This is a genomic window from Kineosporia succinea, from assembly GCF_030811555.1.
GTDB classification, from domain to species: domain Bacteria; phylum Actinomycetota; class Actinomycetes; order Actinomycetales; family Kineosporiaceae; genus Kineosporia; species Kineosporia succinea.
The window spans coordinates 7,687,976-7,803,318 of record NZ_JAUSQZ010000001.1 but is presented as its reverse complement, the minus strand read 5'-3'; the positions used below and the strand labels follow the sequence as shown (position 1 = coordinate 7,803,318).

General features: G+C 71.4%; 87 protein-coding genes and 2 pseudogenes (2 of these 89 running past the window's edge). 47 read left to right on the top strand and 42 right to left on the bottom strand.

Annotation, left to right across the window (positions count from 1 at the left end):
• The 5 genes from J2S57_RS34050 to J2S57_RS34030 all read left to right on the top strand — a co-directional run.
• Nucleotides 1–686: the 3' portion of an ABC transporter substrate-binding protein gene (locus tag J2S57_RS34050; RefSeq protein WP_307250506.1), read on the top strand. Its footprint begins 298 nt before the window's first position; the window shows 686 of its 984 coding nt (coding positions 299–984); its start codon lies beyond the left edge, outside the window; the stop codon is at nt 684–686.
• Between the two features lie 92 nt (nt 687–778).
• Complete coding sequence (locus tag J2S57_RS34045; protein ID WP_307250504.1) at nt 779–2,302, top strand: sugar ABC transporter ATP-binding protein; 1,524 nt, start codon at nt 779–781, stop codon at nt 2,300–2,302.
• The gene (locus J2S57_RS34040) at nt 2,299–3,324 is read left to right on the top strand and encodes an ABC transporter permease (protein WP_307250502.1); all 1,026 of its coding nucleotides are present in this window, start codon (nt 2,299–2,301) and stop codon (nt 3,322–3,324) included. The genes J2S57_RS34045 and J2S57_RS34040 overlap by 4 nt, the downstream gene beginning before the upstream one ends.
• Nucleotides 3,321–4,370 (top strand): galactofuranose ABC transporter, permease protein YjfF, encoded by a 1,050-nt coding sequence (yjfF, locus tag J2S57_RS34035; protein WP_307250500.1) that lies wholly within the window; start codon nt 3,321–3,323, stop codon nt 4,368–4,370. The genes J2S57_RS34040 and yjfF overlap by 4 nt, the downstream gene beginning before the upstream one ends.
• Before the next feature lie 112 nt (nt 4,371–4,482).
• Nucleotides 4,483–6,231 (top strand): sensor histidine kinase, encoded by a 1,749-nt coding sequence (locus J2S57_RS34030; protein ID WP_307250497.1) that lies wholly within the window; start codon nt 4,483–4,485, stop codon nt 6,229–6,231.
• A 7-nt stretch (nt 6,232–6,238) separates the two neighbouring features.
• Here the strand turns inward: J2S57_RS34030 and J2S57_RS34025 are convergent, their stop codons facing one another.
• From J2S57_RS34025 to J2S57_RS33990, 8 genes are all read right to left on the bottom strand, one after another.
• Nucleotides 6,239–6,853, bottom strand: coding sequence for a PilZ domain-containing protein (locus tag J2S57_RS34025; RefSeq protein ID WP_307250495.1), 615 nt, complete (start codon nt 6,851–6,853; stop codon nt 6,239–6,241).
• Entirely contained in the window at nt 6,850–7,470 is a 621-nt protein-coding gene (locus J2S57_RS34020) for a hypothetical protein (RefSeq protein WP_307250493.1), read from the bottom strand. Before J2S57_RS34020 ends, J2S57_RS34025 begins: the two co-directional genes overlap by 4 nt.
• A gap of 1,067 nt (nt 7,471–8,537) precedes the next feature.
• Nucleotides 8,538–8,855 (bottom strand): hypothetical protein, encoded by a 318-nt coding sequence (locus tag J2S57_RS34015; RefSeq protein WP_307250492.1) that lies wholly within the window; start codon nt 8,853–8,855, stop codon nt 8,538–8,540.
• 188 nt (nt 8,856–9,043) lie between these two features.
• A complete protein-coding gene (locus J2S57_RS34010) occupies nt 9,044–10,165 on the bottom strand; it encodes an acyl-CoA dehydrogenase family protein (protein WP_307250490.1) in 1,122 nt (373 codons plus the stop codon).
• Nucleotides 10,162–12,036, bottom strand: a complete 1,875-nt coding sequence (locus J2S57_RS34005; protein WP_307250488.1) for an FkbM family methyltransferase — start codon at nt 12,034–12,036, stop codon at nt 10,162–10,164. Before J2S57_RS34005 ends, J2S57_RS34010 begins: the two co-directional genes overlap by 4 nt.
• A complete protein-coding gene (locus tag J2S57_RS34000) occupies nt 12,033–13,214 on the bottom strand; it encodes an alpha/beta fold hydrolase (RefSeq protein WP_307250486.1) in 1,182 nt (393 codons plus the stop codon). The genes J2S57_RS34005 and J2S57_RS34000 overlap by 4 nt, the downstream gene beginning before the upstream one ends.
• Complete coding sequence (locus J2S57_RS33995; RefSeq protein ID WP_307250483.1) at nt 13,211–14,155, bottom strand: chlorinating enzyme; 945 nt, start codon at nt 14,153–14,155, stop codon at nt 13,211–13,213. Before J2S57_RS33995 ends, J2S57_RS34000 begins: the two co-directional genes overlap by 4 nt.
• Nucleotides 14,152–16,017 carry an amino acid adenylation domain-containing protein gene (locus J2S57_RS33990; RefSeq protein WP_307250481.1) on the bottom strand — a complete coding sequence of 622 codons (1,866 nt, stop codon included), beginning with the start codon at nt 16,015–16,017 and terminating at the stop codon, nt 14,152–14,154. Before J2S57_RS33990 ends, J2S57_RS33995 begins: the two co-directional genes overlap by 4 nt.
• 318 nt (nt 16,018–16,335) lie before the next feature.
• On the opposite strand from J2S57_RS33990, the gene J2S57_RS33985 reads away from it, so the two are divergent.
• On the top strand, nt 16,336–17,778 hold the full coding sequence (locus J2S57_RS33985) for an ATP-grasp domain-containing protein (protein ID WP_307250479.1): 1,443 nt from the start codon (nt 16,336–16,338) through the stop codon (nt 17,776–17,778).
• On the opposite strand, the gene J2S57_RS33980 is transcribed toward J2S57_RS33985, so the two are convergent.
• Nucleotides 17,767–18,474: a thioesterase II family protein gene (locus J2S57_RS33980; RefSeq protein WP_307250477.1), complete on the bottom strand. Its 708-nt coding sequence runs from the start codon at nt 18,472–18,474 to the stop codon at nt 17,767–17,769. The two genes, J2S57_RS33985 and J2S57_RS33980, sit on opposite strands and share 12 nt — an antisense overlap.
• A 250-nt stretch (nt 18,475–18,724) precedes the next feature.
• Here J2S57_RS33980 and J2S57_RS33975 point away from each other — a divergent pair, with 250 nt between their 5' ends.
• The gene (locus tag J2S57_RS33975) at nt 18,725–20,023 is read left to right on the top strand and encodes a cation:proton antiporter (RefSeq protein WP_307250475.1); all 1,299 of its coding nucleotides are present in this window, start codon (nt 18,725–18,727) and stop codon (nt 20,021–20,023) included.
• A gap of 84 nt (nt 20,024–20,107) precedes the next feature.
• On the opposite strand, the gene J2S57_RS33970 is transcribed toward J2S57_RS33975, so the two are convergent.
• Nucleotides 20,108–20,917: a pectate lyase-like domain-containing protein gene (locus J2S57_RS33970; RefSeq protein ID WP_307250473.1), complete on the bottom strand. Its 810-nt coding sequence runs from the start codon at nt 20,915–20,917 to the stop codon at nt 20,108–20,110.
• Nucleotides 20,918–21,328: 411 nt separating this feature from the next.
• On the opposite strand from J2S57_RS33970, the gene J2S57_RS33965 reads away from it, so the two are divergent.
• From J2S57_RS33965 to J2S57_RS33955, 3 genes are all read left to right on the top strand, one after another.
• The gene (locus J2S57_RS33965) at nt 21,329–23,983 is read left to right on the top strand and encodes a glycosyltransferase (protein ID WP_307250471.1); all 2,655 of its coding nucleotides are present in this window, start codon (nt 21,329–21,331) and stop codon (nt 23,981–23,983) included.
• Nucleotides 23,983–25,410 (top strand): radical SAM protein, encoded by a 1,428-nt coding sequence (locus tag J2S57_RS33960; protein WP_307250469.1) that lies wholly within the window; start codon nt 23,983–23,985, stop codon nt 25,408–25,410. Before J2S57_RS33965 ends, J2S57_RS33960 begins: the two co-directional genes overlap by 1 nt.
• 78 nt (nt 25,411–25,488) lie before the next feature.
• Nucleotides 25,489–26,016 carry an META domain-containing protein gene (locus J2S57_RS33955; RefSeq protein WP_307250466.1) on the top strand — a complete coding sequence of 176 codons (528 nt, stop codon included), beginning with the start codon at nt 25,489–25,491 and terminating at the stop codon, nt 26,014–26,016.
• Here the strand turns inward: J2S57_RS33955 and J2S57_RS33950 are convergent.
• Both J2S57_RS33950 and J2S57_RS33945 read right to left on the bottom strand, forming a co-directional pair.
• Nucleotides 26,013–26,798: an aldo/keto reductase gene (locus tag J2S57_RS33950; protein ID WP_370882738.1), complete on the bottom strand. Its 786-nt coding sequence runs from the start codon at nt 26,796–26,798 to the stop codon at nt 26,013–26,015. The genes J2S57_RS33955 and J2S57_RS33950 overlap by 4 nt on opposite strands.
• 108 nt (nt 26,799–26,906) lie before the next feature.
• On the bottom strand, nt 26,907–28,307 hold the full coding sequence (locus tag J2S57_RS33945; RefSeq protein ID WP_307250463.1) for an MFS transporter: 1,401 nt from the start codon (nt 28,305–28,307) through the stop codon (nt 26,907–26,909).
• 118 nt (nt 28,308–28,425) lie between these two features.
• Between J2S57_RS33945 and J2S57_RS33940 the strand changes: the two are divergent.
• From J2S57_RS33940 to J2S57_RS33920, 5 genes and pseudogenes are all read left to right on the top strand, one after another.
• A pseudogene (locus J2S57_RS33940) lies at nt 28,426–28,861 on the top strand (MarR family winged helix-turn-helix transcriptional regulator).
• A gap of 313 nt (nt 28,862–29,174) precedes the next feature.
• Nucleotides 29,175–30,800: a GGDEF domain-containing protein gene (locus J2S57_RS33935; protein WP_307250460.1), complete on the top strand. Its 1,626-nt coding sequence runs from the start codon at nt 29,175–29,177 to the stop codon at nt 30,798–30,800.
• A 165-nt stretch (nt 30,801–30,965) separates the two neighbouring features.
• On the top strand, nt 30,966–32,210 hold the full coding sequence (locus J2S57_RS33930; protein WP_307250458.1) for a DUF1996 domain-containing protein: 1,245 nt from the start codon (nt 30,966–30,968) through the stop codon (nt 32,208–32,210).
• Between the two features lie 169 nt (nt 32,211–32,379).
• On the top strand, nt 32,380–33,630 hold the full coding sequence (locus J2S57_RS33925) for a hydroxymethylglutaryl-CoA lyase-like TIM-barrel protein (RefSeq protein WP_307250457.1): 1,251 nt from the start codon (nt 32,380–32,382) through the stop codon (nt 33,628–33,630).
• Nucleotides 33,627–34,241, top strand: coding sequence for a hypothetical protein (locus J2S57_RS33920; protein WP_307250455.1), 615 nt, complete (start codon nt 33,627–33,629; stop codon nt 34,239–34,241). Before J2S57_RS33925 ends, J2S57_RS33920 begins: the two co-directional genes overlap by 4 nt.
• 6 nt (nt 34,242–34,247) lie before the next feature.
• Here J2S57_RS33920 and J2S57_RS33915 read toward each other — a convergent pair whose 3' ends face one another.
• Nucleotides 34,248–35,063 (bottom strand): SDR family NAD(P)-dependent oxidoreductase, encoded by an 816-nt coding sequence (locus J2S57_RS33915; protein WP_307250453.1) that lies wholly within the window; start codon nt 35,061–35,063, stop codon nt 34,248–34,250.
• Nucleotides 35,064–35,163: 100 nt separating this feature from the next.
• On the opposite strand from J2S57_RS33915, the gene J2S57_RS33910 reads away from it, so the two are divergent.
• Nucleotides 35,164–36,084, top strand: a complete 921-nt coding sequence (locus tag J2S57_RS33910; RefSeq protein WP_307250450.1) for a LysR family transcriptional regulator — start codon at nt 35,164–35,166, stop codon at nt 36,082–36,084.
• On the opposite strand, the gene J2S57_RS33905 is transcribed toward J2S57_RS33910, so the two are convergent.
• On the bottom strand, nt 36,066–37,070 hold the full coding sequence (locus J2S57_RS33905; protein WP_307250448.1) for a 1-aminocyclopropane-1-carboxylate deaminase: 1,005 nt from the start codon (nt 37,068–37,070) through the stop codon (nt 36,066–36,068). The genes J2S57_RS33910 and J2S57_RS33905 overlap by 19 nt on opposite strands.
• A gap of 8 nt (nt 37,071–37,078) precedes the next feature.
• Entirely contained in the window at nt 37,079–37,720 is a 642-nt protein-coding gene (locus J2S57_RS33900) for a GntR family transcriptional regulator (RefSeq protein ID WP_307250447.1), read from the bottom strand.
• A 313-nt stretch (nt 37,721–38,033) separates the two neighbouring features.
• Between J2S57_RS33900 and J2S57_RS33895 the strand changes: the two genes are divergently transcribed.
• The 3 genes from J2S57_RS33895 to J2S57_RS33885 all read left to right on the top strand — a co-directional run bounded on the left by J2S57_RS33895 (nt 38,034) and on the right by J2S57_RS33885 (nt 41,493).
• Nucleotides 38,034–38,900 (top strand): NAD-dependent epimerase/dehydratase family protein, encoded by an 867-nt coding sequence (locus J2S57_RS33895; protein WP_307250445.1) that lies wholly within the window; start codon nt 38,034–38,036, stop codon nt 38,898–38,900.
• A gap of 125 nt (nt 38,901–39,025) precedes the next feature.
• Nucleotides 39,026–40,282, top strand: coding sequence for a serine hydrolase domain-containing protein (locus J2S57_RS33890; RefSeq protein WP_307250443.1), 1,257 nt, complete (start codon nt 39,026–39,028; stop codon nt 40,280–40,282).
• Between the two features lie 254 nt (nt 40,283–40,536).
• Complete coding sequence (locus J2S57_RS33885) at nt 40,537–41,493, top strand: AraC family transcriptional regulator (RefSeq protein ID WP_307250441.1); 957 nt, start codon at nt 40,537–40,539, stop codon at nt 41,491–41,493.
• Nucleotides 41,494–41,657: 164 nt separating this feature from the next.
• Here J2S57_RS33885 and J2S57_RS33880 read toward each other — a convergent pair whose 3' ends face one another.
• The 6 genes from J2S57_RS33880 to J2S57_RS33855 all read right to left on the bottom strand — a co-directional run bounded on the left by J2S57_RS33880 (nt 41,658) and on the right by J2S57_RS33855 (nt 49,040).
• Nucleotides 41,658–42,386, bottom strand: a complete 729-nt coding sequence (locus J2S57_RS33880) for a GNAT family N-acetyltransferase (RefSeq protein WP_307250439.1) — start codon at nt 42,384–42,386, stop codon at nt 41,658–41,660.
• 173 nt (nt 42,387–42,559) lie between these two features.
• Entirely contained in the window at nt 42,560–42,673 is a 114-nt protein-coding gene (locus tag J2S57_RS33875; RefSeq protein ID WP_307250437.1) for a SapB/AmfS family lanthipeptide, read from the bottom strand.
• A gap of 10 nt (nt 42,674–42,683) precedes the next feature.
• Nucleotides 42,684–45,365: a class III lanthionine synthetase LanKC gene (lanKC, locus tag J2S57_RS33870; protein WP_307251157.1), complete on the bottom strand. Its 2,682-nt coding sequence runs from the start codon at nt 45,363–45,365 to the stop codon at nt 42,684–42,686.
• A gap of 86 nt (nt 45,366–45,451) precedes the next feature.
• On the bottom strand, nt 45,452–45,844 hold the full coding sequence (locus J2S57_RS33865; RefSeq protein ID WP_307250434.1) for a DUF6281 family protein: 393 nt from the start codon (nt 45,842–45,844) through the stop codon (nt 45,452–45,454).
• Nucleotides 45,845–46,422: 578 nt separating this feature from the next.
• Nucleotides 46,423–47,736, bottom strand: a complete 1,314-nt coding sequence (locus tag J2S57_RS33860; protein ID WP_307250433.1) for a HupE/UreJ family protein — start codon at nt 47,734–47,736, stop codon at nt 46,423–46,425.
• Nucleotides 47,736–49,040, bottom strand: a complete 1,305-nt coding sequence (locus J2S57_RS33855) for a DUF3500 domain-containing protein (protein ID WP_307250431.1) — start codon at nt 49,038–49,040, stop codon at nt 47,736–47,738. The genes J2S57_RS33860 and J2S57_RS33855 overlap by 1 nt, the downstream gene beginning before the upstream one ends.
• 204 nt (nt 49,041–49,244) lie before the next feature.
• Here J2S57_RS33855 and J2S57_RS33850 point away from each other — a divergent pair, with 204 nt between their 5' ends.
• From J2S57_RS33850 to J2S57_RS33840, 3 genes are read left to right on the top strand one after another with little or no spacing between them, the layout of a single operon-like run.
• Complete coding sequence (locus J2S57_RS33850) at nt 49,245–50,027, top strand: ABC transporter ATP-binding protein (RefSeq protein ID WP_307250430.1); 783 nt, start codon at nt 49,245–49,247, stop codon at nt 50,025–50,027.
• Nucleotides 50,027–50,779, top strand: coding sequence for an ABC transporter permease (locus J2S57_RS33845; protein ID WP_307250429.1), 753 nt, complete (start codon nt 50,027–50,029; stop codon nt 50,777–50,779). The genes J2S57_RS33850 and J2S57_RS33845 overlap by 1 nt, the downstream gene beginning before the upstream one ends.
• 14 nt (nt 50,780–50,793) lie before the next feature.
• Nucleotides 50,794–51,561: a MerR family transcriptional regulator gene (locus J2S57_RS33840; protein WP_307250428.1), complete on the top strand. Its 768-nt coding sequence runs from the start codon at nt 50,794–50,796 to the stop codon at nt 51,559–51,561.
• A 29-nt stretch (nt 51,562–51,590) separates the two neighbouring features.
• On the opposite strand, the gene J2S57_RS33835 is transcribed toward J2S57_RS33840, so the two are convergent.
• Together J2S57_RS33835 and J2S57_RS33830 are read right to left on the bottom strand one after the other, a co-directional pair.
• Entirely contained in the window at nt 51,591–52,463 is an 873-nt protein-coding gene (locus J2S57_RS33835; RefSeq protein WP_307250426.1) for a hypothetical protein, read from the bottom strand.
• A gap of 402 nt (nt 52,464–52,865) precedes the next feature.
• A complete protein-coding gene (locus J2S57_RS33830) occupies nt 52,866–53,972 on the bottom strand; it encodes a sporulation protein (protein ID WP_307250424.1) in 1,107 nt (368 codons plus the stop codon).
• Nucleotides 53,973–54,180: 208 nt separating this feature from the next.
• Here J2S57_RS33830 and J2S57_RS33825 point away from each other — a divergent pair, with 208 nt between their 5' ends.
• Both J2S57_RS33825 and J2S57_RS33820 read left to right on the top strand, forming a co-directional pair.
• Nucleotides 54,181–55,443: a M18 family aminopeptidase gene (locus J2S57_RS33825; RefSeq protein ID WP_307250421.1), complete on the top strand. Its 1,263-nt coding sequence runs from the start codon at nt 54,181–54,183 to the stop codon at nt 55,441–55,443.
• A 207-nt stretch (nt 55,444–55,650) separates the two neighbouring features.
• On the top strand, nt 55,651–56,535 hold the full coding sequence (locus tag J2S57_RS33820) for a sulfurtransferase (RefSeq protein WP_307250419.1): 885 nt from the start codon (nt 55,651–55,653) through the stop codon (nt 56,533–56,535).
• Nucleotide 56,536: 1 nt separating this feature from the next.
• Here J2S57_RS33820 and J2S57_RS33815 read toward each other — a convergent pair whose 3' ends face one another.
• Nucleotides 56,537–57,718: an MFS transporter gene (locus J2S57_RS33815; RefSeq protein WP_307250417.1), complete on the bottom strand. Its 1,182-nt coding sequence runs from the start codon at nt 57,716–57,718 to the stop codon at nt 56,537–56,539.
• Nucleotides 57,719–57,736: 18 nt separating this feature from the next.
• Complete coding sequence (locus J2S57_RS33810) at nt 57,737–63,484, bottom strand: TIR domain-containing protein (RefSeq protein ID WP_307250415.1); 5,748 nt, start codon at nt 63,482–63,484, stop codon at nt 57,737–57,739.
• Nucleotides 63,485–63,545: 61 nt separating this feature from the next.
• On the opposite strand from J2S57_RS33810, the gene J2S57_RS33805 reads away from it, so the two are divergent.
• Nucleotides 63,546–64,730 (top strand): ArsB/NhaD family transporter, encoded by a 1,185-nt coding sequence (locus J2S57_RS33805; protein ID WP_307250413.1) that lies wholly within the window; start codon nt 63,546–63,548, stop codon nt 64,728–64,730.
• A 106-nt stretch (nt 64,731–64,836) separates the two neighbouring features.
• Here the strand turns inward: J2S57_RS33805 and J2S57_RS33800 are convergent, their stop codons facing one another.
• Genes J2S57_RS33800 through J2S57_RS33785 form a run of 4 tightly spaced genes read right to left on the bottom strand, consistent with a single transcriptional unit; the run spans nt 64,837 to nt 68,203 of the window.
• Nucleotides 64,837–65,802, bottom strand: coding sequence for an inositol monophosphatase family protein (locus tag J2S57_RS33800; protein WP_307250411.1), 966 nt, complete (start codon nt 65,800–65,802; stop codon nt 64,837–64,839).
• Nucleotides 65,802–66,482, bottom strand: coding sequence for a hypothetical protein (locus J2S57_RS33795; RefSeq protein ID WP_307250409.1), 681 nt, complete (start codon nt 66,480–66,482; stop codon nt 65,802–65,804). Before J2S57_RS33795 ends, J2S57_RS33800 begins: the two co-directional genes overlap by 1 nt.
• A complete protein-coding gene (locus tag J2S57_RS33790) occupies nt 66,479–67,435 on the bottom strand; it encodes a hypothetical protein (protein ID WP_307250407.1) in 957 nt (318 codons plus the stop codon). The genes J2S57_RS33795 and J2S57_RS33790 overlap by 4 nt, the downstream gene beginning before the upstream one ends.
• A 57-nt stretch (nt 67,436–67,492) precedes the next feature.
• Nucleotides 67,493–68,203 (bottom strand): hypothetical protein, encoded by a 711-nt coding sequence (locus tag J2S57_RS33785; RefSeq protein WP_307250405.1) that lies wholly within the window; start codon nt 68,201–68,203, stop codon nt 67,493–67,495.
• A 235-nt stretch (nt 68,204–68,438) separates the two neighbouring features.
• Between J2S57_RS33785 and J2S57_RS33780 the strand changes: the two genes are divergently transcribed.
• The gene (locus J2S57_RS33780) at nt 68,439–69,440 is read left to right on the top strand and encodes a zinc-binding dehydrogenase (RefSeq protein WP_307250403.1); all 1,002 of its coding nucleotides are present in this window, start codon (nt 68,439–68,441) and stop codon (nt 69,438–69,440) included.
• 77 nt (nt 69,441–69,517) lie between these two features.
• On the opposite strand, the gene J2S57_RS33775 is transcribed toward J2S57_RS33780, so the two are convergent.
• A complete protein-coding gene (locus J2S57_RS33775; RefSeq protein WP_307250401.1) occupies nt 69,518–74,989 on the bottom strand; it encodes an ATP-binding protein in 5,472 nt (1,823 codons plus the stop codon).
• 343 nt (nt 74,990–75,332) lie between these two features.
• The gene (gene lplB, locus J2S57_RS33770; RefSeq protein WP_370882737.1) at nt 75,333–76,379 is read right to left on the bottom strand and encodes a lipoate-protein ligase small subunit; all 1,047 of its coding nucleotides are present in this window, start codon (nt 76,377–76,379) and stop codon (nt 75,333–75,335) included.
• 131 nt (nt 76,380–76,510) lie between these two features.
• On the opposite strand from lplB, the gene J2S57_RS33765 reads away from it, so the two are divergent.
• The 5 genes and pseudogenes from J2S57_RS33765 to J2S57_RS33750 all read left to right on the top strand — a co-directional run bounded on the left by J2S57_RS33765 (nt 76,511) and on the right by J2S57_RS33750 (nt 81,107).
• The gene (locus J2S57_RS33765) at nt 76,511–77,710 is read left to right on the top strand and encodes an MFS transporter (protein ID WP_307250397.1); all 1,200 of its coding nucleotides are present in this window, start codon (nt 76,511–76,513) and stop codon (nt 77,708–77,710) included.
• A 123-nt stretch (nt 77,711–77,833) separates the two neighbouring features.
• On the top strand, nt 77,834–78,313 hold the full coding sequence (locus J2S57_RS33760) for a flavodoxin family protein (RefSeq protein ID WP_307250395.1): 480 nt from the start codon (nt 77,834–77,836) through the stop codon (nt 78,311–78,313).
• A gap of 55 nt (nt 78,314–78,368) precedes the next feature.
• Entirely contained in the window at nt 78,369–79,166 is a 798-nt protein-coding gene (locus J2S57_RS33755; protein WP_307250393.1) for an isocitrate lyase/PEP mutase family protein, read from the top strand.
• A gap of 536 nt (nt 79,167–79,702) precedes the next feature.
• A pseudogene (locus tag J2S57_RS35475) lies at nt 79,703–80,587 on the top strand (MFS transporter); the annotation flags it as partial.
• Between the two features lie 169 nt (nt 80,588–80,756).
• Nucleotides 80,757–81,107 (top strand): MFS transporter, encoded by a 351-nt coding sequence (locus J2S57_RS33750; protein WP_307250392.1) that lies wholly within the window; start codon nt 80,757–80,759, stop codon nt 81,105–81,107.
• Here J2S57_RS33750 and J2S57_RS33745 read toward each other — a convergent pair.
• Nucleotides 81,067–81,762, bottom strand: coding sequence for an alpha/beta fold hydrolase (locus tag J2S57_RS33745; RefSeq protein ID WP_307250390.1), 696 nt, complete (start codon nt 81,760–81,762; stop codon nt 81,067–81,069). The two genes, J2S57_RS33750 and J2S57_RS33745, sit on opposite strands and share 41 nt — an antisense overlap.
• A 237-nt stretch (nt 81,763–81,999) precedes the next feature.
• On the opposite strand from J2S57_RS33745, the gene J2S57_RS33740 reads away from it, so the two are divergent.
• The 3 genes from J2S57_RS33740 to J2S57_RS33730 all read left to right on the top strand — a co-directional run bounded on the left by J2S57_RS33740 (nt 82,000) and on the right by J2S57_RS33730 (nt 85,326).
• The gene (locus J2S57_RS33740) at nt 82,000–83,034 is read left to right on the top strand and encodes a methyl-accepting chemotaxis protein (RefSeq protein WP_307250388.1); all 1,035 of its coding nucleotides are present in this window, start codon (nt 82,000–82,002) and stop codon (nt 83,032–83,034) included.
• Nucleotides 83,035–83,186: 152 nt separating this feature from the next.
• Entirely contained in the window at nt 83,187–84,929 is a 1,743-nt protein-coding gene (locus J2S57_RS33735) for a DUF6055 domain-containing protein (RefSeq protein WP_307250387.1), read from the top strand.
• A 166-nt stretch (nt 84,930–85,095) separates the two neighbouring features.
• On the top strand, nt 85,096–85,326 hold the full coding sequence (locus J2S57_RS33730) for a DUF6458 family protein (RefSeq protein ID WP_307250385.1): 231 nt from the start codon (nt 85,096–85,098) through the stop codon (nt 85,324–85,326).
• A gap of 500 nt (nt 85,327–85,826) precedes the next feature.
• Here J2S57_RS33730 and J2S57_RS33725 read toward each other — a convergent pair whose 3' ends face one another.
• Nucleotides 85,827–87,137, bottom strand: coding sequence for an ammonium transporter (locus tag J2S57_RS33725; RefSeq protein ID WP_307250383.1), 1,311 nt, complete (start codon nt 87,135–87,137; stop codon nt 85,827–85,829).
• 253 nt (nt 87,138–87,390) lie between these two features.
• Here J2S57_RS33725 and glnT point away from each other — a divergent pair, with 253 nt between their 5' ends.
• The 7 genes from glnT to J2S57_RS33690 are packed head-to-tail and all read left to right on the top strand — an operon-like array spanning nt 87,391 to nt 94,625.
• Entirely contained in the window at nt 87,391–88,725 is a 1,335-nt protein-coding gene (gene glnT, locus J2S57_RS33720) for a type III glutamate--ammonia ligase (RefSeq protein WP_307250382.1), read from the top strand.
• Nucleotides 88,726–88,753: 28 nt separating this feature from the next.
• Nucleotides 88,754–89,638: a class II glutamine amidotransferase gene (locus J2S57_RS33715; protein ID WP_307250380.1), complete on the top strand. Its 885-nt coding sequence runs from the start codon at nt 88,754–88,756 to the stop codon at nt 89,636–89,638.
• Nucleotides 89,626–90,309 carry a hypothetical protein gene (locus tag J2S57_RS33710; protein WP_307250378.1) on the top strand — a complete coding sequence of 228 codons (684 nt, stop codon included), beginning with the start codon at nt 89,626–89,628 and terminating at the stop codon, nt 90,307–90,309. Before J2S57_RS33715 ends, J2S57_RS33710 begins: the two co-directional genes overlap by 13 nt.
• A gap of 50 nt (nt 90,310–90,359) precedes the next feature.
• Nucleotides 90,360–91,673: an FMN-binding glutamate synthase family protein gene (locus J2S57_RS33705; protein WP_307250376.1), complete on the top strand. Its 1,314-nt coding sequence runs from the start codon at nt 90,360–90,362 to the stop codon at nt 91,671–91,673.
• On the top strand, nt 91,670–92,782 hold the full coding sequence (locus J2S57_RS33700; RefSeq protein WP_307250374.1) for an FAD-dependent oxidoreductase: 1,113 nt from the start codon (nt 91,670–91,672) through the stop codon (nt 92,780–92,782). The genes J2S57_RS33705 and J2S57_RS33700 overlap by 4 nt, the downstream gene beginning before the upstream one ends.
• Nucleotides 92,779–93,990 (top strand): allantoate amidohydrolase, encoded by a 1,212-nt coding sequence (locus J2S57_RS33695; RefSeq protein ID WP_307250372.1) that lies wholly within the window; start codon nt 92,779–92,781, stop codon nt 93,988–93,990. Before J2S57_RS33700 ends, J2S57_RS33695 begins: the two co-directional genes overlap by 4 nt.
• Entirely contained in the window at nt 93,987–94,625 is a 639-nt protein-coding gene (locus tag J2S57_RS33690; RefSeq protein WP_307250370.1) for a helix-turn-helix domain-containing protein, read from the top strand. The genes J2S57_RS33695 and J2S57_RS33690 overlap by 4 nt, the downstream gene beginning before the upstream one ends.
• Before the next feature lie 11 nt (nt 94,626–94,636).
• Here the strand turns inward: J2S57_RS33690 and J2S57_RS33685 are convergent, their stop codons facing one another.
• Nucleotides 94,637–95,329: an ASCH domain-containing protein gene (locus J2S57_RS33685; RefSeq protein ID WP_307250368.1), complete on the bottom strand. Its 693-nt coding sequence runs from the start codon at nt 95,327–95,329 to the stop codon at nt 94,637–94,639.
• A gap of 115 nt (nt 95,330–95,444) precedes the next feature.
• Between J2S57_RS33685 and J2S57_RS33680 the strand changes: the two genes are divergently transcribed.
• On the top strand, nt 95,445–96,089 hold the full coding sequence (locus tag J2S57_RS33680) for a dihydrofolate reductase family protein (RefSeq protein WP_307250365.1): 645 nt from the start codon (nt 95,445–95,447) through the stop codon (nt 96,087–96,089).
• Nucleotides 96,090–96,321: 232 nt separating this feature from the next.
• Here the strand turns inward: J2S57_RS33680 and J2S57_RS33675 are convergent, their stop codons facing one another.
• Together J2S57_RS33675 and J2S57_RS33670 are read right to left on the bottom strand one after the other, a co-directional pair.
• Nucleotides 96,322–97,152, bottom strand: coding sequence for a PhzF family phenazine biosynthesis protein (locus J2S57_RS33675; protein ID WP_307250362.1), 831 nt, complete (start codon nt 97,150–97,152; stop codon nt 96,322–96,324).
• 48 nt (nt 97,153–97,200) lie between these two features.
• Nucleotides 97,201–98,751 (bottom strand): glycosyltransferase family 39 protein, encoded by a 1,551-nt coding sequence (locus tag J2S57_RS33670; RefSeq protein ID WP_307250360.1) that lies wholly within the window; start codon nt 98,749–98,751, stop codon nt 97,201–97,203.
• 359 nt (nt 98,752–99,110) lie between these two features.
• On the opposite strand from J2S57_RS33670, the gene J2S57_RS33665 reads away from it, so the two are divergent.
• Entirely contained in the window at nt 99,111–100,004 is an 894-nt protein-coding gene (locus J2S57_RS33665) for an alpha/beta hydrolase family protein (protein ID WP_307250357.1), read from the top strand.
• Here the strand turns inward: J2S57_RS33665 and J2S57_RS33660 are convergent.
• Nucleotides 99,994–100,548: a QsdR family transcriptional regulator gene (locus J2S57_RS33660; RefSeq protein ID WP_307250355.1), complete on the bottom strand. Its 555-nt coding sequence runs from the start codon at nt 100,546–100,548 to the stop codon at nt 99,994–99,996. The genes J2S57_RS33665 and J2S57_RS33660 overlap by 11 nt on opposite strands.
• A gap of 255 nt (nt 100,549–100,803) precedes the next feature.
• Here J2S57_RS33660 and J2S57_RS33655 point away from each other — a divergent pair, with 255 nt between their 5' ends.
• The 3 genes from J2S57_RS33655 (at nt 100,804) to J2S57_RS33645 (ending at nt 103,434) form a co-directional block, all read left to right on the top strand.
• Nucleotides 100,804–101,211 carry a universal stress protein gene (locus J2S57_RS33655; protein ID WP_307250353.1) on the top strand — a complete coding sequence of 136 codons (408 nt, stop codon included), beginning with the start codon at nt 100,804–100,806 and terminating at the stop codon, nt 101,209–101,211.
• A 99-nt stretch (nt 101,212–101,310) separates the two neighbouring features.
• Entirely contained in the window at nt 101,311–102,261 is a 951-nt protein-coding gene (locus tag J2S57_RS33650; RefSeq protein ID WP_307250351.1) for a universal stress protein, read from the top strand.
• A 135-nt stretch (nt 102,262–102,396) separates the two neighbouring features.
• Nucleotides 102,397–103,434: a hypothetical protein gene (locus J2S57_RS33645; RefSeq protein WP_307250349.1), complete on the top strand. Its 1,038-nt coding sequence runs from the start codon at nt 102,397–102,399 to the stop codon at nt 103,432–103,434.
• 9 nt (nt 103,435–103,443) lie between these two features.
• Here the strand turns inward: J2S57_RS33645 and J2S57_RS33640 are convergent, their stop codons facing one another.
• A complete protein-coding gene (locus J2S57_RS33640) occupies nt 103,444–106,878 on the bottom strand; it encodes a serine/threonine-protein kinase (RefSeq protein ID WP_307250347.1) in 3,435 nt (1,144 codons plus the stop codon).
• Between the two features lie 197 nt (nt 106,879–107,075).
• On the opposite strand from J2S57_RS33640, the gene J2S57_RS33635 reads away from it, so the two are divergent.
• On the top strand, nt 107,076–108,281 hold the full coding sequence (locus tag J2S57_RS33635; protein ID WP_307250344.1) for a cytochrome P450 family protein: 1,206 nt from the start codon (nt 107,076–107,078) through the stop codon (nt 108,279–108,281).
• 34 nt (nt 108,282–108,315) lie between these two features.
• Here J2S57_RS33635 and J2S57_RS33630 read toward each other — a convergent pair whose 3' ends face one another.
• From J2S57_RS33630 to J2S57_RS33615, 4 genes are all read right to left on the bottom strand, one after another.
• Nucleotides 108,316–108,711 (bottom strand): hypothetical protein, encoded by a 396-nt coding sequence (locus tag J2S57_RS33630; protein ID WP_307250342.1) that lies wholly within the window; start codon nt 108,709–108,711, stop codon nt 108,316–108,318.
• Nucleotides 108,712–109,022: 311 nt separating this feature from the next.
• The gene (locus tag J2S57_RS33625) at nt 109,023–113,702 is read right to left on the bottom strand and encodes an FtsK/SpoIIIE domain-containing protein (RefSeq protein ID WP_307250340.1); all 4,680 of its coding nucleotides are present in this window, start codon (nt 113,700–113,702) and stop codon (nt 109,023–109,025) included.
• 72 nt (nt 113,703–113,774) lie between these two features.
• On the bottom strand, nt 113,775–115,025 hold the full coding sequence (locus tag J2S57_RS33620; protein ID WP_307250338.1) for a hypothetical protein: 1,251 nt from the start codon (nt 115,023–115,025) through the stop codon (nt 113,775–113,777).
• A 24-nt stretch (nt 115,026–115,049) separates the two neighbouring features.
• Nucleotides 115,050–115,343, bottom strand: the 3' portion of a protein-coding gene (locus J2S57_RS33615; RefSeq protein ID WP_307250337.1) for a hypothetical protein. The gene runs 3 nt beyond the window's last position; the window shows 294 of its 297 coding nt (coding positions 4–297); its start codon lies off the right edge, out of view; its stop codon occupies nt 115,050–115,052.

Below are 115,343 nucleotides of genomic sequence, written 5' to 3'. Positions count from 1 at the left end.
CGCCGGTGGTCGAGTCCGGCTGGGACACGGTGCTCAAGGAGGCCAAGGACGCCGAGATCCCGGTGATTCTCACCGACCGGGCCATCGATTCACCCGACGAAACTCTCTACGAAAGTTTTATCGGGTCGGATTTCGTGCTCGAGGGGCAGAAGGCCGGTGAGTGGCTGGTCGAGGAGTACAAGGACGAGACCGACCCGGTGAACATCGTCGAACTGCAGGGAACGCCCGGTGCGGCCCCGGCGAACGACCGCAAGGCCGGTTTCGCCGAGGTCATCAAGGCCGACCCGAAGTTCAAGGTGATCGCATCGCAGACGGGGCAGTTCACCCGCACCGACGGCAAGCAGGTGATGGAGACCTTCCTGAAGTCGCACGACGACATCGACGTGCTCTACGCCCACAACGACGACATGGGCCTGGGCGCGATCGAGGCCATCGAGGCGGCCGGCAAGGTGCCGGGCAAGGACATCAAGATCATCACGGTGGACGCGGTCAAGGACGGCATGACGGCGCTGTCCGAAGGCAAGATCAACTTCATCGTGGAGTGCAGCCCGCTGCTCGGGCCGCAGCTGATGGACCTGGCCAAGACGGTTGCGGACGGGGGCACCGTGGAGAAGCGCGTGCTCACCGAGGAGACGACCTTCACGCCGGAGCAGGCGAAGGACGTCCTGCCGGACCGTAAGTACTGATCGGCTTCCTTCCGTGATCATGCGCGTCCCGCCTCGGGCAGTGGTGGGCGCGCATGGTCACGGCGGGTTCTGAGCGGAACGGAGCACAGGTCATGGCCGATACGGCCGACACGGCCACGATTCTCGAGATGACCGGGATCCGTAAGGTCTTCCCGGGGGTGGTGGCGCTCGACGGGGTGGACCTGCGGCTGCGCGCCGGTGAGGTGCACGCCCTGATGGGCGAGAACGGCGCCGGGAAGTCGACGCTGATCAAGGTTCTCACCGGTGTGTACGACATCGACGGCGGGGGCATCACGCTGGCCGGGGAGCCGGTGCGCTTCTCCGGGCCGCTGCCCGCGCAGCAGGCCGGGATCAGCACGGTCTACCAGGAAGTGAATCTCTGCGCGAACCTGTCGGTGGCCGAGAACATCCTGCTCGGCCGGGAACCGCGCACCCTCGGGCGGATCCGCTGGGGAGCCATGCGCCGACGGGCCCGGGAACTGTTGCGGGGCCTCGATCTCGACCTGGACGTCACCGCGCCGCTGGGCACGTACTCGCTGGCCGTGCAGCAGATGGTCGCGATCGCGCGAGCGGTCGACATCGACGCCAAGGTCCTGATCCTCGACGAGCCGACCTCGAGCCTCGATGCCTCCGAGGTCGCTCAGCTGTTCTCGGTGATGCGGCGCCTGAAGAGCCAGGGCGTGGCGATCGTGTTCGTCTCGCACTTCCTCGACCAGGTCTACGAGATCGCCGACCGGATGACGGTCCTGCGCAACGGGAAACTGGTGGGCGAGTACCGCACCGCCGAACTGCCCCAGATGCAGCTCGTGGAGCGGATGATCGGCAAGGAACTCTCCACCCTCGAAGACCTCGAGAAGCAGCCCACCGGCCAGGGCCGGCGCGCCGAGCCGCTGCTCGAGGCCGACGGCCTGGGCCGCAAGGGGGGCATCGCGCCGTTCACGCTGAACATTCACGCCGGTGAGATCGTGGGCCTGGCCGGACTTCTCGGGTCGGGACGCACCGAGCTGGCCCGGTTGCTGTTCGGGGCCGACCGCTCGGACTCCGGTTCCCTGACGGTGGACGGACGGCCGGTCACCTTGCGGGGGCCACGGGCCGCGATGTCGAAGGGCATTGCCTTCTCGTCGGAGAACCGCCGCACCGAGGGGGTGGTGGGCGACCTGACCGTGCGCGAGAACATCATCCTCGCGCTGCAGGCCTCGCGGGGCTGGCTGCGGCCGATCTCGCGCCGGCGGGCCGACGAGCTGGTGGCGAAATACGTGGAGGCGCTGCAGATCCGCCCGGCCGACCCGGATCGGCGGGTGAAGGACCTGAGCGGCGGCAACCAGCAGAAGGTGCTGCTGGCGCGCTGGCTGATCACCGAGCCCCGGCTGTTCATCGTCGACGAGCCGACCCGCGGCATCGACGTCGGCGCCAAGACCGAGATCCAGCGCCTGATCGCGGAACTCGCCGACGGCGGGATGGCCGTGCTGTTCGTCAGCGCCGAGCTGGAGGAGGTGCTGCGCCTCAGCCACACGATCGAGATCCTGCGCGACCGGCAGCTGGTCGAGGAACTGGAGAACACCGACGCCGTGGACGCGGACCGGATCATGCAGACCATCGCCGGGGGCGTCTCGTGAGCCGGTACGCGAGGCACCACCTGTTCTGGCCCCTGGCCGTGCTCGTGCTGCTGCTGGTGCTGAACCTGTTCTTCGCGAACAACTTCTTCCGGATCACCGTGATCGACGGCCACCTCTACGGCTCGATCATCGACATCGCCCGCCGCGCGGCCCCGCTGATCCTGGTCGGGGTCGGCATGACGCTGGTGATCGCGACCGGCGGCATCGACCTGTCGGTGGGCTCGGTGATGGCCGTCAGCGGGGCTCTGGCCTGCCTGATGATCGGTGACCTGAGCGACCAGAACAGCCTGGTGGGGGTGCTCGGCGCGATCGCCGTGGCGCTGCTGCTGTGTCTGGGACTCGGTGTCTGGAACGGGTTCCTGGTCTCGGTGATCGGGATCCAGCCCATCGTGGCCACCCTCATCCTGATGGTGGCCGGACGCGGCCTGGCCCAGCTGATCACCGGCGGGCAGATCCTCAACGTGCAGTCGAGCCCGTACCGGCAGATCGGCGCCGGGTACTTCCTGGCGATCCCGGTCTCGGTGATCATCGCGGTGCTCGTCGCGCTCGCGCTCACCCAGCTGGTGCGGCGCACGGCGCTGGGCCTGCTGCTGGAGGCGGTCGGCGGCAGCCCGGCCGCGAGCCGTCTGGCCGGCATCCAGGCGCGCGGGCTGACCTGGCTGGTCTACGTGATCGCGGCCGTCTGCGCCGGGGTCGCCGGGCTGATCTACAGCTCGAACGTCAACAGTGCCGACTCCAACGCGGCGGGCAACCTGATCGAGCTCGACGCCATCCTGGCCGTCGTCATCGGCGGCACGGCCCTGACCGGGGGCCGGTTCTCGCTGGGCGGCACCGTGCTCGGGGCGGTGCTGATCGAGACGCTCAACGTCACGATCGTCAGCGTCGGCATCCCGCCCGAGGCGAACCTGCTGTTCAAGGCCGTGGTCGTGGTGGTGCTCTGCCTGGCCCAGTCGCAGGCGTTCCGGGAACGTGTCCTGACCCGGCGAACCACCCGGCGAAAAGCCAAGGAGGCCGTCGCATGACCAGCGGCACGAACAGCACGGTCGACCTCGAGGCACCCGAGCCGGGCACCGGCGCGTCCACCATCGGCCGTAACCCGTGGCAGCCGAACCGGCAGCACATCCCGGTGCTGGCCACGCTCACCCTGCTCGCGTTCATGTACGGCCTCGGGGTGGTGAACTACGAGGGGTTCGGCGACATCCAGGTCGTCCTGAACGTGTTCGTGGACAACGCCTTCCTGCTCGTGGTCGCGGTCGGCATGACGTTCGTGATCCTGACCGGCGGCATCGACCTGTCGGTGGGAGCGGTGGTGGCCCTGACCACCACGCTCGGCGCGACCCTGCTGAACGCCGGCTGGCCCGCCTACGTGGTGCTGCCGCTGCTGCTCCTGCTCGGCACCACGCTCGGTGTGTCGATGGGCGCGGTGATCCACTACTTCAAGGTCGAGCCGTTCATCGCGACGCTCGCCGGGATGTTTCTCGCCCGCGGCATCGCGCTGCTGATCAACCGCAACTCGATCCCGATCGACAACGATTTCTGGGTGTCGGTGGCGCAGCAGCGGGTGCGGTTCGACAAGGGCGTGTTCATCTCCTCCAGCGTGATCGTGGCGCTGGCGGTGGTCCTGGTCGCGGCGCTGGTGCTGGCCTGGACCCGGTTCGGGCGGGTGGTCTACGCGATCGGCGGCAATGCCGATTCCGCGCTGCTGATGGGCCTTCCCGTGGCCCGTACGCGGATCGCGGTGTACGGGATCAGCGGGTTCTGCGCGTCGCTGGGCGGGGTGCTCTACAGCTTCTACACGCTGAGCGGCTACAGCCTGCACGCCAACGGTCTCGAGCTGGACGCGATCGCGGCGGTCGTCATCGGCGGCGTGCTGCTGGCGGGTGGCTCGGGTTACCTGTTCGGCACGGTGCTGGGGGTGCTCGTGCTCGGGCTGATCCAGACGATCATCACGTTCGAGGGCACCCTGAGCTCGTGGTGGACGCGGATCGTGGTCGGGGTGCTGCTGTTCGCCTTCATCGTGCTGCAGCGGGTGGTGACCGGGAAACGGGCGGTGCGACGCACGGATTGACCCGGCGGCCCTGGTTCCCGGCGATCCGGGCGAGCCGAGTCGGCCGGGGTCCGATCGCCCCGGCTAGAGTGCGCGGCCAGGGGATGTTCGGAGGCGGGGCGGGGGCGTCAGCATGACAGAGCAGCGGGACACGACCGGGGACTTCCTGACCTTCCCGGATCTGCCCCGGCTCGAACTCGACCAGCTGCTGGGGCAGTTGATCGAGCGGGCCAACGAAGTCATGGGTACGCAGGGACGCCTGCGGGGGTTGTTGCGGGCGAACCAGCTCGTGAACGGTGGCCTGACGCTGAACACAGTGCTGCGGCGGGTCGTCGAGGCCGCCTGTGAACTGGTGGGGGCCCGGTACGGGGCCCTGGGCGTGATCGCCCCGTCCGGGGGACTGGCCGAATTCGTGCATGTGGGGATGGACCCCGACACCGTGGCGGCCATCGGTGGTCTTCCTGAGGGCAACGGCCTGCTGGGAGCCCTGATCGATGCGCCGGAGCCGATCCGGCTCCGGCGCATCGAGGACGACCCGCGGTCCCGGGGTTTCCCGCCGCGTCACCCTCCGATGCAGAGTTTTCTGGGGGTACCCGTGATCGTCCGGGGGGAGGTCTTCGGCAATCTGTACCTGGCGGACGGGGCCAAGGGGGCGTTCAGCTCCGAGGACGAGGAACTGGCGCGGGCTCTGGCGGCGACCGCGGGCGTCGCGATCGACAACGCCAGGCTGTACGAGTCGGCGCGCACCCAGGGCGAGTGGCTGAGGGCCAACGCGGAGATCGCGTCCTGTCTGCTCTCGGAGGAGCCGGCGGAACTCACACTGCACCTGATCGCTGAGCGCAGTCTGCGGATCGCCCAGGCGGATCTGGTCGCCCTGGTCCTGCCCGACGAGGACGACGCCGGCCTCGTCCAGATCAAGCTGGCGGCCGGGGATGCCGCCGAGGCCGTGACCGGGCAGAAGGCGCCCCGGTCGTCCACGCTCGCGGGGCGGGTCCTGGTGTCCGGTGTCTCCATGAGGGTGGCCAACATCGGTGATGTCGACGGAGTGGTGCCGTCCCGGGCCCTGGACCGGGACGTGGGGCCGGCCCTGGTCGTACCCATGCTCGGGTCGCGGGGCGTGCGGGGCGTGCTCAGCCTGATTCGTTCCGCCGGGGCGAGGCCCTTCACCGCGGAGGACGAGTCCCTGGCGGGCGGGTTCGCGAATCAGGCGGCGATCGCGATGGAGCTCGCGGAGAACCGCGCCGAACGCGAGCGCCTGGCCGTGCTGGACGAACGGCAGCGTATCGCCGATGACCTGCATGATCACGTCATCCAGCAGCTGTTCGCCGACGGCCTCACCCTGCAGTCGATCACCGGGCTGGTGCCTGCGGGGCGTGTGCACGAGACGGTCGAAAGGGTGATCGACGATCTGGACGACACGATCGCCCGCATTCGCTCGAGCATCTTCCGGCTCGGGCAGGGGGGTGTCGAGTACCCGGGGCACGGGGCCAGATCACGGCTGCTGAATGTGGTGGACGCCGCCACCCCGGTGCTCGGATTCACCCCGGCGGTTCACTTCTCGGGGATGCTCGACCAGCTGCGAGGGTCTCTGGTCGACGATCTGGTGGCCGTGCTGCGCGAAGGCCTGAGCAATGTGTCGCGCCACGCCCGGGCATCGGCGGTGCAGGTGAGTGTCCGGGTGAGCGACGTCGTGACCGTGGTGATCGAGGACGACGGGACCGGGATCAGGGCGGATGTGCCCCGCAGCGGCCTGAACAATCTTGGCCGCCGGGCGGAGAGAGCGGGGGGAAGCATGCTGCTGGAGCGAGGAGAACGAGGTGGCACCCGGTTCAGCTGGACAGCGGTGGTGAACCGGACACCACCGGCGGAGCCGATGCGGTGACGGCCGATCAGAGCATCGCGTAGCTTGTCAGGAAGGTGACCAGGGCTGATCGGTCGCTCAGGGGAACGGTGAACCGCAGGCGCACGGTCTGGGCGGGTCCCTCACCGATCACGAGACTGTGAAGACGGCATGCGCCCGACGGGAGTCCCAGGATCACGAGGGCCTGGGCCCCGGCCGGGGGCCAGGCGCCACTGGGCGCTCGCAGCCGCACGCCCGTCAGAGACAGGTCATGGCTCTCGCACCAGACCGTCTCCTCCGTTCCGGTGGATTCGGGCGTCCAGCTGAGGATGCACGGAAGGTGCACGGTGATCCGTGGGGGCCTGCGAAAGGGGAGCAGAACGGCGGGTCCGGCCAGACGCCCGCGTAGGTGCGTCCCCGCGTTCCAGCAGTAGGTCGGCACACAGAGCAGACCTCCGTTCACCGCCACGCGGACGGAGGCTGCATGGATGCTGCCGTCGAGCAGCCAGTCCGGGCCTGGAGCCTGTCTGAGGATCTCGAAGTGGGTGTCCCGGAGGACAGTGACGACACCGGGGACCTCGCAGGACCGGACCACCACGCGAACCTGGGTCCCGGCTCTCACGAGGCCCATGAGATCGTCCGTGGTCTGGGGATTCTGGGTCATGTCGGCTCCTTCGTCGTGGGTACAGCTGGTCGGCGGAACGGTGTGATCGGGCTTCTGGGCGTGCTCACGGTGAGAAGGGTCAGGCAGGTCGTGCTCAGACCGATGGCCGCCAGTCCCGCGAGGACGAACAGCGCCACTGTGCTGCGGGAGAGGGCGGCTACGGCGTCGCTGCGGTCCTTCAGCTCGCTCGCCAGGTCGCTCAGGATCCGGCGAAGTGCCTCGCTCCGGGAGCGGAGCTGAAATGACGTCGGGGTCCCGGCCGTCACACGCAGCTCTCGTCGCAGAGGCATCAGTGCGGTCGCGTCCACCCCCGGGTGGTCCCGGGCCAGGGCATCGAACGCCGTCAGCGCGTCGCGAGCGAGCTGGACGGCGGAGGCCGGCGCGGGTCCCACGGCGACGGAACGGTCGGAGGCAACGGTGGAGCCGGTCGCCCAGACGTGGGCGATGCGCAGGTCGGCCTCGTATCCCGCCGTGAGCAACTCCTCCAGCTGGGTCACGCGTACCTGAGCCCGGTACTGGGACGCCAGGGAGAACTGGCCCAGGACGGTCAGGTCCACCACGGTCACGACCAGGAGGGTGGTCAGGAGCTGGAGACGAACGGTCCGGGGAAATCGCATCGGAGGAGCCCTTCTCGAGGCTGACCGGTCTACTGGTGCACCTTCGCTTCCCAGGTCGTCGACCGGTCCGGGGTCGCCCGTAGATCTTTGTGGCCCGGTCACTCGGCAGATGCCGAAGTACCCACGAAGGTCCTGCCGAGGAGAGGGCTTTGGTCCCGAGCGGGTCGCGGCGGGCGGTATTGGGGCCATCCGGTTCGGTGCCCGGTGGGGATACGGGTGGCAGGCGTTCCGGGAGGCGCGCCGGACTGGGTCCTGAAGACCGATTTGCCCGGTCCCGCATGTACTTTTGTGGCCGGTCCGAGGCGTCTGGACGAAGTCTCCGGTCAGGGCCGGATGCCCTCTTGGTCTCAGATACCGGCCGGTCTGGCGGCGGCGTCACGCACGATGACTTTGGTCCCTGGCAAGAGCTTTTCATGAGGGGCTTGACTGAACACGGGTGAGGACAGCGCAGATTCACTCAAGGATGCGTGAGTCGGGACAGCCCCTCCGGTCATGCTGTCCTCACCCGCCACTCGCACGGGGGTGCCGGTCCGGGGAGCCGTGAACCGAGGTGACGGTACGCCCGTTGTTACGGGCATGGATCGTGGCACTGCTTCTCGGAGGGAAGACGACGTGGCATCCGGGACCGGTACGCCGGCCCAGACCCGCGACCAACCCCCGAAGGCCGCCGCCGCGTCCACCGCGACCAGGTGACCGGCTTCGGTGTCGACCTGCCGGGCGCGGGCGCCGACAAGGTTCTCGTACGTCGGAACCCCTGCCGCCGGGGCTCGGTGACAACCAGGAATTCCAGGCGGTCAGCGGCTCGTTCCCACGGAGAAATGTGAGGACGCCGTGGTGCTTTGACGTCAATGGCTCGGGAAGCGTGGAGTCGGGGACGGTGATCAACGCCCACGAGTGCCTGCCCGGCTCCCAGGACAACCGGATGTGGCGCCGCCGGGCCCGGGGCGACGGGTTCTTCCTGGCGCACGTGAAATCCGGCCGGTGCCTGAGCATCTCCGTGGGCGACGAGGTGGCCGACCTTCTACTCCTGCTCGGTCAAGGACGACCGCATCGGGGCTCCGGGCTGATCAGAACGACAGCTCGCTCTGCTCGCCCTCCGGCACCGCGCGGGTCTCGGAGGGCGCGTCGAGGTCGTGGTCGGGCACGACCAGCTGCCAGCGCATGGCGAAACGGTCGTGCCGGACCACCCCCTCGCGGGTCAGCTGGTGCAGCGACCGGCTGACCTGGTCGCCCACCACCAGCACCTGCCACGACGAGCGGATCTCGGCCGGGATCTGGTCCCACAGCCGCACCCGGACCTCCCGCAGGGTCAGACCCGCCCGGGAGGTGCGCAGGCAGGCCAGGACCCACGAGTCGGTCTGCGCGCTGAGCTGTTTGCTGTCCATCGCGGCATGCAACCACACCCGCCCGGTCTCGGCGCGGAGCCGGCGCGATGATGCCTGTCTCGCCGGCCTGTCTCGCCGGCCTGTCTCGCCGGCCTGTCTCGCCGGCCTGTCTCGCCGGCCTTTCTCGCCGGCCTCTCTCGCCGGCCCGGCCCGGCCCGGCGTGGCGTGGTGCCGGACGCGGGCCTCCTTCAGCCGTCGAGCAGAACATTCGCGATCAGATCGAGCATCACCTCGCTCGGCCCCGCGGCCATGGTGGCGGCGCGGGCTTCCCGATGGGCGCGGGCCACGGTGGAACCGGCTGTGTAGCCAGCGGATCCGTGCAGCTGCAGACAGCGGTCGGCCACCCGGCAGGCGAGCTCGGTGGCGTAGAGCTTGGCCGCGGAACACTCGCTCACGGCCAGGTCGCCCCGGTCGAGCCGCGCGGCGGCGTCGCGCACGAGCAGCCGCGCCGCCGCGAGTTCGGTGCTCAGCCCGGCCAGGGTGTGCCGCACCGACTGCAGATCGGCCAGCCGGGCCCCGAAGGCCTGGCGGGTGCGAACGTGGGTGATCGTGTCGTGCAGGCAACGGTCGGTGCCGCCGACGGCCAGAGCGGCCGCGACCACCCGCTCGGACTGGAAACCCCGCATCAGATAGTGGAAGCCGCGCCCGGCCCGGCCGATCAGAGCCCGGCCCGGCAGCCGGACGCCGTCGAACGAGACGTGTGCGGTGCCGGCGCAGTGCCAGCCCTCCAGCTCCTGCGGGGTGACGGTGACGCCCGGGCCGGGGAGGTCGACCACCAGCAGCGACAGCCCGGTGGGGCCGGTGGCACCCGGGCGGGTGCGGGCCGCGACCACCGCGAATCCGGCCGAGGTGGCGTTCGTGACCATGCTCTTGGCGCCGTGCAGCCGGTAGCCGTCGCCGTCCGGGACGGCCGTGGTGGTGAGGGCGTTCAGGTCGGCACCGGCTCCCGGCTCGGTGACGGCCAGGGCCGCGACCCGTTCCCCCCGGATCGCCGGGCCGAGGTAGGTCTCACGCAGTTCCGGCCCGGCCGCGGTGGCCAGGTAGTGCGTGGCCATCCAGGCGTGGACCCCGACCGCGGCCCGGAAACCGGCGTACCCGGTGCGGCCCAGCTCTTCGAGCGCGGGCAGCGACTGGGACAGCGACTGCCCCGAACCGCCGTCGGCCACCGGGTGCGGCAGGCCGAGCAGGCCGGCGGCCCCGAGAGCCTTCCACGCGGAGGGCGGGACCTGCCGCTGCGCCTCCCACTGCGGCAGATGAGGGACGACGTGCTCGCCCAGGAGGTCACGGAGCCGGCCGGGGGCGTAGGTCACGGAGTGCTCCGGGACGCGGCCGCGGCCAGGTCGGTGAACGAGCGGGCGGTGAAGACGGTGTCGGGCTCGAGTACTCCTTCGCCGAGCCGGGCGTCGACCCGGTCGATCAGGCGCACGGCGGTCAGGGAGGTGCCACCGAGTTCGAAGAAGTCGGCGTCGGAGGCGGAGGCGCCCGCGCCGAAGATCTCGTCCCAGATCTCGGCGAGAGTGGCGGTGACGTGGTCGTCGGGGCGGGACGGGGCGGTCTTGCCGGTCTTGCCGGTGATTTCGGTGACCTCGGTGAACCGGTTTCGATCGGTCGCGCCGGTGGGGCCGGTCGGGTGGGTCGGGCCGGTGGGGTCGGTCGCGTCGGTCCGGGCGGTTCGGGCGGTCCCGCCGGTCCCGCCGGTCCCGCCGGTCATGCCAGCCAGGGGGGCCAGGTCGGTCGGACCGGTCGGGTCGGTGGGGTCGGTCAGCTCAGTCGGGGCGGCCAGGTCGGGCACGTCGGCGAGGGAGCTGACCAGGACGACTCGCTCCGGCCATCCGCTGCCGTTGCGCTCGCGCAGGTCGGCGGCGAGCGCGCGGGCGGTGGGCCAGGGAGCCGGGGCGGGAATCGGGGCGGGAATCTGGCTGGAGGGCGCTGTCGGACTGGAGGGCGGTGTCGGACCTGAGGGCGTGCTGAGGGGCGGTGTCGGGCTGGGGGCCTGGCTGGGAGGCGTGCTGGGCGGCGGTGTCGGATTGGGGGGCGGTGTCGGGCTGAGGGCCTGACCGGGAGGCGTGCTGGGCGGCGGTGTCGGACTGGGCGGCGGTGTCGGACTGGGGGCCTGGGTGGGAGGCGTGCTGGGCGGCGGTGTCGGACTGGGCGGCGGTGTCGGCCTGAAGGCTTGGGCGGGGGGCGTGCTGGGTGTCGAGGGGGGAGCCGGGCTGGGACTTGTGGTGGGAGTCGCGGTGCGGGGCAGGCGTGTGGGCCGGGCGGGGGTGGGGCGGTGCGCGTACACGGTGTGCAGAGGGGTGCCGGTCAGTCTCGGGTCACGGTCGTGGGCGGCCCGGAAACCTTTGCCGCGCAACAGTTCGAGCGTTCGGACGAGCCGCCCGTCGAGATCGTGGACCTCGACGGCGATCTGCCGGATGCGGGGCCAGACGGTGTCGTCGATGCCGGCCAGCACCTCCCACTCGGCCTTCTCCACGTCGATCTTGAGCAGGTCGACGGTGTCCAGCCCGAACCGGGAGACCAGCTCGCTGACCGTGGTGACGGCGACGGAGCGGACCTCGCCGGTCATCCGCTCGCGCACCAGCCGGTCGAGGTCGAGGCCGGCGGCCTCGGGGGACGTGCTCAGGTAGGCGCGCAGCACCTCCTGGTCTTCGGTGTCGGAGGCGTCGCGGCCGGACATCACCGTGTTGCCGGCGTAGAAGGTCATCTCGATCGTGCCGGGCCGGTCTCCGACGGCCTGGTTCACCAGCGTCAGGTCGAGGTCGTGCACGTGCCCGTTGACGGTGACCGCCGCGGCCGGCTCGGGCATCGGCTCGACGGCGATGATGCGGGCGCCCGGGCTGAGGGAGCCGGCCAGCAGGGAGAACATGCCGATGTTGGCCCCGACGTCGACCACGACGGCGCCCGGCGCGAGAGTCAGACCGTGGCGCAGATAGGCGTTCTCGCGCCACACCTCGCGGTGCAGGAACTCGGTCTCGGGCCGGTTCACGCCCGCCACCAGCAGACCGGGGCCGGGCTCGTGCCACGTCAGGCCGGGCGGCAGGTCGAGAGTCGCGGCCCGGTGCAGAACCGGGGCGGTGGCGGGGTCGGGGACGACGTGCAGCACGCCACCGGCGCTGACGGTGGCCGCCGCGACCGCCGGGTGGGCGAGCACGGCCGCCAGCCGGTCGTGGCTGTTCAACGGCTGCTCCTCTCGGCGGCCGGGGTGTCTGAGGCGAGAAAATCGTCGGCCAGGGAGAGGATCTGGGGCCCCGCGTCGAAAGCGGCGAGGTGGTCGTGGTGCGCCAGCTCGACCAGCCGGGCCCGCCTCAGGTGCGCCGACACGTACCGGGAGCCGTCGGGATGCGCGGTGTGGTCGTCGGGACCGGTCACGACCAGGGTGGGCTGGGTGACCCGGGCCAGCAGCGGGCGGCAGTCGGTGGTCATGATCGCTCCGTTCAGCCGGCCGTACCGGTACAGCAGCTCGGCGGTGGCGTAGGGGTAGTAGAGGTGGTGGGCGATGTCGTCGCGCAGCGCGGCCAGCGTGGAGGGGCGCCGGAACAGCCGCTGCAGGGCGCCGGCCTTCTCGCGGCTGCGCCCGGCCTGCACCAGGAGCGCCTGCATGTCGTGCTGGTGCGGGGTCTTCGCGGCGTCGCCGCCCAGCTCGTAGTCGCCGTGCCACAGGCTCACCGAGCGCACCCGCGCGGAGTGCCCGGCCGCCTCCAGCGCGATCGCCGCCCCGCCGCACAGGCCGGCCAGGTGCACGTCGTCGAGGTCGAACGCGGACAGGACGCTGAGCACGTCACCGGCCTGGGCGGTGAGGTCCTGGCCGCGGCCGTCGAACCCGGGGTCGGAGAGCTGCCCGAACAGCCCCCGGCTCTCCCACGTGATCACCCGGTGCTCGCGGGACAGGTGCCGCACCCAGCCCCCGACCAGCCCGACCGGCATACCGCAGGCGCCCACGAGCAGCACCGGGCGGCCGGTGCGGGGGCCGGAGACGTAGCACCGCAGCACCGAGCCGTCGGAGGTTTCCACTTCCCGGGGGACGCGCTGGGCCCGGACGCCCGCCGGACCGGCCGGACCGGCCGGATCGACCGGACCGACCGGACCGACCGGGAAGGGGATCGCCCGGTTCAGCCGCCGGCCGATGATGAGCTCGGCCGCGGAATGCCCCTGGGCGTCGGGCGTGACCACGAGTGAGTCGTCGCCGGTGACCGAGGACAGGAGTTCCTGGGCCTGCTGACGGGCCCGCCCGGTCGGGGGCAGACCCGTCAGGTGCACCCGCTGGGGGGTGCCCAGGGCGTGCAGCAGCGGAGCCACGTCGAGGACGGCGGCGGCCGTGCGGGATGCGCTGTCGTCGACGCTCTCCGCCGCGCTCATCGTGCGTGGACGCCGAAGGCGTGGCCCCGGGTGGTCTCGGTGGCCAGGCGGTTGTGCCCGTAGGTGTCTTCACCGTGCACCAGCACCGCGCCGTAGCGCTCGAGGCTGACCTGACCGCCGTACTCCTGGATCTCCTCGGTGTCGGGATAGACGCGCACCGAGGTCGGCACGTACCGCCCGGCGAACCCCAGGCGCATCTGCTGGGAGAGCCCGGCGTGCGGGTGTGAGGCGTGCATCAGCGTGGACCAGAACACGATGAACTGCCCGGCGTGCATCTCCATCGAGCGGGCCTGGGACTCGTCGGGCTTCCAGTCCGGGTCGACCTGGAGCTCGCGGTAGTCGTAGCCGAAGAATCCCCTCCGGACACCGTCTTTCTCGACGTTCGACTGGGCCGGGTCGTAGTGCATCTTCTTGGTCTCGTCGTAGTTCATGCTCTGGTGCGTGCCCGGGATGAACTGCAGGCACCCGGTCTCGATCAGGGCGTCGGTGAAGGCGCACCACACGGTGATGGTTCCCCCGAAGTCCGAGCCGTTCGGCCACAGGATCTGCGGGGTGCCGGAGGCGTTGGCGAAGGTGTCGGCCTGGTGCCAGTCGGTGCCCTCGTCGCCGGGGTACTTGGGAAAGAACTCCGAGCGCCAGCACAGCACGTCGGGCCCGAGGATGCTGGCGACCCGGCCGACGATCTCGGGCCGGCTGATGTGGTCGGCCAGGAAGTCGTCGTCGAGGTGCCGGTCGTAGTTGGCGATGTTCGTGGCGCCGGACTTCGCCGCCTCGTCCTGGTAGACGGCGGCTGAGCGATCCATCAGCTCGATGCGCTTGCGGCGCCAGATCTGCTTCATCTCCTCCCGGTCGTACAGGGTGAAGGGGCCGACGAAACCGTTGGCCTGGAAGTGCTGCAGCTCGCTGTCGGACAGGGAGTAAGGGGATGTCTGGGTGGTCATCGGGTCTCGGCCTCCGCCAGCTCGTTTCGGGTGGTGCGGGCTGTCTCGACCCGGTCGGCCAGCGCGGCGACGGTGACCCCGTCGATCAGGACCGTCAGGTCGAGGTCGGTGGCGAACGTGCTGTTCACCTGTTCGAACATGCGCAGGACACTGAGCGAGGTGCCGCCCAGGTCGAAGAAGTCGTCGTGCGGGCCGAAATGGCTGATGCCCAGGATCTTCTGCCAGACCGTGGCGATGCCGGCCTCGATCTCGGGGCCGGGCTCGTGGTGCGCCCGCGGGCCGTCGAGGTCTTCTGCCGCCACGGCGTTGCGGTCGGCCTTGCCGTTGGGGGTGAGCGGGATCCGGGCCGCGGGCAGGTAGGTGGAGGGGCGCATGTGCCGGGGGAGGGAGGCCGCGGCCCGGGCCAGCAGCCGCGGGCGCAGGGGTTCCCACCACGTCTCGTCGGGAGCGGTGCCCGCCGGGGGCACGATGCGGGCGACGAGCCGGACGTCGCCGGGGCCGTGCTCGGAGGTGCCGACCACCGCCGCGCCCACCTCGGGCAGGACGGTGAGGGCGGCCTCGACCTCCTGGGGCTCGATCCGGAACCCGCGGACCGACAGCTGGTCGTCGGTGCGGCCCAGGTATTCGTAACCGGTTGGGGTGCGGCGCATCCGGTCTCCGGTGCGGTAGACCCGCAGGCCGGAGTCGAGGGTCAGGAAGCGCTGGCCGGTGAGGTCGGGCCGGTGCAGGTATCCCCGGGCCAGACCGGCACCCGAGACGTACAGTTCGCCGGGTTGCCCGGTGGGGACCGGCCGGCCCTGCTCGTCGAGCAGGTGGAAACCGAGGTGGGGCAGCGGTTCGCCGATCGGGCTGATCGCCGGCTCGTTCAGGTCGCCCGGACGCACGAACCGGTGGGTGGCGTGCACGGTGGTCTCGGTGATGCCGAACATGTTGACCACACGGGGGCGGTCGGAGCTGTGCCGCTCGAACCAGGGGCGCAGCATCTCCACGTCGAGCCGCTCCCCACCGAGGACGACCAGGCGCAGCTCCAGGAGTGAATCGTCGTGCCGGGGTGACAGGTTCGCATCGCTGGCGATGAACTGCCGGAACGCGGAGGGGGTCTGGCTGAGAACGGTGACCCCCTGGTCGGAGACCAGGCGCCAGAACCGTTCCGGGGAGCGGGAGATCTCGTACGGCACCACCACGAGCCGGGCGCCGGTGGTCCAGGCGCCCCAGATCTCCCAGACCGAGAAGTCGAAGGCGGCCGAGTGGAACATCGTCCAGACGTCGTTCTCGTCGAGGTCGAACAGGGAGCGGGTGACGGTGAGCAGCCGGGCCACGCTCGCGTGCTCGACCGCCACGGCCTTGGGCTCACCGGTCGAGCCGGAGGTGTGGATCACGTAGGCCAGGTCGTGGGGGGAGAGCGGAGCCGGTGGGCCGGTGGGGTCGGCCCCGGCCGGCTCACCGGCCCCGGCGGGGTCGACGACCTGCAGGTGCTCGTCGGCGGGGAGCCCGGCGCGGGTGGTGGCGGTGGCCACCACGACCGCCGCCCGGGAGGTCGTGACCAGCCGCCGGATCCGCTCCGGAGGGTTCGCCGGATCGATCGGGAGGTATGCGCCACCCGCCTTGACCACCGCCAGAAGTGCTGTGAGCAGCGTGGTTCCGGCTTCGGCGATCACTGGCACGACGCTGTCGCGGCCGACCCCGGCCCGGCGCAGGCGGGTGGCCAGGGCGGAGGCGGCCCGGTCGAGCTCGGCGTAGGTGAGATCGCCGTCGGGAGCGGAGACCGCCCGGCGCCCGGGGTGCCGGGACACCACGGCGCCGAACTGGGTGAGCAGATGGTCTTCGGCGCCCGCGGGTGCGCTCTCGGCTAAGGTGCTCATCGATCCACCGGGCCTTTCCGGTCGAGGTGATCCTGTGTCTGCGGCGGTTCCCGGACAGTCGCAGGTGTCACCGGGAACGAGGGGAGTTGCGAGGAATCCCTGAAAAGGGGCCTCTGACAGGCGCAACCAAACCCTAGGTCCGAGATGTCCGAAAGGTCAATGTAATCTGAATGAGACAAAGCGTTGTCCAGGCCGGTCGCGCGGGCCGCTCGCGCAGGCGTGCGATCGGGTGGCCGGCCTCCGGCCGATACCGTCACGGAAGCAGGTGCTCCGGTGGAAAATGCTGAACAGCAACAGTTTCGGATGCTTCAGCGGGCCATGCGCCATCCGTTCGCCGAACCCGGCCCGGGAACCCTGGTGGTGCTGCCGAGCATGACGCTCGGTGCAGCGGGGCTGGCGAAGATACCCGGCGTCATGCACTACGAGGAGCGCATGCTCTACGCCCTGCGGAAACTGCGCCGCCCGGGCGGGCGTGTGGTGTTCCTCAGCAGCGTCGGCATCGATCCGGCGTTCCTGCGCTACTCCCTGCAACTGATGGCACCGGATGCCGAATCCTGGCGCCGCCTGACCCTTTTACCGTGTGACGACCCCGACCCGGTTCCGCTCACCGTGAAGATCCGGCGCAGCCCGGCACTCGTGCACCGGTTGCGGCAGGCGATCGGCGACCCGGCCGACGCCCTGATCATCGCGTTCAACGGCTCCCCGCAAGAGCGTTCCCTGGCCCTGGAGCTGGGGGTCCCGCTGTTCGCCCCCGATCCGGACCTGGCGGTGCTGGGCACCAAGAGCGGCGGCCGCACGTTCTTCCGGGCGGCCGGGCTACCGGTCGCGGAGGGCGTCGAGGGCCTGCGCGACGAGGGTGACGTGGTGGGGGCGCTCGCCGAGTTGCGCTCGCGACAGCCCGATCTGGCGGCGGCGATGGTCAAGCTGAACGAGGGGTTCGGCGCCAGCGGCAACGCCACCTTCAGCTTCGCCGGCGCTCCGGGACCCGGCCCCGGGCTGGTGCGCTGGATCGCCCGGGAGCTGCCGTCCCGGGCCGTCTACGGTTCCCCGCCCGACGACTGGGCGCACTACCGGCAGGAACTCGAACGGTGCGGCGCCGCCGTGGAGTGTTTCGTGCAGGGCGAGGAGGTGACGTCGCCGTCGGCCCAGGTGATGCTGGTGCCCGGGCAGGAGGCGCGGGTCGTGTCCACCCAGGACCAGGTGCTCGGTGGCCCGGAGCGGCAGATCTTCACCGGGGCCACCTTCCCGGCCCGGCCGGAGTACCGGCGTCAGATCCGCCGCCTGGCCGGTCAGGCCGGTCAGGCCCTGGCCGCGGCCGGGGTCACCGGCCTGGTCAGTGTCGACTTCGTCTCGGCCCGCACCGGGACGCACTGGCAGCACCACGCCGTCGAGGTGAACCTGCGCATGGGGGGCGGCACGGCCCCTTACTTCTTCGTCGATGCCTTGGTGCAGGGGACTTTCGACGAGACGGCCGAGGAGTACGTGGCGCCCGACGGTCGTCCCCGGGTGTACTTCGCCACCGACCGCCTGATCGACCCGGCCTACCGCTCCCTCGATCCGGAGGCGGCGATCCGGGCCCTCGAGCGCAGCGGCACCGCGTTCAGCGACGCGAGCCGCACGGGGACGTTCGGGTACATGCTGGGCGCGCTGGAGATCGGGCGTCTGGGGGTGATCTCCGTGGCCACGGCCCTCCCGGCCGCCCGGGCCGGGTACCGGCGGGTGGCCGAAGAGCTCCGGGAGAGCAGCCGGTCACGTCTCTAGCGCGGCCCGGAAGGTGTCGGGGTCGTGCACGAAGAAGTGCGACCCCGGTACCTCGAACCGGGTCAGGCCGGCCCCGGCCAGGGCCTTCCAGCCGTCCTGCGACCAGACCGGGGCCACCGGGTCGTCTCTCGCACCGATCGTCACCAGGGGCACCCGTACCGTCAGACCCTCTGCCGGGGGCCAGGTCTCGGCCAGCCGGAGATCGGCCCGCAGCATCGGGAAGAACAGCCGGCGCAGGGCCGGTGCGGCGAGCACCTCGGGCGGCGTCTGCGTCAGGTCGCCCAGGCCGGCGGCGAGCTCGGGGTCGGGGAGGTCGTGCAGGCGGGGGAGCAGGCTGGGCACGTCCGGTGAACGGCAACCGGCCAGAACGAGTTTCAGCGGCGCCGGGGTGAGACGGGCGACGGTCGCCTGGTAGGCGAGCATCGCGCCGAGGCTGTGCCCGAACAGGACGTAGGGCGGCTCGATCTGGCCGTTCACGGCGTCCGCGAAGGCGGTGACCGCCTCGTCCCAGTCCTCGAGCGGGGTTTCCCGCAGCCGTCTCTCGCGGCCGGGCAGCCGGGTGCCGATCACCTCGAGACGGCCGGGCACCCGGCCGGGCCAGTGCTGGAAGACACTCGCCCCGCCTCCGGCGTGGGGCAGGCAGACCAGCCGGACGGGGGCGGGCGGTCCGTATCTCTCGAACCAGTGCGACGTCACGGGGTCCACGAGACAGGCGCGAGGCCCGTGAAAGTACCTCCGGGACAGCGGGAGTACAGCGGCAGTGGCCGGTGGCGCCGCAAAGCGCGGATCTGGGAAGGACCTCGGGGCGGGGGTCCGCGCGACGGCGGGTCGTCGCGCAGAATGGGGGGCCGCGGCGTCCCGACGTCGCCCCGATCCCGGAATCCCCGCCGGAGCGCTGCGTCCCGGTCCGGAGCGCCGGACATCCGTTCCCGGAGGGGAGCCCGCCGTGCACAGTCACGCCACGCCCGCCGACCTGACCCTGGCCCACGTGCTCACCGCCGTCGCCGTCATCCTCCTCGTCGGCGCCGCGCTGGCCGGGCTGGCGCGCCGGTTCGGTCAGCCCCCGGTGCTGGGGGAGATCGCCGCCGGCATCGCCCTCGGCCCCAGCCTGCTCGGGCTGTTCCCCGGCGACCTGCCCGGGCACCTGTTCCCGCCGGAGGTCCGCTCGAGCCTGTCGGTGGTGGCCAACGTCGGTCTGCTGCTGTTCATGTTCGGGATCGGCTGGGAGTTCAACCGTGGTCTCCTGGCCGGGCGGCGTCTCACGGCCGGGGCCGTGTCGGGTTTCTCGGTCCTGGTCGCCTTCGGGCTGGGGGCGGCGCTGGCGCTGGTGCTCTACCCCGAGCACGACGTGGTGAACGGCGCGGTCATCGATCACACGGGCTTCGTGTTCTTCCTCGGGGCGGCGATGGCGATCACCGCGTTCCCCGTGCTGGCCCGGATCCTGGGCGACTCCGGGCTGCTCCGCACCCGGGTGGGCGCTCTGGCGCTGGCCGGTGCCGCCGTGGACGACGTGATCGCCTGGTGCCTGCTGGCATTCGTCTCGGCCACGGTCACCGCCCGCGGGCAGGGGCAGCTGCTCGGGATCCTGGCGCTGTCCGTGGGCTATCTGATCGTCATGTTCGCCGTCGTGCGCCCGCTCCTGGCCGTGCTGGTGCCGGCCATCGCCCGCCGGGGTGGGCTGCTGCACCTCCTTCCGGTGCTGGCCGCCGCCGTGTTCCTGTCGGCGTGCGCCACGACCTGGATCGGCATCCACGCCATCTTCGGGGCCTTCGTCCTGGGCTTCGTGATGCCGCGCGACGAGAGCAGTGTTCCGGTGCGCCCGCTGCTCAAGGGCACCACGGCCGTCCTGCTGCCGGTCTTCTTCATCGTCACCGGGCTGAACGTCGACATCGCCTCGCTCAGTGCCCGCAACTACCTGGAGCTCGCCGCGATCCTGGTGGTCGCCTGCGCGGGCAAGTTCATCGGGGCGTGCGTCCCGGCCCGGGCCGCGGGAATGCCCTGGCGCGAGGCCGGTGTGCTCGGCGTCCTGATGAACACCCGCGGCCTGACCGAGCTGATCATCCTGAACGCCGGTGTCCAGCTGGGTGTCCTGGACACCCAGCTGTTCACCATGATGGTCGTGATGGCGCTGGTGACCACCGCCATGGCGGGCCCCTTGCTGGTGCTCCTGCGCAGGGTGGAGGCCCCCGGGACGCCGGAGCTCCACCCGGAAGCGCCGGTTCCCGCCGTCCCGGACACCCGGTGATCGTGATCCTCACCTGAGGCAGCGAACCGCGGAACTGAACGGGGGACGCACCGGGGCCCCGACGCGTCCCCCGTTCGGCAGCGCTCAGGGATACTCGGTGAGGCGCGCCGACATCGCCCCCGCGCCCCCGGCGCTGTCGCCCTGGTCGTTCACGATCTGCGCGATGGTGCCCTGGTTGCCGCCCAGCGACACGGTGACCAGGTGGTGCAGCCTCACGCCCGCGGTCTCCGGCACCTGGAACGCGCGGTCGGCCACGATCGAGCTGTCGACGTTGACGAAGCAGTAGCTGCCCAGACCCCAGGCCTCGTGCTCCTTCACGTCGTCGGCCACCTGGTAGGCCGGGAGGCCCCGCGCCGAGCCGTTCACGAACGCGGCCTGGTCCGGCGGGTCGTACGGCATCTCGTTCTGGTAGAAGAAGACCCGGCCGCGCTCACCGTCCCAGCGCGTGTTGAGGCCCTGGTAGTGCGCGACGAAGAGGCCGTACAGGGTCACGTCGTCACCGCTGACGATGAGGCCGGTCCTCGCGGTGTTCACGGTCCAGCCGATCGTGGAACCACCCGCGTCGTCGTGGTCGGCCCGCCAGATCCACAGATGGTCGCCGATCACGTTGTCGCTGTTGACGATCAGGCTGCGCTCGGCCCTGGCCCTGCTGTGGCCGCCCGCGCGCAGGAACACGTCGTGCAGCGACGTCGGGTTGCTCGCGTGACTCGCCGAGGCACCCTTCGGCCCGATCCGCGCCAGTGCGTACGACGAGGTGGTGGCCAGGGCCGCGTTGATCTGGGCGACGGTGTTCGAGGGCTTCGCCACGAAGAACTCACCGATCGGGATCGACGTGCCCGCGGTCGTGCCGTTCTCCCCGGAGGTGCCCGCGACGTCCGTGCGCAGGGCCGGCACGAACACCTGGTGGGCGCCGCCGTCGTCGACGTACGGCGCCCCCCGAGGACGGTGCGGCGGGCCGGCTTGTTCACGGGTTCTCCTGACGATCTCGGCTGCACGGCCCCGGCATCCAACTCCCGCACCGCATCAAGGCCCAACGTCGCTCCGGTCGGGTGACGCGGGCCGGCCGCCTGGGCCCACGGTCGGCTGACCAGCGGTGATGACCGGACCGGGTTAGCCGGGCGTTGTGCCGCGAACAGGCCGTTCCCAAGAATCCTTTTCGCGCCCGGCTATGCCACTTCTCACTGAACTCCCCGGCGAGGATCCGCGTAACGCCGCACCGGGGCCCGGTCGACGTGCGCTCGTGGGGCAAATCGGGTTAAAAAGGATCTTGCCGAGTGCCCGATGACGTGACCTTGGGGAGTTCGCATGCCTGAATCCGTGCTCTGGTGTGTGTCGTTCGACGGAACGCCGCTGTCCGGTGTGGTCGTCGAGTCGCTGAAGCTGGCGGACGCCTTCCGGCAGCGCGGGCACCGTGTGCTTCTCGACGTGGGCTACGACATCAAGGAGGACAAGGGCCGGTTCTTCGCGCCGTACACCGACGAGGCCGACGGTCTGCCGCCCTGGGTCGAGCTGGTCCGCGTCGACGGCCTCGACTCGATCCCCTGGTACAACCCCGCCTTCGTCGCCTCCACGTTGCGGGCCGTGCGGTTCGGCACCCCGCTGCAGGGCTGTTTCGACGTGGTGGTCGAGGCCCTGGCCCGGCGCATCGAGGCGACCTGGCGGCGGCACGGGGTCACCGCGGTGCTGGTCGGCAACGGCACCCTGCCGGAGAACATCGCCTACACGCGGGCCCTCTACCGGGCGATCGATCGCTACGGGCCCGCGATCGGGCGTCCTTTCGTGCTCTGGCACGACCACGACCTGATGTGGACGAGCGAACCGTCGAGCGGCAAGTACGGCTCCCCGCCCTACCCGCTGGCCCCGAAACCGCTGAACAGCCCGTACATCCGTTACCTGGCGCTGCACGAAGACGCGCGTCGCCGCACCCTGGAATGGGTTCCGGACCTGCGAGACCTGCGGGTGCTGCACAACACCTTCGACTTCGAGCGCTCCGCCGTGGGCATCGGCTTCCGTGAGGCCCACGGCATCCCCGCCGAGGCCGCGCTGATCGCCCGCTGCACCCGCCTGATCCCGCAGAAACGCGCCGATCGCGAGATCGACCTGATCGCGGCGCTGCGCCACCGCATCCACGACCGGCCGGTGTACCTGTTCCTGGCCGGCGACCCGACCGAGCACCCGCCCACCGTCGCGGCCCTGGAGGAGCAGGCGCGGCGGCTCGGGGTGAGCGACCGGGTGATCTTCGGCGGCCGGCTCGCACCCCGCGATCTCGACGTGCCGCACGCCTTCTCGGTCGCCGACCTGCTCGCCGAGGCCGACCTGATGTCGTTCCTGACCTCGTACGACTACGAGAGCTACGGCAACCCGATCGGCGAGGCGATCGCGTCCGGCGTGCCCTACCTGACCACGCGTTACGCGCTCTACGACACGGTCTACGGCCGCAAGGGCCTGCACGCGCCGGTTCTCGAGGTCTCCTCCCAGGACGAGGCGCCCCTGACCCCGGAGTTCCTCGCCGACGTGGTCGAGCTTCTGACCAATCCCCGCCTGCACAGCCGGGTCTCGGCGCACAACCGGGCCCGGGGTGAGCGCTACTTCGGCCGGAGCCGAGCGGCGGAGACGGTGGACGATCTGCTCACCGGTGTGGTCACGGCGCCGGTGTGGGCGGGAGACACCGTGCCGCCGCTGGAGGCCGGCACCCGGATGACGGTGGTGCTGCCGGTCAAGGACGAGGCCGCGAACCTGCCGGCGGTGATCGAAGGTCTGGCCGGCCAGACCGGTCCCGGCGGCCCGCTGGATCGCGGCCTGTTCGACATCCTGCTGGTGGACAACAACTCCCGCGACGAGACGGTCTCGCTGGCCCGTGAGCTCGCGTCCCGTCACGAGGGGCTGCGGCTGTGGGTGATCCACGAGAGCGAGCAGGGCGTTTCGTGTGCCCGGCGCACCGGCATGGACCTGGCCGCGGCCCGGGCCGCGGAGCGGGACGGCGACGACGCCACGCGCCGCTTCTACCTGGTCTCGGCCGACGCCGACTGCCGGGTGGCCCCCGACTGGCTGTGGGAACTGCTGTCGGCGATGGACGGGGAGAAGGCTGCGATCGGGGTGTGCGACTACTACTACGACGCGGCGCATTTCGCGGGCCGCCCGCTGCTGTGGGAGGCGATCGACCGCACGATCCGCAGCCGCCGGGTGGCCTGGTCACGATTCGGCGGGTTTCCCGACGGCAAGGGGTTCGCGGTCGACCGGCGCTCCTACCAGCGTGTGGGGGGCATCGAGCTGTCGTACCAGATGGAGAACGGCCGCCTGGTCAGTCACCTGTCCGACGACTGGGACTTCGGCATCCTGGTGCGGGCCACCGGCGAGGACATTGTCTACGTGCCGGGTTCGCGGGTCGAGATCAACCCGCGGCGGGTGGATCACGCGATCGACGAGGTGGTGGCCGGGCGGGCGTACGGCTCGGGTGGCATCATCACCATGCGCGACATCCGGCCCACCGAGTCGATGAGGCCGGGCGGCCGTGACCTCACCGAGGCGGAAGCGGTTCAGGCCTGGGAGTTCTCGATCAAGGACTTCATGCCGAAGAACATGATCCTGGCCGCCGTGCTCACCCCTTCGCTGCTCGACGACGAGGGCGTGATCGACCTGCTCTCGCCCGGGCTGGCGCGGCGGATGGCCGCGCGCATCCCGGAGATCACGGCCGACACGCACCTGCACAGTTACCTGCCGATCCACTCGTACAAGACGCCCTGTTTCCGGCTGTACTTCGAGTTCGCCGAGGAGCTGTTCGCCCGTCTGCGCGCGAAGGTCGGCCCGGACATCGGGTATCCGCCGCCCCTGCCCGACTGCCTCCAGGAGGTGCGCGACACCGGTGACGAAGACCGGTTCCGCGAGATGGTGCGGCAGTACTGCGAAGACCGGGAATCCGGCGAGGCCCACGACTATTTCGGCAACGGAGGCGTGTTCTGATGGATTCGCTCACCACGATCGACCCGGCGTTCCCCCGGCCGGCCGTCATCGACGTGCTCGAACGGCCCGAGAACGCGGCGCTGCTGGAGTACGTCACCAACGACCCCTTCGGTTCCCACGTGTTCCCGGGAGACATCCCCGACGTCTCCCCGTCGTCCTTCATCGACGACCTCGACGCGCAACTGGCCGGCACCCGCCCCATTCACCTGTGGTCGTACATCCCGACCTGTAGTTACCGGTGCCGTTTCTGCCAGTACCCGGTCGTGATCGTGAAGGGACCCGACGACGTCAGGCGCGAGAAGATCGACCGCTGGGTGGATCTCAACATCGCCGAGGCGAAGCTCTGGCTGGATCGGGTGCCCCGGCTGGCCGAGGCGCCGGTGGGGGAGTTCAACGTCTTCGGCGGCACCCCGTCGCTGATTGGGCTGGACTCGGTGTCGCGCCTGCTCGAGTTCTACCGCTCGCACTTCGGTTTCACCGACGACACCACGATCCGCTTCGAGGGTGACCCGACCACGCTGACCGAGCCGCTGCTGCGTCGTCTTCAGGATCTGGGCTGTTCCAAGGTGTCCTGCGGCGTGCAGTCGTTCGACGACCAGGTGCTGAAACTCAGCGGCCGTGAGCACACCGAGGCCGAGTGCCACGACTTCCTCGACACCACGGCCCGTCTCGGTTACGACTGGGTGACGATCGACCTGATGTACGGCCTGCTCGACCAGACCGTGGAGGGTGTGGCCCGCGACCTCGCCCTCGTGCTGGAACACGACGTGCCCGGCGTGGTCTGCACCAAGCTGCACCTGCGCTCGTACGCCGACACCCGCACCGGCGTGGCCGGTGACCGGCCGGCGGCCTGGCAGTTCCCCTCCTACCGCTCACGTCTGGAGGAGTCCGGGCATCACTGGCCGACCCTCGGTGAGCAGTACCAGATGCGCGAGGTGGTGGCGGCCGGGCTGACCGCGGCCGGGTACGGCGAGCACCCCACCATGTACTTCCACCGGGGCGACAAGCCGCCGGAGCGCTGGAAGGGCATCATGGTCGACCAGACCCGGCAGGACGCGGAGGTCGCGATCGGGCTCGGGGGCAGCTCGAGCTGCCGCCGCTCGGAGGCGATGACCGAGGTGAACGCGCTGAAGTACATCGAGATGGTCGAGGGCGGGGTGCTGCCGCTGGCCTCGGCGACCCGGTTCGGCGACCTGGCCACCGAGTCCCGGGCGATCAAGATGGCGCTCTCGACGCTGCAGCCGCTGCGCGACGAGGTGCACCGTGAGCGTTTCGGCGGACGATCCCTGTTCGACGAGCCCTGGGGTGCGCGGTTCGAGGGGCTGCAGCGGCGCGGATTGCTGGTGGCCGACCGCCCGGCCGGCACGGTCCGGCTGACCGGGGTGGGGGAGGTCCTGGTCGAGGCGGTCATGAATACCGCCTTCTGAGGCGGGAGGGAACCCGGCCGGGACGACCCGCGTCCAAGCCCTGTTCGTTCCGGAATCGGTGGACCAGGGGAGAAGCGCATGCGGGAGACGTGGACGAGCACCGAGGTGCGGGCCGGGCGGCAGACGCTCGCATGGCGTCGCGCCGTCACGCGCACCTGGCCGGCGGCCGGTCTGCTGCTGGTGCTGGCGGCGTGCGGTGCCGAGGACTCCGGCGGTACGGTCACGCCGCGCGACGCGGAACCCGCGCTGCAGCAGGAGATTCTCGGCACCTGGTACCCGCAGAAGATCACCGGGTACGAGGTGCCAAAGGGTCCGCTCGGGGAGAGTTACGGGAACGCCGTCGTCACGTTCAAGGACGACGGCACCTGGGTCGGCAGCGACGGGTGCAACGGCCTGGGCGGGCACTACCAGGTCGGGGAGGCGGGCACCTTCCACGCGCCCGCCGAAGGTGGAACGACCAGGATCGGGTGTGCGAACGTCCCCAACGGTGAGGTGCTCGGCACCGCGACCACGGCGTCCGTCAAGGACGGGGTGCTCACCTTGAGCACGGAGGGCAAGGCGACGGGGCGGTACGTGCGTACGCCGCCCGCCCCGTCGGCGTCCTAGACGTTCACCTGCTCGGGGTGCGGGCCGGTGCGGCCGTCGCGCTCCAGGCCGTCGATCGCGGTGATCTCGTGCGCGGTCAGCTCGAAGCCGAACACGTCGAGGTTCTCCGAGATGCGCTTCGGGGTGACCGATTTCGGGATCACCACGTTGCCCTTCTGCAGGTGCCAGCGGATCACGACCTGGGCGGGGGTGACGCCGTGGGCCGCCGCGGCGGCGGTGACGGGCTCGTCGTCCAGCACGGCGCCCTGGGCCAGCGGGCTCCAGGCCTCGGTGGCGATGTCGTGCTTCCGGTTGGCGGCGACGCTCTCACGGTTCTGCAGGGCCGGGTGCAGTTCGATCTGGTTCACCGCGGGCACGGTGCCGCCCAGTGCGGCGAGCCGTTCCAGGTGCTCGGGCAGGAAGTTGGAGACGCCGATCGCGCGGGTCTTCTGGTCGGCGGCCAGTTCTTCGAGGGCCTGCCAGGTCTCGAGGTAGGCGTCGGTGCGCGGGGCCGGCCAGTGGATCAGGTAGAGGTCCACGGCATCGAGGCCGAGCTTGGCCAGGCTGGTGTCGAGGGCTCTCCTCGCGTTCTCGCGGCCCAGGTCGGAGATCCACAGCTTGGTCGTGACGAACAGCTCGTCGCGGGGGACACCGGATGCGGCCAGGGCCTTTCCGACACCGCGCTCGTTGCCGTAGACCGCGGCCGTGTCGATGCTGCGGTACCCGGCGGCGAGGGCGGTCTCAACGGCGCGCTGGGTCTCGTCGTCGGGGACCTGGAAGACGCCGAAGCCGAGCTGGGGCATGCGGACGCCGTTGTTGAGGGTGATCTCGGGGATCAAGGTGACTCCTACGGTGTTCGGGTCGGTCAGGGACGGGTGAGCGCGGCGCCGGGCTCGGGGTCGGGGTCGGTGTCAGGGCCGGTGGTCGGCGAAGGGGGCCGGTTCGGTGGCCGGTTCGGTGGCAGGCCTGGCGGTCTCCGCGGCGGTCGAGGGAGTGGCGGGCGTGGGAGTGGCGGGCGAGGGAGCGGCCGTCGAAGGGGCGGCGGTTGAGGGAGCGGCGGTCGAGGGAGCGGCGGTCGAGGGAGCGGCGGTTGAGGGAGTGGCGGTTGAGGGAGTGGCGGTCGAGCGAGTGGCAGTCGAGCGAGCGCTGGCCGAGGGGGTGGCGAACTCGCCGCCACGCACCCGGGAGGCGATCGCGAACACGGCGAGCCCGGCCAGCGTGATCCCCGCGCCGGCCCATAGCGGTGAGGTGTAACCCAGTCCGGCGGCCAGGGTGAGGCCCCCGACCCAGGCCCCGAAGGCGTTGCCCAGGTTGAACGCGGCGATGTTGGCGCCCGAGGCGAGCGTAGGGGCGTGCGCGGCGTGGTTCATGATCCGCATCTGCAGGCCGGGCACGGTGGCGAAGCCGAAGCCACCCATCAGCACCATCGCCACGATCGTCGCGGTCCTCGAGCCGGCGGTGAGCGCGAAGAACGTCAGGATCACGGTGAGCGTGGCCAGGACGGTGAGCAGGGTGCGGCCCAGGTCGCGGTCGGATGCACGGCCGCCGAGCAGGTTGCCCGCGAAGGTGCCCGCGCCGAACAGCACGAGCAGCCACGGCACGGTGCCGGCGCTGAATCCGCTGACGTCGGTGAGCGTGTAGGCGATGTAGGTGAAACCGCCGAACATGCCGCCGAAGCCGAGCACGGTGACCAGCATCGAGAGCCAGACCTGAGGGCTGCGGAACAGGGCGAATTCCTTGAGGACGCCGTGGTCGGGCCGGGTGGGCGGCTGCGAGGGGACGAGGGCGAGGATCCCGGTCAGGGCCACGACCCCGATCACGGTGATCGCCCAGAACGTGGCCCGCCAGCCCGCGGCCTGCCCGAGGAACGTGCCCAGCGGGACGCCCAGCACGTTGGCGATGGTCAGGCCGGCGAACATCACCGAGATGGCCCCGGCGCGGCGCTTCTCCTCGACCAGCCCGGCGGCCACGACCGCGCCGATGCCGAAGAACGCGCCGTGGCACAGGGCCGCGACGATGCGCCCGGCCAGCATGACCTCGTAGCTGCCGGCCAGGGCGGACAGGCCGTTGCCGAGGATGAACAGCACGAGCAGGCCGAGCAGGGCCTTCTTGCGGTCGAGCCGGCCGAGCCCGGCGGTGAGCAGGATGCCGCCGACGGCGACCGAGAGGGCGTAGCCGGAGATCAGGTAGCCGGCGGTGGTCTCGGAGACGGCGAAGTCCGCGGCGACCTCGGGCAGCAGCCCGGCGATCACGAACTCCGTCAGCCCGATGCCGAATCCGCCGAGCGCCAGGGCGTAGAGCGCCACGGGCATGGGATTCCCCTTCCGGGAAGTGATGGGTGATAGGCGGCGTCTGCAAATACCGGCGCACGCAACGAGGAGAGATAGTTGCACGCGCGGGATATCCGCGCAAGCTGTTAGAGTTGGGCTCGTGGGTATTGCAGACGATGCGGTCGAGATCCGCGCGCGCGGCTGGCGCACGCTGGCGGCACTCCACGGGCTGATCGAGAGTGAGCTCGAGCGTGTCCTGCAGCGTGAGCACGGCCTCTCGGTCGTGGAGTTCACCGTGCTCGACGCCCTCGGCCGGCAAGACGGCTGGCACATGCGCATGCAGCAGCCTGGCCCGCGCCGCGGCGTTGTCGAGCAGCGCGACCACCCGGCTCGTCAACCGGCTCGAAGACCGGCAGCTGCTCACCCGCGTCCTGTGTGCCGACGACCGCCGCGGCATCTACACCGAGCTGACCCCGGCCGGGCGGGAGCTGCTGGGCGAGGCGCACCCCACGCACGACCGGGTGCTCGAGCAGACCCTGGCCGAGGCGGCCGGGATCCCCGAGCTCGAGGCGCTGGCCGCCACCGTCACGGGCTGAGGCCGGATTCGCGATCGGGCGGCCGAAGTGCGCCTGACCGCACGGATGTCACCCGGTCCCGGACGAGCGCCGGCGGGTTCGCGCGGGCCGGAATCCGGCTCAAACCGCCGGAAGTGGGGCGCTCCCGAGAGCCCGTTCACGTGAATCAGGACCGCGAAGATCACTGCCGACCGCTCTGGGCCGATAGTGTGATCTGGTCTGTCTGCGGGCGTTTGCTGTCTGCTGAGCGACTGATCGTGTGACCCGAGGGGCTTTCGTAGCTGGAGCGGCCAAAGTTACTGGCCGACAGGGAGACGTGAGGAGGGCGACGGGCGTGATCCCGGCACAGGCGGCAGGCGACGTGTCCGCCCGTCAGCACGATGACGCCCTCCGCCGCGCCTACGCGCTGATCGAGGCCTCGCAGGACCGCGACGTCTCCGCCGAGGTCGAGACCCTCGCCGCGCAGGCCCACCTGATCGGCTGGGCCGACGTCACGCTCCTGCTGCACTTCGCCCGCTCGCTCGCCGTGCGCGGCGCCGGGCTCGACGACTCCGAGCACGTGCGGGCCATGCTCCAGGCCGCCGAGGAGCTCGGCGACCCGGCCCTGCTCGCCCTCGCCCTGGCCACCACCGCCCACCGCGCCGCCGTGGTGCGCGTCGCGCAGGCCCCCGACGCCTCCGGCGCCGAGCCCCTGGTGCGCGCGGCCGTGCTGCTCGACGACACCGACAGCCTCGTCGTGCACCGCATTGCCGCCCACCTCGAGGTCGCCAACGCCTTCCACACCCTGGGCCTGTGGGGGCTCGCCCGCGAGCAGTTCGCCCTGGCCGACCCGTTGTTCCGGAGCCAGCGCAACGGCCCCTGGGCCGAGGTCGTGCGCCGGCAGCGGCGTGTCACCCAGATCAACGGCATGGACCTGGCGCTCGACGAGGCCTGCGCCCTGGCCGAGTTCGGCGACTGGGACGCCGCCCGCGAGCTCGCCTGCCGCGAACTGCCCGGCACCCTGCGCGTGCTCGACGCCGACTGGCCGATCAGCTGGGCCGCCACCGTGCACGCCTTCACCGACCTCTTCGCCGCTCTCGCGGGCGAGCCCTCACCGGCCGACCGCGCGTTCGTCGCGAGCCGGGCCGATGACCCCCAGACCGACTCCGGCCTGGCCATGCTCGCGGTGGCCGACGCCTTCCGCGCCCACCACGCCGGTGACCACACCCGGGCCGCCGCGCTCGCGGAGACGGTCGGAAGTGCCATCGGGCCGGACGTTCCCGTGCACGTGCGGCTCCTGGCCCTGAACCTGGCCGCCCACGCGTCCCCGCCGGTGGCCCTCACCTACATCCGGCAGCTGGTCGACCTGCGCTGGAACTCGCGGCTGAGCCGCACCAGCTCGATGCGGGCCGCGATCGAGGCCGAGCGCCGCCGCCTCGAGCACGAGCTGCTGCGCGACCAGGTGTATGTCGACGACCTGACGGGCCTGGGCAACCGCCGCGCCTACTCCGCCTATCTCGAGCGCCTGCGCACCACCTCGATCGTGCGCAACCGGCGGCGCAAGCGGCAGGACGTGGTGATCATGATGATCGACGTCGACCACTTCAAGGCCGTCAACGACACCTTCGGCCACGACGCCGGTGACGAGGTGCTGCGTCGCATCGGCGGGATCCTGGCCGGGCACGTGCGCCCCTCCGACCTGGCGGCCCGGCTCGGTGGCGACGAGTTCGTGGTGGTCATGACCCAGGACGCCGACGGCGTCGGGGCCGAACGCGCCGCCTCGATCCTGACCGCGGTGGAGGCCCACCACTGGGCCGAGATCGGCGACGGCCTGCGCATCTCGATCAGCCTGGGCCTGCACAGCGGCAACCCGGCCGACGTCGACCGGCTGCTCACCGAGGCCGACCGCCAGCTCTACGAGGCCAAGCGCGGCGGACGCGGCCGGCTGGCCGGGGGAGCGACCGCCCGCCCTGGTCGCTGACGTCGGCCCACGGGAGCGGCCGCCCGTGCCCCGGTCGTCACCGGCAGGGCGGTGGGCTTCTCGTACCCGGCTGGGACTTTGGGCCTACAGCGGATGCACAGGGTCGCGATTGGGTCAGGGGTGCGCGTTTCCTGATCCACCCTGACCGTGAGAAGGAGAACCATCGTGTCGCGACGACGTCCCCGGTTGCTGCGCCCGGCGATCGCCCTGGGCACCGCCACCGTCCTGGGGGTGACGGCGGCGGTGATGCTCGGCGTCGGGCCGGGCAACTCCGCCAACCTCTCCCGGGTCCCTCAGCACCACGGGGCCACGTTCCAGCCGGTCGCCGGCTCGGCGGGCGAGAGCGAGCAGGAGATCGGCACGGACGAGGCGGCGGCCTACGCGCAGAAGCTGGGGACCCGGCGCAAACGGCACCCCACGCCCTCGCAGACGAGCGCCCCCACCGCCGTCCCCTCGCCGAGTGCGGCCCCCGGGCAGACCACGTCCCCCGGGCAGACCACAACCCCCGGGCACACCATGACCCCCGGCGCCACGATGACCATGCCCACCGGTGACTGGATCCCGGTGGACCAGGCCGCCTGGAAGGCACAGCTCGACGAGTTCGAGGCCCTGACCCCGCGCACCCCTCCGGCCACCGCGAAGAAGAATCCCGAGTTCAACGCCACCTGCACCTACAGCCACTCCGGCACGAACGACCCGATCGTGTTCCCCGGCCAGGCCGGCAAGTCGCACCTGCACTCGTTCTTCGGCAACGAGAGCACCGACGCGGACACCACCACCGAAGACCTCCTGACGTTCACCTCGACGACCTGCCTGCCGACCGAGGACCACTCGGCGTACTGGATGCCCTCCCTGACCGACCGGAGCACCGGTGCCAAGGTCGAGCCCAAAGAGCTGATCGTCTACTACGGTTCGCTGCTGGACGACAAGACCCGGACCGTCCCGATGCCGAACGGCATGCGCATGGTCGTCGGTGACGCCAAGAAGCAGGAAGCCACCCCGGTCGGCGCCGCGAACCAGTTCTGGTGCGCCGGGGGCCCGGCCGACGGCGTCGCCCGCAGCACCGACGGCAACTGGCCGGTCTGCGAGGACAACGGGTCGCTGCACTTCCTGCAGCGCTTCCCCGACTGCTGGGACGGGAAGAACCTGGACAGCCCCGACCACAAGTCGCACGTCAGTTACGGCGCCGCGGGTACCTGCCCGGCCGCGTTCCCGGTCCGGATCCCCGCGGTCACGTTCGTGGTCAACTACGACACCCCCGGCACCGCGGCCGGGTTCGAGCTGGCCAGCGGGATGGCATCGTCCATGCACTTCGACGGGTTCTTCGCCTGGGACACCAAGACCCTGGCCGACCTGGTCAAGAGCTGCGTCAACCAGCTGGTGACCTGCAGCAAGGAGAAGACCTTCTGATCGGCCGGCTGGTCCTGGGCGGGGTGACCCGCTCAGGACCAGCCCGTTGCGTCCCGCGCCGGGGAACGGTCGCGACACGCCCGGCCGCGTGATCCATTACCCGCCGGTGGCCTGGCTACGCTCGCGTTCCAGTACAGGAAAACGCCGAACACCGACGTGGGGAGAGATCATGGTCGATCTCGTGGTGGAGTCGTCCCGGGCGGGCAAGCTCGTGCTGCTCGAGGAGTGCGCCCGTGACGGCGCCCAGGCCAAGACCCTGATGACGGCCGCCCAGCGCATCGCCGTCGCCCGGGAACAGGGCCGGATCTTCGGCGAGTCCGGCCCCCGGCAGGTGATCTTCGCCGCCGGTTTCCCCTCGATCGCCCCGCAGGAACGCGAGATCACCCGCCGGGTCGCGGCCGAGACCACCGACCGGGTGAGCCCCTCGGCCGTCTGCCGCGGCACCGCCCTCGACGTCGACATGTCGCTCGGCGCCATGCGCGGCATCCCCGGTGCCCGCATCATGGTGATCCTCCCCGCATCGGCGCCCACCGCGTCCGCCATGACCCACACCACCCCCGAACTTGCGCTCGCCGCCGGTCTGGAGACGGTTCGCTCGGCCGTGCAGTACGCCGACGGCACCGCGGTGGACGTGTGCCTGGTGGACGTGCCGCGCGCCGACCGCTCGCTGGTCGCCGACACGGCGGCCCGGCTGAGCGAGGTGGGCGCGGGCGTCGTGGTGCTGGCCGACACGATCGGGCAGTGGCACCCGCACCAGGCCGGCGAGACCTTCGCCGCCGTCCAGGCCCAGGCCGGCCCGGACGTGGTGCTGGGCACGCACTTCCACAACGACCTCGGCCTCGGGCTGGCCAACTCGCTGGCCGCCGCGCGGGCCGGGGCCCGGGTGGTGTCCAGCTCCTGGCTCGGTATCGCCGAACGCTCCGGTCTGCCGGCCACCGAGCAGGTGCTGTTCGCGACGGCCTACGAGAAGGAGTCCACCGCGGCGGTGTTCGGGCCGGACGCCGACCCCTGGTGGGAACAGCCGGACCTCACGCTGCTGCCCGGGATCGCGGCCACGGTCTCGGAGATCACCGGTGTGCCGATCGACGTGACCACCCCGATCGTCGGCAGCGGCGTCGGCTCGATCTCCACCGGCACCCCGTTCGCCCACCCGCGCACCTATCAGCCGTTCGACCCGCAGACCGTGCTCGGGGTGCGGCCCACCGTGCTGCTGACCCACCTGGCCAGCCGCCGGGTGGTGCGGGTCGTCGCCACCGAACTGGGGCACGAGCTCGACGAGGAACAGGCCACCGCGGCGCTGGCCTGGGTGAAGAACCGTGCCTACACCAGTGGGCAGGCGGTCGTGCCGCGCGAGAACTTCGCCGGGTTCCTCGACGGACTGTGCATCGCGGGCTCGGCCGGGACGGGGCAGTGGCCGTGATCGTCGAACCGGCCCGGGCCCGTGAGCTCCTCGAGCAGGGGCAGGCCGTGGTCCTGCCCAACCCCAGCCCGCTCACCTGCGTGGTCGCGGCCACCTCACCGGCCGTGGTCAACGCCGCCAAGGGCCGGCCCGAGCGGCAGAACGTGGCCGTGTGGGGCCTGGACGACGACTTCTGGTCGCTGCTGCGCCCTTTCATCGACCTGCCGGACACCCCGTTCGCCTTCGACCTGCTGCGCAGGCACCCGGTCACGGCCCTGCTGCCGGTGCGCGGGCCGCTGCCCCGCTGGGCCGAACCGGCCGTGCGGGACCGTCAGATCCTGCTCTTCGGCACCCGCTGGGAACCGGTCGCCGAGGCCGTGGCCGGTTTCGGTCACCTGTACGTGAGCAGCGCGAACCGCACCGGGCGGCCCCCGGCCGCCACGGCCGCCCAGGCCCGTGAGATGTTCGGTGACCGGTGCGCGATCGTCGACCGCGACGTCCACCATTCACCGCACCTCACGCACCGGGCGACCACCATGGTGCGCATCGCGCCCGACGGCTCGGTGCACCTCGCCCGCTCGGGAGCCACGGACGAGGTGGTCACCGACGTGGTGAGCTCACCGCGGTCGTAGGGCCCCTCACCCCACGCGGGTGCCGAAAGCCTTCTCGGACACCGTCTGCCAGTCCCGCCAGGTCCGCAGCCGGTCGGCGTAGATGGCTTCGATCTGCGGGATGACGTTGCCCAGAATCAGCCGCCGAGGCGGGTTCTCGGCGTCGATGAGGTCGAGAACCGCCTGTTTCGTGGCCTCCGGGTCGCCGATCTCGAAGGTGGTGGCCGTGCGGGCGCGGGTCTCGGCGTAGTCGGGCAGCTCGGCGCTGTGCCGCGAGCCCTTCGAGAGCCAGTTGGTGGCGTACGGGCCGGGTTCCACGCAGGTGACGTGAACGCCGAACCCCTCGACCTCCTGGGCCAGGGACTCCGAGAGACCTTCCACGGCCCACTTCGAGGCGTGGTAGGCGCCGATGCCCGGATACGCGCGCACCCCGCCCTCGCTCGTGACCTGCAGCAGGCGCCCGCCCTTCTGGGCCCGCAGCACGGGCAGCACGGCCTGCGTGACCCAGACGGCACCGAAGAAGTTGGTCTCCATCTGCCGGCGCAGCTCCCGCTCGGTCACCTCCTCGACCATGCCGAAATGCCCGTACCCGGCGTTGTTCACGACCACGTCGATGCGCCCGAAGCGCTGCACCGCGGCGTCCACCGCCGCGAAAACCGCCTCCCGGTCGGTGACATCGAGTTCCAGAGGCAGGACCGCGTCCGCGAATCGCGTGGTGAGGCCGTCGAGGTCCCCGATCGATCGCGCGGTCGCGACCACCCGGTCGCCGCGCTCCAGGGCGGCCTGCGCCCAGAGCCGGCCGAACCCGCTGGAGGTACCGGTGACGAACCAGATCGTGCTCATGTGTGGTGCTCCTTCCGACACCCCGAGTCTCACGCTTCCGGCCTCATGCCACCAGCGACTGTTCGGAACCTCAGGTATTCCGGAGCGGCATAATGGAGCCATGGACCTGCCCCCGCACCTGCTGCGCGCGCTGCTGGCGGTGCTCGACACCGGCTCGTTCACCGCCGCCTCCGAACGTCTCGGGTTCACCCAGTCCGCGTTGTCCAAGCAGATCGCCGCGCTCGAGAGCGTCACCGGCGCAACGATGTTCGTTCGCGGTCCGCGGGGCACCGAGCCGTCCGAGGCGGCCCACCGGCTGGCCGCCCGCGCCGCCGTGATCCTCGACCAGCTCGACGCCGCCCGCCGCGAGCTCGACCAGCTGGCGGCCCCGGTGAGCGGACGGGTCGCGCTGGGCGGGTTCCCGACCACGGCGATGTGGCTGGTGCCGCAGGCCGTCGCCCGGGTGCGGGCGGAGCACCCGTCGGTGACCGTCGACTTCCTGGAATCGTCCACGCCCGTGCAGATCCGGCGCCTGCGCGCGGGCCGGCTCGACCTGGCGATCCTCGCCCTCGGGGCCGACCTGCCCGACTACGACCTGACCGGGGTCGAGACCGAGCCCCTGCCCTCGGGCGGCGCGCTGGTGGCCGTCGGCCGTCGCCATCCGCTGGCCCGGTCCCGTTCGGTGACGGTGGACGCGCTGGCCTGCGAGGACTGGATCGCCGGTCGCGGGGGCCGTGGCGAACCCCAGTTCGGGGCCTGGCCCACGCTCCGGAACCCGCACGTGGTGGCCGAACTCGCGGACTGGTCGACCCGTCTGGGCTTCGTGGCGGCCGGCATCGGGATCACCACCGTGCCGGCGCTGGCGGCCCGCTCACTACCCGGCGACGTGGTCGCCCTCGAGGTCGACGACCCGGCCCGCGAACCCCGCGCGATGTTCCTGGCCCACGTCGGCGCCCTGTCCGGCCCCTTGGCAGTGGTGCGCGCAGCGCTGCGGCAGGAGGCGGCGGACCTGGCCGGGCGGGGTCAGAAGATGCCCGAGTAGGCGTTCAGCGCCGGCTGCCCGCCGAGGTGGGCGTAGAGCACCGTGGAGTCGGCGGGGATGTCGCCGTCGCGCACCAGGTCGATCAGGCCGGCCATGGACTTTCCCTCGTAGACCGGGTCGATGATCATGCCCTCGAGCGAGCCGGTGAGGCGGATGGCGTCGATCGTGGAGGCGACCGGGATGCCGTAGAGGTCGCCGGCCCAGCCCTCGAGCACGGTGATCTCGTCGTCGCGCAGCTCGCGCTTCAGCCCGATCAGGCCGGCCGTGTGCCGGGCGATGCGCTCGACCTGGGCGCGGGTCTTCTCCAGGGTGGCGGAGGCGTCGATGCCGATCACGCGGCGCGGGCGCTCCTGCTGGGCGAAGCCGGCGATCATGCCCGCGTGCGTGGAACCGGTGACGGTGCAGACCACGATCGTGTCGAAGAAGACGCCGAGTTCCCGCTCCTGCTGCTCGACCTCGCGGGCCCAGTTCGCGAAACCCAACCCGCCGAGGTGGTGTTCGGACGCCCCGGCCGGGATGCCGTAGGGCGTGCCACCGGCGGCGCGGACCTCTTCGAGCGCCTGCTCCCAGGAGTCGCGGATGCCGATGTCGAAACCGGCCGGGTCGAGCTGCACGTGCGCGCCCATGATCCGCGACAGCAGGATGTTGCCGACCTTGTCGTTGACCGCGTCCGGCCAGTCGACCCACTTCTCCTGCACCAGGCGGGCCTTGAGGCCGAGCTTGGCGGCGACCGCGGCCACCTGACGGGTGTGGTTGGACTGGTAGCCGCCGATCGAGACCAGGGTGTCGGCGCCGGCGGCGAGGGCATCGGGGACGATGTACTCGAGTTTGCGGGTCTTGTTGCCGCCGTAGGCCAGACCGGAGTTGCAGTCCTCGCGCTTGGCCCAGATCGAGGCGCCGCCCAGGTGCTGGGTCAGGCGCTCCAGCGGGTGCACCGGGCTGGGGCCGAAGAGCAGCGGGTAGCGGTCGAAGTCGTCGAGGGACATCAGGTCTCCTAGGGCTTCAGGGTGAGCCAGTTGGCGCGCACGAGCGCCGCGGCGCCGTCCGCGTCGCCGGCCTGGGTGAGCTCGATGATCGACGAGTGCTGGGCGACCGACGACCGCCCGCTCAGCGAGGCGAAACGCACCCGCTCCATGCGCCGCAGCAGCGGCGTCACGTCGTCGAGGATGCCGGCCAGGCGCCGGTTGGCCGCCAGATCGACGAACACGTGGTGGAAGGCGTCGTCGGCGGCGATCGCCGCGTCCACGTCGCCGCTGCCCAGGGCGTGCGCGAACTGCGCGTTCGCCGCCGCCATCAGCTCCCGGTGGCTCTCACCGCTCAGGGGCACGGCCTCACGCGCGGCGAGCTCGTGCATGCTCGCCGCCACCGCCTGCGCCTCCACGGCCGCGCGCACGTCGAGCGGCGCGACCAGGGTGCGGCTGCCGGGCCGGATCTGCACCAGGCCGGTGCGTTCCAGCTGGGTCAGGGCCTCACGCACCGGGGTGCGGCTGACGCCGAGCCAGGCGCACAGCTCGGCGTCGACCAGGCGCTCGCCCGGCTCGAGGGTGCCGTCGACGATGGCTGCCCGCAGGGCGTGCAGCGCCCGGTCGCGCAGCAGCTCCCGCGGGGGAGCGGCGTTCGTGGTGGGGACCGGCATGCGGTAGACAGTATGCGAAATATTGCATGACGCATAGAGCCGGATCTCATCACTCACCCCGGAGGCGGCGCTCCCGGCCGGGCAGGCGCTCGACCTGGCCCGGGCAACCGGGAGCCGGACCGGGACGGGGTCGCGGAGCTGGTCGAGACGTCGCACCGGGCGATGGCCGACCAGCGTCAGCTGCGGGCGCTCGAGAGGGCTGACGGGTTCGGTCCATGGCGTTCTCCTGATGGTGGACGTGGTGGTCGCGTTCGACAGGGGGCGCCCGGTGGCGTTGGGTGAGGGGTGAACTCATCGATGAGGAGGCGTGTTCATGGCACGAGTCGTGGTGACCGGTGGTGCGGGCAAGCTGGGCCGGGTGGTGGTGGCGGATCTGGCCGCGCACGGGTGGGACGTGGTGGTGTTCGACCGGGTCCGGCCGCCGAGCCTGGCGGAGGGCGTCGTGTTCGTGCCGATCGACCTCACCGACCACGGCCAGGTGCTCGACGCGATGCTGGGGGTGGAGGAGCGCTTCGACCGGGTGGACGCGCTGGTGCACCTGGCGGCGGTTCCGGCGCCCGGGGTCATGGGTGATCACGCCACGTTCGCGAACAACATGAACGTCAGCCACACCGTGGTCTCGGCGGCGCGGCGGGCCGGGGTGAAGAACATCGTGTGGGCCTCCAGCGAGACCGTTCTCGGTCTGCCCTTCAGCGAGCCACCGCCCTACGTGCCGGTCGACGAGAACTACACCCCGCGTCCGTCCAGCACCTATTCGCTGGTCAAGACGCTGGAGGAGGAGATGGCCCGGCAGCTGTGCCGCTGGGACCCGGAGCTGAAGATGATCGGGCTGCGCTTCTCGAACGTGATGGCACCGGCCGACTACGACGACTTCCCCTCGTACGACGAGGATCCCGCCCTGCGGCGCTGGAACCTGTGGGGCTACATCGACGCCCGTGACGGTGCGCAGGCGGTGCGCAGGGCCCTGGCCCACGAGGCGACCGGGGCCGATGTCTTCATCATCGCGAACGCGGACACCGTGATGTCGCGGCCCAACCGGGAGCTGCTGGCCCAGGAGTTCCCCTCGGTCGAGGTGCGTGGTGAGGTGGGGGAGAACGACACGCTGCTCTCGATCGAGAAGGCCCGCCGGGTGCTGGGTTACGAGCCTGAGCACAGCTGGCGTTCGCGCCGTGCCGTCTAGGACAGGGCCCAGGTCTCATCCGGTCGGGTAGTGCCTGCACTACCTGACCGGGTGCAGGTGGCCCCCGTCCGGCTCGGCAGTGGGCAGGAGTGAACGGCGGGCGTGATGTCGGCAGGCTCTTCCCCATGACGACAACGACTGCCGCACCGACCGTCCGGGCCCGCCGCACGCAGGCGCTGGTCATCGCCTCCGCCGTGCTGGCCGGGTCCGGCGTGGTCGCCGGCGCAGGCACCGCGTCCGCCCACGCCGCACAGAGTCCTGACGACGTCACGATGCGCGAGGTGTCGAAGCACGTCCTCGGCACCGGCGCCCCCGGCTACCTGGCCCGCATCGACAACGGCCGCCGCGTGTCCACCACCACCGCCGGGCTGGCCGACATCAGCACCGGCCGCAAGCTCCGGGCCGGCGACCAGTTCGAGATCGGCAGCAACACCAAGACGTTCATGTCCACGCTGACGCTGCAGTTGGTCGACCAGGGCAGGGTCGGGCTCGACCAGCCGGTGCAGAAGTACCTGCCGGGGGTGGTGCCGAACGGCGCGAACATCACCGTGCGGATGCTGCTCAACCACACCAGCGGCCTGTTCAGCTACACCGGCGACGAAGCGTTCTTCGCCCGGCTCACCAGCGAGCCGGAGCACGTGTTCACCGAGCAGGAGCTGCTCGACGTGGCGTTCTCGCACGACCCGGACTTCGCCCCCGGCACCAGCTGGAACTACTCGAACACGAACTACACGCTGATCGGCCTGATCCTGCAGAAGCAGACCGGCAAGAGCCTGGCGCAGCTGGTGCAGCAGCGGATCGTGGCCCCGCTCGGGCTGCGGCACACCTACTTCGCCGACCCGTACGCCACGAACACGGGCAAGGGCTACGCCCACGGCTATGCGGTGGGCTTCACCGGCGAGCGGCCGACCTACACCGACACCTCGGCCTGGCCGATCGGCGGCTGGGGCGGTGCGGCCGGTGCCGTGGTGTCCGACGCCGACGACACCGCGACGTTCTTCTCCGCCGTGCTGAGCGGAAAGCTGTTCTCGCAGAAGCAGCTCAACCAGATGAAGCAGACGGTGGACGTGCCGGCGGACTACCCGATCCGCGGCGGCTACGGTCTGGGGATCTTCGAGATCGAGTCGGCCTGCGGTCCGGTGTGGGGCCACGGTGGCGACACCCTGGGCCACCACAGCACGGCCATCGCCACCGCCGACGGGCGGCGCACCGCCGTCAGCGACACCACGGCCGAGCCCGGCGACACCACGGAGACCGACGGGGCCACCCGCTTCGCCCAGGTCGCGTTCGCCGCGCAGGACGTGACCGCCTGCCGGATGCTCGGCAAGCCGGTCCCGCAGACCGTCGCCGACGCGCTGCGCGGGTTGACCCCCGCGTCCTGAAGCGGACGAGGTGCTGCCGAGCCGCACTGTCCCGGCGGAGGGGGTTCCGGACAGTGCGGCTCAGCAGGTTCACACCCGCCCAGGGGGTGCGCGGGTACTTCCTTGGTACCCGCCCGAATCGCCTCCTATCCAGCCGCGGCTCCCGGACCTTCGCTTTCGGATTCCCTCTTTCGTCATCTGTCCGTAGTTGTAGGGTGACTCTTCGTCAGGACGAGGCGGGGGGAGCGTCTGTGGCGGCGGCAGAGGACGGGCCCGTGCGGACATCGTCGGTGGTCACCGACCGGCCGGAGGTGGCGGGCCAGCTCATCGGGCGGATCTTCGCCCGCACCCGGCTCGACCTGGACGCGGTCGACGAGGACTTCCAGTTCCGCGTCGTGCGGGCCGAGGCCGGGGAACTGGCCTGCGGCGTGCAGCGCTGGGGCTTCACCGGCCGCTCGGTGTCCGAGCCGCTCGCCACGTTCGCGACGGTGCTGGTCAGTGACGGCTCGATGAGCCAGGCCCGGGCCGGCCGGCCCGACGTCCGGCTCGGCCCGGGCGAGGTCTGGCGCAGTGACACGGCCCAGGCCACCCGGGCCACCTGGACCCCGAACTCCACGTTCACCACGCTGCACCTGCCGCTGGCGAGCATCGCCGAGGCGGCGGCCGCCCTGACCGACTCGGCGGGCACCGGCGTCCGGTTCCTCGACAACGTCCCGGTCGACGACGCGTCCTCCCGCTACTGGGCCCAGCTCATGCGCATGACCTGGGCCGAGGCCTCGGCCGCCCGCTCAGGCCTGGCCAGCCCCCTGGTGCGGGCCCACCTGGTGCGCACCCTCACCACGGCCGCCCTGAGCGTGTTCCCCAACAGCATCATGACCAGCCACTACCAGCCCGGCGGCGGGCACGCCGGCCCCGCGACCCTGCGCCGCGCGGTGGCCCACATGCAGGCGCACGCCGCCGAGCCGCTGACCCTGGCCCAGATCGCCGGGGCGGCCGGCATCAGCGCCCGGGCCCTGCAGATCGCGTTCGCCCGGCACCACGGCTGCACCCCGATGGCATACCTGCGCAGCACTCGCCTCGACCGGGCCCACCGTGACCTCGAGGCCGCCGACCCGGCCTTCGACACCGTGGCCGATGTGGCCCGGCGCTGGGGGTTCACCCATCCGGGCCGGTTCGCGGTGGTCTACCGGCAGCGGTTCGGGGTGCATCCCCGTCAGACCCTGGCCCGGTGAGGGCTGGGGTGTTCGGCCCATTGCCGCCCGTCCTGGTTGTACGCCGAGCTACCTCGTGATTACTGTCGGGTCATGAGCGCAGACACTGGGTGGTTGACGCTTAACCTGCTCGACGGTTCGCATCGCGAGTACGTGGCGACCCCGGAGATGCTGGACCTGACCCGTCAGGTCGCCGACGGCTGCCTGTCGGCCGACGACTGGTTCGCGAGAATCGAGTCCCTGCTGATCTTCTCGGGGCAGACCCCGCCCGGCTGGTTCTGCGACTGAGACCGGCCCGGCCCGGGCGGTGCGGCCGGTCTGGCCGGTCTGGCCGGTCTGGTCAGGGCGAACGAGGTGACACCCGGCAGATCGTGGATCGGGGCGACCTCCGCGAAGCCGTACCGACCGTAGAGGCGGGCACTCGCCGTGGTCGTCGCCTGCAGCGCCGCAGGCGTCGGAGCCTGGTCGATCAGGCCGAGCCGGTGCCTCAGCAGCGCCGAGCCGATGCCCTGCCCGCGATGTCCGGGATCGGCGGCGATGTCGTGCAGGTACCAGTGCGGCTCGCTCGGCCGCAGATTCCGCACGGTGAGGTCATGGCGCAGAGCCCGGCCGATGCAACCGGGCAGATGGGCCGTGAACCGGTCCCACCAGTGGGCCGGGGTTCGGTGGCGCGGTGCTTCGTAGCTGAGAGCGCCGATGATCCGGCCGGTTTCGGGGTCGGTCGCCACGTCGAGCGTGCGGACGCCGCCGCGGAGCAGCTCGGCGCGCATCACCCGCCGGATCGTGCGGGTGCGTCGGTCGGCGCGTGGGGCCAGAGCGGCCCAGACCGGGTCGTGTTCGTAGGCGCGGGCGAAGAGGTCGGCGACCTCACGTGCCTCGGTGATCGTTGCGGCGCGGATGTGCGGCGTGATCATGTCTCACTCGACTCCGGCAGCGCTGGTCGCGCAGGGGTCCGGAGTTCCTCGTGCCATCAGGCTACCGACCAGATGGTCGGCTAAGCAATCCGGATGGTCGGCTCGTGGGTGGTGGGCGTGATCGCGAACCGGGGCGGCGCCCTGCTCGCGATCACGCCCGGACCCGCGTCAGGTCATCCGCACAGCAGGAGGCTCGCGGTGCTGGGCTGGCCGCAGAGGTTGAGCAGGCTCAGATCCTCGGGCTGCTCGTCGGGTGTGAGGGTCTGAAGGTCGAGAATCTGGTTCATCGTGGTCCTCTCAGGTGCTGGGCGTGGGTTCGGGCTGGTGTGATCTGAGGTCCAGGGCTCCTTCCGGTGGACGAACGGTGCCGGTTCCCGGGAAGAGGCCCGGTATCGGGGGTGTGGGGGCGGGCGCCGTGCCGTGCACCACGTGGGCGTAGGCGTCGAGGGCGGTGAGAACGCCGGCCGAGCCGCTGGCCCAGTCGGTCGAGGCCCGCAGGATCTGCTCGCCGGGAAAGTGGAGGCCGGTGCCGTGCACCAGGGCGTAGAGGCCGAGGTCGCGGGTGTGCCGGATCAGGTCGGCGCGGCTGACCGCGTCGGCGAACGGGGAACGCTGCACGGCGGTGAGGAAGAGCACGAACCCGGCGCGGCCGTTGAGAAGACCCGACTGAGCGGTGTATCCGGCCCGCGTCACCCGGATCACCCGGCGCACGGCCCGGCGCAGGTCTTCGTCGTCGAGGTGCTCGAGCAGGCGCATCGCGACCAGCGCCACGCCGATCGAGCCGGAGCCGAGATACGGCAGGGAGCGGCGGTCTTCGTCGAGCTGCAGCGAGCCGTCCGGACGTTCTGTGCAGGCGGACAGGTCGACGGCGAGCGCGCGGCGGGCCCGGTCGAGATCCTCGGCCTGATGGTAGGTCTCGTAGCAGCGCAGCCAGAACAGGGCCGCGCCGGTCGCACCGCGCAGCAGGCCGCCCCGGTCCCGGGCCGCCCGCGTCACACCCTTGACCGAGCGGATGTGGCGGCCGAGTTCACCGGTGCGATCGCGCAGCACCCGGCGGATCTCGGTGATCGCGGCGCCGTCCGGGTCCTCGTCGAGCCGGTCGAGGCCGATGCCCACCAGGCCGCCGTACAGGTCGCCCGGGAGCTGCTCGAAGGGCAGGCGCTCGATCTCCGCGGTGAGCCGGGCGGCCTCGTCGACCCGGCCGAACCGGCTGAAGGTGCGGGCGATCCCGGTGATGCCGTCGAGCAGACCCGGCTGGGTGCGAGGCGCCCGGTGCAGGGCGGCGCTCACCCAGTCGAGCACGGCGTCGGCCCGGTGTGAGCTCTCGCCGGGCTCGTGCAGCGCCGGCAGGACGCCGCACGCGCCGTGGGCGATCGAGAGTGCGTCGTGGGTGAACTGGCGGACGTCGCCGGGGAACACGCGATCGGCCCGGCTCAGGTCGAGGCTCTCGTGAAGGCCGCGCACGATGGCCGTTCTCAGTTGCTGCACCCCGTCGGCGGTGTCGACCGGCCAGGTCCGGGCCAGTTCCTCGGCCTGCTGCGTTCTTTCGCCGGCGGGTGCGCCGCCGGTCCGAGGTGCCTCGAGACGGGCGAGGACCTCGGCCCCGAAACCGATGTCGAGCCCGAACCGGCGCACGGCCTCGTCGATCAGGCGCCGGGCCGTGCGGTGGTCCAGGGCCAGCAGCGGGGTGAGCGGGATGAACAGCGCGATCTTCAGGCAGGCCAGCGAGTACAGGTCGGCGGCCACGCCGGTGCGCCCGTCCGGAGGGGTGAACCCGGGGGCTCCACCCGCGGACGGCGCGGGGGCGTCCTGTGCGTACGACAACTCCAGATCGACGAAACGCACGGTGCCGTCCGGGGTCACGAGCACGTTGCCCGGGTGCAGATCGCCGTGCACCTGACCGTGCTCGTGCACGGCCCGTATCCCGGCCTCGATCTGTTCCAGCACCCCGAGGGCCCAGGCGCGGTACTCGTCGCGGTCGTGCGTGCTCGCCCCGGCCCGGACCATCGGGTGACGGGCCGCGATCTCCCGGTTCAGCGAACGTCCCCCGACGTGTTCCAGCACCAGGAAATGGTGACCCGAGTGCTCGAACCCGCCCAGCACACCCACGATCGAAGGCACGCCCCGCAGCCGCTCGAGCTGCTCACGTTCGCACTGCAGTCGCTCCACCGCGTCACGGCCGTCGGGAGAGAGCCCCGCGTGCGGACGGGCCTCCTTCAGCACCACCGTCGCCGCATCGCGCAGTCGCTCGGCCAGGTACACGCCCCCACCGTTGCTGAAGTGCAGCGCCTCGCGCACCCGGTAGCCGAAAGCCTCGCTGTCGTCGGCATTCAGGCGCTCGCGGGCCGTGGTGACGAACGCCGGTAGTGGCACCCAGGCGGGCGGTGCGAAGGACGGGGTGCGGCGGTCGGGCACGAGTTCACCGTCGGGACGCCGGATCGCGGGCACCAGCTGATCGTGCTCGTCACGTACGTCCAGCGCCCGGAAACCGCCGTACCGCAGGTAGACCGGCCCCTGGTTCCAGCGCAGGTCGCTGAGCACGTAGGGTCCGTCCATCCCGCCGACCAGCGCGTCGAGATCGTTCAGTACCTCTGCGCAGGCCTGCTCGGTGGCCGGATAGACGGTGACGAACTTGCCGCTCGTGCCCCGGTCGGCGTACTTCAGGTTGATGCGCAGCAGGTCGGTGCGGGTGGCCCGGTACTTGAACGGTACCCGCTGCCGCCCGCAGTGTCCGGAGACGAGATCCAGCACGCACTGGGCATTCTCGAGGGTGGCCGAGACGTGCACCTTCCAGCCTTGTTCGGGCAGTTCGAGGTCGCGGGGGAACACGCCGTGCCAGCCGTCGCGGGTGTTCTGCTCCCAGCCGGCCCAGTCCACGTTCTGCGCGATGCGGTAATCGGTGGTGGCGGGGTGGGTGCGGTCGGTGCGGAGCCGGTCGTAGAAGAAGGGGTCGGCCTGGATGAACTCGACGTAGCGCATGTCCACGTGGACCCCCTCGCGTTCGTGCCGTGTGCGGGACGTCCATCACCGTAGGGACTACCGAAAAGTACCGCCGGTCGAGAGCTTCAGACGCCGGTATCGGCCTGCAGGCTGGACCAGACATCGGCGGGCATCTCGTCCTTCCCGACGGAAAGACGGCGTCCCTCGGGCTCCGCGTCCGCGCCCACGATCTGGGCGTAGACCACATGGCGCGGGTCGAATCCCTCGACCCGGAAGATCTCCACGTCGCCGGGCGAGGGATCGCCGGGGGCCGGCTCGCTCCCACCGGTGTCGTTGCAGGCCGGCATCTGGTGCACGCCCAGGCTCGCGCCGACCAGATCCGGGTCGATCCGCTGCTCCCCGGTGTAGATCCGGCCCTCGTACTCCACCGCGAACGCGCACGAGGCCGAGCTCCCGGTCGTGCCCGCGCAGGCGGTGAGCAGCAGGACGGGCGCGAGGAGGAAGACGTGTCTCAGCACGCTGGCACCTTTCGTGTTCCGTGGCCCGGTCGGGGTCGGCAGAATGTGGGACGCGGCGGCGCCCCCACCGGTTCCCGACCGCCGGTACCGGCTCGGTGTCGCCGGTCCCAGCTCCCGGTGCCCGGCGCTGGCTCCGCCCCGTGAGTCCGGGGCGTGGATTCCCGACCCTGCTCCGACCCTGCTCCGACCCTGCTCCGACCCTGCTCCGACCCTGTCGCGCCCTCTGCCCCGGGTTGCCGGCCTTCGGTCCTGGTCCCGGCTCCGGCCCCGGCTCCCGGCCTCGGTTGCTGCCCTGATCCTTGTTCCATCACCGGCCCCATCACCGGCCCCATCACCGGCCCCATCACCGGCCCCATCACCGGCCCCATCACCGGCCCCATCACCGGCCCCGGAGCAGAAACACCCCCTATACCCATTGGGTATAGGGGGTGTTTCTGCTCGTCGCCGCTCAAAGGTGAGGAGAGGCTGGTGAGGTGACGGGCGCGTCCTTAAGCCCTGAAGGTGAGAGGTCTGGTGGGGTGACGGGCGCGTCCTCGAGCCCCGAAGGTGAGAGGTCTGGTGGGGTGACCGGTGCGTCCTCAAGCCTGTTGCTGTGCCACCGCGCGGCGTCGCGACAGATGTGACGCGGCAGCGAGGACGGCCAGGCCACCCGCGACCCACCAGCCCTGGGTACCCAGGAGGTCGGCGGTGCGGGCCACGGCGTTGCCGATGCCGATGCGATCGATGAGCCAGCCGGTGGCAGCGACGCCGGCGACCGCGGCGCCGCTCATCTGGACGGGGCGGTACCAGGACGTGCGGCTCAGCACGATCAGCGACGGCAGCATCACGGCGACCACCAGCAGCTGCATCGCCTCGATGCCCAGGTTGAACCCGAGCAGGCTGAGCACCAGCCGGCCCGTGGTCAGGTTCATCTCGGCCAGGGTGAATGAGAAGGCCATGCCGTGGATGAGTCCGAAACCGGCTGCCACCAGCGCTTCCCGGCCCGGGAAGAGCGGGCGTACGGCGTTGAGCGCACCGATCAGGATGCTCACCGCGATGAGCGCCTCGATCGGCTGGGCCGGGATCTCGACGCGGGTCAGCGCGCTGATCGCCAGCGTGGCCGAGTGTCCTATCGTGAAAGCCAGCGTGATACGGGCTGTCCGGGCCAGGGCGGTGCTGGGTGGGGCCGCACCCGACCAGCGACCCGCCGACGCCAGCACCGGCGCGGGCAGCAGGAGCACGAGCAGGAACAGCAGGTGGTCGGTGCCCTCGAGAATGTGGTGGGCGCCGAGGCTGACCATGCCGGTGAAACCGATCCAGGCCGAGGTGTCGTCCAGGTCGATCGTGAGCGGTGCGACAGTCATGGTCGTCGCGTCGATGCTGACGGTGGCGACCTCGCGCGCCTGGTCGTCACCAGCGTCCTTCGCCGTCACCAGCACGGTGTGCGTGGCGACCTGGTGGATCACGGGGTCGAGGCGGAACGTGAACTGTCGCAGGCTCTCCCCGGCCGCCGGGGTGAGCTCGGCCCGGGCGGTGATCTCGCGGTAGGTGCCGCTGCCGGTCTGCTCGGCCTCGCTCAGCGCGACCGTGCCGACGGCGACGGTCCAGGGGGTTCCGGTGGTGCTGACCGGCTGGACGTGCTCGGCCAGATAGTTTTTCAGGTCGCCGGCCTGCCCGGTCAGCACCGCGTCGGCGTCGTCACCGGTCAGGTCGATGCCGCTGGCCAGGGCCAGGTCGTTCACGGGGATCTGGAGGTCGGCGGTGATCGAGCTGTCACCGACGTCGAGCGCCACGATCGAGCGGGGCATGGGGTGGGCCGAGGCCGGCTGGGTGCTCGTCAGCACCAGGCTGCTCACGAGAGCGACGAGGCCCAGCAGGCCGCCGGCGAGAACGCGTACGAGGGACCGGCTCATCAGGAGGAGAACTCACCGCCGTAGTCGCGGGTGTGGTCGCGCCAGACGGTGTGGTAATGGATCTGGTCGCTGATCACGACGCCGTTCTGGCAGACGAACTCGATCCACACACTCGGGCCGTCGATGCGCAGATAGTTGGCGTGCGCGGTCATCTCGACGCCGCCCGACCAGCCGACGTAGGTCTCGTCGAGCTCGTCCTCGTAGGTCTTCGTCATGGCCTCGGCGGTGTCGTCGTCGGCCACGCCGACCCACTGTTTCATGGCCGTGAGCACCAGTTGCTTCTGCTCGTCGCTGAGCTCGCTCACCGGGATGCCCTGCTTGGTCGCGGGGAAGTTTCCGTCCTCACCGGGGCCGAGCAGCACGTCGCTGAAGGACTGGCCGAGCTTGGCCGTCTTCTTCTGCGCGGCGGTCAGGCTGGTGCCGAGCGCGGCCACGGCCTGCTGCATCGCCTCGAGTGGTGCGTATTCGGTGCCGTCGTCGTCGGTCCACGTAGTGGGCTCGACGCCGACGAAATACGGGCTGGCGCCGGACACCTCGCCGTTCTTGTACGTGAAGTTGACCGCGAGATGGTGGCCGCCGAAGTGCAGCATCCAGGTGCCGTCGGTGCTGGGCGTTCCGAGCAGGGCCAGGTCGTACAGTCCGTTGCCGTAACCCCCGAGACCGCCACCCGCACCCCCGGAGCCTCCCGCTGCGTCCCTGCTCGGCATCGCCCCACCACTCGGCATCGTGCCGCCACTGGGCATGCCGCCGCCCGGTGCGCCGCTGGGCATCACCCCACCGCTGGGCATGTCGGTGGGCATGCCGCTCGGCATCGCGTCACCATTCGTGCCCCCGTTGCTGCCCGGGCCGCCGCCCTCACCGCTCTCCTGCAACGCGTTCAGCTCGTCGTCGGCCGCCCACAGGTCCTCGACCCGGGCGTAACCGGTGTCGCCACTGCCGAGCGCGGTCTGCAGCAGGGTCTTGGCCAGGGCGAGCTGGCTGTCCTCGAGGTCGGCGAACGCCAAACCACCCCGGCAGCTCTGGCCGCAGGGCAGATTCGACCAGGCCTGCGCGTTCTCAGCGGTCATGTCGACGAGCGCGGTGGTCTTCTGGTCATCGGTGAGCGAGGCCGAGAATGCCTCGGCCGCCGCGACGACCGAGGCCACGTCGTGCTTCGTGACGGCCGCGGTGGCGGCCTCGCTCGTGGAAGCCGTGCTCCCCGAGCTGGATCCGCTGCAGGCCGTGGTCAGCACCACGGCGGAGGCGATCAGGGCGCCGGCCAGGCGTCGGGGAAATGGTTGGTGTGCGGATAGTTTCGTCTTCACGTAAGAGTCCTGGGTCGGGGCGGTTCGCGGACGCCCGACCCTAGGGGAGTTCTGGCCGGTAACCCGGGAATGACCCGACCTTCACAGATGATCGAAAGGTGCGTTCGGGAACTGTGGTGACCGCAGCGTCCGCAAGCACTTGACCTTGACGCAGGGTCAACCCTCCAACCTGGTGATCACCAGCCGGGAACAGCGGAGGACGAGATGACGACACGACAGGAACCGGACCTCGCGATCGAGGTGCGGGGGTTGCGCAAGGCGTTCAGGGACCACGAGGTGCTGCGGGGCGTGGACCTGCAGGTGCGGCGCGGCAGTGTGTTCGCGCTGCTCGGCTCGAACGGTGCGGGCAAGACGACCGCGGTGAGGATCCTGTCCACCCTGATGCGGGCGGACGCGGGAACCGCACTGGTCGACGGGTTCGACGTCGCCACCCACCCGCAGGACGTGCGCCGCTCGATCAGCCTCACCGGCCAGTTCGCGGCCGTCGACGAGGTGCTCGACGGCCGCGAGAACCTGGTGCTCGTGGCCCGGCTGCGGCGGGTTCCCCGCGCGAGAGAGGTCGCCGACGAGCTGCTGGCCCGTTTCGGGCTCACCGAGGCTGCCAGGCGTCGCGTCGCCACCTACTCGGGTGGCATGCGCCGCCGCCTCGACATCGCGATGAGCCTGATCGGCGAACCGCCCGTCATCTTCCTCGACGAGCCCACCACCGGCCTCGACCCGCAGGGCCGCATCGAGGTCTGGGGCGCGGTGAAAGAGCTGGCCGCGCAGGGCACCACGGTTCTGCTCACCACCCAGTACCTGGAGGAGGCCGAGGCCCTGGCCGACCGGATCGCGATCCTGCACTCCGGCCGCATCATCGTCGACGGCACGCTGGCCGAGCTCAAGCAGCTGCTGCCGCCGGCCAAGGTCGAGTACGTCGAGAAGCAGCCCAGCCTGACTGACGTCTTCCTGGCCATCACGTCCGCGTCGACCTCCGAGGAGAAGTAATGTTTTTCGCCGAGACCGCGATCCTGACCGGACGCTCGCTCAAGCACATCACCCGCAGCCTCGACAGCATCGTCACCACGGCGGTCACCCCGATCGCGATCATGCTGATGTTCGTCTACGTCTTCGGCGGGGCCATCGACACCGGCGACGTGAAGTACGTCGACTACATGCTGCCGGGCATCCTGCTCATCACCATCGCCTCGGGAGTCGCCTACACCGCGGTCCGGCTCTACACCGACTCCAGTGAAGGCATTTTCGAGCGGTTCCAGTCGATGCCGATCTCCCGCTCGGCGGTACTGTGGGCCCACGTGCTCACCTCGATGGTCGCGAACCTGGCCTCGCTCGTGCTGGTGGTGCTCGTGGCCCTGCTCATCGGGTTCCGGACCGGCGCGAGCGTGCTCGACTGGCTGGCCGTCACCGGCATCGTGGGGCTGTTCACCCTGGCCGTCACCTGGATCGCCGTCATCCCCGGGCTCGCCGCCCGCTCGGTCGACGGAGCCAGCGCCTTCGCCTTCCCCCTGATCTTCCTGCCCTTCATCAGCTCGGCCTTCGTGCCGACCGGCGGAATGCCCGGCCCGCTGCGGGCCTTCGCCGAGAACCAGCCCGTCACCTCGATCGTCGACACCCTGCGGGCCCTGTTCGGCGGGCAGCCGGCCGGGAACGACATCTGGGTCGCCCTCGCCTGGTGCGTCGGGGTGCTGGTGCTGGCCTGGGCCCTCGCGGCGCGTGCCTACCGCCGTCGCATCGCATAGGGCAATCTGTCCGGATGATCACGATCAGCCAGCTCGCCCGGCACGCCGGGGTAACGGTGCGAGCGGTGCGGCACTACCACCAGATCGGGCTGCTGCCGGAACCGTCACGCGACGGTTCCGGCTACCGCACGTACGACGCGGCCGCCGTCGTGCGCCTGATCCGCATCCGCACCCTGGCCGACGCGGGGGTTCCGCTGGCCCGGGTGCAGGAGCTGCTCGACGCCGACGAGTCCGGGTTCGCGCGGGGCGTCGGGGAGATCGACAAGGAGCTGCGGGCCGAGATCCGGCGCCTGCAGGGCAATCGCACGCGGATCGCGCGGCTGGCGGCGGGGGAGCACCTGGCCCTGCCGGCCTGCGTGGTCGACTACCTCGACCGGCTGCGCGAGCTCGGGGTCAACGAGCGCTACATCGACCTGGAGCGCCCGGCCTGGATCCTGATGGCCGCGCAGGTGCCCGACCAGATCGAGGCGATGATGCGGGGCAAGCAGGCCGAGCTCGACGACCCGGACATGGTGCTGCTCTACCGGCTGCTGAGCGAGGCGATGGACTGGTCGCCGCAGGATCCGCGGGTGGCCGGGATCGCCGAGGTGCTGGACCGGCTGATGTCGCGGGCGCTGGCGACGGGGACCGCGGACCTGCAGGGGCTCGACGATCCGTTCGTGCAGCTGATGGACGCGTTGATGGCCCAGTCGTCGCCGCTGTCGCTGCGGATCCTGGCCGACCTGGAGAAGCGGGGCTGGCGCGGATGGACGCGGATCGAGCAGGTTCCGCGGGAGCGATGAACGCAGGTCCCGCCGAACCTGGCGCGCGCCTAGCCGAACTCGGCCAGGGCCAGTTCGCCGAGGGACTTCTCGTCGAGCACGTCACCCACGAGCCGGTGCACGGCCATGGCGTGCAGGGCGGGCAGGCAGCAGCGCACCCCGGCCGGGGTGAGACCGGGATAGGCGATCACGAACTCCAGCGTCACGTCGAGCACGGCGCGCATCTGGAACCGCAGGCGGCCCTCGCGCAGGCAGGCCCAGGCGGCCTCGTGCATCGCCCGCGACCACACCCCGGCCGGCCAGGTGACCGCGGCCAGCTGCTCGGGCGTGACCTCGAGACCCCGCACCCGCTCGACGAGTTCCGACACCGCGGCGCTGCGCGGTCCGTAGACCGAGTGCCCGCCCTCGAAGAGTTCCGACCGGCCCAGGGCCACGGTGTTGAACGGGGCCCGCAGGGTGCGCACGTGCTCGAGGTCGAGGTCGGGCGAGGCCCAGTACGCGGCGACGGACGCGGCCGCCACCGCCGCCGACGCGGGCACCGGCCCGGCGGCGGGCACGGTGGCGACGGGGGTGTCCGGCCAGACCGTGGCCTCGGCCGCGACCAGGGCCGCGACCTGCGAGGCGGTGCCGAAGCGGCCGCCGGCGATCTGGTTCGCGTCCAGGCCGTTGCCGTCCTGGGCGGCGGCGGCCCCGGCGATGCGCAGCGTCTCGGGCATCGTGGGGGAGTTCAGGTCGAGCAGTTCGACCATGCCCCAGGCGACGCCGGTGGCGTCCTCGTCACGGTCGTGCCAGGCCTGGGCCAGGGCGTAGGCGCCGTCCTGGGAGATGCGGAAGGCGCTGCTGAGGGCCCGCAGAACCTGAACGGCTCCGGGGTGGGCGGCGGCGTCCGTGGCGAGCACGGTGGGCGAGGACAAGGTGTACATCACTGACGACACTGCGGTGCGACCATGATCGCGGTCAAGGTCGGACGTGCGTTTGCCGCACTCCCGGACACACGGTGCACCCGAGTGGGCGCTCAGAGTGACGGCCTGAACGGGTGGTGCCCCGTGCCCCCGCCCGTCGAGACCTCCGGCGGAAGTCGAGACCTCCGGCGGAAGTCGAGACCTCCGGCCGAAGTCGAGACCTCCGGCCGAAGTCGAGACCTCCGGCCGAAGTCGAGACCTCCGGCGGAAGTGGCGCCAGAGGTGGCGAAGCGCCGGACGAGGGGGCGCCGGGCCGTGGCCGGGTGCCCCCTCGTGCGTGATCGGGCACTCGCGCCGCCCGGGGATCAGGCGAGCGCGGCGCCCTCAGACCTGCTCAGCCGGATGCATCGGCAGCCGGACGGATCACTCCTCGTCCTCGCCGCCACCGTCGTCGCCGGCCTCGACCTCTTCCTCGTCGCCACCGAAGACCTCGTCCATGACCTCACCGGCCACGTAACCGGCGGCCAGACCACCGACGACACCCATCGCCATGCCGCCCATGCCGATGCCGCCCCCGGAGTGGTGCCCGCCGGCGTAGCTGCCCTGCTGCCCGAAACCGGCCTGCTGCCCGTAGCCGGGCTGCCCGTAACCCGGCTGGGCGAAGCCCGGCTGGCCGTAACCGCCCTGGCCCGGGTGGCCGTAACCCTGCTGCATGCCCGGCCCGAACGCCGACTGCCGCCGGCTGATCGCCTGCTGCACCCAGCCGTCGACGACCTGCGCCCAGTCGGTGCTCTCGGCGTCGGCGTGCGACACCGAGTAGCGGCCGTAGCTGTCGTGCCCGGGCCGGAACAGGCCGCCGCGCTTGTCGAACTCCAGCACCACCTCGACCGAGTGCGGCGTGGTGACGAAGGTCAGCTCGACCTCGCGCACCGCGTGCGCGTACCGCTGGGCCGGGTAGTACTCGATCTCCTGGTAGAACGGCAGGCTCTGCGGGACCCCGGCGAGCCGGCCGAACTCCAGGTCGGCGGACTTGAACACGAAGCCCAGCTGGGCGAACGCGTCGAGAATGCGCTGCTGCACCGGCAGCGGGTGCACCTGCACCGGGTCGAGGTCGCCCTTGTCGACCGCCCGCGCGATCGCCACCTCGGTGCGCACGCCCATGACCATGCCGTGCAGCTGCTGGTTGTAGACCGTGGTGATCGGGGTCTCCCACGGCATGGTGATCTGGAACGGGAGCGAGAGCTGCTGCCCCTCGGCCAGCTTGAGCGGCCCGCTGACCGTGACCCGGTGGAACTCGCCGACCGCGTGGTCGTTGTCGCCTCTCTCCATCCGGGTGATCAGCCCGAGGGAGACGTGCTCGATCTCCACGTCACCGCCACCCCCGACGAGGTTGACCTGGCCGGTCAGCACCCCACCCGGCTGCGTGCCGGGCTGCGACAGCACCGTGTCGACGCTCGGGCCGCCGATTCCGAGGGCGCCCAGCATCTTCTTGAAGACCACGTATCTCTCCTGCAGTGAACCGTCGGACATGAAACGGGAACACACCCGCACGATGATCAACGGACCAAGCGGACAAACGTGCCCGCAACCGGCAGGTAACGAATCGGATGTTTTGAGCTGATCATCACAGGCGCCAGGGAGCGCATCCGCATCTCCGGTTCCACCCGCGTCCTGAAGCACTCCCGCCGATAGAGTTCTCGGCAACCAGCACCACCACCCGAACGAGGACTTGAACGCAGTGAATGAAACCACGCAGGACCTAGCCGATTTCATCTCCGCCTCGCCCAGCCCCTACCACGCCGTGGCCGAGGTCGTGCGCCGTCTGGGCGCGGAGGGCTTCACCGAGCAGGTCGAGTCGCAGCCCTGGGGCACCGCGCCCGGCGGCCGTTACCTGGTGCGCGACGGCACGGTGCTGGCCTGGTACGTCGGTGAGAACGTCGCGCCCGGCGCCCCGTTCCGGATCTTCGCGGCTCACACCGACTCCCCGACGCTGAAGGTCAAGCCGCACCCCGACGGCGGCGCGGCCGGCTGGCGCCAGGCCAACGTCGAGGTCTACGGCGGGGCGCTGTGGAACTCGTGGCTCGACCGGGACCTCGGCCTGGCCGGGCGGCTGGCCCTGCTCGACGGCACGGTGGTGCCGGTGCACGTCGACCGTCCGCTGCTGCGCGTGCCCCAGCTCGCGGTGCACCTCGACCGTCAGGTCAACAGTGAGGGTCTCAAGCTCGACCCGCAGCGTCACCTGCTGCCGGTCTGGGGTCTGGGCCGGCCCGCCGAGGGCGACCTGATCCGCTTCCTGGCCGGGCAGGCCGGGGTCGACGCCGAAGCCGTTGCCGCGCACGATCTCACGGTGCACGACCTGACCGCCCCGGCCACGCTGGGTCAGGACGACGAGCTGTTCGCCGGTCCCCGTCTCGACAACCAGGCGTCCGTGCACTCCGGGCTGACCGCGCTGATCCGGGCCGCGCGGCAGAACCCGTCCACGATCCCGGTCTTCGTCGGGTTCGACCACGAGGAGATCGGCAGCGACTCGGCCACCGGGGCGGCCGGCCCGCTGCTCGAGCAGGTGCTCACCCGCCTGGCCGGCGGCCTCGAGGAGCGCTACCGCTCGTTCGCGCTGTCACGCTGCCTGTCGGTCGACGTCACCCAGGCCGCGCACCCGAACTACCTCGAGCGCCACGAGCCCGACCACCTGGTGTTCGTCAACGGCGGCCCGGCCCTCAAGGTCAACGCGAACCAGCGCTACGCCACCGACGCGCCCGGCGCCGCCGCCTGGTACCGCGCCTGCGCCGAGGTGAATGTGCCCAGCCAGGTGTTCGTCTCGCGCAACACCATGCCCTGCGGTTCCACGGTCGGCCCGATCCTCTCGACCCGCCTGGGAATTCGCACCGTCGACGTCGGAATGCCCATCCTGTCCATGCATTCCAGCCGTGAGCTGTGTGGCGTCGACGACCCGGCCCGCGTGATCGACGCGGCCACCGCGTTCCTGGTCGACGCCTCCTGAACCACCGGCCGAACCGAACGGGGGACGCGTCGGTCACCGACGCGTCCCCCGTCCGGTCGGGTGACGGGCCCGGTGGGGAACCGCCGACCGCAGGTATTCCACAAAGTCGACCGGAATGGTTGTCTTTGTGTCCCGCTCTCGTTAACGTCGGTGGTGCCGGCCCTGGCTCCGCATCACATCCCCCGACTGTGCACAGGAGAGCGACCGATGGCCCTGCCCCATGACGACGACCCGAAGCTTGCCGCCTACGCCCACCCCGAGCGCCTGGTCACCACCGATTGGCTGGCCAAGAACCTGGGCGCCCCGGGCCTGGTGGTGGTCGAGAGCGACGAGGACGTGCTGCTCTACGACACCGGCCACATCCCCGGCTCGGTCAAGGTCGACTGGCACTCCGAGCTCAACGACCAGGTCACCCGGGACTACCTGACCGGTGAGGGTTTTGCCGCCCTGCTGTCGGCCAAGGGCATCTCGCGCGACGACACCGTCGTCATCTACGGCGACCGCAACAACTGGTGGGCCGCCTACGCCCTGTGGGTCTTCTCGCTGTTCGGGCACCCCGACGTGCGCCTGCTCGACGGCGGCCGCTCGGCCTGGGTCGCCGAGGAGCGCGAGCTGACCACCGACCTGCCCGGGCGGGCGCCTGCCGCGTACCCGGCCGTCGAGCGTGACGACGCCACGATCCGCGCGTTCAAGGAGCAGGTGCTCGACCACATCGGGCAGCCGCTCGTGGATGTCCGCTCCCCGTCCGAGTTCTCGGGTGAGACCACGCACCTGCCCGCCTTCCCGCAGGAGGGCGTGCTGCGCGGCGGTCACATCCCGGGCGCCGCGAACGTGCCCTGGGCCCGGGCCGCCGCCGAGGACGGCCGGTTCCGGCCGCGGGCCGAGCTGGAGGCGATCTACCAGGCGGAGATCGGCCTTTCGCCCACGGACGACGTGATCGCCTACTGCCGCATCGGCGAGCGCTCGAGCCACACCTGGTTCGTGCTCACGCATCTGCTCGGCTTCGAGAAGGTGCGCAACTACGACGGCTCGTGGACCGAGTGGGGCAACGCGGTGCGGGTTCCGATCGAGAAGACCTACACCGGGGCCTGATTCAGCCGGCGATGGCGGGCTCTTCCTGGCGGGCCCGCCGCCGCTCGAGCGTCACCCCGGCCGCAGTCGCCAGGATCAGGACGGCCCCGGCGAGCAGGAGCACGCGCGGGCCGAGGGCCAGAGACAGCCCGGCGGCCGCGGCCCCGGCCGAGGACGCCCCGATCTTCAGGGCGCCCATGGTGACGAACACCTGCCCCTGCGCCCGCGGGGGTGAATACAGCGTGCGGGCGGCCAGGGTCGCGGTGAAGTTGGGGGCGTTGGTGGCTCCCAGCACGAAGAACGCCACGGCGGCCAGCGGATAGCCGGGAGCCAGTGCGCAGAGCGCGAATCCGGCGCCGACGAGCGAGACCGTGAGGGCGGCGAGCCGTTCCGGCTCTCCGCGCAGCGGCCGGGCGATCATCGCGAGCGACGCGGTGAGGTAACCGGCACCGAAGACCGCCGTGAGCAACCCGGCGGTGTCCACCGAGACGCCCAGGTCGTCCGCCATCGCCACCGCGATCACCGCCACCGCCCCGCCCGGGAAGGCCGCGGCCAGCACGGTCAGCATGACCCGGCGCAGCGGGCCGGGCCGGGTGAACAGGCGCACCGCCTCCCGGGCCGGGAAGGCCGGGCCGGTGGGGGTTTCGGTGCGGGGCAGCCCGGCCACCAGAACCGCCGCCACCAGGGTCGAGCCGCCGAGCACGATGATGGACGCGCGGGCACCGGTGATGCTCGCGAGTCCGGCCACCAGAGCGGTTCCCACGGTTCCGGCGATGCCGTAGCTCAGGGAGTCCCAGCCCTGGGCCCTCCGCTGATTGACCCCGCTCTGTGCGCCGATGGCCGAGAGCCGCGAACTGAGACCGCCGGTCAGCAGGGGGCCGAGGGGCCCGGCCAGGGCCACGAGGACGATGACGAGGCCGAGCGGGGCCCGGCCGAGCAGCAACGCGGCCAGGCTCAGCAGGAGGCCGTAGGCGGCGCAGGCCCCGGCGATGAGAACCCGGGCGTCGCGGGCGCGGTCGAGCTGCCGGCCGAGAAGCGGGCCCAGCAGGTGCGGGGCGGTCTGGGCGGTGACGAGCAGGGCGCCGGTCAGCGGCCGGTTGCCGACGCCGGGGGCGGTCTGGGCCAGCAGCACCAGCCCGACCGCGGCCCCGGCGTCGGCGCTGCGGGCGAGGGTGGCCCCGGCCAGGTACCGCGCGAGAGTCATGAGTCTTTCTACCGTGCCTCAGGGGAAAGGCGCCTCGACGGGCAGACGGCGCACGACCTGGGTGAGGTAGTCGTCGAGTTCGCCGGGCTCGAAGCGGCACATCCCGACCGAGTACCAGAAGTCCTGCTGCAGCGAGCCTTCCATCTTGTAGCGGCCGTCGGGGGCCAGGGCGGCCCAGCCGTCGGGGGTGCCGAGCAGGGTGATGCGCAGCGCGGCGTGGGCCGGGTCGCGGGTGTCCCACAGGCGCACCGTGCCGTCGTCGCCCGCGCTGGACAGGAGCGTCCCGTCGTGGTTGAAGGTGACCGCGTAGATGCGGCCGACGTGCCCGCCCAGGCGGCTCACGAGCCGGCCGGTGCGGGCGTCCCACAGCGAGACGGACGCGTCGTCGCCGGCCGCCGCGACCAGGTCGGCGCCGGGGTGGAAGGCCGCGCTCCACAGCCGCCCGACGTGCCCGCGCAGGCGGTGCAGGCAGACGTCGCTGCGGGTGTCCCAGACCCGCACCGTGCCGTCCCAGCTGGCGCTGGCCAGGAGGCTGCCGTCGGCGTTGTGAACGACGGAGTAGACGCGGTCGTCGTGGCCCTCGAGGGTCTCGAGCAGCTCGCCGCCGGCGACGTCCCAGCGGCGCACCCGGCGGTCGTCGCACCCGGTGACCAGCGACCGGCCGTCGGGGGAGAAGCCGATGGAGCGCACCCGGCCGCGGTGCTCGGCCAGGGTGTGGCCCTGCGCGCCGGTGCGGTGGAACCACAGGCCCACCGTGTCGTCGTCGTTGGCGGTGGCCAGCACCGTGCCGTCGGGGCTGAACGCCTCGGCCCACACGTTGTCGGTCTCGACGTCGAGCTCGCGGGTGCTGCCCTGCTCGTCGCCGGTGCCGAACAGGTGCACGCCGCCGTCGTTGCTGGCGGCGGCGAGCAGGTCGGCGGCCGGGCTGAACACGCACGAGACGAGTGTGTCGCCGCTGCCGGTGCGGGTGCGGGTGAGCCGCCCGGTGTCGGGGGCCCACAGCCGCACCACGCCGTCGTTGCCGCAGGCGGCCAGCAGCGAGGAGTCGGCGCTGAAGCTGATCGAGGTGATGCGCCGCCCGTGCCCGTGCAGGGTGTGCCGGCTCTGGCCCTCGGCGACGTCCCACAGGCGCAGGGTGCCGTCGTTGCTGGCGGTGGCCAGCTGGGTGCCGTCGGAGGAGAACGCGCCGGGCCAGACCGCAGCCCGGTGCCCGCGCAGCTCGTGCTGGAAGGTGGCGGCCTGCCCCTGTTCGGGGCGGTCGGGGTGCACGGCCCACAGCCGCACCACGCCGCTGCTGTCGAGGCTGAGCAGGTTCTGGCCGTCGGGTGAGAACAGCACCTGGTAGACCGAACTCGTGTGCGCCTGCACCACCCCGGCGGTGCGGCCCGAGGGCAGGCTCCACAGGCGCACGGTGCCGCTGGTGTCGGCCGAGGCCAGCAGGTCGCCGGAGGGGCTGAAGTCCATCGTGTAGACCGAGCGGGTGTGCCCGGTGAGCAGGTGCACCAGGGTGCCGGTGGCGCTCTCCCAGATCCGGATCACGCCGAGTTCGTCGGAGGTGGCCAGGAATTCGCCGCTGGGGTCGAACTGCAGCCGGAACACCGATCCCGAGTGCCCGATCAGCACCTGGGCCAGGCGGCCGTCGCGGGTGTCCCACAGGCGCACGGTGTCGTCGGAGGCGCCGCAGGCCAGCAGCCGGTCGTCGGGGGAGAAGGCGGCCGTCCAGACCGGGGGTTCCATGCCGCCCAGCACGTGCAGGACGGTGCCGTCGAGGCCGTCGAGGATCTGCACGGCGCCGCTGGAGTCGGAGGTGGCGACCAGGTGCCCGTCGTGACTGACCACGACCGGCCAGACCCAGTCGGCGTGGTCGCCGCGCACCCAGCGCTGGGCGCCGGTGGCCGAGTCCCACATCCGCAGCTCGCCGTCGCTGCCGGCGGTCACCAGCACGTTGTGGCGCCCGGCCATCACCAGGTACACGCGGGCGCGGTGCCCGTGCAGGGTGCGCACCGGCAGGCCGGAGACCGTGTCGACGATCAGCACGCTGCCGTTGTCGCAGCCGACGGCCAGGGTGCTGTCGTCGCCGGTGTAGGCCAGGGGCAGCGGCAGCCGGCCGAAGCGGATGTGGAAGCCGTAGGGCACGCCGATGCCGGCCGGGGCCAGCTCGGTCTGCACGCCGGTGCCGGGAGCCCGGGCCGCGCCGCGCAGTTCGGGGGCGCCGGTCAGGGCCGGGTCGAGCGTGGCCGCGATCAGGCTGACCCGCGACCAGCGGCTGCCGGTGACGGTGACGTCGCGCAGGTCGGTGCGGATCATCCGAGACCGGCGCAGGTCGGTGGCGGTCAGGTCAGCGCCGGTGAGCACGGCCTCGTCGAGGCGGGCCCCGACCAGCCGGGCGTGGGCCAGGTGGGCGCCGGTGAGGTTGGCCCCGACCAGCCGCGCGTCGGTCAGGTCGGCGCCGGTCAGGTCGACCCCGGCCAGGTCGCGGTAGGAGAGGTCCTCGCCCGGCAGCGAGGCGCCGCGCAGGTCGGTGTGCGCGGGGATGCGCAGCCGGGTGCTGATGCGCGCGGCGTTGGCCCGGGCGACCGGGTCGGCCTGCGGGTCGGGCAGGGTGCGCTCCACCCACTCCTCGCAGGCCCGCACGTCGGTCAGGTCGCAGACGAAGTCGATGGTCAGCTGCGAAAGAGGACGCTGCGACAGCAGACTCGACTCGTTCCGGTTCAGGCGGGAGGCGATCTCGTTGGCCACCAGCCACTCCGCGACCGAGCCGTGGATGAAGCCGAACAGCCCGTCGTCGGTGCGTACCAGCAGCGTGCCGGTGCCCAGCGCGTGGGTGGCCTGGGCCGTCGACATAGCGCCCTCGGCCAGGCCGGCCACGGTGTCGGCGACCTCGGCGATGTCGTTGATGCGCAGCACCGACTCGTTGGTCTCCCACAACCGCAGGGCCAGCCGCGTGACGGCGTACCACAGGTCGTCGAGCGCGAGCCCGGACGGAGCCCCGGGCACGTTGCGGGTGCGCCGCTCCTCGACCCCCAGCCAGGCCGAGAGGATCTCGCGGTACAGGCCGGCCGCGGACAGCGCCCGCCCCACCCGGGCCACCGCCAGCAGCCGCTCCTCGGCCAGGTCGGCGACGAAGCTGAGCATGCGCGGGTTGTGCGACAGCTCGATCAGGTTCTGCACGCCGCTGATCAGCCGCAGCCGGGCCTGCGCGGCCGCGGTGTCACCCCGGTAGTGGTTGACCAGGTAGTCGCGGATCTGGCCGGGCGTGAACTCCTCGATGCTCAGCAGCCGCCGCTGGGGCAGCAGGCCCACCCGGTCGCCGAGCGCGGTGAGCACCTGCGAGGCGGACTGGAAGTGCTGGGTGCGGCTGCTCACCACGATCTTGGCCGACCCGGTGGCCGCGCGCAGCAGGGTCTCCAGGTGGTCGGCGGCCCGCTCGTAGGTGGTGCGGGTGACCAGCTCGTCGAAACCGTCGAACAGCAGCACGATCCGGCCGTGCTCGAGCATGTAGTCGAAGGCCCGCAGGTCGATGTTCTGCTCGCCGTGGTCGGCCAGGTGCGAGGCCACCAGCCCCTCGATCGAGTGCGCCTTGTCGAGGGCCCGCAGCTCGATCAGGATCGGGATCAGGTGCGGCAGCTCCATCGGGATGCGCTGGGCCACCTCGCGCACCGCGAACGTCTTGCCCCGGCCGAAATCGCCCAGCAGCAGGATGAACCGGCCGCCGTCGGCGCCCAGCTCACGCATCAGCTCGCCGACCAGGTTGTCGCTCACCGGCTGGTTGGGCCGGTCGAGCTCACGGAAGCGCTGCGGCACGTACAGATCCGGCGGGTACTGCCGGTCGGCCGAGAGCCGGGCCGTCTGCCCGGCCACGTACGACCGCAGATCCAGCAGCCCCTGGAACTCGGTGAAACTGCGCAGCCGCACCTGCGAGCGGTGCGCCAGCTCACGCACCTCCGGCAGCGGCGGCGGCCCGGCGAACACCAGGTCGAGGGCCAGGTCGGGATCGGCGCCCCGGGTGGCCAGCAGGAACGCCTCGACGTCGGCCTCCTCGGGCTCACCGAGCAGGGCCCCGACCCCGCTCTGCCGGGTGAAGCCCTCGTGCGGGTGCGTGACGATGAGATAGGGCGGGTCGGAGTCGACGTGCCGCACCCGCACCCGCTCGTAGCGGGCCCGGCACACCTCCTCGATGCGGCCCAGGAACGCCTCGAGAGGATCGGCGCCGCTGCGGATCTCACCGGGCTCGTCGGGACCGTCGTCGAGCAGGACCGGGCCGGGCGCGAAGGTGGTGCCGGCCCGCTGCCAGGTCGCGGCCAGCCGCACCGGCTCGGGCACCTGTACGTCGTCGGGCGCGGCCCAGCGCCGCAGCCCGTCGGCGGTGATGCTCAGCAGCTCGATGCCGCCCGGGGCGGGCACCGACACACTGGTCAGCTCGGCCCCCAGCTGCTGCACCCCCGAGCCACCCGCGGCCGGGCCGTGCACCAGCAGGTTCAGCCGGGGCGCGATCAGCCGGGTGAACGAGGCCCCGTCGCGCAGCGCCCCCGCCTGCGCGCCGGGAACGCCGTGCATCACCCCGATGCGCAGCCAGCCCTGCTGCTCGTACTGGTGCAGCCGCCCGGCGAACCAGTTGGCCTGCGGCGCGCCGATCGCGCCGTAGTCGTCCTCGGGGCGGTGCGTCACGGCCATCGTGGTGTTGATCCCCGCGACCACCACCTGCAGCTCGGGCACCGCGAACAGCGTCCAGGGCTGGCCGTGGTCGAACACCGCGTCGTCGAGGCCGTCGTACAGCTCGCGGAACATCCGGCTGAAGTGCCGCCACTTCGGCCAGTACGGCGGCACCGGGGTCAGGTCGTCGGCGTCGCACTCGCTGAAGTACGCGCGGCTGGCCGCCTCGCTCACGTCGCTGCGCCCCGGCACCACGATCAGCCGCTCGCGGTCGAGCTCGAGACTCAGCCGCAGACCGGTGAGAAAGGCCAGCGCCGCCTCGAATTCCTTGCGGCCACCGCCCGCCGTCAGGCCACCCGAGACCACCACCAGGTCGGGACGCGGGGCACCGGAGTGCACGAGCTGCGTGACGTCGGCCAGCACCCGCGCCTGCAGATCGGTGGCCTGCGAATGGCCCGGGCCGTCGCCGAACCCGCCGCGGAACCGCGGGCCGGCCACGTGCAGGACCGTGACGCTGCTGCGGCTGGACGGGGTGCGCGCGGTGGGCGGGTAGAGCGGCACCACCGGACCCCGCCGGCGCACGGCCCCACCCGGGCGCTCACGGATGCGCTGCGACGGCGGCGGGCCCCCGGCGGGCCGCCCGGCCGGGAACCCCGGGGCGAGGGCGGGCTTGGCCCGGCCGTCGAGCCCCTCCTGAATACGCTGCAGCAGCAGCTCGGCGGCGTGCTCGGGATCGGCGATGTCGACCAGGTCGACGAACGTGATGGTGGACAGCAGCCCGTGCAGATCGCATTCCTCGATGCGCACCGTGACCAGCTTCGCGCCCGGCTCGGGCGCCGCCTGCCAGGCCGCCTGCCACTCCACCCGCCCGTAGCGCGACTGCAGGTAGCTGGGTGACAGCAGCGCCAGCACCAGCCGGGACTCGCTGATGCCGCGGTCGATGAATTCGATGAAGTTCGTGCCCGGGACGAAGTCCCAGACCTGGAGCATCGTGCGGTAGCCCGCCGACTCCAGCGTGTTGGCCACCCACACGGCCCAGCGTTCATCGGCCCGGGAGTAACTGACGAAGATGTCGATCGCCGGGCTCGCCGAAGAATTCGCCCCCCATTGCACCGTCCGTATTCTACGCATTACAGGCTGGCGCGGGGGCCGGACCTGAGAGATCCTTTCCGCCGTGTCCTTTCCCCGCCTGCACCCGCTGGACAAGATCGCGATCGCCCTGCTGCTGATCGGCCTGGTCTGCGTCGCCGTCGGGCTGCTGCCGCTCGACGCCGCCGAGGCCGTGGTCCGCCGCATCACGCCCAGCCTGCTGTTCCTCGCCTCGGTCGTCGTGCTGGCCGAACTCACCGCCAAGGCCCAGGTTTTCGACGTGATCGCGGCCCGCGTGGCGATCACCGCCCGCGGCAGCTACGCCCTGCTGTTCCTGCTGTGCGTGGCCTTCGCGACGATCACCACCGCGGCCCTGAACCTGGACACCACCGCCGTCCTGCTCACCCCGGTCATGCTCGCCCTGGCCGGCAAGGTCGGCATCGCCCCGGTGCCCCTGGCCATGACGACCGTCTGGCTGGCCAACACCGCCAGCCTGCTGCTGCCCGTCTCCAACCTCACCAACCTCCTGGCCATCGACCGGATCGGCCTGGAACCCATCGACTTCGCCGCCCGGATGTGGCCCGCCCAGCTGGTCTCGGTCGCCGTCACCATGGCCTTCCTCTGGGTCTTCTACTGGCGGCGCTCGCAGCGCGGGCCGGCCTCCTACGAACCGCCCGCCCCGCACACCGTGCCCGACCTCGTGCTCTTCCGGGTCGCGGCCGTGGCCTGTGTGCTGTTCGTCGTCGCCATCCTCGCCGTGAACGTGGAACTGTGGATCGCCTCGGCCGTGGCCGCCGCCGTGGTCGTCGCCGCGTTCGCCGTGCGGGACCGTTCGCCGTTGCGCCCCAGCCTGTTTCCCTGGCGGCTGCTGGTCTTCGTCACCGGTCTCTTCCTGGTGATCGAGACCATCAGCCGGCACGGCCTGTCCGACCTCATGCTCTCGCTGATGGGCACCGGCAACGGCCTGGAGGGCATGTACCGGGCGGCGATCACCGGCGCCGGCCTGTCGAACGTGGTCAACAACCTGCCCGCCTACGTGGCCGGCGAGGCCGTGATCCCGCACCAGAACGCCGATCAGCTCCTGGCCCTGCTGGTCGGCACCAACGTCGGGCCGGTGATCACGCCGTGGGCGTCACTGGCCACCCTGCTCTGGTACGAACGCTGCGCCGCCCAGGGGGTGCGGGTGCCGATGGCCAAGTTCGTGGCCACCGGCGCGGGCCTGTCGGTGGCCGCGCTGGCCGCCACCATCGCGGTGCTCAGCCTGACCTGACGCCGGTCGCGGAGGGGGTATCGTCGGGAGAACCGCCGGACGAGGCGTCACGTCCGAGGGCTCCGACGGTCTCCCGGACATGTCCCCTGCCCTCCTCGCCCGGCGCTCAGCGGGGTCTGAGCAGGGGTAGGCCCTCCAGGTGCGGGGCCAGTCCGTCGGCGGCGCGCACCAGTGACAGCAGGGCCTCGAGGGTGTGCGGGTGCCCGGCCACGAAGCTGCGCCGTTCGGTCTCGGCGATCGTCTCGCAGAACGGGCCCCCGTCGAGGGAGACGATCTCGATGCCCGCCTCGGCCGCGATGATGCTGCCCGCCGGCAGGTCGACGGCCTCGGCGTGGTAGCCGATGAATCCGTCGATGTGCCCGCGCGCCAGCATGATCCAGCAGATCAGGGGGGCCCACAGCTGGAGGGTGCGGTAGGAGTTGCGCTCCATCACCAGTTTCAGGGCGCGGGCCCGGGAGTCGGTGCGGGGGACGCCGTGCCCCTGCGTCCAGCCGAGCACCGGCCCGTGCGTCATCGGGCGGGCCCCGGGCCGCAGAAGACCCTGCGGACCGTGCGCGCCGGACCCCTTCACCGCCGACCAGGTCTGGTTCTGCACCGGGTCGTGCACCACGCCCACGACGGTCGTCTCGCCCGCGCACAGGGCCAGCCCGACGACGAAGGCGGGCAGCCCGATCGCCACGTTGTTCGTGCCGTCGAGCGGGTCGACCAGCCAGGTCCACCCGCCCTCCGACGACGCCGCGCCGATCGCCTCGTGCACCCCGGACTCCTCGGCCACGATGCGGTGCGCCGGGAAGGCCGCCTGCAACCGGGCCAGGATCAGGGTCTCGGCGGCCAGATCGAGGTCGGTCACGACGTCACCCGCGTCACCCTTGGGCCGGCTCTGCACCCCGGTCGAGTAGCGCCGCAGCAGAAGCGATCCGGCCTCCTGGGCGATCGAGACCGCGACGTCGCGGGCGTGCCGGAGGTCGAGAGGTGAGGATGCGGGGGGTGGTGCGGCCGTCGGGGCGGCGGGCGCGGAACTCGACGTGGGGGCCGACGAGGGTGTCTCGGGTGAGCTGGGCGTCGGCGGCATCAGTGGCATCCGTCCGGAACCGGGCCGGTGGCCGCGGTGAGCCGCTCGAGCGCGGTGCGCACCAGGGCGGTGGTCTCCTCGGGGGAGCAGGCCTCGCGGCGCACCACGTGCCCGGGCCCGTGCGCCGCGCCGACGGTGAGATCATCGGTGCCGCGCGTTCTTCCGAGAACCACGGTGGCCGCCTCACCCTCGTCGCCGGGCAGGCTGGAATGGAACTGGCCCGCGTCCATCCGGTAGGTCTCGCCCCGGCCGGTCGGGTGCACCGAGCGCTCGCGGCAGCGCACCCGTCGGGGTGTGGGCCGGACCTCGTCGGTGCCGCCGGCGCTGATCACCTCGAAAAGGCGCTGCTCGCCGCCGGGATCGTCGATCACGTCGATCAGGGTGTGCGTCACCCGGCCGTAGAGAACGAAACTCGACAGTTGCCAGCTGTGGCAGTGAATGGTGGACGTGGTGGTCACCGCGGCCTCGACGGTCGACGTCCAGAGGTGCACGCACACGCCGAGGTCGCCGTCGCGCAGCACCGGCAGGCAGAAGAAGCCGAGCGGGTGACGTACGGCCGCCAGGGGGCGGCGCCCGCTCTCGATGTCGAGCAGGGCGTCGTGAGTGACGCGGGGGACGGCGACCGTGGCGGTCCCGTCGAGGAACGCCCTCTCCAGCCCCGCGTAGGTGAGAACGCTCATGGCACGTAGGGATTGTCGGCGTGCAGGGCGCGACGCGTGATGTCGTCGACGTCGGCCTCGAGGAAGCTCGCGGCCAGCGGAAGGTCCAGTGCGGCGAACAGTTTGATCACCTCGTCGGGGGTGGGCTCGTCGGAGAGCCGAAGGTGGCGCACCCGGTCGAGCGGCACCGGCCGGGCCTGCTCGAAACTCGTGAGCAGATCGGTCTGCAGGTAGTCGTGGAGCAGCTTGCCCTTCTCGACGAGCAGCCCCTGGCCCTGCGGCCGCTCGTGCGTGATGACCAGACTCGAGGCCGACAGGTCGACCCGCAGCGTCGGCATCACCGAGGACAGGCCGACCTGGATGTCGAGCAGCTGGTGCCGCTGCCGGTACCAGGCCGCGGCCAGCACCGTCGCGTACGACTCGCGCTGGGTTCGCTCGGGGCTCCAGGGCTCGCGCCCGGCCGCGCGCGAGCCCCGGAACTGCACGTACAGCGTGCACAGCTCCAGGTCGGACGGGTCGATGACCTCCAGCCGCATCGACAGCGGAAGCCGGTCGCGCAGCGAGCGCGCCGCCAGGTCGGGCAGTGTGACCGCCCGGATGTAGGTGCCCGTGCCACCGCGGAAGAGCCACCGGTCGGTGTGGCGGCGGGCCTCGTCGAGCGCCCGGGTGATCTCGTCACCACTGAGCACCCGCACCATACCCGCGTCGTTCACCGCCCGCGAGACCGCCTCGACCTGCCCGGCCACCGGCGCGAACACCTGGGCCAGATCCCGGATCTCGTTCTCCGAGTCGTCTTTTCGGGACCGGTCGCGCAGCATCGCCACCGCCAGCACACCGAGCACCAGCAGGATGGCGCTGTTGACGGTGTCGGCGTCCAGGTCGGAGGAGACGTCGAGCGTCGCGATCACGACGGCGATCACCAGCGCGATGACCCCGTCGATGTTCTTCTGGACCCAGCTCCCCAACCGCGCCATTCCGGTACGCCCCCCTCGTCCCTAATCGGAGATGATATCCACGCGGGGAGCGGGCGACTATCGCAATGCTTGATCGACATTCGCCGTTGTCGACAACGGCCCGGTGAGCGCGGCGTCCCCGAACGGCCGCACGCAGGTGCCGTTCGGGCCCATCCCGAACACCGCGATCCGGTCCAGGACCCCGTCCCACCGGGACGCCTCGGGCAACCGCCCGGAGAATCCCGGCGCCGGCCGCCGCGGCCAGGCCACCGTGACGTGCGGCCGGAACCGCTCACCGATCTCGTCGTACCCGTACCGCACCAGCTGGCGCAGCTGCGCCGACGTCGGGTCTTCACGCTCCAGCCGCTCGATCACCCGTGACGGCCGTGCCCCGGCCGGATCGCTCTCGCGCAGCCCGTCGCGCAGCGGCTCGGCCGAGGCCACCACGTCGTCCTGCAGCGCCGTCCACCGCGCCGAGCGCCGGTAGTGCAGTTCCGGGGCGCCGTAGGGGTTGGGGCGCCACTCCTGGCCGACCACCGGCACCGGTGCGGTGCGCGTCGCGAGGGCGGCCACCTCGTCCATCAGCTCACCGACCCGCCCCTCGGCGAGACGCAGCATGAACAGCGACACGTGCGGTTCGCAGACCCCCGCTCCGGGCACCGCGGGGTGCGGGTGCCCCAGCCGGAACGCCGACTCCATCGACTCCCCGGCCTGGTCGCTCGCCTGCACGGCCAGCTCCCGCAGGAGCGGCGGCAGTAACAGCACGACGTCGAGCGTGAGGTGGGCCATGTGACCACGGTAGTGACGATCGGCTGCCCGCCCAAGGGTGATCCGGGGAACGGGCGACGACGGCGCCCCGCACGGTGGCGAAACAGGCTCCGGCGTGGGGAGATTGCCCGGCGGACCCGCGGACGATGCGGTGACGGCGTTCCTGGCCTCGGGGACGCGTCCGAAATCGGGCACCTTGTGCTGAGGCAGCGTCTAGGCTGCGTCTGATCAAGGCCGCCGAACGACAGGGGATGCCGTGCTCGCCGGACGTCTGAACATCACCACCGGGGTCTTCGGGGTGGAGGAGATTCCCGAGCCGCACGCCGGGCCCGGGCAGGTGCGGATCGCGGTGCGGGCGGCCGGGGTGTGCCTGTCCGACGTGCACGTGATCCAGGGGATGCTGAAACCGGCCGCGTTGCGCGAGGGTTCAGTGACGATGGGGCACGAGACGGCGGGCGTGATCGACGAGGTCGGTCCCGGGGTGGAGCATCTGCGGGCCGGGCAGCGGGTGCTGCTGCTGGCCGGTGAGCTGATGGGCGATCGCATCGTGACCCGGGGCGTGGACTACGACGGCGGCTGGGCGCAGTACGCGGTGGCGACGGCGGGCACGGTGGTGCCGATCCCGGATTCCCTGCCGTTCGAGCAGGCCTGTTTCGTGCCCGACGCGGTCTCCACGCCGTGGGCGGCGATCAGCTCGACCGCCGGGGTGCAGCCGGCCCGGGCGGCCGGGGTGTGGGGCATCGGCGGTCTGGGCGTGCACGCGGTGCAGTTGCTGCGGCTGGTCGGGGCGGCGCCGGTGATCGCGGTCGACCCGTTGCCGGCGGCGCGTTCCCGGGCCCTGGCGTTCGGTGCCGACCTGGCCCTGGACCCGCGGGCCGAGGACTTCAACGCCCGGGTGCAGGAGGCCACCGGTGGGCTGGGCCTGGCCTACGCCTTCGACTTCGCCGGGGCGGGGGTGGTGCGCGAGCAGGCGGTGCGGGTGCTGGGTGTGGGCGGTCTGCTGGTGCTGATCGGCCTGAGCGACGAACCCCTGACCATCCCCTCGGCCACGATCTTCACGTACTTCCAGCAGCAGGTGCGCGGGCACTACGGTTCGCGCCCCGAGCACATCCACGAGCTGCTGGCCCTGATCGCCGCGGGCCGTCTCGACCTGTCCCGCTCGGTCAGTGACGTGCTGCCGCTGAGCGAGGCGGTCGAGGCGGTGCACCGCCTCGACACCAAGAAGGGCGATCCGGTCAGGCTGGTGCTGACGCCCTGATCGGGGCCGGGTGCCGCCGGACCGCGAGAACGGTGGTGCCCCCGGAAAGGGGCACCACCGCGTCCACCATCCAGCTCTTACCGCTGGGCCAGCCCGCTCTCGATCGCGGTGATCACGCGCGGCCGCAGCTGCTGCGCGCTGACGATCTCGTCGACCGAGCCGACCTCGACCGCGCGGCGGATGCTGTGCACCCGGTCGAACTCGGCGGCCACGGACGCGAGCATCTCGGCCCGCACCGAGGAGTGGACCTCGGCCAGCTTGGCGCTGAGCGCGGCCCGCTCGGCGCCGGTGACGGCGAGCACCTGGGCCTGGAGGTCGGCGACCCGGGGGTCCTTCGAGGTGCGCTTGTTGACCTCGCCGGCGAACACGACGGCGGCGGCGGGAGCGCCACCGAGCACCGAGGCGAACGAGCCCTCCAGTGCCAGCACCGTCATGTTCGGGTTGAGCGCCTTGGAGAACACCACGAAAGCGCCGCCGTGGTAACGGGAGATCACGGTGAAGATGATCGGCCCGTCGAAGTTGACGATGGCGCGGCCGATCTCGGCGCCGTACTCCAGCTGCAGCCGTCGCATCGACTCGGGGCTGCCGTCGAAGCCGGACAGGTTGGCCAGCACCACCAGGGGGCGGTTGCCCGAGGCGGCGTTGATGGCGCGCGCGGTCTTCTTCGACGACTGCGGGAACAGCGTGCCCGCGGTGTAGGTGTCCGGGCCGTCGGTGGGCGGGAAGCCGCGGCGGGCGACGGACTTCGACTCGATCCCGATCAGGCACACCGGGTGCCCGCCGATGTGTGCGTCCTGCACCACCGAGGTGTCGCTCTCGGCCATGCCCGCCCAGCGCTCCAGCACCGGGTGGTCCTGGTCGGACAGCGCCCGCATCACGGTGCGGATGTCGAACGGCTTCTTGCGGTCGGGGTTGAACTCGGACGAGAAGATCTCGCCGACCGTGGTGAACTCCTCGCCCGCGCTGTGCGGGTACGAGCGGATGTCGCGATCGCGCGGGTCGCTGGTGCTGACCGAGCGCGGGGTGCTCTCACCCGGCGCGATGTAGGCGTGGTCGTAGTGCGTCATCAGGATGTCGCGCGCCCCGGCCAGGTCGGGCGCCCAGTACTGGGCCTGGCCGTTGGGGCCCATCACCCGGTCGTAACCGCCGATGCCGAAGTTGTCCTCGGCCGAGACACCGCCGGAGAAGTCCAGTGACTGCTTACCGGTGAGCACCATCGCCGAGTCGGGCGTCATCACCAGGATGCCCTTGGTGTGCATCAGCATCGTGGCCTCGGCGTTCCAGTACGGCTGGGCGCCCACGTTGATACCGGCCACCACGACGTTGATCTCGCCGCCGGCCTGGGTGAACAGCACGATGCGCTTGAGCGCCTTCGCCACCCAGTCCATGTTCTCGGTGCCCGACGTCATCGAGATCTTCGCGCCGGCCGAGAGGGCGTACCACTCCAGCGGCACCTTCAGCTCGTCGGCCAGGTCGAGAGCCGCGATGACGCGGGCGCATTCGGGCTCGGACAGCGAGCCGAGCGCCTTGGTCGGGTCGCCCAGGAGGACGACGCGGGTGACGCCCTGCGGGTGGCGGTCGGTCGGGGTGGTGGCCACCCCGGCGACGATCGCGGCGGTGTTGCCGCCGGGAGCGCGCTCGACCTTCGCGAAGACGCCGTCCACGAAGTCGTACTCGGTGAAGCTGCCGGTGGCGCCGGTCAGCAGGCCGGTGAGCTCGTAGGGGTAGACGTTGCCGCGGCTGGCCGCGCGCAGCACCTTCTGCCGGTAGTCGTCCAGCGGCTGCAGCGGCTCGGTCGGCGGCTCGCAGACCACGACCTTGGCGCCCCGGCCGGGGGCCGGCTGGATGCGCACGGCGAAGTCGACGATCTCGCCGGCCTCGTTGCGGCGGCGGGCGACGAACTGGACCTCCTCCAGACCCGCGCCGACCACGGCGGGCAGGAGACGCTGCACGAGCAGGCCGAACTCGGGGTCGGTCAGGTCGGTGACCGGCCAGACGTACATCATGATCCGGTTGGTGGCCAGGCGCCGGTTGTTCGGCGTCGCGGCCTGTGCGGCGCGGATCGCATCGACCCCGTTGATGACCGCGTTCTCGACACTGGGCAGCGCGATCAGCGTGCCGTCGGGCTTGCGCTGCGGGGTCAGGTCACGCACCTGGCCCATCAGGAACAGGCGCTCGTCGGCCGGGTTGCTGTGCGCGACCGCCTTGAAGAGGTAGATCTCCTCGTCGGTCGAGGGCAGGCGGGTCAGGTGGAACTCGCGCAGGCGCTGCAGCTGCAGGCGCTGGGCGATCTGCGGGTGCAGGCCACGGATCAGGCGGTCTTCCGCGAAGCCGTCCGGGGAGGGCCGGAACGTGAAGTGGTGGTGCATGACCGCACCGCGGGTGCCCGCGACGGTCACCGTGATCCGGCGCACCGAGGCCGGAACCTCCAGCGGGGCCAGCAGTTCCGAGAGCCGGGCGACGATGGCCTCGGTGTCGGGCTGGTCCTCCCAGGCCACGTACAGGTCGGCGACCAGTGAGCGCTCGGCCACACCGGCGGCCAGCTCGGTGATCCCGTTCAGCGCGGCGGGCAGCTCGGTGACGTCCACGGCCGTGGTGACGACCTGGCTGCGGCGGCTGGGGCTGGTGTGCTCGGCCGTGACGAACCGCAGGCCCGCGGCGTCGCGCACGCCGACGGTGCCGACCAGACCCCGGTTGCCGTAGTAGCGGCGGGTCAGCACCTCCAGCAGCGCGGTGTGGTCGACGGCGGGGCGGCCGATGCGCTGGCCGACCAGGCGCACCAGCGGCTCCGGCCCGGCGACCATGGCCTGGATGCGCTCGGGGCGGTCGGGGGCGTCGGGCAGCCGGTCGAGGTAGCGCAGGTCCTCGCTGACGGCGGCGTACACGGTGGCGCGGTTGCGGCGCAGCGTGGGCTGGGTGAACCAGCGGAACACCACGGCCCGGGCCAGGTCCGAGACGACCGGGTAGCGGACCTGGGTGGCCTCGACCAGGTGACGCAGGACGGTGCCGGCGCGCTCGCCGAGCCCGTCCTGGGGGGCCAGGCCGGCCAGCCAGTCGCGCAGCAGCTGGGAGACCGCGGCGCTGGAGGAGGCCAGGCGCTGCTGGGCCAGGAAGATCCGGAAGACCGCGGCCTCGAGCTCGGGGGTGCGGTCGAGCTCGGTCACGCCGTAGTAGCCCAGCACCTGCACCAGACGGGCCTGGAACACCGGGCTGACGCCGGCCCGTTCCACGTCGAGGCTCTGCAGGTAGCTGTGGAAGTACTCGCGCGGGCTGTGCACCGGGTTGCCGGGCTCGATCTCCAGGCCGGTGCGCGGGCGGTTGCGGCTCAGTTCGGACAGGTCGGCGAAGACCTGCACCAGGTCGACCTCACCGGGCAGCGGCGGGCCGGCCAGCTCGGAGCGGGCGGCCAGGTAGTCGCTGAGCACGTCGGGTGAGGCCACGTCGAAACCGAGCAGCAGGCTGCGCAGGTCACGCAGACCGCGCTCGACCCGCTCGTCGGGGGTGTGGTCGGACGGCGCCACGGGCAGGTCGATCTGCGCCTGCGCCACCGGGGCCTCGACGACCTCGGCCCCGTCGGTGAGCGGCTCGAGCCGCATCAGCGGGGCACCGGTCTCGACCTGGCTGCCGACCGACACCGGGCACTCGCGCACCCGGGCCCGGAACGGCGAGCGCAGCACCGTCTCCATCTTCATGCTCTCGAGCACCAGCAGCGGGGCGTTGGCCTCGACCTCGTCGCCGACCGCGACCGGCGTCGCGACCACCAGCGCGGGGGCGGGGGATCGCACGACACCGCCCTCGTCGAGGCTGACGCGGTGGGCCACCCCGTTGACCTCGATCAGGTGGATCGGGCCGTGCGTGGCCGTGACCAGACGGAAACGCTCGCCGTTGACCACGATCCGGCCGCTGTGCCGGTCGAAACGCTGCACCTCGACGTCGGCCGGGTGCACGTCGCCGCCGCTGGAGATGCCGACCCGGTAGCTGGCCGCGCCGGTGCGGGCCACGCTCACCCGGTAGGCGACACCGCGCAGCTTCAGGTCGAGGGGGCGGCTGCTGTCGTGCTGCACCTGCGGGCGGCCACCGTGGGCGGTCGCGAGCAGACGCTGACGGCTGACCTTCTCCTCGTCGCGGTACGCCTCGATGGCGGCCGCGGTCAGGGCCACCGCGGAGTGCCGGTGGCTGATCAGGCGGCCCTCGGCGCGCACCCGGTCGATCCAGCCGGTGTCGGCGGACGCGTCGATCACCTCGGGCGCCTCGAGCAGGTCGAGCACGAAGCTCTTGTTGGTGGAGCCGCCCTCGATCAGGACGACGGTCTCGGTCATCGCCCGGCGCAGGCGCGCGAGGGCCTGCTCGCGGTCGCGGCCGTGGGCGATGATCTTGGCGATCATCGAGTCGAAGTCGGCCGGGATGGTGTCGCCCTCGCTGACGCCGGTGTCGACGCGGATGCCCGGGCCGGCCGGCAGCAGCAGGCGGGTGATCCGGCCGGGGGAGGGCGCGAAGTCGCGGTCGGGGTCCTCGGCGTTGAGCCGGGCCTCCACCGCGTGACCGATCTCGGCCGGCGGGGCGCCCTCGAGGGTGCCGCCGCCCGCGACGTGCAGCTGCAGGCGCACCAGGTCGGTACCGGTGGTGATCTCGGTGATCGGGTGTTCCACCTGCAGGCGGGTGTTCACCTCGAGGAAGGCGAAGAGCTTGTCGGCCGGGCGGTAGAGGAACTCGACGGTGGCGGCGCCGCGGTAGCCGACCTTCACGGCCAACCGCTCGGCCGAGGCCTTGAGCTCGGCCGTCTGCTCCGGGGCCAGGACCGCCGAGGCCGACTCCTCGATCACCTTCTGGTTGCGCCGCTGAACCGAGCAGTCACGCACGCCCAGCGCCCAGGCGCCGCCCTGCCCGTCGGCGATGACCTGCACCTCGACGTGACGGGCGCCGCTGACCAGGCTCTCCAGGAACAGCACGCCCGAGCCGAACGCGCGCAGCGCCTCGTCGCTGGTGCGCTGGAACGCCTCGGTCAGCTCGTCGGCGTTGGTGACCTTGCGGATACCGCGGCCGCCGCCCCCGGCCGTGGCCTTGAGCATCAGCGGGTAGCCCAGGCGCTCGCCGGTCTCCAGCGCGTGCTCGAGCGAGTCGAGCTTGCCGCCGCTCCACGGGGCGACCGGCACGCCGACCTCCTCGGCGATCAGCTTGGAGCCGATCTTGTCACCGAGCAGGCGCATGGCCTCGGCGCTGGGGCCGACGAAGGTGACGCCGATGCGGTCGCACAGCTCGGCGAACGCGGGGTCCTCGGCGACGAAGCCCCAGCCGACCCAGGCCGCGTCGGCCCCGGTCTCGACCAGTGCCTTCTCGAGGACCTCGAGGTTGAGGTAGGGACGCGTGGAGGCGGCGCCCAGGAAGTGGGCGACGTCGGCCTCCCGCACGAACGTCGAGTTCCGGTCGGCGTCGGTGTACAGCGCGACCGTCTCGATCCGCTCCCCGGTCTCCGCGGCGAGGTCGCGGACGGCATGGATGAGCCGCATCGCGGCCTCTCCGCGGTTGACGATGGCGACACGTGTGAACACCGGCTGAGCCTCCCAGAACCAAAACGAAGGGGCGACGGCCGTGGTCCGGTTCGTGCCCCAGCCTTTACCTTGCTGTCTCGGAGGCCGCTTGCGCCATGTGGGTCAGCGGTGAGTCGTCGGGCCGGGCTTTGTAGGTTCCATACAAAAGCTCCACTGAAGGCCCCCTGAACCTTCGGCTCGGGGGTGCTCCCGGCGTCGGTGCCCGGCTTCGGGGGGCGATGGGGCGGTGTTCGTCACCCCAACGGGCAGAACCATCCCACCCGGACGCCCCGGAGTCCCCGGGCTCCGGTCGGTGCGGCCGCCACCCGAGGCGACCGCCACGTCCACCATCGGCTTCCTCGGATCAGGGCACCCGGGCCAGCCACGCGGGATCGCGGTACTTGCTCTCGGCCAGCGCTTGCGCCTGCGCCAGCGTGGCCGCGTCGACCGGGACGGTCTCCAGACCGTAGCTGTCGCGGAAGTGACCGAGCATCGCCTCGATCACCTGCTCGCGGGCCAGGCCGGTCTGGCTGCGGATCGGGTCGACCCGCTTCTTGGCGCTCTTGGTGCCCTTGTCGGACAGCTTCTCCCGGCCGATGCGCAGGATGTCGAGCATCTTGGCCGCGTCGATGTCGTACGACATGGTCACGTGGTGCAGCACCGCGCCGGAGGCCAGTCGCTTCTGCGCCGCGCCACCGATCTTGCCGGCCGGCGAGGCGATGTCGTTCAGCGGCTGGTAGCTGGCGTCGACCCCGAGCTGACGCAGGGCCCGGATCACCCAGGCGTCCAGGAACGCGTACGAGTCGGCGAAGCTCATGCCCTCGACCAGCGTGGCGGGTACGTACAGGGAGTAGGTGATCGTGTTGCCCGGCTCGACGAACATCGCGCCGCCGCCGGAGATCCGCCGCACCACGGTGGCCTCGTGCCGGGCCGCCGCCTCCCGGTCGACCTCGTTCGAGAGCGACTGGAACGAGCCGATGATCACCGAGTTCGACGCCCACTCCCACACCCGCAGGGTGGGTGCGCGCAGACCCTCGCCGACCTGCCGGGCGATCACCTCGTCGAGGGCCATCTGCATGTGGGGGTGCTGCTTGCCGGTCTCGACGAGCTCGAACGCGTGGTCGTGCCAGGCGCTGGAACGGCCCAGGGCGCGCAGCACCGCCAGCCCGATCGCGTGCGGGTCGAAGCCCACCATCACCGCGTCCTCGCGCACGTTCTCCACCGCCTGCGTCAGCGTGGGCAGCGGCGCGTCGTGCGGCAGGCCCTCGAGGGCGTCGGAGAAACGGCCCAGCGCGTCGTCGGGCTCGAGGAAGAAGTCGCCGGAGAGCACCAGGTCGGCCAGGAGCCCGTCGCGGACCGCCAGGTCGGCGACGACGAGCTTGCCCCCGGGAACCTTGTACTCGCCGTGCAGTCGTGTCTCATCGGTCGTCACACCAGCCGCAACGGCCGGTGGGCGCCGAACATGCCGCTCACGGAACAGGTTGTGCGTCACGTCCCCCGAACCACTGATACGCCGGAGGCCGGGCTCCTAAAGTGGGGCAGATGGTTCGACCCGCATTGTTGCTGGCTCTCCTGATCGACACGCTCGGCACCGGAATGTTCGGCCCGATGGTCCTGCTGTACTTCCATCTCGTCGCCGACCTCCCCCTCGCCCAGGTCGGCGCCCTGGCCAGCGCCGCCGCCGGGGTCGGCCTGGCCGTCCCGCTCTTCGCCGGACAGCTCGCCGACCAGCTCTCACCCCGCACCCTGGTGATCAGCGGACAGCTCATCCAGGCCCTCGGCTACTGCGGGTTCCTCGTCGCCCGCGAGCCGGTGGCCGTGTTCGGCTCGTTCGTGCTCACCACCGCCGGGCTGCGGGTGTTCTGGTCCACGTACTTCACGATGATCTCCGCGCTCCCCGGCGTCCGGGAGCGGCTGTTCGCGGTGACCGGCACGGTGCAGGCCATCGGCTTCGGCAGCGGGGCCCTCATCGGCGGGCTGCTCGTGGCCAGCGAGTCGCCGTCCGTGTTCCGCGCCGCTCTCCTGGTCAACGTCGTCTCGTACGTGCTCGCGGCGCTGCTGCTCACCCAGGTGCCGATGGTGCACGTGCCCTCCGGCAGCCGGGAGTCGGGGATCCGGACCCTGCTGCACGACCGCGCCTTCCTCGGGCTGATCGCCGTCGACGCCGGATTCGCGGTCTGCAGCGACGCGCTCGTGGTGGGCCTGCCGATCGCGCTGAAGGAGGGGAGCATGGGCCACGTCGGCGTGCTGGGGCCCCTGCTGGCGCTGAACACGCTCGTCATCGCGGCCGCGCAGCTCATGGTCGCGCGCGCCATCGGGGGCCTGTCACGGGTGCACGCGCTGGTGCTGGCCGGGCTGATCTGGTCGGGCTGGGCGCTGCTCATGGCCGTGCTGCCGAGGTTCGACCTGCTCACGTCGTCCCTGCTGCTCGTCGGGCTCGTCCTCGTCTACACCGTCGCCGAGATGATCCACGTCCCCGTCGCCAACGCCCTCGCCGCCGAGGCCGCACCGCAGGAACACCGCGGCATCTACCTGGCCGGCTTCCAGTACGGGTTCGCGCTCGCGCACGTCGTGGTCCCGGGAGCCTTCACCGCGCTGTTCGCCGTCGGGCAGGCGCTGCCCTGGCTGGTGATCGGAGGGCTGGCCCTGGTGGCCACGGCCGGCGCGGCGGCGCTGGGGCGGCACCTGCCCGCGGTCGCGGTGCAGCCGGCCGGGCAGCCGGTGGGGGCCAAGTACTCCTAGGGCCAAATACTCCTGGGACGGGGACTTCTGGTCCTGGGACGCTCCCGGGCCGACGGGAGATGGTGATCCGGGAATCCCCACCGGGGACCCCTCCGAGCACCCGCTCCGAGCACGGGAGAGACGTTGAACGTCCTGATCGTCATCGAGACCTGCTTCGGCAACACCCAGCGGTTCGCCGAGGCCATCGCCTCCGGGCTGGTCCGGCGCGGGGCCGCCGTCACGGTCGTCAAGGCCGCCGACGTGCGCCCGGATGCCCTGAACGAGGTGGACCTGCTCATCGTCGGGGCACCGACCCACAACCGGGGGCTGCCCGGCCCGGCCTCACGCAGGATGGCCCAGACCCAGGGAGCCGGCGCCACCGGGCCCGGGGTCGCGGAGTGGCTCGACGTGATGCCCGAATATCACGGACGGGCAGCGGCTTTCGACTCCGTGTCGGGAACCGGGTTCATCAACGGGTCGGCGGCCAAGAAGATCGTGAAGAGGCTGCAGCGCAACCTGGTCGAGGTCGCCGACAGCGAGAGCTTCGTGGTCGGCGCGGCCGAGGGACCACCGCTCGACGGGGAACTGGAACGCGCCGAGAAGTTCGGCACCTCGCTGGCGTAGCCGTCCCGGGTCGTTTCGGTCCCCGGCGAAGTCGTGGTGTGCCAAAGTGCTCGGCATGCTGAAGCACGCTCTCGGTGAGACTTTCGCGCAGATGCACCGCCCGGGCACGCCGCTGGTCGTCCCCAACCCGTGGGACGCGGGCAGCGCCCGGCTGCTGGAACAGCTCGGATTCCGGGCACTCGCCACCACGAGCGGAGGCCTCGCGTTCTCCCGCGGGGTGCGTGACGGCTCGGTCTCGCGCTCGCGGGTGCTGGAGAACCTGGCGGAGATCGTGCAGGCCACGTCGTTGCCGGTCACGGCCGACCTGGAGAGCGGGTACGGCGAGAGACCGGAGGACGTGGCGGACGCGGTGCGCCTGGCCGCGGACGCCGGGGCGGTCGGGTGCTCGATCGAAGACACCACGGGCGTGGAGTCCGCGCCGATCCGTCCGCTGCCCGAGGCCCGTGAGCGCGCCGAGGCGGCCGTGGCCGCGGCCCGGGAGCTCGACTTCCCGTTCACCCTGACACTGCGGGCCGACAACTTCTTCGCCGGGGTGCCCGATCTCGACGACACGGTGCGGCGGCTGCGGATGTACGAGGAGGCCGGCGCCGACGTGGTCTACGCGCCGGGCCTGCGTGACCTGGACAGTGTGCGGCAGGTGGTGCAGGCGGTCTCGGTCCCGGTGAACGTGCTCGCCATTCCCGGGTTTTCGGTGGACGCGCTGGCGGGCGCCGGGGTCGCGCGGGTGAGCGTCGGGTCATGGATGGCGCGGTCGGCCTACGCCGCCGTGATCGCGGCGGGCGAGGAACTCCTGAAGGCAGGAACGACCGGGCCGGTCCTGCCCTACGCGGAACTGAACGCCCGGATGTCCTGAGCCGCCCGGATGTCCTGAGTCGCCCGGACGGCCTGAGTCGCCCGGACGGCCTGAGTCGCCCGGGCGACCGGCGCCGCCGGGATGCCTGCATCACCTGGGCAGCCTGTGTCGCCCGATCGATCCGCGTCGCCCGATCGATCCGCGTCGCCCGAACCACCTGTGTCGCCCAGTCACCCGCGTCCCCCGATCCACCCGAACCACCTGCGTCGCCCGCACGTCTGCGTCGCCCGGACGGCCTGCGCCGAGTGCTGGCCTGAGCTGCCCGGTGGCTTGAGCGCCCGGCCGTGGTTCAGTGCTCACCGGTCTCAGAAGCCACACATGCGCAGCGGCCGGCATCGCGGTGTTTTCGATTATCGATAATCGAAAGCACCGCCCTCGGCCGCCCGGCCCACCTGGGCGTCCGCGTAAGCCTGGGTGGAGGCGGCCGTCAGGACGCGAGGGGACGCGCTGCCGAGGCTGCGGTGGTGGCATCGATCCGGACACGAGCGGGGCGCCAGTCTGAGGATCGACCCGGGCCAGAGGCGCGATTGCTGTAGATGCCGGCTCCTTCGAAAGTGTCTCTTGGGCAGTCGTCTTCGTGGGTCGTGGCCAGGTTCGCTCGGTGTGGGCGGCATCAGCCCGGCATTCACCGTTGGGTGCCCGGTCGCTCTCGTGCTCGCGGCGGCGGGCGGTCTGCCGGTGGCATAAGTGCTTGTGGGCCGGGCTCACCGGCCGTCAGGCCCGGCGGCATGACGAGCCTGACGGGGTGGCCCTACTGGCCTGTGCTCACGCATCCGCAGGTGCGAAGAGTGCTGCCCGGCCTGGCGATCTCGTACCTGGGCGACGGGATATCAGTGGTCGCCGTGGTGCTGCTCGCCCAGGAACTGACCGGCAACGCGGCCCTGGTCGGCCTGGCGGTGACGGCCTCCAGCCTGCCCGGGGCGATCGGCGCGCTCGTGCTCGGCCGCTGGGCGCACCGCTTCGCCGGCGCCGACCTGGCGCGCCGGGACGCGACCTGGAGATTCTTCACGCTCGGCGCGATCCCGGTGGCGTACGCCCTCGGCGCTCTCGGGATCTGGCTCTGCATCGTGCTTCTCGCGGCCTCGTCGGTGCTGCATTCGTGGGGCTCGGCGGGCCGCTACACGATGATCGCCGAGATCCTGCCCGAGAAACAGCATCTGGCGGGAAACTCGCTGCTGTCCGTGCTCAGTGAGATCGGCACGATCGCCGGTCCGCCGCTGGCCGGGCTGATCCTGGTCTTCTGGAACCCGGCCGGGGCTCTGGCCGTCGATGCGCTGTCGTTCGGGATCCTGGCCCTCTCGTTCAGCCGGACCGGCGCGCGAAAGCCGTTGCCCGACGCGTCCTCAGGCACCGACGGGTTTGCCCTGATCCGCGCCCGGCCCGCGCTGCTGGGCCTGATCACGCTCAGCGGCGCGTTCTTCTTCCTGTCGAGCCCGTTCTACGTGGCCCTGCCGACCCTGGTGCGAGAACCCGACGGCACGGCCACGCTCCTGGTCACCTACTACGGTCTTCGGGATCGGCGCTTTCGCGGGAGGTCTGGTCACACCGTACCTGCGGGGCCGTTCACTCTGGCCGATCACGCTGGGCAGCGTGCTGGGCGTCGGGATCTGCCTGCTGCCGCTCGGTCTCGGGGCCCCGGCCTGGCTCGGGGTGACCAGTTTCGCGCTGGCCGGCGTGAGCTGGGCGCCTTACCAGGCCACGGCGATGGCGCTGTTCCAGCGGGTGGCCCCGGCCGGCCGGCTCGCGCCGGTGCTGGCGGCGAACAGCGCCGTGGCCCTGCTGGCGGCACCGGCGGGAGTGGCGGCGGGAGGTGTGCTCGTCGGGTGGTGGGGTGCCCAGGTGACGTTGCTGGCGAGCGGTCTGGCCACGATCACGCTCGGCCTGGGAGCGGCGTTGCTGGTCAGAACCCGTTCTGCTCGAGCCACCGCCGGATCGTGGTGACCACGGTCTCGGGGGCGTCGAGGTGCACCGCGTGCCCGGCGCCGGACACCATCGACAGCTGGGAGTTCGGGGCCAGCCCGGCCAGGCGTTCGCGGGTGGGCGGCGGGGTCATCCGGTCGTCGGCGCCGAAGATCGCGAGCGTCGGCACCCGCAGCGTGACCGGCGGCGACTGCGCCAGGTCGGCGGCGGCGCGGCGGGCGGGCAGCGGCAGGCGCTGCAGATCGGCGGCGATCAGCGATCGGGCGGTGGGGGAGGCCGCGTAGAGCTCGACCAGGGCCGCGTCGGCGTCGGGGCGGCCCGTCAGCACGCCGGCGGCGATCGAGTGGTAGTCCCGGGAGAAGGTCTCCGGGCCGGGCAGACCGCCGAGCAGCACGACGCCGGCGATGCCCTGGGCGCCCGAGGCGGCCAGGTGGTGGGCCAGCACAGCGGTGCCCATCGAGAACGCGACCACCACGACCGGTCCGTCGGCGTCGGCGAGGGCGCGGTCGAGGCCTTCGGTCCAGGTGAGGGGGTCTTCGTCGACGGTGTGGGTGGAGCTGCCGTGGCCGGGCAGTTCCACCGCGCGGGCGGCCGGGGCGGGCTCGCCCCAGATCGCGAGCAGGGGTCCCCACGACGCCGCGGTCAGGCCGTACCCGCTGATGAGGATCATGTCCATGGATCCGACCGTAGCTGGCTCGCAGCCTCGTTCCGGGGCCTGGGCGAAGGCTTAACGGTGCTCTGCGGGGTGGTTAGCGTGCGTCTGTTCACAGCGTCCGGTGAGGACCTTGGTCCCGAATCACCCGATCGCCGAGCAGATCGTGATGCCGGAGAGTGACGATGCGTCAAGATCGTGGTGCCGCCACCGACCGGTCCCTGAGCGACGGACATCCGAATCACGGTGAAGGCGAGTCAGGTGGCATTTTTCAGGAACCGTTCCTCCGAGGTGGAGAGCACCTCCGAGACCTCGCCGGTCCAGCAGAAGCTGGAGGCGGCCGAGGCCACCGCGGCGAAGGCGGCCGCGGAGCTGGAGGCTGCTCGGGCGGAGATGGACTACGTCAGGGAACGCTACGAGCTGATGATCACGGCCTCGAACACCGGTCTGTGGGACCTGACCGTGGTGGCGGGTGACCCGGTGAACCCGAACAGTGCGTTCTGGTGGTCGGACGGGCTGCGCCGCATGCTGGGCTTCCGTGACGAGAACGACTTCCCGAACGTGCTGAGCAGCTGGTCGAGCCGGTTGCACCCGGACGACCAGGGCTGGGCGCTGGAGGCTTTCGCGGCGCACCTGAACGACAAGACCGGCCGCACGCCGTACGACGTGGTGTTCCGGATGCAGCTGAAGACCGGTGAGTACCGGTGGTACAGCGCAGTGGGCAAGACCAAGCGGGCGGCCGACGGCACGGCGCTGCGGGTGGCCGGGTCGCTGATGGACATTCACGAGCAGAAGGAACTGGCCCTGATGATGGGCGGTTTCGTGGACCGGCTGGGCTCGAACGCGGAGGCGCTGTCGACGGTCGGCCAGGAGATGGCGCAGACGTCGCGTTCCGCGGTGGACGCGGCGGAGGCGACGGCGCGCACGGTGGAGAAGCTGGGTGAGAGCAGCACCGAGATCGGCAAGGTGATCCAGTTCATCACCACGATCGCCGACCAGACGAACCTGCTGGCGCTGAACGCGACGATCGAGGCGGCGCGGGCCGGTGAGGCCGGGCGTGGGTTCGCGGTCGTGGCGACCGAGGTCAAGGCCCTGGCGACCGAGACGTCCAAGGCCACGGGCGACATCGCGTCGAAGGTCGAGGCGATCCGCGAGGACACGCAGAACGCGGTGATCGCGATCCAGGAGATCCAGCGCATCGTGGCTGCTTTCGAGGCGTCGCAGCACACGATCGCGGACGTGGTGGAGCAGCAGCGCGAGGCGGCCGACGAGGGGCGCAAGCTGCAGCTGAGCTGACGTGGTGGTGCGGGGCCCGGACGACGACCGGGCCCCGCACAGACTTATTGGTCCCTGAACGTTCCTTTCGCGGTGAATTGGGCATGGTCGTGGCTGTCTCCTCCGACCGGGAGCGCGTCGTGATCGTCCCGTCCTGAAGGGAGCATCGAACCGTGAGTCACCGGTACCCGCGCGCGGGGTTCGCCCTGCTGCTCGTGTTCGCCGTGGTCGGAGGGCTGTTCCTCCTGCAGACCCGGCCCGCCGCGGCAGCCGACAAGGCCATCTACATCCCGCCCAGCTGGCAGAAGACCGGCGAGGTGCCGTGGAGCGAAGACCGGTCGAAGGAGTCCGCGAACTTCAAGCTGCTGTGGGGCGAGAAGTCCGGCACCAGCCCCCAGACGGCCGCCTCGCCGTACAATTTCGACCCCGACAGCATCCTCACCCAGCTCGAGAACTACTACTCGTTCTACATGGACGACATGAAGTTCACGCCGGAGGACGGGCTGCTGGCGGAGTACAAGATCGTCGTGATCGTGACCAACACCTGGAACCGCACCGAGCTCAACGCGTGGGCCACCGGTGGGTCGGCGGACGGCAAGGTCGGCGTCATCAACATCGCGCCGGGCGCGGCGCAGCCGGGGTCGTGGGGCCTGGCGCACGAGCTCGCGCACGTCTTCCAGAACTACACGTTTCTGGGGGAGTCGGGTAAGGGCTTCACGGACGCCGGCGCGGGCACGTTCTGGGAGACCAGCGCCGAGTTCATGGCTATGCAGGCGCTGCCGACCACGGCCGCGGGCGACCTGAGCCGCTGGCTGCGGTCCGAGAACCTGTACTACAGCTCGAGCCGGCACCACTACGGCAACTGGATGCTGGCGCAGTACATCAAGGACCGCGACGGCCTGGCCATGTTCAACCGGATCTGGAACGAGGCCAAGAACACCGAGCACCCGCTCGAGACCTACCGCCGCATCAGCGGAATCACCCAGGCCGAGCTCAACCGGCGCCTGGGGGAGTACGCGACCCGCACGGTGACGTACGACTTCGGCAACAAGTCCACGCTGACGCCCTTCATCAAGGATGTGTACGGCGCGGGCTTCCTCAACAGCGCCTACAATGGTGGCAGCGTCGAGGCCGTCGACGCCTCTCTGGGCCACTTCCGCATCAGCGCCCGTCAGGCCCCGGCCGACTACGGCTTCAACAAGATCAAGCTGGTGCCCTCCAGTGACGGTGGCACGGTGTCGCTGCGTCTGAGGGGCCACGCCGAAACCGGGGCCACCGGCTGGACGTTCGGCCTGGTCGCGGTGAAGAACGGCACGCCCCGCTACTCGGAGCTGAAGACCGGCACCGACGGGCGCATCGACTTCCCGCTGCAGGCCGGTGAGAGCGAGGTCTGGCTGGTCACGACGGCCACGCCGTCCGCGGTGAAGCACTACGCGTTCCTCGACGGGTACGACAAGGCGCAGCGTTTCCCCTACGAGTTCCGGGTCTCCGGCGCCACCCCGTCGGGCTTCGAGTCCGGCTACACCAAGCCGGCCGCGACCAACGGTGGGCACTGGCACGCCAACGGTGGAGGCTGGGTCGGCCCGCAGGCGAACGTGGCGGCCACCGCGTACGTCGGCCCCAAGGCCGCGGTCTACGCCGGCACCGTCAGCGGCAACGCCCGTATCGAGGGCCTGGGCTGGGTCAACGGCGGCACGGTCAGCGGCAACGCCGTCGTCAAGGACAACGCCCTGATCCAGAGCGGCGCCAGCCTCTCCGGCAGCGTCGTGGTCGGCGGCGACGCCGAGTTCGCCATCGCCTGCAGCTCGGGCACCTACCTCGCCTTCAACCCCGACCGCGGGTGCGACGGCAAGGCCGGCGAGACCGACGTCAATCCCTCGTTCACGGCCTTCAGCAGCGCTGACCTCGCGCTGTGAGCGTGTTCTGACGGTGTTCTGACGGTGCTGGGGTGCCCGTAGCCGGCGCACCCCAGCACTGGCACCACGAGTTGCGGGTCTCCCGGGTCGGCAGAAGACTCTCGATCAAGACCGATACGCCGGATTCGCCCGGACGGATCGTGGGCACCGCAACGAGGAGGGTCACATGTACATCGGCGGAGGCATCGCGCTCCTGGTCATCGGCGGAATCCTGTCGTTCGGGGTGAGTGACCGCATGGACGGACTCGACCTGACCGCGATCGGCTACATCCTGATGGCCGGTGGGGTCCTGGCCATCATCCTGTCCCTGGTCCTGCAGCGGCAGCGCACCAACACCTCGCACACCGAGGTCGTCGAGCGCCGCAACACCGGCAACACCCCGCCGCCCCCGCTCTGAGCCCGTCGGCGGCCTGCCGGGTCTCACCACCGACCGACTGTCTTCGTGCCGCCCCAACCCGTTGCGCCCGTCCGCTGATCGGCGGCCTCGTACCCGGTTACCTGTGCCTCGCCCCGAGCGACTCCACGAGACGCTCGGGGCGATCACTGTGTCCGGTGCGCGCAAGATCGCTTCTTTCGATTATCGATAATCGAAAGAAGCACGACGTCGACTCCCGGCGAGGTGGGCGTCTGCAATGAAGGACGCGTGGGCACGAGGACGCGCGAGGGCGCCGGTCGCGGAGCCGCACCAGTGAAGAGACGAGCTTCAGCGTTGGCGCTGGAGACGCCGGTCGATCACGAGCGGGACGTCCCGGGGCGGCCGGGACGGCCTCGGGGATCAGATAGAGCAGCGATCAGATCGAGCAGCGATCAGGGCCACTGCTCCCGGGGCCGTCTCACGGAACGCGACAATGGTGGACGACCCGGTCGTCCACCATTGTCAGTGCCCCTTCGGGAACGTCAGGCGACGGGCGCCGTCTCCGTCGTGCGCACCGGCGTCGCCGCCGGGGCCGCCGGGAGCTGGCCCTCCAGGTCGTACGCCGACTCGGCGTGCTGCGTCAGGTCGATGCCGGTGGCCTCGTCCTCGGGAGCGATCCGCAGGCCCACGGTCCTGGCCAGGGCCAGCGCGATCAGCCCGGTGACCACGAACGAGTAGGCCAGCACCGCGACCGCGGCCACGATCTGGGTTCCCAGAAGCCCGAAACCACCGCCGTAGAACAGACCCGCCTTGCCGCTCGGCGCGTCCGCCGTTCCGAACAGCCCGATCAGCACCGTGCCGAGCAGGCCACCGACGAGGTGCACGCCCACCACGTCGAGCGAGTCGTCATAACCGAAGCGGTATTTCAGCGCGATGGCGAGGGGGCAGACCGCCCCGGCGACGGCACCGACCGCCAGCGCTCCCAGCGGGGTGACCGCGCCGCAGGCCGGGGTGATCGCGACCAGGCCGGCGATCGCCCCCGACATCGCGCCCAGCGTGGTCGCGTGCCCGTCGCGCAGCTTCTCGATCAGCAGCCAGGCCAGGATCGCCGCGCAGGTCGCGTTGAACGTGGTCAGGAAGACGACCGACGCGCTGTTGCCCGCGGCCAGGGCCGAGCCGCCGTTGAACCCGAACCAGCCGAACCACAGGATGCCCGCGCCCAGTGCGACCAGCGGCAGGCTGTTGGGCCGCGCCGCCCGCGGCCAGCCGGTGCGTCTCCCGAGCACGAGAACCAGTGCCAGCGAGGCGATACCGGCGTTGATGTGCACGGCCGTGCCCCCCGCGAAGTCGACCGCCCCGAGCGTGTTCGCGATCCAGCCACCGGCGACCGAGCCGTCGGAGGAGTCGAACGCGAACACCCAGTGGGCGACCGGGAAATACACCAGCGTGGCCCACAGCCCGGCGAACAGCAGCCACGGGCCGAAACGCACCCGGTCGCTGACCGCGCCGGCGATCAGCGCGGTGGTGACCACGGCGAACAGGGCCTGGAAGATCGCGACCAGCGCCGGCGGGAGGGCCGCGCTGTCGTCCGCGACCACCAGCTGGCCCAGCCCCGCGTACTCGGTCACGTCGCCGAGAAGTCCCAGCCCGCCGTAGGAGTCACCGAACACGGCCGAGAAGCCGAAGAAGGTCCAGAGGATCCCGACGACGGCCACGGCGCCGAACACCATCATGATCATGTTGAGCACCGACCGGGATCCGGTCATGCCGCCGTAGAACAGGGCCAGGCCCGGGATCATGAGTGCGACCGCCATGCTGGCGGCCAGGATGAAGGCGGTACTGCCGACGTCCATGCAGGTCTCCTGTCGCGATACGAAGTTGCCTGCCAGTAGGCACGGGGTGATCGATCGCGCCATGTCACGGCTGTGAAGTTCTGGTTTCCCGGCCCTCGGGCAATCCGGCCCGACCCGCTCCCGGCCGGGGTGCCAGGTGCCGGTCACCGGTTCCTGACGTCCTGGTAATTCCGGCGAAACAATGAGAACGTCTACTCGTGGTGGACATCGATTCTCATCGGTAAACCCATCGACCGGACCGGAGAACCGCCCCATGAAGACGACCACCGAACTGGCCGAGCTCTGCGAGCAGACGGGAACCCGCTTCGTGCTGGCCCTTTTCGTCGATCTGAGGGGCAAGCCCTGCGCCAAGCTGGTCCCGGTCGAGGCCGTCCACGAGCTCGCCACCGAGGGCGTCGGCTTCGCCGGCTACGCGGTCGGCGCGATGGGCCAGGAACCCCGCGACCCCGACCTCGTCGCCAAGCCCGACCCCGCGTCCTTCACGCCCGTGCCCTTCCTCAAGGAGGGCCTGGCGCTCGTGCACTGCGACCCCCACGTCAACGGCGAGCCCTGGCCGTTCGCCCCGCGCAACATCCTGAAGTCGATGGTGCGCCAGGCCGCGGACGCCGGCTTCGAGCCCTGGGTCGGTGCCGAGGTCGAGTACTTCCTGCTCAAGCGCGATGCCACCGGTGCCCTGGTGCCCGCCGACGACGCCGACGACGCGGCCCAGCCCTGCTACGACGTGCGCGGCCTGACGCGCATGTACGAGCACCTGACCTCGGTCTCCACCGCCATGAACGGCCTGGGCTGGGGCAACTACGCCAACGACCACGAAGACGGCAACGGCCAGTTCGAGCAGAACTTCAACTACGCCGACGCCCTGACCACCGCCGACCGCGTCGTCACCCTGCGCTACCTGCTCTCGATGCTCGCCGACGAGCGCGGCATGATCGCCACGTTCATGCCCAAACCGTTCGCCGACCGCACCGGATCCGGCCTGCACCTGCATCTTTCGCTGACCAGCAACGGCAACCCGGTGTTCCCGGCCCCGGACGACGCCAAGGGCCTCGACCTGTCCGAGACCGCCTACGCCTTCGTCGGCGGCCTGCTCGAGCACGCCCCGGCCCTGCAGTCGGTGATCGCCCCGACCGTGAACTCGTACAAGCGCACCGGCGCGGTCTCCACCTCCTCCGGCGCCTCCTGGGCCCCGCGCCGCCCGACCTACGGTGGCAACGACCGCACCCACTACGTCCGCGTGCCCGACGCCCAGCGCGTCGAACTGCGCGGCGGTGACGGCTCGGCCAACCCGTACCTGGCCATCGCCGCCGCCCTGGGCGCCGGCCTCGACGGCATCAAGCGCAGCGTCGACCCGGGCCCGGTCGGTTCGTGTCCCGACAGCATCGGTGAGCTGCCCCGCACCCTGCTGCACGCGGTCGACGCGCTCGAGGCCGACGCTCTCGTCACCCAGATCCTCGACGCCGCCGTGCCCCACGACTGGGAGACCCTGCGTCCCTCGGCCTATTTCGCCGACCTCAAACGCGAGGAGTTCTTCGCCTGGCACTCCTCGGTCTCGTCCTGGGAGATCGACAGCTACCTGACGGCCTTCTGAACCACCAGCAAGAGAAAGGGATTCGCCGATGTGCGGAATCGTGGGGTTGCACCTGCGCAACCCGGAGCTCCATCCCCGGCTCGGTGCACTGCTCACCGGCATGCTCTGCGAGATGCAGGACCGCGGCGCCGACTCCGCCGGGGTCGCCGTCTACGGCGACCGTCGCTGGTCACCCGAGGGGCAGTGGTCCGTCTCGCTGCTCGAGATGAAGGACGACGCGGTCGCCTCGAGGGTGTCGGCCCGGTTGGGCGCCCCGGTGGCCGGGCAGTGGGCCGGTGACACCCTGGTGCTGACGTCCCCGGGGCAAGGGCTGCTGGACGCCGTGCGTGAGGTCGCCCCGGACGTGCTGGTGGCCGGATTCGGCCACGAGGTCACGGTGCTCAAGGGCGTCGGTCACCCGCGTGACCTGGCCACCGCGTGGGGCCTTGAGAGCGCCCAGGGCTGGCAGGGCGTCGGGCACACCCGGATGGCCACCGAGTCGGCCGTCACGCCGTCGGGCGCGCACCCGTACGCCGTCGGGCCCGACCAGTGCCTGGTGCACAACGGCTCGTTCTCCAACCACGCCACGATCCGCCGCGAACTGCGATCCGAGGGCGTGCGTTTCGACAGCGAGAACGACACCGAGGTCGGCGCCCGCTTCGTGGCCCACCAGCTGGCCCAGGGCAAGGACGTCGAGACCGCCCTGAAGGAACTGCTCACCACCTTCGACGGCTTCTACACGCTGCTGGTGTCCAACGCCGACAGCTTCGCCGTCGTGCGCGACGCCATCGCCTGCAAGCCCGCCGTCATCGCCGAGACCGGCGACTGGGTCGCGATGGCCAGTGAGTACCGAGCCCTCGCGCACCTGCCGGGGGTGGAGACGGCTCGCATCTGGGAGCCCGAGCCGGAGGTGATCTACGCATGGACCCGCTGACTTTCGACCTGAACACCACGCCGCTGCGTGAGGTGAACGGGGCGTTGCACGCTCCCGGCCTCGCCGCCGCGGTGACGATCGAGAACCCGGCCGGGGCGCACAACGTGGCCGTGGGGCTCTCCGGTGAAACCAGGGTCACCGTCAAGGGCCACGTCGGCTACTACGCCGCCGGCATGAACCAGCGGGCCGACGTCGTGATCGAGGGCAACGCCGGCACCGGTGTGGCCGAGAACATGATGAGCGGCTCGGTCGTGGTCAAGGGCAACGCCTCTCAGTCGGCCGGGGCCACCGCGCACGGCGGGCTGCTCGTGGTCGAGGGTGACGCGGCGGCCCGCTGCGGCATCTCGATGAAGGGCGTCGACATCGTCGTCGGCGGGAACGTCGGCCACAACAGCGCGTTCATGGCCCAGGCGGGGCGGCTCGTGGTGCGCGGCGACGCCGGCGAAGGTCTGGGCGACTCGATCTACGAGACCCGCATCTACGTGCGCGGCGCCGTGGCCTCGCTGGGCGCCGACTGCGTGGCCAAGGAGATGCGGCCCGAGCACGTCGAAGAGCTCTCGGATCTGCTGAAGCAGGCCAGGTTCGAGGGCGACGACCCGGCGGACTACACCCGCTACGGATCGGCCCGCACGCTCTACCACTTCCACGCGTCCAACACCTCGTCCTACTGAATCGTCCCCCTGAATCGTCCTCCTGACTCGCCTCACGGAAAGGGTCGGCCATGAACCACGCCCAGCGCGGTCTGCGCGAATCCGCCACCTTCGACCGCGCCACCATCGCCGGGATCCAGCGCGCCGCCGAGACCGGGATCTACGACATCCGGGGCTGGGGCGCCAAGCGGTCGCTGCCACACTTCGACGACCTGCTCTTCCTCGGCGCCTCGATGAGCCGGTACCCGCTCGAGGGCTACCGCGAACGCTGCGGCACCGACGTGGTGCTCGGCGACCGCAACGCGAAGTTCCCGCTGCACCTCGACATCCCGGTCACGATCGCGGGCATGAGCTTCGGCGCCCTGTCGGGCCGGGCCAAGGAGGCACTGGGACGAGGCGCTTCGGAGGCGGGCACGTCCACGACCACGGGTGACGGCGGCATGACCCCGGAGGAACGCGGCCAGTCCAAGCACCTCGTCTACCAGTACCTGCCCAGCCGTTACGGCATGAATCCCGACGACCTGCGCAAGGCCGACGCCATCGAGATCGTGCTCGGCCAGGGCGCCAAGCCCGGCGGCGGCGGAATGCTGCTGGGCCAGAAGATCTCCGAGCGGGTCGCCGGGATGCGCACGCTGCCCGTCGGCATCGACCAGCGCAGCGCCTGCCGTCACCCGGACTGGACCGGCCCGGACGACCTCGCCATCAAGATCGCCGAGATCCGCGAGATCACCGACTGGGAGAAGCCGATCTACGTCAAGGTCGGCGCCACCCGCACCTACTACGACGTGAAGCTGGCCGTGGCCTCGGGCGCCGACGTGGTCGTCGTCGACGGCATGCAGGGCGGAACCGCGGCCACGCAGGACGTTTTCATCGAGCACGTGGGCATCCCGACGCTGGCCGCGATCCCGCAGGCGGTGCAGGCGCTGCAGGAGCTCGGGCTGCACCGCAAGGTCCAGCTCGTCGTCTCGGGCGGTATCCGCACCGGCGCCGACGTGGCCAAGGCGATGGCCCTGGGCGCCGACGCGGTCGCGATCGGCACGGCGGCCCTGATCGCGCTGGGCGACAACGACCCGAAGTACGCGGCGGAGTACGAGAAACTGGGCAGCGCGGCCGGTTTCTACGACGACTTCCAGGACGGGCGCGACCCGGCCGGCATCACCACCCAGGACCCGGAGCTGGCGGCCCGGTTCGACCCGATCGAGGGTGGGCGCCGCCTGGCCAACTACCTGCGGGTGCTCACGATGGAGGCGCAGACCATCGCCCGGGCCTGCGGCAAGGCGCACCTGCAGCACCTGGAGCCCGAGGACCTGGTGGCCGTGACCATCGAGGCCGCCGCCATGGCCCGCATCCCGCTGGCCGGCACGAGCTGGATCCCCGGGCGGTGAGCTCCTTCGTGGTGGTCGGGGCCGGGCTCGCGGGCTCGGCCACGGCCTGGCACCTGGCCCGCCACGGGCACGACGTCACGGTGCTCGAGCGCGCGGAACCGGCCAATCCGCAGGGTAGTTCGCACGGTTCGGCCCGAATCTTCCGGTATGCTTATCCGGACGCGTTCTGGACCGACCTGGTGGTGCGGGCCCGTCGGGGGTGGACCGAGCTGGAGGCTCTGGCGGGGGAGCAGCTGATCACGCCGACCGGTTCGCTCGACCACGGGCGGCTGCGAGACCCCTCGGGGCTGGCCGGGGTGCTGAAGGCGTGCGGTGTGGAACATGAGCTGCTGACGGCGGGGGAGGCCGGGGAGCGATGGGCCGGAATGGATTTCAGAACCGACGTGCTCTGGCATCCGGGGGCGGGCGTGATCGATGCCGAGCGCGCGGTGCTGGCGATGGTGCGGCTGGCCGTGGAGTCCGGGGCGGTCGTGCACACGGGGGCGGTGGTTTCCGTTCTGCGCCGTGAGGGTTCGCGGTGGCTGGTGGCCACCGAGGCCGGGGCCGAGTACCGGGCCGATCACGTCGTCATCAGTGCCGGGGGCTGGTTGCCCGACCTCGTGCCTCAGCTGCCCGGTGCGCTGAGCGGCCGGCTGCCCGGGCTGACGGTACGGCAGGAGAACGCGTACCACTTCCCCTATCGCGACGAGAAGCCGTGGCCCACCTTCATTCACAAGACCGGCACGATGCAGGTCTACAGCCTGCCGGGTGGTCGTGACGCCGCGTTCAGGGGGCAGAAACTGGCCGAGTTCAACGGCGGTCCGTCGATCGGGTCGGCCGCCGCGCAGACCGGGCAGATCGACCCGGTCAACCGTGAGCGGGTGATCGCTCATGTGGAGCGGAACCTGCCCGGTCTGGTGCCCGAGCCCTACGCCGAGACCACCTGCCTGTTCACGAGCACCCCGCACGAAGACTTCGTGATCGACACGGCCGACGGGGTCACGGTCCTGTCACCGTGTTCCGGTCACGGGGCGAAATTCGCTCCGCTGCTGGGTGAACTGGCCGCCGCGTCGGCCACCGGTGGGGTGGTGCCGGCTCGGTTCACGCTGGCGCACGGGGTGCTGCGGTGAGCGTCTCGGGTCTCCTTCGCGACATCGAGGATGTCGGGCGCGACACGACGCGCGGTGGCTACTCGCGGTTCGTCTTCGACTCCTCGGAAATGGCGCTGCGGGAATGGTTCACCGCCGAGGCGTCGCGGCGTTCCCTGGAGGTCGAGGTCGATCGCAACGGGGCGCTGTGGGCCTGGCGTCCGGGGTCGTCGATGACAGACGCGGTGGTCACCGGCAGCCACCTGGACTCGGTGCCCGGTGGGGGAGCCTTCGACGGGCCGCTCGGCATCGCGTCGTCGTTCGCGGCTCTCGACCTGCTCGACGCGCGAGGGTTCGCCGCCCGGCGTCCGCTGGCGATCGTGGCGTTCCCCGAGGAGGAGGGAGCGCGGTTCGGGGTGGCCTGCCTGGGCTCACGCCTGATGACGGGGGCGATCTCGCCGGAGAAGGCCCTGAACCTCCGCGATTCCGAGGGCACGACGTTCGGTGAGGCGGCCGTGAGAGCGGGCCTCGACGCGTCCCTCATCGGCGCCGATCATGAAAGACTGCGCCGCACGGCCGCCTTCGTCGAACTTCACGTCGAACAGGGGCGCGGCCTGGCCGATCTCGATCAGCCGGTGGCGATGGCCTCGTCGATCCTGGGGCACGGGCGCTGGCGTCTGAGCGTCACCGGCGAGGGCAATCATGCGGGCAGCACCCTGATGCGCGACCGGCGTGACCCGATGGTGGCGGCGGCCGGGATCGTCGTGGCGGTGCAGGAGATCGCCCGGCGGTTCGACGGGGCCCGGGCGACGGTCGGCCGGCTGGTCCCGGTGCCGGGAGGCACGAATGTCATCGCCTCCCGGGTGGATCTGTGGCTTGACGCGCGGCATCCCGACGACGCGGTGACAGCGGCCGTGGTGCGCGAGATCGGTGATCGCGCGGCCGAGATCGCCCTGGGGCAGGGGTGTCACGTGACGCTGACCGAGGAGTCGTACGGTGGCACGGTGCACTTCGACGCCCGGCTGCGTGACCGTGTCGGGGCTGTGCTCCCGCAGGCGCCGCTGCTGGCCACAGGTGCGGGTCACGATGCCGGGGCGCTGGCCTCGCACGTGCCCACGGCCATGCTCTTCACCCGTAACCCGACCGGGGTGTCGCACTCACCGGAAGAGTTCGTGGAGGCCGCGGACGCCGAGGAAGGGGCGGTCGCCTTGGCCGCGGTGCTCGAAGACCTCCTAGGATCAGACGCGTGAGTGACGCCCCGCTGCTGCGTAACACCGGCACGACCCGCGACCGCAGTCCCTCCGACCTCGGCGAGGTGCTGGGGCTCGAGGCGGCGATCGGCCTGAACGTGCGCCGGCTCCGGCAGCAGACCAGCCTGTCGGTGGCCGAGATGGCGTCGAAGGCGGGGTTGTCGAAGGCCATGCTCTCCAAGATCGAGAACGCCCAGATCTCCTGCAGCCTGACCACATTGGCGCTGCTCGCCCGGGCGTTCGACGTGCCGGTCACCGCCTTGCTGCGGGGGGCCGAAACCGAACGGCAGGCGTCGTTCGTCAAGGCCGGCTCGGGCGCGCGCATCGTGCGCGAGGGCACCCGCGAGGGCCACGAGTACGAGCTGCTCGGGTCGCTGCGCGGTGAGCACAAACGGCTCGAGAGCCTGCAGGTCACGCTGACCGAGCAGTCCGAGACCTACCCGCTGTTCCAGCACCCGGGCACCGAGTTCATCTTCATGCTCGAGGGTGTGATGTCGTACGGGCACGGGCGCGAGGTCTACCGGCTCGAGCCCGGCGACTCGCTGCAGTTCGACGGCGAGGGCGCGCACGGGCCGGTCGAGCTCGAGGGGCTGCCGATCCGGTTCCTGTCGGTGATCGCCTTCCCGGAGGTCTGATCCGGATCAGGTCAGGTCGTCTCGAACCGCACGATGACGATCGGGTCCTCGGCCGCCAGGCCGGGGTAGTACTCCCGCAGCCCCGGCAGCACGGCCTCCGCGTCGGCGAACCCGTCTTCGCGGGCCTCCTCGTCGGTCACCTCGCGCACCAGCTTGGCCACGGTCGACGTGATCCGCCCGGGCATCGTCACCTCGTTGCCGAGCTCGAACACCAGCGTCACCGGGCCGGCCTGCGGCGTCTCGCCGTGCCGCATCGTGATGCGCTTGCTGCCGTCGCGCACGGTCGGCAGGTGCCTGCGGTGGAAGCGCAGCTCCGGGTTCATCTGGCTGGCCAGGTCGTAGCCGAACGGCAGCAGGTCGGGCGTGGGCACCGTGACGAGCCCGTCGAGCGTGGGGATCACGACGCGGATGCCGGGGTAGTAGTCGAGCAGCACCTGACGGTCGCGTCCGCAGGGAGCCAGCACCCGGCGTCCGTCATCGCCGACGGCCACGATGAGCCGCGGATCGCGCGCGCCGGCCGTGCGCGCCGTGGCCAGGGCCACGATCTCGGCGCAGGGGCCGCCGGTGAAGTGGTGGAGGTTCAGGCCGACGTGGATGCGGTCGTGCTCGTCGAGCACCGCGGCGGCGACGGTGTGGGTATGGTCGTCGCCGTGCTCACGGACTGCGGTGCGGGCGGCATCGAGAACGCGTTCGAGGTCGGTCACGAACCGCAGCCTAGGTCGGGTACCGGGGGCGAATCACCTCGATTTCCGGCGATGAGTTCGCCGGGAGCGGGCAGTCTCCCTTCGTGACGTGTCAGCCAACCGACGGAGTCCGCAGATGAGCCGCACCCGCATTCACAACTTCAGCATCTCCCTGGACGGGTTCGGCACCGGTGAGGGGCTGAGCCTGGATGCACCCTTCGGGCACGCCGGGCACCGCATGCACCAGTGGATGTTCGCCACGCGCTTCGGCGCCGGGATCATGGGCGGTGAAGGGGGCGCCAGCGGCGTCGACGACGCGTTCGCCCAGCAGCACGAGCCCGGTATCGGGGCCGAGATCATGGGCGCGGGCAAGTTCGGCCCGCCCTGCTGGCAGGACGACCCGGACTGGAAGGGCTGGTGGGGGCCCAACCCGCCGTTCCACACACCCACCTTCGTGCTGACCCACCGTCCTCCGTCGCAGCCGCTGGAGATGGAGGGCGGCACCACCTTCCACTTCCTCGACACCACGCCCGAGAAGGCGCTCGAGCTGGCGAAAGAGGCGGCCGGCGGGCAGGACGTGCGCATCGGTGGCGGCCCCACGATGGTGCGGGACTTCATCGCGGCGGGGCTGGTCGACCACATCCACTTCGTGCAGGTGCCGATCCTGCTCGGGCGCGGCGTGCGGGTCTGGGACGGGCTCGAGGGGGCCGAGGCCGGCTACGACATCGAGACGGTCTCCTCACCCAGCGGCGTCACCCACCTGACGTTCACCCGGTCCTGACGGCCGGGGCGCTCGTCGGGCGAGTGGCATCAGTGCGATCCCTCGTGAGGTACACGCCTCAGGAACGCCTCAGGACCTGGTCCCCGGGCAGCTCGCTATCAGCGTGGTGAGCATGGCCGAACACGCTCACGCGGCCAGGTTCTACACCCTCGACCAAGCTTCCGCGGCCTGGAAGACCTCGTGGAGGTCGTAGCGCTCGAGCAGGTGGACACCAGATTCGGCAGCGACGATCTCAGGAGCTGACCGGCGCCGCCGTCCCCGTGACCCGCACGCGTCCGTGCGCCGGGATCTCCACGCTGATCAGCGACGGGTGACCGACCTCGGCGCCCTGCCGCACCTCGATCGTGGCCGGCGCGCTGATGTGGCCGCCCGCGCGCAGGTAGTACCCGAGCCCGGCAGCGGCCGAGCCGGTGGCGGGGTCCTCGCGGATCCCGCCACGCGGGAACGGGTTGCGGCTCGCGAAGTGCCCGGCCGAGATGCGCTCGACCACGGGCACGGTGCCGTCCCAGCCCTCCCGGTCCTGAAGCGCGAGCACGGCCTGGTCGTCGTGGTCCAGCCCGTCGAGCACCCCGGGGCGCACGAACAGGATCGGGTGCGGATTGCCGCCCCGCACGAAGGCGGGCGGCAGTTCGGGGTCCAGGTCTGCGGGCGCCAGGCGCAGTGCCGTGAGCAGCTCGCTGACCTGGCCGGGTTCGAGCGGGTCCACGGTCGTGTCCACCGCCACGAGCGTCGCCGCCCCGGGCGTGACCTCGACCGGCACCTCACCGCGCCGGGTGCTGAACGTGACCAGGGGCGCGCTGCCCTGCCGGGCCAGGGCCACGCCGGAGGCGATCGTGGCATGACCGCAGAACGCGATCTCGGCGCGGGGCGTGAAGTACCGGACGGTGACGGCGTTGCCGCTGATCGCGGACAGGAACGCGGTCTCGCTGAAGCCCAGCTCGGCGGCGATACCCACCATCTCGTCGGGGGTGAGCGCGTCCGCGTCGATCACCACGCCGGCCGGGTTGCCCGAGCGCGGGTCGGCGTCGGGCGTGGTGAAGGCGCGGAACGTGAGGATCTCCATGCACGCCGAGACTAGGATCCCGCGCGGGCTCTTTCGCGGGCCAATCCGCTACTGCTGGTCCGGTCGGGTCATCAGGGCGAAGACCCACCCGGTGCCGGAGGGTTCGAGCCTCTGTACCCGGAACCCCAGCTTCTTCAGCAGGTCCGGCTGGCAGCGCTCGATCTCCTCGACCGGCACCGGCACCCGCGCCTGCTCGCAGCCCGGGTCGGAGTTGGCGCGCTGCAGCAGGATCACCTGGTCATGGTGCTGCAGGAGACGCCGGGCCTTCGTCTCGGGCACCGCGGCGGGCCAGATCGCCGTCTCGTCACGCTGCACCCGGTGCGTGACCAGGCGGTGCTCGTCGGCCTGGGCGTAGGCGCCGATCTCGACCGAGCCGAACCGGGACGAGGAGACGATGGGCAGATCCGCGTACGGCGGCTGCGAGGCCAGGGCCAGCACCGGCCGGACGTCCTCGGAATGCCCGTCCTCCTGGCGGATCTCGCGGTGCGAGCCGGCCTGGAGGGCGAGAGTTCCGGCCAGGAGCAGCGTGAGGGCCGAGACCGCGCCGAGGCGGGTCGGTACCAGGTCGGCGAGGGTGACGACGCCCAGACCGGCGAGCAGCGCCCAGGCCGGGACCACGAAGAGCACGTACCGCTCGAACAGCAGGTTGGGGTGCACGACCAGCACCGGGACCATCGCCAGCAGCGGCACGACCGCCCAGCACGCGGCCAGGCGGGCGATGAACGAGAACGGGCCGGGGCGCACCTGAAAGAGACCGGCCAGGGCCAGGATCAGCACCGGGCCGAGGCCGAGCAGGGGTGACTCCTCGAGCGTGAACAGGCGCACGAACACCGTCAGCGCGTCGTGGGGCGTGACGTCGGGATACACGTAGAGCGGGCCGGTGCCGTTACGCGACGACAGCACGGCCGCAGGTGCGGCGAGCATGACCCCGACGGCACCCGCTCCGGCGGTGCGCCAGAAGACGGGGCCGCGACGCCCGGCCGGAAGGCAGACCAGCGCCGCGAGAACATGGGCGCCGGCCAGTCCGGCGCTGAAGGTGTGCATGACGACCATCGCGGTCAGGCTCAGGGCGTACGCGACGAGCCAGCGTGGACGCGGGTCGTCGGCCAGGGTGGTCCACAGCACGGTGGCCACGACGGCCAGGAAGAGCACGGCGGCGTAGGGCCTTGCCTCCTGCCCGTACCGGGAAAAGCCGCTGCACGCAAGCAACATCGTCCCGGCGGCCACGACCAGGCGGGGCGGTGCGAGGCGGCTCGCCCAGGCCGCCAGCAGCCAGGCCGCGAGCACGGTGACGATGACCGAGGGCAGGCGGAACAGGATCTCGGGGTGGTGCTCGAGAGCCGGTGCCAGGGTGCGGGCGACGCCGGCGAACAGCTTCAGCGCGACGTAGTAGGGCAGGAGCGGGGTCTCGGCGCCCTCGCCCAGCGTCCACAGGTCCGACCAGGTGCGCTGCGTGGCGACGACGGTGGCGCCCTCGTCGAGCCACAGTGCGCTGCGGGCCAGGCCCCAGGCGGTGACGACGATGGTGACCACGCCCGTTGCCAGCCCGAGACGGTGCTGCCCGAAGGCCCAGCGTTCCGCGGTGCCCGTCCGACGCACCTGCGAACTGTGCCGGGCACCCGTCGAGATCTTCGGCGATGAGGGCTGGGTGTCGAGCGGGGGTCCGAAGGGGTTGCCGGGCGATATGACCACGACGCAACATAAAGCCTTTAAGTCGCATTCAGCAACATAACGCACTGTGTTCACATGGCATCGATGATGAGCTGACGTTGACGCCGGGTTGAGGTCGCCTTGGGGTGGCTGCAATGCGTTGCGAGAGAGTCGGATTCGACGTCAAGGGCAATCGTCACGAATGCCCGGACCTCCGTCTCACGTTGACCCCGCGCGGTTGAAAGCCCTGACCGCGGCTCGCGAGGATCGTTGCGTCCCCATCGCTTTCGCCGAAAGGAAATCGACCCGTGAACTCGAGGCTGACCCGATCCCGGCTCCTGCTGACCGGAGCCCTCGCCACGGCCCTGGTGGCCGGAGGCTTCCTGCTCGGCCCGGGCGCCCACGCCGAGGAGCCGACCGACTCCTACCAGCGCGGTCCGGCCCCCACCGCGTCCTCCGTCGAAGCCACCCGCGGCCCCTTCGCCACCTCGCAGATCTCGATCTCGCGGCTGCAGGCCAGCGGCTTCGGCGGCGCCGACGTGTACTACCCGACCGACACCAGTCAGGGCACCTTCGGTGCGGTGGCCATCTCGCCGGGGTTCACCGCCTACAAGTCGAGCATGGCGTGGCTGGCGCAGCGGGTGGCCTCGCAGGGCTTCGTGGTGATCAACATCGACACCACCACCACGTCCGACCAGCCCGCCAGCCGGGGCCGGCAGCTGCTGGCGGCGCTCGACCAGGTCACCGCCGACAGCCGGGTCGCGAACCGCATCGACAAGACCCGCCTGGCTGTCATGGGGCACTCGATGGGTGGTGGCGGCACCCTCGAGGCGTCGCTGAGCCGGCCGTCGCTGCAGGCCGCGGTGCCGCTGACGCCGTGGGACACGAAGAAGTCGTTCTCCTCCAGCAAGGTGCCGACGCTGGTGGTGGGGGCCCAGGCCGACACCGTGGCGGCCGTGTCCTCGCACGCCAAGCCGTTCTACCGCTCGCTGCCCGACGCGCCGGGCAAGGCCTACCTCGAGCTGGCGGGGGCCTCGCACTTCGCGCCGAACATGTCCAACACCACGATCGCGAAGTACAGCATCTCCTGGCTGAAGCTGTTCGTGGACAACGACGAGCGGTACCGCACGTTCATCTGTGACGGCTCGGCCGGTACGAAGGCCTCGGAGTACAGCAACACCTGCGCGAGCTTCACGCCCTGAACAGCAGCGCCCGCAACGACGGCTCGGCGTCGGCCAGGAACATCTGGCCGGCGCCGAGCAGTTCTGCGAACAGCACCGACTCGACGATGCGCACGTAGAGGAACGCCCGTCGGCCCAGGTCGTCGCCGGTCAGCCCGGCCTCCCGGAAGATCTCGGTCTGCTCCTCCACCGAGCGCTGCTGGACGTTGCCCGCGGTGGTGAAGATGACCCGCGACGCGACCTGCGGATCCTCACGCAGGAAGGTGCGGAACGCGTTCGCCTGCTCGAGCATCTCGAGGTAGGTGCGGGTGATCGCGATGACGTCGTCGGGCCCGGACAGCGGCCCGACCCGGACGCGGGCGTTCTGGAACAGCCACCGGCTGACCGCCCCGAACACGTCGCCCAGCAGTTTGTCGCGGCTGCCCACGGCCCGGTAGAGCGTGGCCCGGCTGACCACCAGCTCGCGCGCCAGGAGGTCCATGTCGAGCGTGGCGTGGCTCAGGAAGTGCTGGGTGGCGCCCCGCATGATGTCTTCACGGGACAGCACGCTGCGGTTGGTGGTCAAGGACCTCTCCTGTGCGGTTCCTGTGCTGAGGTGGCAGACCGTACTCCGGTGGTGACGCGCCTGGCCAGTCCGCCGGGCCCGGGCCGTATCCCGTTCGAGGGAAAGGCTTTTACCGGCCTTGAGGCAGTGATGACCTCCTCCGGGGCAGTGGGGTCCTGGGGGTGGGGGGACCTTCGGGACTGTGAGAAGCCGGTGAAGGGGGCGCACCGTGACCGTGTACGTCATGGTCAGCCGTTGTCGCGGAGGAGAAACGTCATGTTCGAGCGCGTCCTGGTGGCGGTGGACGATTCCGTGGGCGGCGATCACGCCTTCGGAGTGGCCCGCGCGATGGTGAACCGGGAGCTCGGTCACGAGCTCACCGTGGTGCACGTCGCCCGGTCGGTGAACGGGCGGATGGTGCTGAGTCCCGAGGAGCGGGATCTGCGTGAGCGGCTGGCGCAGACCGTGTCCCGGCTGCTCGGCGAGGGCGTCAAGAGCCGGCTGGAGACGGTGACCGCGTTCCGGGGCGGCCCGGCGTTCGCGATCGCCGAGGTGGCCGAGCAGGTTGACGCGGAGGTGATCGTGGTGGGCACGAGGGCCGGGGAGGTGGCCTCGCGCCTGGTGCGCACGGCCGGGCGGCCGGTGCTCACGGTGCCGCTGCCGGTGGCCTGCTTCGCCGACTGATCAGGCCCGATCGCCCGTGCCTCCGGGACTTTCAGCACTGACGACGAGGGACGTGCTGCGCGAGTCTCGGTGGACGAACAGTCCCGAGGGGGTGCACGAATGACCGGGCCGGACGCTCTCGACGGCGCGCCTACCGGGGTGATTCTGGGCTTCGACGCCGGGTGGGACGACCCGCGTCCCTTACGAGTCGCCGCCGACGAGGCCCACCTGCGGCAACTGCCGCTGTTCATCGTCTCGGTCGCCCGGCCCGACCGTGAGCACGGGCCGGGGAATCCGCTGCGGGTGCCCGGCGGCTGGAACGCCGTCGGCCCGGCCTGGTCGGAGGCCGAGACCCGCCGCAGTCTGCGTGCGGCGGGCCGGGCCGCGCGCTCCCGTCATCCTGACCTGCCGGTGACGACCGCCCATCTGGACCTCGACGACCTCGGCGAACTCGGTGACCTCGGCGTCCGGGGCGGACGTCCGTCGCCCCGCGCGTCCCTGCTCGTGCTCGGGGGAGCCGACCGTTTCGGCGGCCCCCTGCACGAGAACGACTCGACCGGCAGCCTGCTGCGGCGGGCCGTCGTCGCCCCGGTGCTCGTCGTACCCACCGGCCGCCTCGAGACGCGTCCCCGCCAGGCTCCCCGTGAGGGCGAAACCAACCTGTGGGAGCCGATTCTCGCGGCCGTTCCGGGTGGCGACCGGGGCGTCGAGGTGATCCGCTCGGCCGAGGAGGAACGCCAGCGCCGCGGCCGGGCCCTGCACCTGCTGCACGCGTTCGACCTGGTGCCGGGCGAGAGCCGCTCGCACGCCATGCGCCGCGCCGCCGACCACATGATGTCGCTGATCGAGCAGGCCGGCCTCGGCGCCGGCGCCCCCTGGAGCGTCACCCTGGCCCGTCAGCCGGCGGCGGTCGCGATCCGTGAGCGGGCCGCGCAGGCCGGTCTGGTGGTGCTCGGCAATGCCTCGGGCATCGCGAACGGCCTGGTCACCGATCTGCTCGAGCGGCTGATGTGCCCGGTGCTCCTGCTGCCGTCCGTCGATGTGGAGCCGTCCTGTCGTCACCCACGGTGAGTCATCCTTTCGACGACCCCGGGCGTGCGACTTGTGCCGGACGTGGACGGCGCGGCGCCGCGGATAGGTTTCCGGCACACGGAGAAACCGGGACGGAACGGCCGTCCGGGACTCCTGAGCGAACGGGACGACATCATGGCCACGCGAACTGGATTCATTGCCCTCACCGGCTGCGGCCTGGCGGCCGCCGTGGTGCTGAGCGGCTGCGGCGCGCAGGGCTCGGCGGGTACCTCCGGTGCCGCGGGCTCGCCGAAAGAGCAGGTCTCGCAGGCGTTCGGCAACCTGGCCTCGTCGTCGGGCGTCGGTCTGGAGTTCACGCTCGACGGGACCCTGCCGGACCTGCAGAAGATCAACGCGGCGCTGCCGAAGGACGAGCGGGAGTCCGACGCCGACCTGAAGGAGACCGCCGTCGTGCTCGACGGCTCGATCACCGCCAATGTCAGCGCGCCGCAGGGAAAGACGCTGGCCGACGGCATCGGCTCGTCGTCCGCCTCGGTGAAGTACCAGGACGCGTCGCTTCTCGACGTGGCCAGCGTGGGCAGCATGGCCTACCTGCGCACCGACACCCAGAAGATCGCCGAGATGTACGATTTCGACGTCGCCGAGCTGAAGACCCTCTTCGCGGACTGGGACGCGAGCATCTCCGGCCCGGGAAACGCTCTGCTGGACGGCACATGGGTCTCGCTCGACCTGAAGAAGACCGAGGGGGTGCTGCGCGAGGAGAAGCTGCTCGAAGACCTGTCCGGGATGGCGCTGCCCGACTCCTCGAAGAGCTACGACCTGCTGCAGTCGCTGCAGGCCTCGTTCGACCGCGACGCCCAGGTCGCGCAGAACGGCGACGGCTACCGCGTCACCGTGCCCGCCAAGAAGGTGGCCCAGGCCGTGGCCGACGACCTGATCGCGCTCACCGGTGACGAGACCGGCGACGAATTCCGCGAGGAGATCGCCGGGATGAAGGAGCGCGACGTCGTTTTCGACGTCACCCTCGACGGCGACAAGCTCAGCGGCGTGAACGTCGACGTGGCTCAGTTCCTCGACAACCCGCCCGCCGACGCCCGTCTCGCCCTCGACGTGAAGATCGACGCCGAGGCCGAGACCGTGCAGGCTCCCACCGACGCCACCGAGATCGACGTCAAGGCCGTCATCGACGCCCTGCGCCGTGACGGGCTCTGACCGCTTCTCTCAGTCGGCCGACTGGAAGCTCTCGAGCACGACGTCGAAGTTGTCGCGCAGGGAGTCCCAGTCGCCGGCCGGGGTGGTCCACACCAGGGCGTAGGCACGCTGGTCGCTGACCCGGATGTTGCGGTTCAGCACGTGGCGTTTCCCGCTGGAGGGCTGCCAGGTGTACTCCCAGTCGGCGGCGTTCCAGTCGCGGTAGTCGACCCGCTTGAGCTTGATCAGCTTGTAGCCGCTGTAGAGCTGGTCGGCCGAGGGCTCGCGGGCCTTCCAGTCGGTGTAAGCATCGGCCTTGGGGGACGTGGTGGTGTCCACCTGCAGGAACGCGCCACTGTCGGGATCGCTGAAGTAGACGCTGCTGTTCTTGGCCGAGCGGGTCCAGTTCTTCGGAACCGCCACCTGGAAGCCGGTCTTGTCCTTGCGGACACCGAAGTTCGAGGGCAGAGAGGGCTTCTCGTTCTCGACGCCGCTGTTGTCGTCGTCGCTGTTGTCGCTGCCGCCGTTGTCGTCGTCGGGCTCGGTCTCGCCGTCGTCGCTCGCTGTGTCGTCCGGCGTCGGGTCGTCCGCGGCTTGTGTGGGGGCGGGCGCCTCACCGGCGGTCTCGGTTGCGGTCGGGGTGCTTGCGGACGTGGTGGTCGGGTCCGCCTCCCCACTCACCGCAGCGCTCGGGGTGGGGGTGGCAGCGGACGGGTCGGCCGCGTCGTCGTCACCGCCCAGTCGCAGCGTGAGCACGGTGATCAGGGCGACCACGAGCGCCGCGACCAGCGCGAGAACGGCGCGGCGGTCGGGCTTGCGGAAGGCCGAGCCGCGGTCGTCGGACCCGCCCGGCGGTTGCGGGGGGATGGGTGCAGAGGGGTGCGCGGCAGGCACGGCGGGGTGAGGGGCAGCGGCTGATGGGGTGGGAACAGCCGGGTGAGCGGGAACAGCCGGGTGAGCGGGAACAGGCGGTGCGGCCGCCGCGGTCTGCGCGGAGACGACGGCAGCCTGCTCGCCGGACTGCTGCGCGGTGGCGGCCTTCTCGGTGGGGTCGGCCTTCTCGGTGGGGTCGGCCTTCTCGGTGGGGTCGGCCTTCTCGGTGGGGTCGACCCGCTCGGTGAGGTCGGCCTTCTCGGTGAGGTCGGCCCTTTCGCTGAGGTCGGCCCTCTCGGGAGCGGCGGTCTGAGCCTCGGGAACCGCCTTCTCGGAAGCAACGGACTCCCCGGCTGCGTCGGACTGCTGCGCGAGAGCGGCCTCCTCCGGGGCGTCGGACTCGGCCTCGGGATCCGGCGAGGTGAGCGAGGGGGAGACCGGCGTTTCGGCGGCTGCACCAGGAGCTTCGGGACCGGTGCTTTCCGAACCCGAAAGAGTCTCGTCGGACGCTTCTCGAGCCGAGGCGGAGGAGTCCGGCGCCGGGGTCGGTGTGCGGGATTCTCCGGGGGCGGTGGCTTCCTCGGGTTCGCTCGGCTCGTCGGGTTCCTCGGCCGGGCTGACCTCGGTGGGTTTCGCGCCCTCGATCTCGTCGGGGGCGGCGTCCGGTGCTGCGGCGTTCGGAGTCGCCGCGGGCGAGGCCCCGGTGTCCCGCGCCCTCGACGTGGGCAGCTCGGCCGGCGAGGCCTCGGCGTCGGGGATGCGTGCGGACGAGGGCTCGGGAGAGGGCGCCTCGGTGCCGGGGGCTGTGGTCTCGGAGGAGGGTGCCTCGGCGGGGGATGCTTCCGCGCTCGTGGTCTCCGGGGCGAGAGCGTTCGCGGTCACGGGGTTCGCGGCCGCAGACGCGTCACCCTCGTGTGCGTCGGCCTCGCCGGCCGGGCTCACCGGCCCGGGCGGCGTGGGATCGGTGGCCGTCGCGGGCGTCTCGGGGGCGGGTTCGTTCTCGGCGGCAGTGTCGGCCGACGGGCGCTCGGGTTCGGGACGGGCCTCGCGCACCGCTTCCGGCTCATCCCCGGGAGCCGGGTCTGCCTCGAGAGCTGGGTCTGCCCCAGGAACCGGGTCTGCCCCGAGAGCTGGGTCTGCCCCGGGAACCGGGCTGCTGTCGGAGGTCTCGGAGCCGGAAGACTCGGAGTCGGAAGTCTCGGAGTCGTCGGAGTCGGAGGTCTCGGTGGCGAGCGTCTCGGTGTCGGGGAATGCCGGGTCTTCGGGACCGGCGTCCTCGGGGCTGGCGTCTTCGGGGCCCGCGTCCTCGGTGGAGGACTTCTCGCTGACGCCTGCCCCGGCGACGCCTGCCCCGGCGACCGCAGCCGCGGTGGTCGCTGCAACCGGTGGCTCGTCCACCGCCGGGCTCTGGGTGGTGGCCGGCTTCGGCTCGTCCACCGAGCGGTCTTCAGAAGCCGGGGTCTCCGGAGCGGCCTCGTCGTCCGGGGCCACCTCGTCGTCCGGGGCCACCTCGTCGCCCGGGGCCACCTCGTCGTCCGGAACGGGAACGGCGCCCTTCCCGCCCGGCTGGTCGGTGACGGCCGGGACCGAGGCGACCGGAACGTCCGCCGTTGAAGGCTTGGAGACCGGCGCCGGAGCGGGCATGTCGTCGGTGACGGGCCGCTGGTCGACCATCGTGCGGGCCACCGGCGGGGTGTCGGTGACCGGCGCGATCACCGCCGTGGGCTCGTCGCGCTCGGCCTGGGCCAGCTGCGACTCCAGCTCGTACTTGGCCTGGTAGAGCATCGCGCGGGAGTGCTGCAGGTCGGGGCGGGCGTGCGGGTCTTTCGTCAGCATCGCCGCGATCGCCGGGGCCAGCGGACCCGCGTGCCGGGCCGGGGGCGCCTCTTCGTTGACGATGGCCGTGAGCGTGAGCAGCTGCGTCTGGCGACGGAAGGGCGGGTTGCCCTCGGTGGCCGCGAAGAGCGTGGCGCCCAGCGACCAGATGTCGCACTTGGGGCTCGGGCGGTCACCGCGGGCGCGCTCGGGGGACATGTAGCTCGGCGAGCCGACGGCCATACCCGTGGGGGACAGGGTGGTCTCGTCGCTCATGCTGGCGATGCCGAAGTCGGTGAGCACCGCCTGCCCGCTCTTGGTCAGCATCACGTTGGCGGGCTTCACGTCTCGGTGCAGCACCCCGGCGCGGTGCGCGGCGCGCAGGGCGTCGATCAGGTTCACCGCGATGGTGACCACCGAGTGCAGCGTCAGTGTCTCCTCGGCGATCGCGTCGGCGAGGGTGTTGCCGTCGATGAACTGCATGACGATCCAGGGACGCCCGTCGGCCTGGAACACGTCGTACACCGTGACGGCGGACGGGTGGTCGATGCGCCCGGCGGCCCTCGCCTCACGGAGCATCCACAAGGTCAGCTCGTCGCGCTGGGCCTGGGTGACCCCGGGGGCGGGCATCAGTTCCTTGATCGCGACGTCGCGGTTGAGCATCTCGTCGTGACCGGTCCACACCGCACCCATACCGCCCCGGCCGATCAGACGGCCCAGGCGGTAACGGCCGGCGAGCAGCTGGTCGGCCCCCGGGGGCGTACCGGGGGTGATCACGAGGCGGCCCTCACTGGGAATGTCCTTCCGTCCGCAACCACGCAAAGTCCATGCACGTAACAGCTTGTGCCCAGACGTGCTGAACCGTACAAACCTGGCACGAACCCGGCCCGGAATCCAATCCAGCCGTGCCTTACCGGCGGGTCGGGCGGAGAGTGGGGGACGACCGTTCGTCACGCCCGATCGGGGAGGGCCCGATGACCCAGCTCAGCCAGACCCGCGACGCCGTCCTGACCATCACCGCCGACGTGAAAGCCCATGCCCCCCAGGTACTCGCGGAACTACGCGCGAACGGCCCGGTGCAGCGCGTGCGGCTCAGCAGCGGGATCGAGGCCTGGGCCGTCCTGTCGTACGAGGAGGCCCGCGCCGCGCTGACCCACCCGGCGCTGCTGCGCGACCCCACACCGTCCGAGAAGGCCCTGACGGACGCCGGTTACACGGCTCACCGGGTCGGCGTCGGCATCGGCGGCTCGATGCTGCAGGAAGACCCGCCGAACCACACCCGGCTGCGGCGACTGGTCGCGCCCGCGTTCAGCGCCCGGCGCACGAAACTGCTGGCCCGGCGGGTGCACGAGATCACCGACGGGCTGATCGACGCGATGGCCGGCCACGACGAGGTCGATCTCGTGCAGGCGTTCACCGCGCCCCTGCCCATCACCGTGATCAGTGAGCTGCTGGGCGTTCCGGAGGGCGAACGGGATCAGTTCCGCGACTGGACCGCGGCGTTCCTGGCCACCCCCTCGGACGCCCAGCGCGCGGCCGGTGCCGCCCTCAACGCGTTCATGTCCGCGCTGGTCGACCGCAAGCAGGCCGAGCCCACCGACGACCTGCTCTCCGACCTGACCGCGCAGTCGAACGCCGAAGACGGGCGGCTCTCGCGCGAGGAACTCGTCGCGACCGGTTCGCTGCTGGTCATCGCCGGGCACGAGACCACGGTGAACCTGCTCGGCAACGCCCTGGTCGCGTTGTTCCGGCATCCCGACCAGGCCGATGTGCTGCGCTCGCGGCCGGAACTGCTGGAGGGCGCGGTCGAGGAGTTCCTGCGCCTGGACTCGTCGGTCGAGATGGCCACTCCTCGTTTCGCGGCGGCCGACCTGACGCTGGGCGGGGTCGAGATCCGCCGGGGTGACGTGGTCGCGGTCTACCTGGCGGCCGCGAACCGTGACCTGGGAGACCCCTTCGAACTGGACGTCACGCGTCCGCACGCCCGGCACATCGCGTTCGGGCACGGTATCCATCACTGCCTGGGCGCGCCGCTGGCCCGGATGGAGGCGACGATCGCGCTCGGTGCCCTGCTCAACCGGTTCCCGGAACTGCGGCCGGCTCTACCGCTCGAGGAGGTGCGGTGGATTCCGTCGGGGATGATGCGGGGTCCGCTGGAGCTGCGGGCGCGGTTGCGCTGAACCCTGGGGCCGGGCCGTTCCACCACGGCTCTGGTCAGCAGAGGTGCTTGTATCCGCCCGACTCGAAAGTCTTGTACGTCTTGGAGAACTGGAACGACTCCCAGTAGGAGCAGCTCTCGCCCAGCTGGATCGATGCGGGCGCCAGCTTCTGCTCGCCCTTGGTGCTGGTCAACTGGAACACGAACGAGGTGCTGTACGGCGCCAGGTACTTCTGGACACAACCAGAACCACTCTTCATGGTGAACGTCGAATCGGCGGGGTCGGTATAGACATAGACCTTCACGGAGTAATCAGTCGCGGTGTTGCAGAAGAAGACGCTCTTCGGCGTCTTGCTCGCCGCGCTCGCGGACTGCGCCATCGGGACGGTGGCCACTCCCAGCCCGGCCACCAGGGCCAGCGCCGCGACAGCGGATCGGATCTTGAGCTTCACGGTGGAACTTCCTCCTGAGGTTCGGGAGTCTCGGCTCGACGCCGAATAACCTGCGAAATCCTGGCACTGGCCGCTGAACTGCGACTTGACGTCCGCTGAGCCGCCCGGAGCCGAACTCACCGATTGGCTGGATCCCTACGGAGATGCCAGTTCCTGCGGTCGGCGTCGGCGCGCTCACCGGATCGGTCTGCGCAGCGCCTTCCCCCTGATGCTGGCCCACCGCCCGCAGGAGACCCGGATCCCCGGACACTCGTCCAGGGAACCCGGGCCTCTCGCTCGACCGACGCGTCCTCCATCTCGAAAAGGAAAGGTCAGCGCAGCGTCGTGTGCGGCACGGCGATGGCCTGGGCCCGCCCGGCGGGCGCTCCCATCGTGGTGAAACCCCGGCCCGGGCGCACCGGTACGCGGACCTGGCTGTGCGGCAACCGGATTCCCAGGAGATCACCCTCGAGCCCGTTCTGCGGTGCCAGCAGCACCCCCTGGCGTGAGCGTTTGGCCTCGCCCAGCCAGCCGCCGGTGGGGCCGGTCAGGGTCTCACCGGTGCCCGCGTAGGCCAGTCCGAGGTGCCGGTCCCGGCCCAGGGACACGACTTCCCGCAGCACCGGGTCGATCGGGCTGCCGGTCTCGAACAGGTCCACGTCGTCGGCCAGCACCACCGTGGGCCGCCCGCCCGTGCGGGCCAGCTTCTCGCGCAGGTCGGCCGGATCGGGGCGCAGGCTGGTGATGACCTCGACCGACGAGTGCTCGGCCAGCCGCCGCAGCGGCGACTCCCGGGGAGCGAGCACGATGAGGCCGGTGTCGCCCGCCAGCAGGCTGATCGCGAGGGTGGCCAGCACGTTGCTGCGTCCGGACCCGGACGGCCCGGCCACCAGGAACGCGTGGGCCCGGCCGCCGAAGTCGACGACGAGCGGCTTGCCGTCGCCGCCCAGGCCCAGCAGCGCGCGCATCGGCGCCCGCTCGGACTCGGGCCAGCGGGCGAACAGGTCGGGGAACGTGGTGCGGGTGGGCAGCGGGTCGATCCGGTGGGGACGACGTGCGTCCGGCAGTAGCGAGTCGCGCTGGGCGGCGTCCCGCGCGATCAGGCGCAGCGCCTGCACCTGGGCCGCGCCGGAGGGGTCGGGTGCCAGCAGGGCGACCTGGACCTCGGTGCGGTCCTGCACCCGCCACGCCCGGCCCGGCGGGATGTAGGTGGGCAGCCGTTGCGCCGAGACCCCGGCCACCGAGAGCTCACCCCGGTCGGTCATCCGCATCATCAGCTTGTTCTCGCTGAGCGCGGCGACCCGCCCGGCGGTCAGCACCCGGTCCGAGGTCATGACCAGGTGGATCCCGGCGCTGGCGCCCTCACGCACGATCTCGAAGAATGTGGTGTAGAGCGCTCCTCCGTCGTGCTCGGTGAGCAGGGCGGCCAGGGCGTCCCAGCCGTCGACGAACACGACCAGGTGCGCGGGCGCCGTGTCCGGGCCGGTCTTGACCCGCACCTCGGACAGGTCGGCCGAGCTGTGCTGGGCCATCAGCTGGTGCCGGCGCTCGAGTTCGTCCGTCAGCCAGGTGATCAGGCGCGTCATCCGTTCCAGGTCCGAACGGGGCACCACCGCGCCGCAGTGCGGCAGATCGGCCAGCACGCCCAGCGCGCTGCCGGCCGCGTCGATGCCGTACATGTGCACGTCCGCGCTGGAGTTGCCCCGGGCCAGGCTCCCGGCAATGGTGCGCAGCACCTGCGACCGGCCCGCCCGGGGGGCCCCGATGACGAACAGGTGCCCGTCCCGACCGGGGTCGAACGAGATCGTCTGCTGGGTCTGCAGACTCGGCAGATCGGCCTTCGCGAAGGCCGCGATCCGCAGGCCGTCGGGGGTGAGACGGGGCCGGCCCCGGTCTTCGGGCAGGGCCTCGAGCTCGGACAGCAGCACCCGGGGAGCCAGGGCGGGCAGCCAGGGACTGGGCTGGGACTGCACCCCACTCGCGGCGGCGGCCTCGCGGATCGCGTCCACCAGGTCGTCCAGGTCGGTGCGGGGCGCCTTCTGCTGCGCCAGCGCCGCGGGGTCGAACTCCGGTTCGGGGGTGGGAAGGTCGGGCACCCGGCCGAGGCTGCTCCAGGTCACCGGCGCAGCGGCCGGGACGGGCACGTCCTGGGGCACCTCCTCGGGCTCGGACCCGGAGCTGGAGCCCCCGACGTAGGCGGTCTGGAACGGCCGGGACGAGCGGTGCCCCAGCCGGGCCAGGGCGCGGCCGGGCGTGCTGGTGGAGATGTGCGCCGCGTCGTGGGTGTCGATCACGTCCTGGCTCTCGACCACGTCGGTGACCCGCAGGGCGATGCGCAGGTTGGTGTTGGCCTTGATGTCCGGGGTCACCACCCCGGCCGGACGCTGCGTGGCCAGGATCAGGTGGATACCGAGTGAGCGCCCCCGCTGGGCGATGCTGACCAGACCGGGCACGAAGGCCGGGGTCTCGCGGGCCATCGTGGCGAACTCGTCGATCACCAGCAGCAGCCGCGGCATCGGGGCCAGCTGCGGTTCCCGCGCCCGCAGGGCCCGGTACTCGGGCAGGTCCTTGGCCCCGGCGTCGGCGAGCATCTGCTCCCGGCGGCGCAGTTCCGCGCCGAGCGACTCCAGGGCCCGCAGTGACAGCGCCTCGTCGAGGTCGGTGACCATGCCCAGGGTGTGGGGCAGGTCGACGCAGCGGTGGAAGGCGCTGCCGCCCTTGTAGTCGACGAGCACGAAAACCAGCTCGTCCGGCCGGTTCACGGCGGCCAGCGAGGCCACCATCGACTGCAGCAGCTCGGACTTGCCCGAGCCGGTGGTGCCCGCGATCAGGGCGTGCGGTCCGTCGCGCACCAGGTCGAACGCGACCGGTCCGTCGAAGCCGCGCCCGAGCGGGAAGACGGTCGAGGCCGGGCGGCGGGCCCACAGCTGCGCGATCAGCTGCCCGCTGGGCGGATCCGCGTGCAGCAGCTCGAGCAGCCGTACGCGCTCGGGCAGTCCGGCCACGTCGTCCGGGGTCACGTCCCGCAGGCTCGACAGCGACCGGGCGATGTCCTCGCACCATTCCCGGCTCACGTCGTCGGGGCGCACGTCGCCCACGTTCGGGGTGTCCTCGCGGCGCAGAAGGATCCGGTCGTGCTCGATCTTCACCACGGCGGTGCACTCCTCGGGCAGCAGCCGCTCGAGGTCGTCGACGGCGACCGTGAACACCCGCACCGCCGGGCCCTCGGCCAGGATCTGCATGACCCCGGGCACGTCGCGCAGCTGGCGCGCTCCGTCCATCACCACCAGCACGTCCGGCTCGGCGAACATCACCGTGCCCATGCGCGAACCGCGCGCCTCCTGGCGCGCCTTGATCAGCTGGGCCAGCTCCCCGACCCGGTTGACGATGGTCTCCGGGTCGTTGCCGAACGTGACCAGGGGCCCGTGCTCGCCCGGCCCGAACGGGCGGGCCTGGGGCAGCCAGCGGGCCCAGTGCCAGCGTTCCTGCGGGTCGCCGCCGGGCCCGCGCAGGCCGCCGGGCGAGACGAGCAGGTACAGACGCAGGTCACGGGGACTGTGAAGGGCCCCGGCCTGGGCGAGCATCCAGCGCACGACCGACCCGGTGGCCTCGGCCGGCCCGGCCACGCCGATCACGCCCTGGTCGGTCAGGGAGACGCCGATCGGGACGTCGGGCACGTTCCAGCGGTAGCGCCGGTGCGGTTCCTCGCGGCCCGGGTCGTCCAGTTCCATCAGCGAGGGCTGGTCGACCGTGCCGATCCGCATCACCAGGAAGTCCGGGTGGGCGCGGCGCCGTTCCCACAGCCGGCTGCTGGGGCCGTTGGCGATCAGGCCGACCAGGGCCGGGTCGGGCGAGGCCTGGGTGCGGGCGATGCGCTCGGTGTTGATGCTGGCGAACACGGTCTGCTCGGCCTGGGTGCGCTTGCGGCGGTACTCGGCGCTGTCCTGGCGGTACTTGCGGGCACCGCTGCGCCGGTCCTGGATCCAGTTGGCCAGCAGCAGGATCGGCGTCATCAGGGTGATGAGCAGGAAGAAGTAGGAGTGGAAGAACACGACGAAGCTGAGCCCGAACACCATCGGCGCCAGCATCATCAGCAGCGGGATGTGACGTCGCTGCGGTGCGGTCGGCGGGGTGGGCATCTTCACCGGCGGCTGCAGCAGCGGGGGCACCAGCCGCGGGGGACGGTTGAAGTCGCGGCCGATCTCCTCCTGCGAGGGGGAGACCGCCGCGTCGGGGTCGAACCGCTCGGCCAGCCGCAGCAGGGTGTCGCCGATGGCGAGGTCCATTCCCACCGGCCAGCGCCGGGCGCCCTCGTGGCCCTTCATCATCGCGGCGTACTCGATCGCGGCGTCCTCGACCGCCTTCCGGTACCCCGGGTCGGGAGAGCCGACCTCGTCGTGCGGGGGCTCGGGCAGGCTGAGCCGACCTCCGCGCACGGTCGCGGTCTCGTCGGCGAGGGTCATTCCGGTGCTGCTGAGCCGGGTGCCGCCGAGACCGGACAACCAGGCCCGGCCGTCGGCGTCGATCGTGAGTTCCGGTCCCTGGAGCGGTGTCTCGTCACCCTCGAGGTGGATCCAGGTGCCCGGGCCGCGCCCGATGCCGTAGGTGCCGAAACCCACCGGCCAGATCCGCCCGGCCTGGGGGCCGCCGACGGCGTGCACCTCCAGGGTGTCCACGCCGATCCGGGCCGGGCGCCAGCCCAGGTCACCGGGCGGGGTCGGGGCGTCGAGCCCGATCCGCTGGCCCGGCACGAGTTCGGCCTGCCGGACGGTGAGTGACGGATCGACCGGGTGGCCCTCGACGTAGGTGATCACCTCGCCGAGGTCGTCGGAGTCCACGGCGGCGGCGGTCACCGCGCCCAGGGGAGTCTCCTGCCGGACGTCGAGAACGACGTCCCAGCCGTGGGTTCCGGTCTCTTTCGGGGCAGACGATGGTGGACGCGCCGGTGCGCCTACGGGGGTGTCGTCGCCGTGGTCGGTGGCCGGGACGGCGACCGAGATCACCAGGCGCATGGCCAGGTCCTTTCGATGACGCTCGATCCGGCGGGGAGCGCCGACGAGGTGATGAGGGGAGAGGGCCGCCGGTCAGCGGCGGGATGCGGCCTGGTCGGGGCGCGGGCCGTCGGCCGGATCGTCGTCCGGGGGCGAGGCGGCCTGATGGGCGCGCACGGCGCTCAGGCTCAGGACACCGGTTCCGGGCGAGTCGGGTTCGGGTTCGTCGAATTTCCAGTCCGTTGGGCCGGTCTCGGGAACGTCGGCCGCCGGGGTGGGAGTGGGCTCGGGCGGTGGCGCCGGGGTGCTTCTCGGTGTCGACGAACGAGGGGGTGCGGCGGGCACCCGGACCGGGGCCACGGCCTCGTTCGTGCGCTGCCGTCGTCTCACGGCCAGCGTGACGGCTCGTTCCACCGGGGCCGAGTCGGTGTGGATCCGCAGCGTCGGTGCGTCGATCCGGCCGGTAGCGCTGACGGGGAGGCTCCAGCGACGCCCCGCGTACGGGCCTGCGACGACGACGCGCAGGTCCGGCAGCCCGGGCAGTTCCCGGGTGAGGAGGTCGGCCTCCGGCGGGCTCAGGGGGCCGCAGACCAGCACCACGAAACGGTGCTCCTGGTAGGGGCTCTCGCTGATGGTTCGCAGGGCCGAGGTCACCGACGGGCCGGCGAAACCGGGCCGCAGGCCACCCGCGACGATGACGTCGAGGTCGTGGCTGCGGTGGGCGCGCTGCACCAGCTGGCCGGCCACTGCCCAGACCAGGCTGCGCACGGCGCGGTCGGGGCCGGTGACCTCGACCGCGCCGGGGGCCTCGAGCAGGTCGAGATACGTGACCCGGCCCCGGTCGCAGCCGATCGCGACGTGCCCCGTGGTCAGGTCGCGATCGGCCCCCTCCGGGGCGTCGTCGGGCCGCGTGATCAGGTCCTCGCGGGTCGTGGCCCACCAGCCGTCCGGGGTGCGCCGCAGGCCCGCGAGCCGGGCGGGCCCGGCTCCGGCCACGGCCACCTCGGCCCGGCTGCCGGCCAGGCGCACCGCGTAGGGGCGTCCGTCCGGGACCTCGCCCAGACGAGCCCGCACCGCCCCGGTCAGGGTGCCCAGTTCCTCGTGCAGGCAGGGGTTCACGAGCTGGGACACGATCGTGCGCACCGAGCGGCCGAAGCGGTACAGCTGCATCCCGGGCCGGGCCAGGTCCGTGACCGTGTCCCGCAGGTAGTGCCAGCTCCGGCGGAAGACCTTGCGCCAGCCGTACTTACGGCTGTACCACCGTCCGACGAAGAAAAGGAGGACGGCGATCTCGATGGCCGTCACCACGGTGAGGACGGTGGTTCGGCTCAGCCCGGCGGTCATGGGGAAGGGTCTTCTCTTTCCGGATCAGGTGCGCTTGGAGTAGCCGTCGTCCAGCAGCTGGAGGTTCGTGACGGTGGAGTTGAAGCTCTCCGCGAAGCTCTGGATGTTGGTGATCGCCTCCTGCAGGTCGCGCGAGAAGGCCTGGAACTCGGTGCTCATGATCGGGCTGGAGTTCTTCAGCCAGAGACCACCGTCGAGGGTGAGCAGGGCGGTCACCGCGGTGAGCAGTCCCTGCAGGTCGGTGATGATCGATTCCTTGTTGTTGTTCATCACGTTGACGGCGTTCCGGACGGCATCCGGATCGACGTTGACGTCAGC

Bases quoted from the DNA above. Each gene is read 5' to 3' on its own strand.
- J2S57_RS34045 (WP_307250504.1), top strand. From the start codon at position 779: ATGGCCGATACGGCCGACACGGCCACGATTCTCGAGATGACCGGGATC.
- yjfF (WP_307250500.1), top strand. From the start codon at position 3,321: ATGACCAGCGGCACGAACAGCACGGTCGACCTCGAGGCACCCGAGCCG.
- J2S57_RS34030 (WP_307250497.1), top strand. From the start codon at position 4,483: ATGACAGAGCAGCGGGACACGACCGGGGACTTCCTGACCTTCCCGGAT.
- J2S57_RS34025 (WP_307250495.1), bottom strand. From the start codon at position 6,853: ATGACCCAGAATCCCCAGACCACGGACGATCTCATGGGCCTCGTGAGA.
- J2S57_RS34020 (WP_307250493.1), bottom strand. From the start codon at position 7,470: ATGCGATTTCCCCGGACCGTTCGTCTCCAGCTCCTGACCACCCTCCTG.
- J2S57_RS34015 (WP_307250492.1), bottom strand. From the start codon at position 8,855: ATGGACAGCAAACAGCTCAGCGCGCAGACCGACTCGTGGGTCCTGGCC.
- J2S57_RS34000 (WP_307250486.1), bottom strand. From the start codon at position 13,214: ATGAGCGCGGCGGAGAGCGTCGACGACAGCGCATCCCGCACGGCCGCC.
- J2S57_RS33995 (WP_307250483.1), bottom strand. From the start codon at position 14,155: ATGACCACCCAGACATCCCCTTACTCCCTGTCCGACAGCGAGCTGCAG.
- J2S57_RS33990 (WP_307250481.1), bottom strand. From the start codon at position 16,017: ATGAGCACCTTAGCCGAGAGCGCACCCGCGGGCGCCGAAGACCATCTG.
- J2S57_RS33985 (WP_307250479.1), top strand. From the start codon at position 16,336: ATGCGCCATCCGTTCGCCGAACCCGGCCCGGGAACCCTGGTGGTGCTG.
- J2S57_RS33965 (WP_307250471.1), top strand. From the start codon at position 21,329: ATGCCTGAATCCGTGCTCTGGTGTGTGTCGTTCGACGGAACGCCGCTG.
- J2S57_RS33960 (WP_307250469.1), top strand. From the start codon at position 23,983: ATGGATTCGCTCACCACGATCGACCCGGCGTTCCCCCGGCCGGCCGTC.
- J2S57_RS33955 (WP_307250466.1), top strand. From the start codon at position 25,489: ATGCGGGAGACGTGGACGAGCACCGAGGTGCGGGCCGGGCGGCAGACG.
- J2S57_RS33950 (WP_370882738.1), bottom strand. From the start codon at position 26,798: ATGCCCCAGCTCGGCTTCGGCGTCTTCCAGGTCCCCGACGACGAGACC.
- J2S57_RS33945 (WP_307250463.1), bottom strand. From the start codon at position 28,307: ATGCCCGTGGCGCTCTACGCCCTGGCGCTCGGCGGATTCGGCATCGGG.
- J2S57_RS33925 (WP_307250457.1), top strand. From the start codon at position 32,380: ATGGTCGATCTCGTGGTGGAGTCGTCCCGGGCGGGCAAGCTCGTGCTG.
- J2S57_RS33915 (WP_307250453.1), bottom strand. From the start codon at position 35,063: ATGAGCACGATCTGGTTCGTCACCGGTACCTCCAGCGGGTTCGGCCGG.
- J2S57_RS33910 (WP_307250450.1), top strand. From the start codon at position 35,164: ATGGACCTGCCCCCGCACCTGCTGCGCGCGCTGCTGGCGGTGCTCGAC.
- J2S57_RS33905 (WP_307250448.1), bottom strand. From the start codon at position 37,070: ATGTCCCTCGACGACTTCGACCGCTACCCGCTGCTCTTCGGCCCCAGC.
- J2S57_RS33900 (WP_307250447.1), bottom strand. From the start codon at position 37,720: ATGCCGGTCCCCACCACGAACGCCGCTCCCCCGCGGGAGCTGCTGCGC.
- J2S57_RS33895 (WP_307250445.1), top strand. From the start codon at position 38,034: ATGGCACGAGTCGTGGTGACCGGTGGTGCGGGCAAGCTGGGCCGGGTG.
- J2S57_RS33890 (WP_307250443.1), top strand. From the start codon at position 39,026: ATGACGACAACGACTGCCGCACCGACCGTCCGGGCCCGCCGCACGCAG.
- J2S57_RS33880 (WP_307250439.1), bottom strand. From the start codon at position 42,386: ATGATCACGCCGCACATCCGCGCCGCAACGATCACCGAGGCACGTGAG.
- J2S57_RS33875 (WP_307250437.1), bottom strand. From the start codon at position 42,673: ATGAACCAGATTCTCGACCTTCAGACCCTCACACCCGACGAGCAGCCC.
- lanKC (WP_307251157.1), bottom strand. From the start codon at position 45,365: ATGCGCTACGTCGAGTTCATCCAGGCCGACCCCTTCTTCTACGACCGG.
- J2S57_RS33860 (WP_307250433.1), bottom strand. From the start codon at position 47,736: ATGAGCCGGTCCCTCGTACGCGTTCTCGCCGGCGGCCTGCTGGGCCTC.
- J2S57_RS33850 (WP_307250430.1), top strand. From the start codon at position 49,245: ATGACGACACGACAGGAACCGGACCTCGCGATCGAGGTGCGGGGGTTG.
- J2S57_RS33845 (WP_307250429.1), top strand. From the start codon at position 50,027: ATGTTTTTCGCCGAGACCGCGATCCTGACCGGACGCTCGCTCAAGCAC.
- J2S57_RS33840 (WP_307250428.1), top strand. From the start codon at position 50,794: ATGATCACGATCAGCCAGCTCGCCCGGCACGCCGGGGTAACGGTGCGA.
- J2S57_RS33835 (WP_307250426.1), bottom strand. From the start codon at position 52,463: ATGTACACCTTGTCCTCGCCCACCGTGCTCGCCACGGACGCCGCCGCC.
- J2S57_RS33830 (WP_307250424.1), bottom strand. From the start codon at position 53,972: ATGTCCGACGGTTCACTGCAGGAGAGATACGTGGTCTTCAAGAAGATG.
- J2S57_RS33820 (WP_307250419.1), top strand. From the start codon at position 55,651: ATGGCCCTGCCCCATGACGACGACCCGAAGCTTGCCGCCTACGCCCAC.
- J2S57_RS33815 (WP_307250417.1), bottom strand. From the start codon at position 57,718: ATGACTCTCGCGCGGTACCTGGCCGGGGCCACCCTCGCCCGCAGCGCC.
- J2S57_RS33800 (WP_307250411.1), bottom strand. From the start codon at position 65,802: ATGCCGCCGACGCCCAGCTCACCCGAGACACCCTCGTCGGCCCCCACG.
- J2S57_RS33795 (WP_307250409.1), bottom strand. From the start codon at position 66,482: ATGAGCGTTCTCACCTACGCGGGGCTGGAGAGGGCGTTCCTCGACGGG.
- J2S57_RS33790 (WP_307250407.1), bottom strand. From the start codon at position 67,435: ATGGCGCGGTTGGGGAGCTGGGTCCAGAAGAACATCGACGGGGTCATC.
- J2S57_RS33785 (WP_307250405.1), bottom strand. From the start codon at position 68,203: ATGGCCCACCTCACGCTCGACGTCGTGCTGTTACTGCCGCCGCTCCTG.
- J2S57_RS33765 (WP_307250397.1), top strand. From the start codon at position 76,511: ATGGTTCGACCCGCATTGTTGCTGGCTCTCCTGATCGACACGCTCGGC.
- J2S57_RS33755 (WP_307250393.1), top strand. From the start codon at position 78,369: ATGCTGAAGCACGCTCTCGGTGAGACTTTCGCGCAGATGCACCGCCCG.
- J2S57_RS33745 (WP_307250390.1), bottom strand. From the start codon at position 81,762: ATGGACATGATCCTCATCAGCGGGTACGGCCTGACCGCGGCGTCGTGG.
- J2S57_RS33730 (WP_307250385.1), top strand. From the start codon at position 85,096: ATGTACATCGGCGGAGGCATCGCGCTCCTGGTCATCGGCGGAATCCTG.
- J2S57_RS33725 (WP_307250383.1), bottom strand. From the start codon at position 87,137: ATGGACGTCGGCAGTACCGCCTTCATCCTGGCCGCCAGCATGGCGGTC.
- glnT (WP_307250382.1), top strand. From the start codon at position 87,391: ATGAAGACGACCACCGAACTGGCCGAGCTCTGCGAGCAGACGGGAACC.
- J2S57_RS33715 (WP_307250380.1), top strand. From the start codon at position 88,754: ATGTGCGGAATCGTGGGGTTGCACCTGCGCAACCCGGAGCTCCATCCC.
- J2S57_RS33710 (WP_307250378.1), top strand. From the start codon at position 89,626: ATGGACCCGCTGACTTTCGACCTGAACACCACGCCGCTGCGTGAGGTG.
- J2S57_RS33705 (WP_307250376.1), top strand. From the start codon at position 90,360: ATGAACCACGCCCAGCGCGGTCTGCGCGAATCCGCCACCTTCGACCGC.
- J2S57_RS33680 (WP_307250365.1), top strand. From the start codon at position 95,445: ATGAGCCGCACCCGCATTCACAACTTCAGCATCTCCCTGGACGGGTTC.
- J2S57_RS33675 (WP_307250362.1), bottom strand. From the start codon at position 97,152: ATGGAGATCCTCACGTTCCGCGCCTTCACCACGCCCGACGCCGACCCG.
- J2S57_RS33655 (WP_307250353.1), top strand. From the start codon at position 100,804: ATGTTCGAGCGCGTCCTGGTGGCGGTGGACGATTCCGTGGGCGGCGAT.
- J2S57_RS33650 (WP_307250351.1), top strand. From the start codon at position 101,311: ATGACCGGGCCGGACGCTCTCGACGGCGCGCCTACCGGGGTGATTCTG.
- J2S57_RS33645 (WP_307250349.1), top strand. From the start codon at position 102,397: ATGGCCACGCGAACTGGATTCATTGCCCTCACCGGCTGCGGCCTGGCG.
- J2S57_RS33635 (WP_307250344.1), top strand. From the start codon at position 107,076: ATGACCCAGCTCAGCCAGACCCGCGACGCCGTCCTGACCATCACCGCC.
- J2S57_RS33625 (WP_307250340.1), bottom strand. From the start codon at position 113,702: ATGCGCCTGGTGATCTCGGTCGCCGTCCCGGCCACCGACCACGGCGAC.
- J2S57_RS33620 (WP_307250338.1), bottom strand. From the start codon at position 115,025: ATGACCGCCGGGCTGAGCCGAACCACCGTCCTCACCGTGGTGACGGCC.